Genomic DNA, 115343 nt, shown 5'->3' with positions numbered 1-115343 from the left:
AGACGTTATCGATCACATTATTAACCACTACTGGAAATGCTAACTCCAAAGCAGCTGCAATAATAGCACAGGTAAAATCTAATATAAATAATTTTTTATACGGTTTATAATAGCTAAAAAATCGTTTTAACACTTATTCACACTCTCTTTCTTTGTGGATAAAAAAGTAGCGAACGACACGTCACTCGCTACTACCACCTTTATTTAGCCTAATTTTTCTAACAAAATATCAACAATTTGACGACTTGCGGTACCATCACCGTAAGGGTTAGCGGCCACTGACATCTGTTGATACACTTCTTTATTATCTAGCAACTGCTTGAAACTCTCGTAAATAGTCGCCTCTTGCGTCCCTACCAATTTCAACGTGCCAGCTGCGACTCCTTCTGGTCGTTCAGTTGTGTCACGCATCACTAGAACTGGTTTACCTAATGAAGGCGCCTCTTCTTGAATGCCGCCACTATCAGTCAAGATCAAATAACTATTCGCCAATAAATTATGAAAATCGACGACCTCAAGTGGCGCAATAATACTCATTCGATCAGAATCGCCAAAGAACTCATCAGCAAGTTCTCTGATCTGAGGATTCATATGAATTGGGTACACGACTTTAATGTCCGGATATTCATCAACAACTCGGCGAATTGCTTTAAACATATGACGCATCGGTTCCCCTAAGTTTTCACGACGATGGGCTGTAATTGTAATTAAACGACTATCCCCCACCCAATCTAGTATTTCATGACGGTGAGTCTGACTAACGGTAGTTTCTAAAGCATCAATCGCGGTATTTCCCGTCACAAAAATGCTTGCCTCGTCTTTGCCTTCACGTAATAAATTCTCTTTCGCCTGTTGAGTAGGAGCAAAATTAAACGCAGCCACTAATCCAACCGCTTGACGGTTAAACTCTTCTGGAAACGGTGAATAAATATTATACGTTCTAAGTCCTGCCTCCACGTGCCCTACAGGAATTCTCAAATAAAAGCAAGCTAATGAAGTTGCAAATGTTGTCGAGGTATCACCATGTACTAACACGACATCTGGTTGTTCTTTTTCTAGAATAGGTTTAATTCGGTCTAAAATATTCATGGTCACATCAAACAAATCTTGATTGTGCTTCATGATTTCCAAATCATAATCAGGTTGAATAGCAAACACGTTTAGTACTTGCTGTAACATCTCTTTATGTTGACCCGTCACACAGACAATGGTTTCAATTTCTGAACGACTTTGAAGTTCCTTCACTAAGGGGCTCATTTTAATCGCTTCAGGACGCGTCCCAAAAACGGTCATTACTTTTTTCACACTACATCGCCTCCTTTATATTATTAAATCTATCATATCAAAAAACACAGCATTAAGGTATGACAAAGCGTCTCGTTGCAGTCCACGATCATTCTAACAATAACGCTCTAATATCCTGTTCTGTTAGCTGACTTGAACTTGACCCCAGGATATCCGTAAATAGACTTTTCTTCTGGGCTTGTAGACTTACAATTTTTTCTTCAATTGTTCCTTCAGCGACCAAACGCCATACTTCGACTTCTTTTTTTTGTCCCATACGATGTGCACGACCTGTTGCTTGTTCTTCCACCGCAGGATTCCACCATAAGTCATATAAAATCACTGTATCTGCTCCCGTTAAGTTAAGACCGGTTCCTCCAGCTTTAAGTGAAATCAAGAAAATATTATGCTCACCTGCATTGAACGCATCCACCATTTCTTGACGCTTCGCACTTGGGGTACTGCCACGTAAATAAAACACTTCTTGCCCCATCTGTGCCATTCGTTCTTCAATAATAGATAGCATACTCGTAAATTGAGAAAAAATTAACATACGTCGGCCACTTGCTAAAGCTGAAGTTACCAGTGCTTCCAATTGTTTTAGCTTGCCTGATTCTCCTTGATAGTCTGGCATAAATAATTCAGGGCTACAGCAAATTTGGCGCAATCGGGTAATACCGGATAAAATACTAAAACGATTTTCTCTAAATTGCTCTGTGTTCATACCATTCATTTGTTCCTGAATTTCTTTTAATTGGGCTAGATAGACAACTTTTTGTTCCGGTGTTAATTCACTATAAATGGTATTCTCTACTTTATCAGGTAATTCTGTTAATACTTCTTGTTTTGTCCTTCTCAGAATAAACGGGCGAATCAGTTGACGAATATCTTCCGTGTTTAAGGACTGAAATTTCTTAAATGACGGAAGTAACCCTGGCATCAGCAAATAAAAGATTGCCCAAATTTCATCGACTTTATTCTCAATAGGTGTCCCACTTAAAGCAAAACGATGGCTCGCATTAGCGCGCTTGATTGCTTGGAATGTTTTGGTATTAGTGTTTTTAACCATCTGTGCTTCATCTAGAAATAAGGTATGACAGCGTCGCTTACGGTAAAGTTCTTCATCTTGGCGATAAGTACCATAAGAGGTTAAGACAATATCAAATTGTTCCCACTTCTCTAACTTCTCCTGTCTGCTTAAGGCATCACCACTAATAATGGCGATCGTCAAACTTGGGGCAAAACGTTCAAATTCTTTTTTCCAATTATAGACAAGGCTCGCTGGGGCAATAATTAAAATGGGCTCTGCTTCAGCTTCCTTCTCCTTCACATGCAAACAATAAGAGATGGTTTGAATCGTCTTTCCTAACCCCATATCATCTGCTAAAATACCACCAAACCCATAATCTTGTAACATCGTTAACCAACGATAACCCGTTAATTGATACGGGCGTAATTCGCCTACAAATGTTGAGGGAACAGCAATAGGACGTTGATCAAATTCACGTAAGTCTTGAACCATCTGCTCAAAAGCTGGTTCTAATGTCACATTATCTGTCTCCAATAATTGTTGAGATAATACAATACTTTGATATTTGGGTAACTGTAAATGGCCAAAATTGAAGCTTGGACGACTCGCCATTTTTTTCAATTGTTCTGCTAATCGTTGATAAGAATCATTTTCTAGCGACATCATTTGACCATTCGCTAAAGTATGAAACTTCTCTCCTTTTACTAAGCTAGTCAATACACCGTCGACTTCTTGTTCGGAAATACCTGAAATATCAAATTTAACATCTAACCAAGAGCGTTCAATATCAATCGTCATAGCGGGTTGGTACTTCATTCCTTCTAAGAATAGCTCTTCTATACTATCTTCCAGTTCTACTTGGTCAAAAAGCTCACGATAGCTAGGTAACTCTTTGGTAAAAAATTCATACAACGTTTCTTTTTCAGGGAATTGCTTTTGCAATACTCCTGACGATGTAATAAATCCGCTTGCTTCTAGCTGTCTAGCTAAACGCGTCTCTGTCGGAATATCACGTTGAATAATCACATCATAATCGTTAGAACGTTCTGGATAATAGAAACTATACTCACCATATGAAAAGACAGCCTGTGCCTCAAGCAACTGATCTGTTTGCGTTAAATATAAGGCACTAGATAGCTCTTCTTCCACCCACTCAATCTCAAAAGAGTCCGAAAATGTCAACTGACTAATCATCTTCAACTGAGGATAAATCACTTCAAAAAAGGGCTGACGTTGCGCTTGTATAAAGACCAACGTATTATCTGATACCTTTTTTAATGTTGTTTGAATGATACGAAAAAGTTCTAATTGTTTATATGCCAGTTCACTAAAGGCGCCTTCGTGATAGAAAAAATTTTCTTCTGTAAAGAACACATCATAATTCGGCTCAAGTTTTACACTAATCACGCCTTGGTTATCCTCTGAAATAAAGCCTTGATAAGGTAGGTCGTCTTCCCATCTCAACGGATGAGGTGAGAGCGTTCCTGTCATTTTATTTTCAATAAGCGACGCATCAAATAATGCGTCATCTAACCATTTCTTTATTAAGAACTTAGGCACTAATAAACTTTTGGACGGCAAAGTCATGCCACGATCATACGCTAATAATTTACGCTGATGCTTCATTAAAACAAGTAAGCTTTCAATAAAAGCAATCGCATCTGAATCAAACGCTTCAGATGACAGGTAATAATTCGCTTGTTTGGTTTCATAGACACCGGTTTGTTCATACTTCAATAAAAAATTAGTAATATCTCGGACAATATAAAGTTTGCCCCCTTGGTAACCAATTTTCAAACTCACTGTCAAACTTCCTATACTCGCATCATCAAAGGGACCTTTGTCACTTTCTAACACCACTTTAATAGCTAGTGGCGATAACTCATTGGCGTGTTTGGTCAAAGTATTGGTTAGTGTCGTCACTAATTTTTCTGAAATATTTGGTGATTGTTGCAATCCTTGCAGGGAATGATTGTTAGCCATCACACGTTGATAGCCTAAATCACGTAAATAAAGTTCCACTGCTACGGTATGTTTGCAATAACCTCTTGATTCCCATGCCGGACAGGTACAACGATCTTGCTCTTTAACTGTCCCGTCAAGCACGACTTGATAACGCTTAGTCCCAATGACTTCTGCGTACCATTCTTCAAGTTGACGATCATAACTTAATGTTGTGACACGCCCTTCATCGACGTAAGCTCGACCCTTCTGGACAAAGCGTTCTGGTATTGACCATCTCATAGTTTCATCGCTACCCTTCTTGTAATTGATACTTAATATGACTTTCGCCCACTCCACCGGCTACTACTTGGATTTGTTGGGGAATTCGTTCTTTCAATTCTTTCACATGACTAATAATCCCTATCATGCGTCCTTTACTCTCTACTAGTTCCAATGCTTCAATCGCCATTTCCAGAGAATCTTCATCCAGCGAACCAAACCCTTCGTCAATAAAGAGCGCATCCACACGAATACCACCTGCTTGTGCTTGCATGACTTCACCTAATGCAAGTGAAAGTGATAAGGCCGCTACAAAACTCTCACCACCAGATAAGGTCGTTACACTTCTAGAGGCCCCTACATTATCGTCATAAACATTTAATTCTAACCCAGTATTTTTACCATACGTGCCAAAATTCTCTTCCAGTTCAAAGCTATAGCGATCATTTGTTAGTTTTCTTAATTTTTGATTGGCAACCTTCAATGTTTCTAAGAAATAAATTTGTAAGACATAACGTTCGACACTTAATTTATAACGACCGTCACCATTCGCCACATCCGCTAATGTCGTTAATTCTGCCAAATGTTCCCAGTCATTTTTTAACTGTTGATGCTGGGTGTCAATCTTTTGGTAAATTTGTTGATTGTGCTGAATGGCTTGTTGTGCCACACTAGCTAATTGTTGTTGCTTAGCTAATGCCGCTTGATTGTCTTGCTGTTTCTTGCGACATATCGCCACATCAGGATATGTGCGATTGGCTAAAGATTGCGTCAATTGTTCTAATAAAATCGTTTGTTTTTGTTTTGTTTGTTCATACTCATCAATGGTTGCTTTAGCCGTTTCTAACTTCAATAACTCTGCTTCATCTTGTAGTAGTTCTGATAAGGTCTTATCAAATCCGCTCTGTTCAATCGCACGCGTCACCTCGTTTTGACTATCACGCAAGCGTTCTTGTGCATTGATTAACTGCGCCTGTTGATGTTTTTCCTTTTCTTTAGCACTCACTTGCTGCTCTTTAAGTGCTTGATACGTTTGTTGGGCTTGCTGATAGGCCACTTGCCAATCTTCCCATTCCGTTTGCAACACATCGCGTTGTGCTTGATAATCTTTGGTTTGCCAATCTTCAGGTACTTCTTTTATTAATTGGGCTTCCTGTCCTTCAAGTTTCGTTAAACTTTGGATAATTGGCTGTTGTTGTGCTTGATTGTCCTGTATCAACGCGTCATGTTGCGCGATGACTTCTTGTTCGGCTACCAAAGCTTTTTTTAATTGTTCTATTTTATCTAACTGCTGGCTAATTTCTTCCATTTCAGTTGTGATTGCTGTTTGTTCAAGTACACATTTTGCCTGTTTACTCGCTATTAATGACGAAACATTTGTCCAATCCATTGGACAAGCTTGTGTCGGTAACAGTGATTGCCAACTTCCTTGTAATAGTTTGAGCTGTTCAGCTTGTTGTTTTTGATACTCATTGACAAGTTGCTCTGTACTCGCTGCTTGTCTTTCTTTAGCTAAATAGGCTTGTTCAGCTTGTTCACTGGCTTGCTCGGCTTCGATAATCGCCTCTACTGACCAATCCGTGCCATCATGTGGTATCGGATGTTCCAAACTACCGCAAACTGGGCAGGCTTCTCCTGGAATTAAATCCAAACTTAAACGGGCAATTTGACGTTTAGCTGCTTCTGATTTTTTTTGCTGATAATGTTGTTGTGCTTGTTGGGACTGTTCTCTATCCTCTTTTAATTGAATGGTTTGTTGCGCTAATTGCGCCATTAACAACACATAGGATGAGACTTGTTGACTCAGTCGTTCCCATTCACTGACTTGTAGTCTTAAAGCAGTCGCTTGTTCTTTAACTTCTGCCAACTTCTGGCGTAAGGCACTTTCTTTTGCTACTTCTGTTTGATGAATTTCTTGTTGTTCTAACAATTGACGGTGATGCTGTTCAGCTGTTTGATACGCCTCTTGTAGTAGTTGCAAAGCGTTTTGTTGCTCTTTTTGTTGCGCATGGATAGCCCTTAATTCCAATAACTTGGGCAAAAAACGATCAATAGTCGCCACTTGTTCTTTGACGGCTAATTTATTTATTTCTTGGACTTCTAGCTCTTTTAATCTTTGTTCGGCTTGTGCTAACTCACTTACGACAACTGTCACCGCTTTTAGTGACTCTTCATATATCTGTTCACTCTGGGTTAAAAAGGCTTGTTCTTTATGTAGTTGTCGAATATTTGGCTGTTGTTTGTCCAGCCATTCCCAATATAGCACTTCTTGTTTTAAGGTATCGATATCACCCTGTTGCTGTGTCAACACCTCTAATGAATGCGTCAATTGCGCTTGTTCAGCGAAGCGTTCGGCTAACTGTTCAGCATCATGCAATTGTTGCTCAATTAGCTGACGTTCACGTTCAAGTTGTTGAACCTGTTGCGCAACATCATCACCTTGCTGTTTAAAGACCGCATTTTGTTCCAAAATTAACGGCAAGCGTTCCGTGATAGCCGGAATATCTGTAAAGCGTTGTTGGAACTGATCATCTAAATTCAGTTGGCCAAACAGCCATTCAAGTTCTTGTTCTTCTTTTTCTAGCCGTTTGTTTTCTTCTTTTTTAACTTGCTTCAACTTATCAGCTAAAACATGATAAAAACGTGTACTAAATAAGCGTCTTAATACCACTTCTTTAGCATCACTATCCGCATTTAAGAAACGACGAAATTCTCCTTGAGGTAATAAAATAATTTGCGTAAACTGGGTGGCATTTAGATGTAATAATTCATCAATGGCCTGAGTGACTTCATTAATCTTCGTTAGCTGATTAATAGGTTCGCCTTGATCGTTTAACTGTGAAAAAGAAACTTTTGCTCCTTTTTCTGTCATGCCGTTGCCTTTTTTCTTAGCCAATAATTGCTTAGGCTCTCGTGCCACTTCGTAATGAGTCCCTTGATGTTCAAAGACAAATACGACACGCGTTGGACGACTCGCATCAGCGAAGTTAGAGCGCATCTCTTGGGCTTCACGCATGCCACCCGTTGTCTGACCATATAAGGCGTAACACATACCATCAAAAATCGTCGTCTTACCTGATCCTGTCTTACCACTAATCAAAAATAACGGTGTCTCCGAAAATATTGAAAAATCAATCGTTTCATAACGATAAGGACCAAAATTTTGCATTTCTAATCGAATAGGCTTCATTCTAGTTCTCCTCCTTATTCGCTGATTGAATGGTTGCCAATAAGTAGTCGGCTTGTACTTGGCTCATCGGGCCATCGGTCATCTCTTCAAAGAATTTTGTAAACAACGTAAGCGGGTCTTGTTGCTGTAATTCTTCCTGACTCATATTACTAACGGTTTGATGCTCACGTCCGTTCACTCGTTCTAACTGAATAATTTTCGGATAAACGCTGGACAATTGGTTCATCACATTAGGAATGACTTCTCGATCAGTCAAACGAATCCCAATATAATCATCACGGTTCACCTGTTGATAAACTTCTGGTGACAATAACTCACTAAATGAGCCTTCCACTATAGAAACATCTCGCAAAGGTTGAATAGATTCAAATGCTACCGATACCTGACCGTCCTCCATCGTGACAATCCACACCCCTTTTGTCTGATTCACTTCAGACAATGAATACTTCAACAGTGTGCCACTATACTTTACTGTTTCGTTTTTTAAAGCATGTCGATTGTGCAAATGTCCCAAGGCCACATAATCAAAATGATCTTCTAATAGACTCACCGACACATTGTCGAGTCCTCCTACGGTTACCGATGTTTCTGAATCAGAACGTTCACTACCTGCTGCAAAGAAATGCGCCACCAACACTTGCTGATAGTCTGGAAGAAAAGATTTGGTCATCTCTTCTACCACTCGCTCCATGGCTATTTGAATCGTCTTAATCGTGTCATCATTAAAGTATTGACGCGCTTCAAACGGTTCAAAGTACGGTAATAAAAAGAACTGCGTCTTCTCAATGATAACCGGTTGAAAGGCTTGAGATAATCGTGTATTCAAATGAAAGTGGGTCGCTTGATACCACGGACCACCTGCTTCCAAGCGTACCGCACTGTCGTGATTGCCAGAAACTGCTAATAAAGGTAACTGTTTTTTTAAGTTAATCGTTTGAATCATCTCATTAAACAATTCAATGGCTTCAACCGAGGGCACACTTCGATCATACAAATCACCTGCAATAACCACTGCATCTACCGCATGCTTTTCTGAAATAGCCAATACTTGTTGAAACGCATCCTCTTGTTCTTCCAACAATGCGTAACCTTTTATCTTTTTGCCAATATGCCAATCACCTGTATGTAAAAACTTCACACGAAGAACCTCCTCTTATCGACCAAATATTATCCTTCTATTATAACAAATTTTTCTACTATCACGAAAAGAAGTCGACAAAAAAACAAGAAGATCACCTTTTAGCGGTAGCCTTCTTGTTTTTTGGCTCTATAATAAATAGGACTGATGAAGGTTTATTCCTTCTTCAGCCCTATTTTTGTATTTAATCTTAAAAAAACATATCGCCTTTTGTTAAAATTAAGTTACCACACAAAACAAACAAAAGGAGCGATATGCTATGATTAATGATATCAAAAAAATTTATGGAATTGAAGACTCTAATCTAACAATTTCTAGTGTTTCCGAAGGAACCTATCGTAATAAGCCTGCGAAAATTATAAAAGCGAGCTATAAACCTAAAACGATAGCTTGCCCTAATTGTGACTCTTCTCCAAGAGAATGCGACGGCAAGTACGTTATTGTTAAGAATGGTTCTAAAGAAGTAGAGATTCTATTAACACATGAGAACACAGGAATTGTCTCTATGAAGCTATCTAAGCAACGCTATCGTTGTCGCAACTGTAATAAGCACTGGACTGCTCAAATTGATTTAGTTAAACCTTGTCACAATGTTTCAAGGATAATTGAAGGCAAAATTATTGAGTTATTAGGTGAAAGAATATCTCTAAAACTAATTGCTAAATTATGTAGTGTTTCAATAAGTAAAGTGATTCAGGTATTAAAATCGTTAGAAACTTACCTTCCTAGCCCAAAAAACCGTTGGTTGCCTGAGGTTTTAATGGTTGATGAATTCCGTTCGCATACAGCCATAGAAGACTCTATGAGTTTTATTTGTGCTGATGGCAATTCAGGGCGATTAGTAGAAATATTGGAAAGTAGACGATTAAATTATCTCATGCCTCACTTTAATGGTTATCCAGATGAAGAACGTTTTAAAGTAAAATACCTTGTGACAGATATGAATGCGGCTTATTTCCAATTAGTGAAGGATATCTTTCCAAATGCTGAATTAATCATTGATCGTTTTCATATTGTTAAACATTTGAATGAAGCCTTTAATAGTTTCAGAGTATGGGAAATGAAAAAACTCAAGGCATCGGGACATAAAGTAGAAGCAAGTAAACTTAAGAAAAATTGGCGCTTCCTACTTAAAAATAGATTAGACATTAATATCTCTGAATACAAAAGATGGCCGAGCTTTCGGTCAAATAAGTATCCTTATTTGACCGAACAGATGATGATTGATCGGTTATTAGATTTTTCCGAACCTCTAAAATTAGCCTATGGCTACTTCCATGATTTATTAGATTCATTTAGAAGAAAAGAATATGAACGATTCTTTGAATTATTGAATACTTTACCAGATGAATTAGATGAAGAGTTTAAAGGACAAGTACAAAACCTGATACGTCATCAAGAAGAAATTACCAATGCTTTAATACATCCCTATTCAAATGGGAAGATTGAAGCAAAGAATACACACATCAAAACATTAAAACGAGTTTCTTATGGATTCAAATCTTTCAGCAATATGAGGATTAGAATCTTTTTAACCGAAGGTTTGATAGAAGTTAATCATTAAATAACAAAAAACCATGAAATCAGAGAATGTTTTCTCCATTTTCATGGTTGGCTAAAATTACTCATCAGTCCAATTTGACAAAGAGCCTGTTTTTTTGCTTATTGTGTGGCTTTAAATGTCTCAATAATGTGCTTGGAATTGATAATATTATCAGAATATTCATGATGGAATTTTGAGATAAAGGTGTAAAATAATACATCCACCGCCATAAATTGATTCAACAGCGAACTTGTCGCGGCACTTCGTTGTTCTGTTTCTTTTGCCTTAAAAATTTTAATAGATAAATCCACAGCTTGATTCAAACTGTTTTGCCCAAATTGTGATAGGCCAACAGTTGTTAGATTGTATTGTTGGGCAATCTTAACTAATTGGACGACTTCTTTTGTTTCTCCTAAATTTGATACGCCAATTAATAAGCTATTACTAGGTCCTGCTGCCATCGTCGCTAGTAATAACTGATGATCCACCATAGCCATGGTTAGTTTTCCTATGCGGTTAAACTTTTGTGCGATATTCTCTGCCACTAAAAAAGACGCCCCTATACCGTACACGTACACGACCTCCGCCTGATAGATAGCTTCTGCCACTTGTTCGACTACCTCATCTTCTAAAAAGTGAACCGTCTCATTCAGCGTATGATTGGCATTACTCAATAACTTTTCCTTAATTTCACTAATACTTTCATTAGGGGTAATATCTGAATAACTAACTTGTTGTGGCTTGGAAATTTCTGCAGATAATTTAACTTTTAATTCCGTATAGCTTTCAATCCCAACTGAGCGACAAAAGCGTATAACGGTAGCAGGACTCGTTTCAGACGCTTGTGCTAACTGACTGGCTGTCATGGTAATGACTTTTTCTGGATAATTTAGTACGTATGTCGCAATTTTTTGTTCTGCTTTTGATAGCGATGGTATTAAATTATGAATACGATTCTCAAGCATTTTCCCTTCCATTTTGTCCCTCCCGTTCTTATAGAAAAAATACGATATAATGTTTAGCTACATTATATCGTATTTCTCTCTACTTTTATAAATATTCTAACACATCATTAAGCGATTGAATTCTCGCATCGGCTAATTGTTGATCCACTTCATAATCACGTTGTACTAAAGCCAATACTTCTAATCCTGCTGCTTTAGCCGCCCTAATGCCTAGCGTTGAATCTTCAACAACTAGACACGCCTCTTCTTTCAAACCTAACTGATCAATAGTATAGCGATAAATTTGAGGATTTGGTTTAGATTCTTCAAACATCTCACCACTGACGACTAACTCAAAATAATTAAGCAAGTCATTAGCCACTAACATCTTATGAATCCCTTCAGGACTACCAGATGAAGCAATCGCTAATCTAATCCCTTTTGCTTGAAGCTGTGGTAATACTACATTGACGTCAGGATTCAATAATTCACGTGTATCATAGACTAACCCTTTAGAAAAAGTAAGATACTCTTCTCTCATTTTTTCTTGCATATTTGGATCATTTGGGAATAAATGACGCATCATTGCTTTAGGATTGGAACCAATAAATGCTTGATTGTCTTCTTCACTTAACGTGATACCTTTTGTTTGAAAGAACTGCTTGCGACGTTGCTGATAAAAAACTTCAGAATTCAAGATGACCCCATCGACATCAAAAATTACTGCTTGTTTCATTAGTTAGCTTCTCCCTTACGAATAGCTTCGTTTGTTCCAAAGAAATAAGTAAAGATAAAGCCACCTACATAAGCACCTAGTAGACCTAAAACATAGCCAAACCATTTACCATTAGCAATTAATGGAATTAACGCGACACCACTTGGTCCAACTGATGTTGCCCCAATATTACCTAAGAAGCCTAAGACAGCACCACCAATTCCTCCACCTAAACATGCTGTAATAAATGGACGACCTAAAGGTAATGTCACACCGTAAATTAACGGTTCACCGATACCTAAAATACCAACCGGTAACGCACCTTTAATCATTTCACGTAATTGTTTGTTTTGACGACATCTGAACCATAAAGCAAATGCTGCCCCTACTTGACCAGCGCCTGCCATTGCTAAAATAGGTAATAATAACGTTGAACCTGTTTGAGCAATCATTTCTAAATGAATCGGTGTTAAAATTTGGTGTAACCCAAACATTACCATTGGCAAGAAAGCGACACCTAGAATAAAGCCAGATACCGGACCACCAATGTCTAATACCCAATTTAGAGCGCCTACTAATGAATTAGAAACAGCCCCTGCGATTGGCATAATGAAGAAAATCGTTAATAATCCCATAATTAATAATGTAATAGTTGGTGTTACAATAATATCCACGGATTCCCAGACACGTTTTCTTAACCATTTTTCAATGAATGACATTAACCAAACAGCGAAGATAACCCCAATCACACCACCTTGACCAGCTGCTAATGGTTGACCGGTAAAAATATTCGTTAACGGTGCATCTACATTCATACCTGTTAACATCGTCACTCCACCAATAACACCACCTAAGCTTGGTGACGCACCAAATTCCTTGGCAGCATTAATCCCGACATAAATCACTAAGTAAGAAAACACACCACTTTGAATAATCGCACATACAGAAGCAATATTCATCCAAGCAGCACCATCAATCGTACCTGCTTTTAGCATATTGTTAATGATTGACGCAATGCCTCCAATAATTCCGGCACCAACAAAAGCTGGAATCAATGGAACAAAGATATTAGCAATTGATTTAAGTGCTTTTGACCATGGTTTTTGATTTTTCTTTTTAACTTGTGCTTTCATTTCGTTTGCTTTTTGTTCAACAGCATCTTTGGCTGACGAGCCATTTGCCATGTTTTCTGGGAAAACATCTCCTAGATTAACGCCTGCCATATCGACCATTTTTTGAGCCACTTTATTAACCGTTCCAGGTCCTACGACAACTTGTAACGTATCATCTTCTACAACACCTAAAACACCTGGCACTGCTTTTAACGCCTCAAGATTCACTTTATCGTAATCTTTAATTTCCATACGAACACGTGTCATACAATGTGCCACTTTATTGACGTTTTCTTTACCGCCAACGTTTTCATAAATACCTGTTGCAATCCCATTAACTTTATCAGACATTATGTTTCCTCCTTTTTAATTGGCTGCTTCTCTAACAAATCCATTTGACGCTACTAACTTACTTGCTGCTGTTTCTTTGTCACTGTTTGTTAAAATCATGACAATGGCTAACTTCACATCTTCACCTGATTCAGTGAATGTTTTTTCTGCTAGGGCATAGTCACATTCCGTTGCTTCCATAATAATACGTTTGGCACGTTCTACTAATTTTTCATTGGTTGGACGAACATCGACCATCAAGTTTTTGTAGACTTTTCCAATACCAATCATTGAAACTGTTGATAACATGTTTAAGATTAGTTTTTGAGCTGTTCCTGATTTCAAGCGTGTTGAGCCTGTTAAAATCTCTGGACCTACTTCAACTTCGATTGGATAAGCAGCGTACTGACTAATGACTGCTTGTTTATTACATGATATTGAGGCTCTTGTTGCGCCAACTTCTTTTGCGTATTCTAAACCACCCACAACATAAGGGGTACGACCACTTGCTGCGATACCAACAACGATATCTTTATCCGTCAAGTTGATGGCAGCTAAATCTTCTTTAGCTAAGCTTTCTGAATCTTCAGCCCCTTCAACAGCGACCGTCATGGCTTTCATGCCACCTGCAATTAATCCTTGAACCATTTCTGGCTCTGTTCCAAAAGTTGGCACACATTCAGCCGCATCTAAAATACCTAAACGACCACTTGTCCCAGCACCGATGTAGATTAAACGACCACCTTTAGCAAATGATTCAACGATTTTTTCAATGACTGCTTCAATTTGATCTAAACTTTCATTAATCGCCGCAGGTACTTTTGCGTCTTCTTCGTTCATGATAGTTAAAATATCGCGAATTGACATTTCGTCAAGTCCAGTTGTTTTTTGATTTCTTCTTTCTGTTGTTAAATTCTCTAAATTCATCTTATTTGTTACGCTCCTTTATAATTAACCAGTCGATAGCTCATGCCTGGTTTAATAACTTTAATTAATGCTTGATCTTCTTCGATGACTCTTGCCACAACATTTACTCGCTCGTCTAATGGCAAATCAACTTTCGTTAGTTGCAATTCCCCTTTGTAGCGCCCATATTTTTCATTATCTAATGTGACGCTCCCTTTGGTTCTGACAAGTGTCTTGTGCGGCTCAATAATGGGTAATTCTTTGAATCTTGCTTCCTGACTTCTAATAACATCTCTAGCGTCATCAACTCGATTCGTATGCGTACCAATAAATAAACGTTCATGTGTCGCATCTAGAACTTCTACTTTTAATGACACGCGCTGTTGTTTGAAATAATCAAAAAATTGTGTCATGGTTGCTTCTTTAATTCCTGGATCTCCAATATAAACATCTGAAACATAACCCGCGTCTAATAACGACACTGTACTAACTAACGGGGCTTGATAACGGTGATCTTCAACGGTTGGTAAGCCTTCAAATAACGGACCTCTCAACTGATGATCACCAGGTACAAACGCACAAATTTTTAAGCCTAAATGATGGAACAACTCATTTTTTTGTTTGAATGTTTCCATCGCTAGACCGGTCTCTACTCTTGGATAATAATTATGCCATAATTCTAAATTAGAAAAGTTAGCGCCCTGTTCCTTCAAATAAGCTACTTCTTCAACCGTCAACGTACTAGCATTTAAACTAACGGTGATCCACTGTGATAATTGCGCAATTACGTCAAACGAAATACCATAATCCATACGTAAGCCCGTAATCCCTAAGGCCTTAATTGCTTCAATATCTTCTTTTGATTGAATATCGTATCCTAACGCCTTTAATCCTAACGTAGAAATATCTACCATTAAATTCAATTGATATTTCTTCAACATATTACCTAATGTTTGTAGCTTTTCTTTATAAGTGCTTGTGTCATCTTCTGGGATATGTAGTGATGAAAACACGCCTTCAAAACCAGCTGCTTTCATTTTCTTTATATAGTTTTCTGTTTCTGAATCTATCGCCTCACTAAAAAAAATCGAAAAACCTAGCATGTCGTACCCCCTTTTTCAACCGCTTTCATTTATGATTATAACCTCTATGAAATAAAATTTCAACATTTTTATTAAAAAGAAGAAATTTTTTATCTTTAATTCATTAATTTAGACTATTGATTGCTTCTATATTAGAATTAAGTCATCTAATAACTATCATTAAGGAGGTCGCACGAATGGAAATCAATGCCACAGAACATGCGTTTCATCTTATCCATCATAACGAAAAAATAGGCGAAATTACCTTCACCCCATACACAGCTACTATTATCGAAGCCAACCATACTTTTATAGAAGAAACTTACCGCGGGCAAGACCTTGGCTTACGCTTAGTTGATGCCTTAGTCACTTATGCACGAGAAAATAAGCTACTTATCTTCCCTACGTGTCCTTATGTCAAGAAAGTCTTCAGCCGTGAAGCCACCTATCAGGACGTCTGGTATAAAGAAAATTAAAAAAAGGTGGTAGCATGTCGTGTGCTACCACCTTTTCATTAAACAATTATATCATGATACGATTCAAAATTTCTTCTAAGACTAAGTGCGTCTCTAATGTATGAGACTGACCATCGGATAACTCGCCTTTATCTAATGACAATAAAAAGTCCTCGATCATTGGCTCAAACCCTCGTTTGTATAATGTGGTATCCCAATCAGAAAACGGCTGAACTTGTTGATGTGTCCCCGTATATACGGTCGCCTTTTCCAAGTTTTCGATTACGACGGTCTTTTCAGGGGAACCCAACTCTAATAGTTCACGATTCGCTCCTGACACAAGATTCATAGCAACTGTTGCATGATGCTGCCCATCAGTTAACTGAACCGAAATATAGTATAAATCTCCCTCTACAACTTGTGCATCGACTGACACAATTGACACATGAGAGCTATTCATGAAGTATAGACACGTGTCTAGTGGATGAATAAACAAATCATACAACGCAAATTTAACAGGTTTTGGTTGATTAATCCGATGTTTGATGCTTGTTACATGATAATTCTCTATCTGCTCTTGCGCAAGTGCTGCTATTCTAGGCGCATATCGTCTGTTAAACCCAATAAATAACAATAATTTTTTTTGTTTAGCAAGAGTTAACAATTCTTGTGTTTCTTCTATTTCTTCTGAAATCGGCTTATCAACAAATACCGAAATGCCCGCATTTAATAGCTGTTTGACTATTTTATAATGAGTAGACGTCGGTGTTTGTACAAAACAAGCATCTAACTTACTGTCAATTAATTCTTCTATATTAGTATATCCTTCACTAATATTGTAACGATGTCTCAAATCATTCAAGGAATCTTCTTTACGCGAGTACAATACCCATTCGACATCCACTAGCGTTTGAACAACTGGCATATAAGCCTTTTGAGAAATATTTCCTATACCAATCAAGCCAATTCTTTTCGTCATTATCTATCGCCTCCTAGAGTTTTTATAATAAAATAACTGAATTGAAATTTTATTTCTATAAATCTTCACTATTTATATTCTTTTTTTTCACAGTTTCTTCACATTTAAACGTTATATTATATACATACCAATAAACAACCCTAACAAAACTTTTTTCATTATTTACTCCTCCAAAGTAAATAAAAAATCTCCTTACCTCTTAGTTTAACTGAGAGGTATTTTTTTATGCAAAAATAGCGCTTATGGTTAATTTTAGCAAAAAAAAATGAGACAGCGCAAAACCTTTTCGAAATGCGTTACGCACCAAGGTTTTACCTGTCTCGTGGGTTTGGCACCCAATGGGTTGTGTGGGGTTCGAACCCGCGACCCACGGATTAAGAGTCCGTTGCTCTACCAACTGAGCTAACAACCCGATTTATCAATCGATAGTCTTATTTTATACCTCTATAAAGCACACGTCAAACTATTTTTCACTCTTTTACAGTATATTCATGTTACTATGAATCACTACTTTATTTACCTACATAATAATGATAAAAGAAAAAGCGTTGAAATTTTTAATCTCAACGCTTTTTTCTAGTTATCAGCTAACCAATACTTGCTGTTTTTTTTGTTCTAACTTTGCACGGTAAATAATTGCTTCTTCTTCTGTGCAGTAGATAAAGTGGCCTTCACCGATTTCGTGCATCTCACGAGATTTACCGTCGTCGGTTTCAGGTGTATAGTGTAATCGTGTACGCGTACGTTCATAATCTGGATCAGGTAAGGGAATTGCCGATAGTAAACTTTCCGTATAAGGATGCACACCAAAACGATAAATTTCATCACTTGTTCCCACTTCTAATAGCTTACCATGGTGCATCACACCAATACGGTCACTAATATGTTTTACCATTGATAAATCATGGGCGATGAATAAATAGGTTAATTTTTGCTCTTCTTGTAGATCTTGCAACAAGTTAACGACTTGCGCTTGAATCGATACATCAAGCGCCGAAATTGGTTCGTCACAAATAATGAACTTTGGCTTCACCGCTAACGCCCGGGCAATGCCAATACGTTGACGTTGTCCACCTGAGAATTCATGCGGATAACGCGTTCCATGACTTGGATTTAAGCCCACTGTCTCTAGCAATTCATCTACGATAGCATTTCGCTGTTCTTCGTTGGCTGCTAACTTATTCACGTCGATACCTTCTGCAATAATATCACGGACTTTCATACGTGGATTAAGTGAGGCATACGGATCTTGAAAAATCATCTGTACCTCACGACGAAAGTCTTTTTTCCCTTGCTTACTCTTAATCTTCGTCACATCTTGACCGTCAAATTCAATCGTGCCTGCTGTCGGTGTATTCAACCCAATAATTGAGCGTCCTGTTGTAGATTTACCACTTCCTGATTCACCTACAAGCCCAAAGGTTTCACCTTCAAAAATTTGGAAACTAATATCATCAATAGCTTTCACCACATTACGGCCTACTGAAAAATACTGTTTCAGATTCTTAATATCTAATAAAACTTTTTCTGTCATAAGTACTTCCTCCTAAGCCATTTTTTGTCGTGCTGCTTTGATATCCACTACAACAGGTTCATTTGTTCCACTGTCTGGCTTTACTAGTTCTTGATCTTTTTTAAATTTATTCCAACGTCTTTGGATTTCTGGTGGTGGGGTTACTTTGGACGCTTGTGGCGCTAGTAACCAAGTCGCTGCTTTATGTGTCGGTGACACTTCAAAATATGGTGGTTGTAATGCTGCATCAATTTTCAAGGCATAATCATTACGCGGATAAAACGCATCACCTTTTGGCGGATTCAACAAATCCGGTGGTGAACCTGGAATCGCATATAAACGTTCCTCGCCACCATCCATTGTCGGCATAGAACCTAATAATCCCCAAGTGTAAGGATGTTGTGGGTTGTAGAAAATTTCTTCTGATGTACCCACTTCGACAATTTTACCACCGTACATTACCGCTACTCTATCGGCAATATTGGCAACTACCCCTAAGTCATGGGTAATAAAAATAATCGCACTCTTAATTTTTAACTGAATGTCTTTTAACAACTCTAAGATTTGCGCTTGAATGGTCACATCAAGTGCTGTAGTTGGTTCATCCGCAATAATGATTTGTGGGTTACAGATTAACGCGATGGCAATCACAATCCGTTGACGTTGCCCACCAGAAAATTGGTGAGGGTAGTGACCTAATCGTTCCTCTGCATTTGGAATCCCGACCATTTCTAATAATCGTAACGCCGAGGTCATCGCTTCTTTTTTGCTTACTTCTGTATGAATCAGTAATGATTCAGCGACTTGTTTACCGATAGGCATTGTGGGATCAAGAGAGGTCATAGGATCTTGGAAAATCATGGCAATTTCTTTCCCACGAATTTTTTGCATCTCTTTTTCAGTCTTATTAACTAAATCTTCACCATTAAAGATGATTTGACCATTATCAATAGACGCATTGTTTGATAATAATTTCATAATACTGCGTGTTGTTACAGATTTACCACTCCCTGACTCCCCTACAATCGCCAGAGTTTCGCCTTCATTTAACTCAAAACTTACATTACGAATGGCTTGAACCTTTCCGGCGTAAGTATCAAATGAAATTTGCAAGTCCTTTACTTCAAGAATTTTTTTCATCATTGTCACTCCTTCATTTTTGGATCAAACGCATCGCGTAAACCATCGGCTAGTAAGTTAAAGCCAATCATGATAACCGATAACGTCACAGCTGGAATCCATAACAAGTATGGTAAATATTGGAACGTCTTATAGCCATCACTTAACATCATTCCTAATGACGCACTTGGTGGGGTTAAACCTAAACCAATGAAACTTAAGAACGCTTCGAAGAAAATAGCTGTTGGAATACTAAACATCATTTGTACAATAATCACGCTCAAAATATTTGGTAAAATATGTTTGAAGGCAATTTTTAATTTACTTTCCCCTAACGTTTGGGCTGCTAGTACATATTCTTGATCTTTTAATTTTAATGTTTGCGCACGTACAATACGCGCCATTGGAATCCAGTTGGTAATTGCCATAGCCGCAATAATTGAGGTAATACCTGGCTTTAGCAAGACTAACATTAAGATCATCACAACCAAGTTAGGAATACCTGATAAGATTTCTAAGAAACGTTGCATCAAATTATCAACACGGCCACCTTTAAGCCCTGAAATCAAACCGTATGCCACTCCGATAATAATATCGAACATCGCCGCAATTAAGGCAATTAATAAAGAAATACGCGTTCCCATGAACAAACGTGATAACACGTCACGCCCTAAACCATCTGTACCAAAAAAGTAATGAACATTATCTGGCACTTTGGCTTGTGCGTATTTATCTACTAATTCACCGGCTACCATCGCTTTACCATTCAGACCATTAATATTTAGTCCAGGAATACGAGGAGGCAAGTTAATGTAGTTAACATTTTGCTTGGTGGGATCATGAGGTGATACAAAAATCGTCACAATAGACGTCAAGACAATTAACCCTAAAATGATAATCGAAATCACCGCCGCTTTATTTTTCTTCAGACGACGCCATGAATCTTGGAAAAAGGTTAATGATGGTGCCGTAATTAGTTCTCGTTCTTCCGTGCCAATATCACCTAGCATCTCAAAATCTGAAGCCGGTAGTGCCGCAATATCTTTATAATTAATGCTATCTGCTTTAATCTCCATTAACTAGCACTCCCTTCTGTGACACGAATACGTGGATCAACAATACCGTAAAGTAAATCAACTAATAAAATCACAAAAATCAACATACCTGAATACAAGATAGTCACTGCCATAATCGTTGGGTAGTCATTGGTCGTAATCGATTTAACAAATTGTTCCCCAATACCAGGGATGGCAAAAATATTCTCAACTACTAATGAACCCGTCATTAAACCAACCGCTAGTGGTCCTAATAAGGTTAATAATGGAATCAAGCTGTTACGCAAGCCATGTTTTAACGCGATTTGCCAACGACTCAACCCTTTAGATCGTGCTAATTCTACATAATCACTATGTAAAACTTCCACCATCTCCGTTCTAATGAAACGTGCCGAATCGGCCAGTGGTGACATTGCTAAGGCAATCGTTGGTAAAATCGTATACGCAAGTCCTTGCCATTTAGCAATCGGTAACACTTGTAATTTCACAGCGAAAATGTATTGTAATAATACGGCAAAGACGAAGTTAGGAATCGAACGTCCTAAAATTGCGACTAACGTTGAACCTGTATCCGCCCATGAGTTTTGTTTCATTGCAGCAATCATACCTAAAATTGTCCCTGCAAACGTTCCGACAATAATCGCTTGTAACCCTAATTGTAGCGACGGTCCAATACGACCTGCTAATAACTTAGCAACCGGTTGATTTTTAAACTGGAAGGAAATCCCAAAATCACCTTGTAATAAATTTTTTAAATAAATACCATATTGCACAATCACCGGCTTATCTAAACCAACCTGTTTATTTAACATCTCAATGGTTTCTGGTGACAAACGCTCCGCATTGGTATACGGTGTTCCTGGTAATAATTTCATTAGGAAAAATGTCACTGTCGCAATTAGCCACAATGTAATCAACCCAAAGAAGACACGTTGTAAAAAATACTTGATAAAACTATTCACTGTTGGTTCCCCCTATTCTTTTGACAACTTTGCTTTTTTTCGATACATTTAGTAAAAACCTTGTTAGGAGCTTACGTGGTATGAAAACAAAACACACTTCTTATATTTTCTCTTTATTTCTTTTTTTATTAACACTCGTTGTGTTAATCGTTAGACACAACTTGACCGTCCTTAACCTATCCAACACCTTATTCATGGTCGCACTACCTTTTATCATCATCGGTTTGCTACTATGGGTCTTTGCTTCAGGCTTTTTCGATAACTTTCAACGCTCGATTCGTGAAAGTACTACTCGAAAAGATAAGAAACAAACACCGTATATGGCATTATCTGAAGTCGGCATGGGGGCCTATTCTTTTTGGTTTAAAATCGGTCTACCTTTATTAATTATTTCAATCCTTTTATTGATTCCTTCTTTTTTAAGCTAGTTCTGTAATAAAAAGCAAAGGGTGTGACTTGAGTCTGTCACACCCTTTTTGATTTCTATCAGCAAGCTTTTTACTCTTTTTTTAGGGCTTATTCTTCAATATATGTCCATTTGTAATCCCATGAAGCGCCGGCAGCGTGATGAACAATCCCTTTCACGCTAGGATTAATTAAATGTCCTTCCGCTCTTTGATAAACAGCCACGACACCCATGTCATCTGCTAAAATTTGTGTTGCTTCTAACATATCTGACCAACGCGCTGCTGGATCAGCAGCATTTGTTGTAGAGGATGCTTTAACTGCTTTGTCATAGTCGGCATTACTCCAGCCACCACGGTTGTATGAATTGCCTGTTACAAACAAGTCAGTGAAGCTACTTGGGTCTGAATAGTCAGCTCCCCAGCCACCTAATACAACATCAAAGTCACCTGAAGATGAACGATCTAGACGAACTGAGAACGGTACTGGTGTTGGTTTTACAGTGACACCTGCTAATGTTTCTTGGACCGCATTTTGGATGTATTCAATAACTTTCTTCGTTGAATCATCATCAGAAGCCATTAATTCAAATTCTAATTTATCAATGCCTAACTCGCTCTTCGCTTTTTCCCAATATTCTTTGGCTTTTGCTTCATCGTAACCCACTTGTTCGCCTGCTTCTTTGGCGAAATCTTCATTTGTTTCTGGATTAGATGCCATGTCAGCCGGAATAATACCGGTAGACGCAACTGAACCGTCGCCTAATACATTATTCACTAATGCTTCACGATCAATCGCATAAGCAATTGCTTTACGTAAGTTCACATTTTTAAATGGTGAATCTTTTTCAAGTTGGTTAAATTCTAAGTAGCTAGTACGCGCTTCGCTCATTGATTGATACGCTTCGTCGTTCGCATTTTGTTGTGCTAATTCACCACTTAAGATGACGTCGTCTGCTTGACCATCTTTAAATAAGTTAAGTGACGTTGATGATTCTTTTACAACACTTACTTTGATTTCATCTAACTTAACAGTCTTGGCATCCCAATATTGGTCATTCTTAGCGTATTCCCACTCAGTGTCTGTTCCTGGCCCGTCAAATTCTTGCAAAGTAAACGGTCCATTGTATACAGCTGACTCACTATTAGAAGCATATTTATCGCCATGCTCTTCTACCACTTTTTGATTTTGTGGGAAGAATGATGGGAACGCTAATAAGAAATCAAAATATGGTGTTGCTTTTGTTAATGTGATTTCTAATTCGTAATCACCTGTCGCTTTAATCCCTAATTCTGAAGGATCTTTGTCACCTGCTGTAATTTCAGCCGCATTTTTGACTGGTTCATATAAGTAGGCATATTCTGAGGCTGTTTCTGGCTTAACCGTACGTTGCCATGCAAATACATAATCGGCTGCAGTTACAGGATCACCATTTGACCACTTAGCATCATCTCTTAATTTAATCTTGTATGTTAAACCATCTTCACTAACTTCTGCTGCTTCTGCTGCACCAGCTGGTTGAGGTTTACTATTTTCATCTAAACGATAAATACCTTCATAAATATTATTTAATGCAGTAAAACTGATAGTGTCTGTTGCCACTGATAAATCAGCTGACGGCATTTCTTGAGGAACTACTAAATTAAAGACTTGCGCAGCATCTCCACTTGCTGCACCAGACGTAGCTGTGCTGTTATCGTCTGCTTTGTCTTCTCCACCATAACAACCTGTTAAAACTAACCCACAAAGCGCTAATGTTCCGTACAATGTTCGTTTTTTCATATAAAATTCCCCCTAACATCTCTTAAAAATATGTTTTATTTAAGTTAAAAACAATATTAATACTTTTCTAATCTAAAAGCAACACTTTTTTAATCTTTTTCTAATCCTTATTCACTTTTACTGAAAATTTACATCGGGATAAACATCTATAAAGTCTTGATAAACAAGCAATTAAGACGACTTATAATGAATTGTAACGCATGAACACTTTTTCTCATTTGAATAAAAATGAGAAAATTTTAATTTAAACTCTCATAAAACACGAACAAAAAAGGTTCTTTTCAATTGAAAAGAACCTTTTTAATATATCGATATGTTTATCCTCTAATAATTTTTTCTTTAGGAATTAATTTATTCATTAGCACTGCAACAATCGCACTCAGCGCAATCGGTGAATCTAATAAGTATTGGATAAATTGTGGTGCACTTTGTTTTACTTCAACTGGCATAAATAATAAACCAATTGCTACAATTAACGGTACCCCAATAATGTATAGTTCACGTTCAGTAAATTCTTCATTTTTAATCACACGGAAACCACTTAACATGATAATCACACAGACTACCGCAAAAACTCCCCCAATAACTGATGAAGGAATAGCATGGATTAACGCAGATAATTTCCCAACGAATGAAAACAAAATAAACCAAATCGATGCCATGACGAAGACTTTTTTGCTAGCAACTCCTGTAATCGAAATAATACCAGCATTGGTTGAGTAACCCGTCACAGGTGTTGTTCCTACTAAAGCCGCCAATAAACAGCCTAGCCCTTCACCAATCACACCATTATTGATTTGTTCATCACTCACTTTTTCACCTGTAACAGCACTCACCGCATACCAAGTCCCTGTTGTTTCAGCTAATAACACCATGTAAATAATCAACATAGTAATAATTGCTGAGACATCAAAGGCTAGTCCATAATCAAAGAACGCTAATTTTGGCATACTTAACCAAGGCGCATCCGCAACTGGCGAGAAATCTAAACCACCCATAAACGACGCCACAAGTGATCCCACTGCTAAAGCAATAATGACTGAACTAATACGGAAGACTTTGCCTAAATTAGAGAAATACTCTCCCAACATCGAAAATAAAATTAAGGTTGCTGCGGTAATTGTCGCTAATAAAATATTTTGATTAATCGATAGACTTGGGCTAGAGACATAAATATTACTATTAAACGCTGAAGGTAATAGCGTTAGTCCAACAATCATAATAATCGTACCACTTACTATAGTAGGAATATAATTTCTGACAATATGTTTATAAATACCAGTAAAGCCTAATAACGTGATAGCTATTGCTCCCGCAATGCTTGAACCAAGCACAGACGCCATACCGCCTGACCCTAAATAAATGCCGACAATAGCGCCAATTGGGACAAACGATGGCCCTTGGCACACAGGTAGTTTTAAGAAAAATAGCACTTGAATAAGCGAGGCAATCCCTGCTCCTAAAAACGTTGATTGAATTAAACTAGCCGCATCAGGTGATGACATCCCAATGGCTGTTGCGATGATAAAGGGTGGTACATAAACGTCCATCGCTAACACATGTTGTAACCCTAAAATTAACGACTGACCGAATGAAATATCGTCATTCACTCCTACTGTTAGACCTTTTTTACCTAATTGCTCTACTCGTGCTTCCACTTGTTGACGTCCTCCTATGATTTATGGTGCACAAGTTGACCTTGTACCCATACTTGCTTAATATTTTCAGGTGTTGCCAAATATAATAACTTTTGTAATTGTGCTTCAGGTTGATTAAAAACGCCATAACCGGTAATCTGATTAGCTTGTGCGGTCATATCTAAGACTTGCGCATCAAACGTATAACCCGGTGCAAAAACCCCAATCGGTAAACTCAACGCTTCACCACCACCTTGTGTGGCTAACGAGAACGCCTCAATGACTGAAATACGTGAGGCTTCTACCCCGCGAACTGATGGTGGTAACGTCACATCGACGCCATCTTCTAACATACGTGAGGACATCACTGCTTGTTTAATGTTATCCCACAAACTTGGTGAGAACCCACCAGAAATATCCGTTCCTAAGCCCATTTCTACACCCTGTTCTTTTAAATGTTTGACCGGTAGCACCCCATTAGCAAAATAAGCATTGGAAATTGGACAATGAGCAACCGCCGTTCCTGTTTCGATAAATATATCGCCGTCGTGCTCATCAATAAAGTTACAATGTGCCATCACTGATTTTTCCGTTAATAAACCAAATTCTCTTAATACTTCTGTGTCTCTTTTACCGAAACGTTCAATCACATGATCATGTGCCCACTGTCCTTCACTACAATGCGATTGCACGTGAACATCATATTGACGCGCCAATTCACCCAATCCTGCCAAACTCTCATCGGTACAGCTCGGCACAAAACGTGGCGTAATAACCGGATAAATACCTTGTTGATATGCTGGTGCCATTTGTTGAACCTCATGGATGAATTGCTCGGTATCAGCTAAGGCACGTTCGGCTGACTGATCGCGGTAATAAGTTGGTGTCATCTCAGGATGATCCATTACAACTTTACCTACTAAAGCACGTTGACCTGTCTCGCCACATATCTTAGCTAAAGCTAAACTCGCTTCTAAATGAGCGGTTGCAAAATATAAAACGGTTGTAGTACCTCGTGATAATAAGTGATCGACCAAGTCTTGATAGACTCTTTTAGCAAAATCAACATCTTCATACTTGGCTTCTAATGGAAACGTGCATTCATCTAACCAATGATTCAACGGCTCATCTAAGGCGACACCTGCCTGTGGCCATTGTGGTGCATGAACATGTAAATCGACAAATCCTGGTAAGAAATACTGTCCTTTGCTTAATTCAACAAAATCAACATCCGTTTTGGCTATTTCTAATTTCTCTTGATAATGTTGATCATCTGGTTGAAAAACTGACTGAATATTCCCTTTTTCATCTACCTCAATTAATGCCTCTTCTATAAAAATTAACTCACCATGAATTGGTGTATGAAAAATTGATCCCTTAAAGTATTTCACGTGGCTACCCCCTTCATCTTATCTTCATTATATTTATAATTTGTCTATAAAACAACTAAAAATCGAATTTTAATACATATTTTCATTTTAAGGTTCGGATTAATCTTGAAAAACACAGATATATATACAAAAAAAAATAAAAAAATCCTATAGAAACGAACAAAAACACTGAATCATGTAGGTTCAGTGCTTTTGTTCGCTTATGACTATGGCCCTAGAATATTCCCATCAGAATCTTCTAGGCGATTATTTTATTTTTCTTAGAAGGATGTTGATCTATCGTTTTCATCTATATTTATAAATAAATTTCACTCTATGACACTGAGAATAAAAGTTATTACAAACTTTTTCATTAAGAAAGCATATGTAATGACATATTTTCTTTAGAATATTGCTCAGATAAACAATCCAAAAAATATCTTTTAGAATCTCTCTTAGACATAGTGATAATTTCTTCCTCTGTTAATTCCTTTTCATCAATAAATGCTACAAGAAGTTGTAACTCTTCATCTATCCTTAAAAGACAAGAAAAAATTTGAAAGCTATTTTGAGGTGTAATCTCACTTAAATAATCTTTCATTTTACTTATATTTTCTTCTATCTCGTATACGATTTTTTGTCTATGTGAATATTTATTACATACTAATTTATAGTAGTTAAAATAATCTTTTTGTAGTAAATTCTCCTTATTAGTTTTCACGTCACTTCTCCCATACTAAAAAATACTTAACCTTTTATTTATAAATAAAAGGTTAAATATAGCTAATATTATGTCCGCTATATTTAACCTCAACACACTCACTTGTTAATACTTCAAAAAATGATTTCTTATCATAACAAATAAGATATTTTTACTATACTGTTTGTGATAATGTCCAAGTTAAGTCAGCTGCATAACTTCCTTCATAATTCCCACCAGGAATAAATAAGCTAGTTTCAGTTTCTGTCATTCCATCAGAGAATCTACCTAACCATGATCCACGTCCCATACCAACTACATCTTCTGTATCTGTATCAGCAGTAAGTAGGTTATCACTACCGCCACCTGCTTCAAGTTTAATTGCTTTTTTAGCTGGCGCCATATTATTATTTCCTTCATTCGCTACTAAATCACCGATAATTCCTAAATTCATTGATACACCAGCTAACTTAGCTTCTTTTCCTGTCTTAGATGGATCTGTATTATTAAACTCTCCTAATTTGACATTTAACGTCCAACCACTACCTGAAGAACGTCTATCAGATACTTGAACAGCTGATTTTGTTGCTGAATCTAATTTAATAGTAGCTCCCGCTACTGTTGTCTCACCAAAATCAAAATTCGGTACCGCATCGATAGTGAATTGACCGCCATGTCCAGTTGTTTCACCATTATCGTTACCCTCTGGATCGATAATTTCTGGTGTATCCTCATCTGATACAGACGTTACGCTTACAGCTGCTTCTGTCACTGCAGAATCATCTGTAATTTCGGCAGCATTTACTACTACTCCTCCAACACTTGATAAAATAACTGCTGATGCTAAAACACTACTTAAAATCACTTTTTTCATTTTTTTTTCCTTCTTTCTGAAATTTTTTATTAAATTACCCACTATAAATACTCCTATTATAGAGAACAATATAGTGTTTGTTTCATTAGTTTTTGGTAATTTAGTATCACTAGGCGATCTAGCCTTTTCGGGCAAATCATGGCTTTTTTCTTTTTTAATTTCTATTGATACACTGCTAGTTACTTTATCGGCATTAATAATAGTAGAACTACACAAAAAAAGAGCCATAATTGAAATAACCAATGTTACTATACTTTTTTTCATATCCCTCTCCTTTCAATTTTTAATATTCAGAAAATGAAATTGACCAAGTTAATGTTCCTGCGTAATCATCTACGGGTACACCTGATGTATTGCCTACAATAGAAAACCCATCATCATTTGATGTATTCCATATATCTGAAAAATTATATTCTGTAAATTTATCATAATTATTTGAAGAAAAAACTACATTATCTTGACCTGGTGTTAATAAAAAGCTTGTATATTCATCTTTATAAGCTATCGCTACAGGTAACAACTTGTTTTTATTGACACCTATAAAACCTGGGGTATCTAACTTGACTTTTATATTCCAGTTATTAGAAATATCACTATCGTATAGTGACATTTGCCCATCATAAGAGGTTACTTTTTTATTAACATTATTTTTTTCTACAGGGATATTTTCAAAACTAAGTCCCTCAGGAACGTTAAATTTAAGTTTGCCATCCGTTAATATTTCATAATTTAATGTTGACTCTGATTGTTGGAAATTAAATCCATATCCATCTACATTTATATCTAAATTGGCTTTCAGCATTAAATGAGAACCTGGGCTAATAACTTTAATATTTTTTACAGTACTTTCCCAAACAAGTGTATACTCATTATCAACTAGCTCTGCTGTCGGAAAATCAGCATTTATACTATCGTTACTATATATGCCTGTACTTAAAAGATTTCCTTTAGCGTCCAGTAACCTAATATTTTCAGGAACTTCTAGAACATTACTATCATATTGGACTTTTACTGTCCCTTCTTTCAAAGTATGAGATTCTTTCATATTGCTTCTAATGTGCAACTTAAATGTCAATTGATCACTAGGTAGGATATAGTTTTTATCTAAGGGTGAATTAACCGCCTCTACTTCAAAATTACTAGCCATTCTTTTGTCTTCATAATGAAAATCATGGGAAATTGGTTCATATGTTTGCTTCAACAGAACTGATTCTTGCTCATCCGTTAAGTTAAAACCATCAATAGCTTCATAAAAATATTCTTTTTCTGATCTAATATCATTGACATATGTTTTATGAGGTATAATTTCTCTTTCTGTACTATCTAAATAATTTATTTTCACAAAAGACTGACTTGCAAAAGTTGCGACACCATCCTCTTGACTTTTAAACTTATTCTCAAAATTACCGATTTCTGTGTAGCCTATACTCTTTACTAGTGCTTTATTTAGTTCAATATCTATAAAAGAAGAAAAGTCTTTTGTGTAGTCCATTTCAACAGGAACGACAAGTACTTGATAATTATTATATAAGCTACTAAGATTCGTACTACTATCTAAAAGTTCCTTCTTAGCTTCTGCTGTAACTCTTCTTATATTTCCAACATCTTGAATTGATAAATCAAACTCAGAAGTGATATCAACTCCACCTAAATCCGTCACTTTTATTTCATTAATATCCAAAGGCTTCACTATATTGCTGATATCCATCGTCAATTTATAACTAGTAAAATTACTAATCGGTTGTGGAGGAATAAATTGAATTGCTTGATATTCATTTATATTACTATTTCCGGAATAATCCTTAGATAAAACAGGATTATCTGGCAATATTTGTAAAGCCAAACGACTATTTAATTTCTGAATAACACCAGCATTAGCTGCAGCTTGTTTGACGCCATAATTTATAGTATCTAAATTTTCATAAACTTGTATAACCTGATCCAAACCATCATTATTACCAATAATATCCGCTGAAAAAGCTATCGCTTTCTTATTGTTATTGATAGTAGTTGTCGTGTTATCATCGTATTTAACAATTGAATCACTTCTAGCATATAATTCTTTAATCTGACTAGCTTGTACAAGTAATTCCTTATTATTGGTGATGTAATCGTATGATAATACTCCTGAAGTTATTATTTTATTATTGGTTCCACTAGCAACTGTTGTTAAGGATAGATTCACTTCTGTCCCCTTATCGCCACTGGTATATATATGAAGAAAATTTTGTTCATCAGCACCTAGTTCAATATATGATTTAATTTTATCTCCAAACCAAGGTTCATAGTTAACTTTTTTAAAATATGTTACTCCGATAATCAAATCTAACATTACACCTTTATACATTCCCACATTGGTAACTCTAAACTTATCATCAGGACTTGTAACTGGAACAATATTTTGTGTACTATTTGATGCCGTGTGACCTTTTTCAGTAGTAATAACTTGACCATTTGTTTCATTAATCCATTTACTTTTTTGGGTGAACTTCGTAAAAAATGAATATTGAGAGTCTAAAGGAATACTATAATCTGTTTTTATACCAGGATATCCTTGTATTTTTTTATTAATAGCAAAATTTTCTATACTAAATTTATTTGATTCATTTATATCCTTTTTAATAGCTGTCGCTGGGGTCGCTTTGCTATTAGTTGTTTCTTCGGATGCTACTGTTGTTTTTTCACTATCACTTGTTTCTTCGGATGCTACTGTTGTTTTTTTACTATCACTTGTTTCTTCGGATGCTACTGTTGTTTTTTTACTATCACTTGTTTCTTCGGATGCTACTGTTGTTTTTTTACTATCACTTGTTTCTTCATTATCATGTTTAAAATCTATAGTTGCTGCCGTATAAACAGAACTAAAAAAATTTGCCGATAATATAAACAACAAAATAATGGTTATTTTTTTCATAAAAACCTCCTTGATAGATTAATCTTTACTTCTTTTCTTTAATAGTACTGTCAGTAATATTAAGAGTAGTAATACGATTAACACCGTTAATAACAACAATAAATAAAAATTAATATTCGAAGTCTCTTCAATATTCACTGCATCGTTGTTATATTTTTTCGCATCAACTTTCTTTATTTCGAATTCTTTAGTTAAATCCCACTTATAATCATTAGATTGTGCTGTAATCTTGGCGATATATTTTCCAGGTTTCAGTTCTTTATTTCCTGTTCTGACAGCTAAATCAAAATTAGAATTGGGCGCCATCCTCATTTTCTCTTTTTTCAACGTATAAATTGGTTGCTTAGTGTTTTGTTTGAATATTTTGGTATCCACAGATAAATTTTCAATTACTGTTGCCGTATTGTTTTGAAGTTTTGTAAAAATCGACGTATTATAGTTATCTAAACCTGGGAAAACATCTATTAAATTTATATTGGGTTTAATATAGTTATCAGTTTCCGTTAATTTAACAGAGATTTCATACTCTATTTTGTTTCTTATTTGTACAGATTTTGTTTCTTTTATATCGTTTGAATCATCTTTATAAACCCGCAAGCCCCCTAATATCATCCCATCAAATATTTCATTAGGCATTTTTATAGAAAAAGTTACCACCTTACTTTCCCTTGGATTAATCTGTACCTCCTGCTTTTTAGAAACTAGTTTGGTAAAAGGATATTTTAAACTTTTATCTAAATCCTTTTCTTCGTTGTAAACAATGACTCCATTACCATTAGTGAATGCATTATGCGGTTCAACTATTAAATTTAATTTTTCATTTCCACTGTTATGAATGGACAACGCAATATCCTGCTCTTGTTTAGGCTTCATTCGCATGGAGAAATATGAAACATTCTTATCAATTTGATTCTCTGGCAATATAGTTTCCACACTATACTGAGCTTGTATCGCATAGCTTTTACTAGGAATAACTATTAAAAATCCAACTAAAACTATTAAAAAAATATTAATCCTTTTCATTTTTTCGCCCCTTTTTTATATTTTCCATACAAAAAAGCCCGAGAAATATAGTATCTATATCTCCCAGGCTTTTTTCCTTCCGTGTAACCAATATTAATTGGAATATTCTCTCGGACCAGTCCACCGTTAAACAGTGCGGAACCCTAGAATATTTTTTATTTGAATTTGTATGAATTTCTATTTTCAAAAATAATTTGTTTATCCTCTTCAAACTATTTGATTAAATAATAACGTCACTTATAAAAAATGTCAATATTTTTTTTAACGATCCTTATAAATGATAAAAAATGTAGTTTCTAAAATATTTTTCTATTTCAATCTACATAAACTTATAACTTTCTACGAAAAAAGATAAGGAAAAAACAACTTATCACTACTTTTTTACAGAAATCATTAAAAAATAATCGATTTATATCTTTTAAACGACTTTATTAAACAATAACGCTGCTTATAAAAAATGTCAACATTTAATTAAACGAACATTATAAATGACAAAAAACGGCTCTTTGTCAAATTGGACTGATGAGTAATATTAGCCAACCATGAAATTGGAGAAAATATTCTTTGATTTCATGGTTTTTTGTTATTTAATGATTAACTTCTATCAAACCTTCGGTTAAAAAGATTCTAATCCTCATATTGCTGAAAGATTTGAATCCGTAAGAAACTCGTTTTAATGTTTTGATGTGTGTATTCTTTGCTTCAATCTTCCCATTTGAATAGGGATGTATTAACGCATTGGTAATACCTTCTTGATAGCGTATTAGATTTTGTACTTGTCCTTTAAATTCTTCATCTAATTCATCTGGTAAAGTATTTAACAATTCAAAGAATCGTTCATATTCTTTTCTTCTAAATGAATCTAATAAATCATGGAAGTAGTCATAGGCTAATTTTAGAGGTTCGGAAAAACCTAATAACCGATCAATCATCATTTGTTCGGTCAAGTAAGGGTACTTATTAGATCTAAAACTCGGCCATTTTTTGTATTCAGAGATATTAATATCCAATCTGTTTTTAAGCAGGAAGCGCCAATTTTTCTTAAGTTTACTCGCTTCTCTTTTTTTCCCTGATACCTTTAGTCTTTTTACTTCACGTACTCTAAAGCTATTGAAGGCTTCATTCAAATGTTTAACAATGTGAGAGTGATCAATGATTAGCTCAGCATTAGGAAAAATATCCTTTACTAATTGGAAATAAGCCGCATTCATATCTGTCACTAGGAATTTGACTCTGAATCGTTCTTCATCTGGATAGCGACTAAAGTGAGGTATAAGATAATTTATTTTTCTGCTTTCCAATATTTCAACTAATCGTCCTGATTCACCATCAGCACAAATAAAACTCATAGAGTCTTCTGAAGCAGTATGCGAACGAAATTCATCCACCATTAAAACCTCTGGCAACCAACGGTTTTCTTCCTTAGGAAGGTATGTTTCTAAAGATTTTAATACCTGAATCACTTTACTAATTGAAACACTACATAATTTAGCAATTAATTTAAGAGAAATTCTTTCAGCTATTAATTCAATGACTTTAGCTTCAATTATCCTTGAAATATTATGGGAAGGTTGTACTAAATCAATTTGCGAAGTCCAGTGCGTATTGCAATTGTAACAACGATAGCGCTGTTTAGATAACTTCATAGAGACAATCCCAGTGTTCTCATGTGTCAATAGGACATCTACCTTCTTAGAACCATTCTTAACAATAATGTACTTTCCGGTGTTGTTTCGAGGCGAAGAACCACATTTGGGGCAAACTATGGCTTTAGGTTTATAGCTAGCTTGTATAATTTTCGCAGGCTTATTACGGTAAGTTCCTTCGGAAACACTAGAAATTATTAAATTAGGGTCTTCAATTCCATAAATTTTTTTGATATCATTAGTCATAGCATATCGTTCCTTTTGTTTGTTTTGTGTCGTAACTTAATATTAACAAAAGGCGATATGTTTTTTAATAATTAAATACAAAAATAGGACTGTAGAAGGAAAAATCCTTCATCAGTCCTATTTATTATAGAGCCCAAAAAACACATACTCTTGAAATTTCCATAAAAAAACCATTGTCTTCTGATACTAGTCAGAAGACAATGGCTTAATATTTTATTCTACTGTTTCACCATTATCATTATAATGATTCAAGAAATAGATCAATGTTTGTAATTCATTGGTTAAGTCGATACTTTGAACGTGCACATTTTCAGGTGCATTCAAACGTACCGGTGTGAAGTTCATGATACCGCGAATACCTGCTTCAAATAACTCATTCGCCACATCTTGGGCTTTATCAGAAGGAATCGTTAAAATCGCCACTTCAATTTGTTGTTGTTGAATTTGTTCTTTCATATCAGACATTGGATAGACCGGAATACCATCCACAATACGTCCTACAATATCTTCTTTAACATCAAAGGCTGCACTAATACGAATATTGTTATTTTGATGGAAGCCATATTTAAGCAAGGCGCTACCTAAGTTACCTACTCCAATTAAAGCAACACTAGTTAGACGATCTTCCGTCAACATGCGACCAAAAAACTCTAATAAGCTCTCCACATCATAACCATAACCGCGTTTTCCTAATTCTCCAAAGTATGAGAAATCACGACGAATAGTAGCACTATCTACCTTAACTGCTTCACTTAACTCTGTCGATGATACTTTAGTTTTCCCAGAATCTAACAATACTTTTAAGTATCGGTAGTAAAGCGGCAAACGCTTCGCTGTTGCTCTAGGGATTAATTGATTCTTCATATTATTTTTTGTTCCTTTCTTATCTAAACAAACCTAATTGCTCTCTTAATCACATAAATATAATACCAACATTTTCAGTAATAAGCTAATATTTAAGACTATCTTTGTTCATTTTTAACGTATTTATTTCTTATATCATCATACATTCCTATAACTTCTTCACAAACCTATCGTTTAACCCTCCTTATTTGTGAATTAATTTCAATTAAACCACCCTTATTAACAGATCTTATTCAATAGATTTCACTAAAATTTATTTTCCTCTAATTACGTCTGATTTTATGATACACTGAAACTAACAGACTTAAAGGAGACACGTGATGATTCTATTACAAGCTAACAATGTCGCACGCTATTTTGGTGCTGACGTGCTATTTGAAAATATCCAACTGACCGTTCAAGACACGAGTAAGATTGCGCTAGTTGGGCGCAACGGTGCCGGGAAATCAACGTTACTAAAAATAATCGCAGGCATTGACCCAACGGATGCCGGTCAAGTAACAAAAGCAAAAGGCTTATCTATTGGTTACCTTGCCCAAAATACCGGATTTACTTCTGAAAAAACAATTTGGGAAGCAATGCTTGAGACATTCGCTGAACTAATTGCACTAGAGACACGAATTCATTCACTAGAAGCTGCAATGGGGGAACCGTCTTTAGATTTAGAAAGTGACAACTACCAACGTCTTCTAAAAGAATACGATCACTTGCAACATCAATTCCAAGAACAAAATGGTTATAGTTATCAAGCAGATATTAAAGCCATCCTAAACGGCTTCCGTTTTGATGAAAGTTACTACAATCGACCTGTTAATAGCCTTTCAGGTGGCCAAAAAACGCGTTTAGCATTAGCGAAGCTGTTGCTAGAACAACCAAATTTATTAATTCTCGATGAGCCAACGAACCATTTAGACATCGACACTTTATCATGGCTGGAAAATTATTTGCACAATTATCGTGGCGCGCTTCTAATTGTGTCACATGACCGCTATTTCTTAGATAAAGTGGTCAATGAAGTCTACGAAATTAGCCGTCGTAAAATGACCCATTACAAAGGGAACTATACAAAATATCTAGACTTAAAAGCCGCACAACTCGAACAAGAATGGAAAGCTTTTGAAAAACAACAAGATGAAATCAACAAGCTAGAAGATTTTGTTGCTCGTAACTTAGCTCGAGCTAGCACAACAAAACGTGCCCAAAGTCGTCGTAAACAACTAGAAAAAATGGACCGCTTAGATAAACCCATGGGCGATGAAAAATCAGCGCGTATTCAATTCAATGTCGAAAAACCTTCTGGGAACGTTGTGCTGCAGTTAGAACAAGCAGCGATTGGCTACGACCAAGAAATTTTATCCGAACCAATTAACTTAGACGTTCGCAAACAAGAAGCAATTGCTTTAGTTGGACCAAACGGGATTGGAAAATCAACCTTACTAAAATCACTGATTGGGAAAAACGCGCTCATTAAAGGACAACCACATTTTGGAACGAACGTGGCGATTGGTTACTATGACCAAGAACAAAGTGATTTACGCTCTAACAAAACCGTCCTACAAGAACTTTGGGATGAACATCCTACTACACCGGAAAAAGATATCAGATCGATTCTAGGTAGCTTCTTATTTTCAGGTGACGATGTGAGTAAGACAGTACCAACCCTAAGTGGTGGAGAAAAAGCCCGTTTAGCACTAGCAAAATTATCAATGGATCAACAAAACTTCTTGATTCTTGATGAGCCAACCAACCACTTAGATATTGATAGCAAAGAGGTATTAGAAGACGCGTTAATTGAATTTGAAGGCACCCTATTATTTGTGTCACATGACCGTTACTTCATTAACCGTATCGCTACCAAAGTGATTGAACTTGCCGAAAATGGCACGACTGAGTATTTAGGCGATTACGACTATTACGTCGCTAAAAAAGCCGAACTTGAAGAAATCGAGCGCTTGAAAGCCGAACAGCAACAAGCAATCCGACCAACTGAAAGTGCCCCCACTTCTCAAAATGCTTTTTATCAATCAAAAGAAGTCCAACGTGAAACTCGTAAATTACAACGTAAAATTGATGAAATCGAAGCACGTTTAGAAGCCATTGAAACTGAAGTCGAACAACGTCATCTCGCTATGACAAACCCTGATATTTTATCAGACCATACCGAATTAGGTCGTTTACAAACAGAAGTTGAATCCCTTGAAGAAGAACAAATGAATTTAATGGATGAATGGGAAACAATTAGTACAGAGTTGGAAAGTTATCAAAGTTAAACAAAGAGCCAGTCTTTAGCGATTTCCTAAAGACTGGCTCTTTTCATATTACTTGAAGCTAAACGATACTTCAATCACTTTAACTAATCCGGATTTTGAGTGCAGTCCTTCGGAAATAGTTAGTAACAGTTTAAACATTCAAGAAACAATTTTTGACTGTTACATAACTATTTCTCAGGCCTTAACGCACTCACAATCACTTTAACTAATCCGGATTTCAGTATCAGCTTCTTCGGTAATATGATGAACCTCTCAAAAGGTTTTTCACCCCTTTTGTCACTTCATTCATATTACTTGAAGCTAAACGATACTTCAATCACTTTAAGACTGCTTGCATTTCTGCAAAGATTTGATCAATTTCTGCTTGGTCTGCCGCAAAGGCTCCACTAGCTAGTGGGTGACCGCCACCGCGATGGCGTTTGGCGATTTCGTTGATAACAGGTCCTTTTGAACGCATGCGCACACGATATACACCACTTGGTTGCTGGACAAAAAGTGCCCAAACTTGAATTGTTGAGATTTTTCCAGCAACTGGAATTAAACCTGATGTTTCGGAATCATCAATGCCGTACTCTTCCAAAATGCTGTAAGGAATCACGACTTTGGCAGTCCCTTTTCCATCTGAATCGATATTTGCTAATACGTAACCCATTAATTTGCCCACTTTTTCATCCATCTCGTCCATTTGACGATGAATCTCAATGGCATCAAAATCATATTGACGTAATTTAGCAGCCACCTCTAATGTATGAGCCGTTGAAGCAGGGTACATGAAGCGACCGGTATCGCCAACAATTCCCGCATATAATAAACGCGCGCCTTCATCAGTCAGTGTTAATTCATCTTCAAATTGTGCATAGAAATCATAAATAATTTCACTACAGCTACTTGCGCCAGTATTCACCCAGACCAAGTCACCGTAAGGCTCATCATTAGGATGATGATCAATCTTCACTAATTTATCACCTAATGCGTAACGTTTATCATCGATACGTGGACTATTAGCCGTATCTGTTACAATCACTAATGCCCCTTGATAAACCTCATCTTCAACCTCGTCCATTTTATTTAAATAAAGTAAGTTCGCTACATCTTCCCCAACTAAATAAACTTTTTTCTCAGGAAAAGAGGCTAGAATAATTTCGGCAAGCCCCCCTTGAGAACCTAGTGCATCTGGATCTGGACGCTCATGACGATGAATAATAATCGTTTCATACTGCTTAATCGCTTTTAAAATTTCTTGTTGTATCATCAGACAACCTGCTTTCTATGATTTACCCATTAATTGACAATCTACGATAGCTTTAGCCACAATCGTTTTGTCTAAATATACTTCAATATCTACCTTCGCTGTTCGTCTTCCAACTTCTAGCAATCTAGGTCTAATTTCAATTTGACTTTCAATCTGAATCATTCGGAAATAATACAGTGACATTTGTTCTACAATCAAGTTACGCTTATGTTGTGTTTGTAACAAACGTCTTACGACACTCACGATCATCTCACTTAATACCCCATAAGATAATGCCCCAACATTATCCACCATTTGAGGAGAGACATTCACACCAAAAATCATACTGTCGCCTTCTTGAGTGATTTCAGTAATACCTTCAACAATTTGATCAGCGATAGTGTTGGCTACTTGAGGTTGTCTTTGTGCCATTTGCATAGCTTTCATAATATCTCGTCGGGAAATAATACCAATTAAACGCAAGTCATCTTCCACAACTGGCATCATCTCAATACCATCCCAAATCATTAAATGCCCTATGCTGGCGACACTCATATGTAATTTAGCATTGTTGGTATCGCGTGTCATTACTTTTTCGATTAGTTGGTTAGGCAGTTTGCCGATAACATCTTTAGCTGTCACCACACCTAGTACACGCATACTCTTATTCACCACTGGAAAACGTGAATGACCAGTTTCTTGTGCTTTCTTCTCATAATCTTCTACTGTATCAGTGTGAAACAAGAAATTAGTTAACGATAAGTTCGTATAAATATCGCCAACCGATAAAATTTCTTTTCGTATCATTTGGTCGCTAATCACACGGTTAATTAGGGTTGCCACGGTAAACGTATCATACGTTGTGCTCAATACCGGCAAACCTACTTCATCAGCTAGCTTTAAAATATCCTCAGAAATATCAAAGCCACCTGTGACTAGTACAGCTGCACCTTTTTTTAGGGCTAGTTCTTGTACTTCTTTACGGTTACCGACAATCATTAAAGAATCCGGGGTAATATAGCGATCCATCGCACCAGTTGTCATGGCACCAATAACAAATTTAACTAACGTTTTGTCTAACCCTTCTTTACCGCCTAAAACAGTTCCTTCAATAACTTTTGTTAGTTCTTTAAATGTTAATGTTTCAATATTTTCATGATTTTTTTGCTCGATTCGAATCGTTCCAACACGTTCAATGGTTGAAACAATGCCATGATTTTCCGCAGCTTTAATCGCGCGATAAGCCGTTCCTTCACTGACTTCTAGTTGTTTGGCAATCCCACGTACAGAAATTCGCTCTCCTACAGGAAGATTCTCTACATATGCCAATATTTGGTCGTGTTTACTTGTCATCCTTAACCTCCTGTTTATCCCATCCATCATGTTACAGACAACTAATACTATAACAGTTTTCTTTATTGTATCATAACACACGATGTACACCTAATGATTGACAAGAACCTCAATAAAAAGAGGGACGACCGGCTAAGTCATCCCTCTTCTATCTTCAATATTAGCTAGTAATTAGCCAAAAATTTCTTCTTTCATACGTCTACCTGTGATAGAACCCGCTAAACCGCCTATTCCCGTTTCACGTAATTCTCGAGGCATGTTAACCCCTACTTGACGCATCGCTTCAACTACTTCATCTGCTGGAATTTTGTTTTCAATTCCAGCTAAGGCCATATCAGCCGCAATCAAAGCATTCCCTGCACCAATAGCGTTACGTTTCACACAAGGGATTTCAACTAGACCGGCTACTGGGTCACAGACTAATCCTAATAAATTACCTAGTGCTGTCCCAAATGCATCCGCTGATTGTCGAGGTGTTCCACCTGCTACTTCAACCGCTGCAGCGGCTGCCATAGCTGATGCACTCCCGACTTCTGCCTGACATCCCCCAACAGCTCCGGCAATCATCGCATTGTTTGCTACAACTAATCCAAATAAGCCTGATGTGAAAAGGAAGCGAATCATCTGTTCACGAGACAATCCTAAGCTATCTTTAATTGAAAATAACACACCGGGTAATGTGCCACTTGCACCCGCAGTTGGTGTCGCACAAATAACGCCCATTGCCGCATTCACTTCGTTGGTTCCTAGCGCACTTTGCACCCCTTGTAACATCAAGTCTCCAGAGAGTGTCTTACCACTTTCACGGTATTTTTTTAATTTAATCGCGTCACCACCTGTTAAGCCAGTTGGAGAAAATACACCTTCTCCTTCTGTAGAGGCTATTACCGCTGCTTCCATTGTTTGTAAGTTTAATTCCATTAAATGCCATACTTCTTCATAGCTCATTTGAGTATGAGCCATTTCTTGTTCAATCATTAAATCAGATAAACATTTTCCAGTTTTTTCAGCTTCTTGTATGAATGATTCAATTGATAAATACATAGTAACCTCCTTATTACAACACAATTAATCGTGATGGGTCACCCATCGCAACGATTTCTGCTCGCAACTCCTCTGATAAAGGAGAGTCAAGATCATAGACAAACAAATAACGATCATCTTCGCTTTGATGACGTGTGATTGTTGTTATCTTGATTTGATGTTCAACTAAAAAATCTTCCATAAAACTTTTAACCTGACTATTTTCTGTAATGACTAACAACATCGGTAGCGGACCTTGTGGCTCAATGGCGAAACCTTCAATCTCGATATATTTAACCTCAATTGTTCCTCCTCCGATAGAAGTACCGGTCACATGAATTTCACGCTCATCATCTTGTAGCGTAATACACGCTGTATTCGCATGACCTACTGGACTATCACCTGGCATTTCAACAAATTCAATTTCAATTCCTTGTTCCTCAGCTATTTCTAGCGCTTTAGGAACACGTGAATCAGATGTTGAAAAACCTAAAATACCACTAGCAATTGCATAATCCGTTCCATGGCCCTTATGCGTTTGAGCAAATGACTCATAATACTTTACAAGTGCTCGCTTTGGCTTACCATTAAACAATAAATTAGCCACACGACCTATCATAATAGCTCCTGCCGTATGCGAACTTGATGGCCCTATCATAATAGGACCTATGACATCAAAACAACTCTTAAAATTAATTACCTGTACTTCTTTTTTTGCCATTCTGGCTACTTCTTCAAACACTAGACTTACTCCTTCCTTATATAAAATTATTAATTTATGTTACGTTATGAATGCGCCTTCTTACTTATTAAAACATATATTTTAACGATAAAACACCTTTCATTCATTTCTTATTTGATTTCTTCTTTTAATCTAATTCTATTCTTAAAAACATAAAAAAATTGGTAGACTAATTCTCATTAATCTACCAAAAATATGTGCGATTATTTATGATACGCATGGCCATTCATAATTCTAAAGCCTCGATAAACTTGCTCGCTCAACACTAAGCGCATCAATTGATGGGGTAATGTAATACGACCAAAAGATAATTGCTCATTGCTACGTTTAATGACGTCATCAGATAATCCTAATGAACCTCCAATAATAAAGACTAAGTGACTTTTCCCTTGAATAGTGGCTTGTTCCATTGTCTTAGCCAACTCTTCTGAAGAGACCAATTTTCCTTGAATCACTAAAGCATACACGTAATCTGTGTCTTTGATTTTACTTAAAATACGTTCGCCTTCTTTTTGTTTCACTTGGATCATTTCAGCTGGGCTCAAATTCTCAGGGGCTTGTTCATCAGGGACTTCGATAATATCAAATTTTGTATACTTGCTTAGACGCTTAGCGTATTCTTCTATCCCTTGTTTAAGATATTTTTCTTTTAACTTTCCCACACCAATAATGGTTACTTTCATTTTAATTCCTCGCTTGTCATTTATTCACGCAACTAGTATAACATATTTTAGTTATACACAGTTATCCACAGAGTTTTGCACATTTCAACAAACTCAAAATGTTTGTATTCCTTATATAACTTTTTTTCGAACAAAAAGTTATTAACATTCCACAAAACTGATGTTCTGTTGATAACTCCTGTGGATTTGTGTATAACTCGGTATGTTTTTTAACTATTTTTAAATTTATGTGTGTAAATAAATAAATACAGCAGCTATTTAAGCTACATTTAAGTTATTCCGTTATAATAGAAGTATAAATGAAACGTTTAGGAGGTTATTACTATGGAACAAGATAATAAAACAGAAAAAAATAATCAACAAACTAGTTTGTTAAAACGATTTGGTATTAGTTTAGCAGGAGGGATTCTTGGTGGTGGTTTAGTCTTAGGAGGCGCACAACTCTTATCCAACGATTCAAACAGCACTTCTACTAACTCCACTAAGTCTCAGACTACTCAAGTAAGCAATATTAGTTACGATGTGACTAGTGATACAACTAAAGCCGTGGATAAAGTACAAAATGCAGTCGTTTCTGTCATCAACTTACAAAAACAACAAGCCATGTCAGACCCATTTGGTGGCCTTTTTGGTGGTAATAGTCCATCTAACCAAAAAGAAGAGGATAATGACAACTTAGAAACTAGCAGTGAAGGAAGCGGGGTTATTTACCGAAAAGATGGCGATTTTGCTTATATCGTGACTAATAACCATGTTGTTTCTGGATCTGACGCACTAGAAATCTTATTAAACGATGGGACAACTATCAAAGGTGAGCTTGTCGGTCGTGATTCTTATACCGACTTAGCTGTTATTAAAATCAGTAGTAAAGACATCAAAACTACCGCAACATTCGGTGATTCTGACAAAATAAAAGTCGGTGAGCCAGCTATTGCGATTGGTTCTCCTTTAGGAACTGAATATGCAAGTTCGGTAACACAGGGCATCATCTCTGCAAAAAACCGTAGCATCCAAAACACTAATGATGATAACGAACCCGTGAATATCAATGCCATACAAACAGATGCGGCGATCAACCCAGGGAATTCAGGTGGTGCCTTAATCAACGCAGCCGGACAAGTCATCGGTATTAATTCTGTTAAAATCGCCTCATCAACATCCGGTGTGTCAGCAGAAGGAATGGGCTTTGCTATTCCAAGTAACGACGTTGTTAACATCATTAATCAATTAGAAAAAGATGGTAAAGTAACACGTCCAGCTTTAGGTGTCTCAATGTATGACTTAGCTAACATCAGCTCACAACAACGTTCAGAAATTCTAAACTTAACCGATGATGTCACAGCAGGTATCGTGATCATGACCGTACAAAACGCAACACCGGCTGAAAAAGCAGGTCTAGAAAAATATGACGTGATTGTCGACATTGACGGCGAAGCAATTGAATCTTCAAGTGATTTACAATCTATTCTTTACAACAAAAAAGTCGGTGACACCATTAAAGTCACTTACTACCGAGGCAAAGAGAAGAAAACAACCTCTGTCAAATTAAGCATTGACCAATCTGCCTTGCAACAAAACAACACTAATAACTAATCTAGAGACAAAAAAGCGTATGACTTCGGTCATACGCCTTTTATTTGGCTTATATACGCTCTTTTTCCAACATTTTTTGTTTGGTCATAACGGCTTGTTTTAATAAAATCGGCGCTGCAACTGTGCTGATTAAGACTACTAATACGATTAATGCGTATAAACTCTCAGAGATAATAGCTTGTTTCAAGCCTAATGACACCAAGATTAATGCCATCTCACCTCGTGAAATCATACTCGCACCTACGATAGCCGCACTTTTACGATCAAAGCCATCGAATTTCGCCCCAATGTAGCCACCCACATATTTAGATAATACTGCAAGTACACTGAAGATAATAATTAAGTACCAATACTTACCTAAACCGTGGAACGATAAATCTAAACCAATACTTACAAAAAAGACAGGCGCGAAAAAGGCTCTATTGATTTGATCAATTTTCCCTTCAATCTCATGCCCCACTTTAGTTTGTGACAACATGATACCCGCAAAGAAAGCACCAATAATATCTGACATTCCTAACGTCTCCGCAACATAACTAAAGAAAAAGGCTAACGCTAATCCTAACGCCAGATTTTTTTCAGGCACCGAAACTTTTTCATATAATTTTAAGACAATCGGTAATAAAAAGCGTTGAAACGCAAAAACACCGACAAAGAATAAGACAGTGGTTAGCAATAATTTACCAACTTGCGCTAGGCCAACACCAGGTGTTAAGAGACTCATTACCACATTTAATAGAATCACGACCATAATATCATCTAATAATGCGGCACCGACAACAACCGATCCTTCTCTTGTTTGAACGTAATTCAATTCTTTCAATACTTGAATCGTAATACTTAATGAAGTCGCACTAAAAATTAAACTAATAAATAATGACTCTTTACTTCCAAAACCAAATAGCATAGACGTCACGTAGAACATGATCATTGGCATTACAATACCCAGTATTGCGACAGACACAGATGGTTTTAAATATTTTTTCAAGCGATTAAAATCACTTTCCACCCCGGCTAAAAACATTAATAAAATGACCCCGATATGCGATAGCAGATTGATGCCATCGCTCTTTTGAACGACTCCTAAAACGGCGGGGCCTAATAAAATCCCCACAAATAAACTTCCGACAACTGACGGTAACGTCAACTTCACGGCTAAATGCTCCATGATCTTAGTAACGATCAAAATCAAACTAATGACTAATAAAAATGACATATATTCTTTCCTCTCCTTTAATAACAAATAAAAAAGGATAGACTGCTTCCTCCTTTTCTCGCCCTAGAAAAGGAACCCTTGAAAGCATTCTACCCAACCTTGTTTTATTTAATTATCTGTTTGTTTCAACTCTATTAGTTTACCATATTTTTACAAAAAATGATAGTTGAGAGCTTTTAGAAATAATCACTGAAATACGCGGGCATATCTGGAATAATGCGTTCCAAGCTACGAATAGTTTCTTTATCTGTCTCAATACGCTCGATACGATGCAAGTATGCCGCTCGACGATAATTCATAAATAGACACGTAAAGGTTTGAATATCAATCTTCACGGCAGCCCCAATTGGTTCGTACCCAACTTGTACATGATCCTCTTCATCCCAACTCAATGAGAAGATGCCATTGTTCCATTTAGCCACCGGATCACTCATCTCAAAATGAAACGGCTTGGCCGTCCCAGCAAAAGGAAACTCACGTAAAAACTCTGCCACGTCAACAATACGCGCCATATAATAAGGCTCGATTGTTTCTTTAATCTGACCATCATCTAATAAGAATGCTAGTGGCTCATTTTTATAAATATCTCCTTCGATACGATCTACCATTGAAAAATGTGCATTAATAAAGTGCCACAAACCTTGTCTAGCTTCTTCGTTTAAGGTAAACATTTCTTTCACATGGAAGACATCTGCGGCAATCCAATAAAACAATACGCCTAACGGTTGTTGATTGGCTCCGTAATAAATGGCTGCTGTTCGTTCATCTTGATTCTCATAACGCCAGTATTCTTCCCAGTTAAAGTCACTACGCAACATGGCTCCGTGATGTTGACGTGCAAATGATTCATACACTTCATAGACATCCGGATGATTCACCGCTTCACGCTCCACATAACCTGGTGTTGGCTGTGTCGTTGGTAATTGCGTGTCTTTCATATCAAAACTCAATTTATCCGACATGATTTCCCAGCCTTTGCGGCGATAGTAAGGAATATTATAGGGATATAAATACGAAATCCACTGACCATCTTCACGCATTTTTTCAAGCGCTAGCATGATTAAGCTTTGCATCAATCCATGACTCGCATACTCTGGATAGGTTCCTACCCCAGTAACACCCCCCATTTGGTAAATCGTCCCGTGAATATTCACCTCACAAGGATAAATCGCAATTTGAGAAACCAATTCCTCATCATCAAACCAACCAAATACTTTAGATAATTCTAAAATGGGCTGTTTTGATTTAATAAAGTCACGCTTATTAGAAAAACCACTCTCTTCAATATCAGCATCCGTAATCTGAAAAACATACGCCAACAACTCATTAAACTGTTGAATATGTTCTTCATCTAGTTGTCGTAAAACTAACTTTTCCCTGAGATTTTCCGTCATTATTCATCACCTGATCTTTTTATTATTGGTTGTCTTTTTTCTTTGGCACGTATTTATAATCTGGATTAATTTCGCTATCTAGTTGGGCAAAAGACGTGCTCATACAGCGTTCAATTTCTGTAATACCCGCTTGATCTAGTTTCTTAACATCCGATACGTCAATAGGATCGCCAAAGCGTAAAATCACTTTTTTGCGTTTGAATAAGCCACCCAACGTTACGGGGCCTTGATAAACTACTGGGACAATGGGCACTTTCGCCATTTTAGCAATTAACGCAGCGCCACCTTTTAACTCTTCTGAATGACGTGTCCCGCTTGGAAACATGATCAAACTTAACTCTGTACTCTTTAATAATTTAACCGGTTTTTTGATGACACTTGGTCCGGGATTATCGCGATTAACAGGAAACGCATTGGCTTTTACTAGAATCCATCTTAAAATAGGATTTTTAAATAATTCTTCTTTGGCCATAAAAGAAAATTCTTTTGGCGCTGCACCGATAGCGAAGTAAAGCGGATCCCACCATGTACGATGTGGACCAACTAACACATAGTTGCCTTCGGGTAATTTATCTTGTTGTTGATATTCAGCGCGTCCATTGACAATAAACAACGCTCCTTTAGCGATTGATCGCATGACTTTAAAAAACATATTCATTCCTCACTTTTTTTCATTCGTTTCATTTATTTTACCATATCTTGACATACCAGACATTTTATTCTATTCAAGTCCGTTGTTTTTGCTAATTCGTGATATAATACTACTTATTATACTGATGGAGAGATTTTATGGAACCAATTATTTATGAAAATGAGCGTATTGACCAATTATCCGCTCAAAATATCCAAATTATTCAAAGTTCAGACGTGTTTTCCTTTTCTTTAGACGCGGTCTTATTGGCTCATTTTGCCCGTACACCAAAACGTGGACTGATTGTCGATTTGTGTTCTGGTAACGGGGCGGTTGGCTTATTTATCAGTCGGACAACGAATGCACAAATTATCGGCGTTGAATTACAAGAACGTTTAGCCGACATGGCCACTCGGAGCATCCAACTTAATGATTTAAGTGAACAGCTATCGGTTCTTAATATTGATTTGAACGATACCAATCAATATATTCGTAAAGATACCGTTGATTGTGTTATCTGTAACCCACCTTACTTCAAGGAATTACCGACAAACGTCAAAAATCCGAACCCGCATTTAGCAATTGCTAGACACGAATTGCACACCAACCTTGAAGAAGTGATCAAAATGTCGGCTGGCTTATTAAAGATGAACGGACGATTTGCCATGGTACATCGGCCGGAACGCCTTACCGAAATTTTGGCTGTGATGCAACGTTATCAATTAGAGCCCAAACGGATGCAACTCGTTTATCCAAAAGTCGGTCGTGAAGCAAATACCTTGTTAATTGAAGGCATTCATCACGGCAAACCTGGTGGCCTAAAAATCTTGCCACCATTATATGTATATGGTGAGGACAATCAGTATTTACCTGAAATAGAGGCGATACTACATGGCGAGTAGCGATCACTACTTTTATGTCCTACAATGCGCTGATAATACGCTCTATGCTGGCTACACGACGGACCCTATTAGACGATTGGCACAACACAATAACGGAACCGGCGCAAAATACACACGCCTCCTCAAGAGGCATCCAATGCGGATGATTCACCTAGAACACTTCAGTGAAAAATCACCCGCCATGCAGGCGGAGTATGCTTTTAAGCAATTAAGCAAACCTCAGAAATTAAGGTATTTAACTGAACATAGTAGTGAATGGTTGCCAAAATAAAAATCCAAAACAGATGCTTGTCATACATTTGTTTTGGATTTTTATTATTTTTAAGAATATTTATTTTACCGGCATTATTACAAATAAAACTAGCCACTTAATTTTTTTGATAATTCGATTAATTTATCAAAATCAAGGATTAGATAGTAGTTTTTCTTCTTCTCTATAATATTTGCTTCACGAAAGTTAGTCATCATTCGGATTAGATGTCGATAACTAACATTTAAAATAGCAGCACATGTTGTAAGACGAACGGAAAACTGATCTCCTTCATAATGGGATAAAATAAATTTTGCTAGTCTCGTTTCAACTGGCTCCGTCAAAGAATTGGCTAAATTAACATTAGAATTAAGACGGTAACTTAATAGCTGACAAATATTCTGTAAAAAACGAACATCCGCTTGTAATTTAGCACGATATTTTTTCAGTGATATACTAATACAAATACAATGAGATACCGCTTTTACATTACTTTTGGGTACGAGCCCCCACAACGAAGAAGCCTCACCAATTAACGATGCAGGCTCAACATAATCTATACAAATATTTTGTGTGTCTGACGAATAGGAATAAACCATTACCGTTCCTTTTACTAGAAAGTATAAATAATCAGACGTTGTTTCCGACTGGATAAGGTGATCTTCTTTATCGAAATAATGTAAAGAAGCCATAGCTAATATATCTGAATCCATATAGTCTTGCAGATTGTACCTATCAACATAGGCAGATAGTTGCTCTATATTTTTGATTTTTTTCATAAAAAGTCACCTCTATGGTTTTTTTTATTATATCGTAAAAGGCCATCGAACTCAACACGAACATTTTTGATATAAAAAAGATAAACGTATGTAAATTTAATGTAAAATAGGACGTGTGTCACTTCATTATTTAATGGTTAGTTGATATGATTTAATCACAAAATAAAATATATCCATTGGGAGGAAAAAAATGAACTTTAAACAGATAGCAAAAGGCTTTATCGGAATCATGTTACTTACTACTTTAGGTGCTTGTACGTCTAATAAAACAGGAAACGATTCAGAAAAAGATAAAAAGGATGAATTAGTTGTTCAATTCGTACCAACAAACAACGACGGTAGCATGGAGGCAAAAACAAAACCGTTTGCTAATTACCTTTCTAAAAAATTGGACCGTGATGTAAAAGTGACCTTAGCTACTGATTACTCTACTATTGTAGAAGCAATGGCATCAGGACAAGTAGATGTCGGTATTATGCCTCCAGCTGCCTATGTGCAAGCAAAAGATGCGCATGCAGCGGAAGCCATTTTAACCTCACAACTTGGTGATTATGATCAAGAAACAGGTCTACCACTAACAGACCAATTAACCAATACATTTAAAGGCGAAATTTTAGTTCGCGCTGATAGTGATATGTCTAAATTAACTGATTTAAAAGGAAAAAACATTGCCACTTTAAGTCCTAACTCAGCTAGCGGATACATTTATCCTGTTGCTGAATTAAAAGATGCGGGTATTGATCCTACTGCTGATACAAAAATGACAACTGTTAATGACATTCCTAGTGAAATTACATCAGTACTAAACAAGCAAATTGATGCGGCTTTTGTTTTTGAAGGAGCTCGCAATGCGTTTGCTTCTAGTTTTCCAAACAATGATTTATTCAAAGAATTAAAAGTCTTGTACTTGACAGAAGGTGATATTCCTAACGATGCAATTGCCGTTCAACCGAATATGCCTAGCGATTTAAAAGAAGAAATAAAAAACGTCTTCTTAAATATGAAGGATGACGAAGATGGTAAAGAAGCTATGAGTTTATGGGGACACCAAGGATACGAACAAGCCGCTGACTCGGCCTACGATACAATTAGAGAATATACTACTAAAGCTGCTGAATAAACGGCTTTAGTAGCTAACAATATAAAAATGGGGAAATATTATGATAATTTTTGATAACGTTTCAAAGGTTTACCCGAATGGTGTGGTAGGCCTTAAAGATATCAATCTAACAATTGAAGATGGTGAATTTGTTTCCATCATCGGATTAAGTGGTGCGGGAAAAAGTACCCTTTTACGTAGTATCAATCGCTTAGTCGAAACAACAAGTGGTGATATTCGTATCAACGATACCTCTATTACAAAAGCAAGAAAAAAAGAATTAAGAATCATTCGACGACAAATCGGCTTAATTTCACAACACTTCAACCTTGTGAAACGTAGCACCGTTCAAAAAAATGTTCTATCAGGACGATTAGGATATTATTCTACTTGGAAAAGTATTTTCGGTCTTTTTACAAAAGAAGATTATCAACAAACAAATATAGCCTTAGAAACCGTTGGACTATCCGATAAATTACAGATACGTAGTGATGAACTTAGTGGTGGACAACAACAACGCGTTTCGATTGCTCGTGCGCTAGTCCAACAAGCACCTATTATTTTAGCTGATGAACCGGTTGCTTCTCTTGACCCTATTACAACACAAAAAGTTATGGAAGATTTAAAGAATATCAATCAATCCATGAAGAAAACGATTATTGTCAATCTCCATTCAGTACCACTAGCTAGAGAATTTTCAACTAGAATCATCGCACTAAATGCTGGAGAGGTTGTTTTTGATGGTTCTCCGGAAGCATTGACGGATGAGCGTTTGAACCAAATTTATGGTAAATCAATTTTTGAAGAAAAGGCAGGCGAGGCGGATGAGCTTGAAAGAAACCGTACACTTTAAATGGTATAAGCACTTGTTTGTACTGATTTTCTTACTTGTTTGTTTTCAAGGAAGTGCTTGGATTACTGAGGCTGAATTCTCTCAGCTTTTTCAAAATTCGAATCAAATGGTCTCTTTCCTCTCTCGATTCGTTCATCCTGACTTTAGCTATTTACCAAAATTATTTAGACCCATGATGAAGACACTACAAATGTCATTACTTGGAACGATGATTGGTTTATTGTTTGCCGTCCCCGTTAGTTTTTTAGCAACAACTATTGTGACTGAAAACCGCTTAATTTCGACTATCTCCAGATTTTTACTAGGACTAATCCGAACAATTCCGACCTTACTTTTGGCAGCACTTTTAGTCGCAATCTTCGGAATTGGAGAAGCAACGGGGGTACTAACAATCGCGGTTTTCACATTTGGAATGGTCTCTCAACTAATGTTCCAAGCCATTGAAACAATTGACTATGGTCCTATTGAAGCCGCATCAGCGGTTGGGGCGAATAAAATACAAATTGCTATTTGGTCAATCGCTCCACAAATTTTGAGTCAATTTACGAGCTATGCTTTCTATGCGTTTGAAGTAAATGTTCGTTCATCAACGGTTCTAGGATATGTTGGAGCTGGTGGAATTGGTGTTATACTTAACTCTTCTATGGCATTAATGAATTACGAACGTGTCTCGATTATTATTTTAACTATATTAATTACCGTTGCAATTGTCGATAAATTGAGCGAGCAAGTTAGGAGGTCTCTAGCATGATGATACGAGCTATGAGTAAAAAAACGATTATTTCTCTAGTACTCTTGATTATACTTGTTTTCCTATCCGCAATAAATCTTGATTATTCTGGATTAAAGACCCTCTCTCCTTCGATGGGAATGGATGTCCTACGAGGCCTAGCAAAACCAAAATGGGATTTTTTCTATGACGGTAGTGGTGAAGACTTATTAAGTTTACTTTTACTAACGATTGGCATTGCCTGTTTAGGAACCATGTTAGCAACTATTTTAGCAATTCCGATAACACTTATCAGCTCTACTAATCTTTGGCAATCATATCCTTGGGTCACTAAGGTAGGAAAATTCATCTGTAATGTGTTACGAGCTTTTCCAGAATTAATTTTTGCCTTAATTTTTGTAAAACTTGTTGGTCCTGGTCCATTTGCTGGTGTTATGGCAATTGGTGTTCATCAAATTGGAATGCTAGGCAAGTTATTTACCGAAGAAATGGAGTCAATGGATGAAAAATTAATAGAAGAAATGCAGGCGGTAGGCGCAAATTTCTGGCAAATCATTTTTTACGTACGTATTCCCTACTTAATGCCAATTTATTCTTCTTTAGCCTTAAATCATTTTGAAATAGCCGTTCGAAGTGCTGCTACACTTGGTTTAGTTGGTGCTGGAGGAATTGGTGCACCGTTAATTTTTGCTATCCAGACACGATCTTGGGATAAAGTTAGTATTATTTTAATTGGCGTTGTTATTACCGTCTTTATACTAGATCAAATAACAGGAATCATAAGAAAGAAATTGAGATAATATGAATATATTACATCTATCAGATATACATTATCGTAGAGAATACGAAGCAAGTGAAATCGGCTATAAAGCGATGTTAGCAAAAATGCAAAACCCACTTATCCCACTTGAAACATGTTTAACAGCAATTCTCCAACAAACCAAACTAGATTTAGTTATCATTAGTGGGGATTTGACGGAAGATGGTGCGATAACTGACTATCACTATTTAAAAAAATGGTTCTATGATAAGCTAAATGACATCCCCATCATCGTTACTTTGGGAAATCATGATATTAAGGAACATTTTAGAATAGGTTGGTGTCAAGAAGATAGTCAAACAGCTTCTTCTAATCCCTATAATCATGTTGCAACCTATCCGGATTTTACAATTATTTCTTTTGATAACTCTTGTCATGGATATGCAGATGGCATTGCAGATGAACAGCAATTCCAATGGTTAGCTGAAACTTTGGAGCAAGAACATGATCGTCCAATTATTTTAGTCACTCACCACCATCTATTACCACAACAAAGTAGTATGCCTATATGGCCAGGAACTAAACGATTCTTAGATTTAATTGCACCTTATAATATTAGTTGTATTTTAAACGGCCATACCCATCACCACTTTAATGCAGAAATAAATAGGATTCCCTATTTTACAGTTTCAGGCATGTCTTTTGTAGGAGAAGATGAAGGAGAAGGAATCGTTAGATTTGAAGAACGCTACGGCTATAATCTATACCGTGTTGAACAAGGACACATCATCCAATCAACTTCCGAAACATTGATTCCAGGACATGTCTTAGAGACCATTGATATGAAAAAATAAACGAGTTTCAATCTATCCTGTTAAAGGAGCTGTGACAAAAATCTGTCACAACTCCTTTTTTTAATTTGAATGAAGGAGAACGACAAATGAAAATTACTTTTCTAGAAACGAGTGATTTGCATGGCTATATTTATCCAACAGATTATTCTAATAAAAAAGACTTACCTCTTGGTGCTGCTAAAGCATTTGCTAAATTAAAAGAACAACGTGAACAAGCAGATGGACCCGTTATCATGATTGAAAATGGCGATTTCATTCAAGGATCTCCCTTAAGTTACTATTTAGCAAAAGAACATAATACGTCACAAGAGCTATCCAACCTTATCAACCTAATGGACTATGATGTTCAAATTATAGGTAATCATGAATTTAACTACGGTATGGATTATTTAAACGAATTTATTAATCACTGTCATGCACCTATTTTAGCTGCAAATATATTAAATGAAAAAGGACAGCCTTATTTTGGGAAAGCTTATGAAATCATTGAAAAACAAGGAATAGAAATCGCTATTTTAGGTTTAACTACACAATACGTTCCTCATTGGGAAAACCCAGAAACACTCAAAGGCCTAACCTTTGAAAGTGTTGTTGAAACAGCAAAAAAATATATACCTATATTAAAACAACAAGCAGATATTATTGTGGTTAGTTACCACGGAGGGTTCGAAAAGGACTTAGCCACCGGCAATGCGACAGAAGCGTTGACTGGGGAAAACGAGGGCTATCAATTATTACAAGAAGTTGATGGCATTGATGCCCTTTTTACCGGCCATCAGCACCGGATAATCGCAACAAAAGTCAATGGTATTCCCGTGGTACAACCAGGCTATCGTGGCAGTCACATTGGAGAAATCCAATTAACTGTAGAAAAAACAAATAATACAGTCACAATTACAGAGAGTAGCGCTAGGATACACTCTCTAGACAAGGTTGAAGCTGACTCACAAATCATATCAGCCATTGAACCAGCTGAATCCGCCCTAGAAGATTGGTTAGATCAACAACTAGGAACTGTCGAGGGAGATATGCGAATTATCGACCCCATGCAAGCCCGCTTAAAGGAACATCCTTACATTGAATTTATCCATCATGTTCAACAGTTTGCTAGTGGGGTTAAAATCTCTGGAACCGCTCTTTTTAACAATGAAGGAAAAGGGTTTGATCAATCGATTACCATGCGTGATATTATAACTAATTATATCTATCCCAATACGCTGGCCGTCATAAAAATAACCGGAAAAGAATTAAGAGCTGCTTTAGAACAAACAGCCAACTACTTAGCAGTACAAGATGGAGAAATTATTTTTAATCCTGATTATATTCATCCAAAGCCACAATATTATAATTATGATATGTATGAAGGAATTGACTACACAATTGATATGAAGCAACCTTCCGGCCAACGAATAACAGAGCTATTATTTGAAAATCAACCTATCACAGATGATCAGGAATTAGAAGTTGTAACCAATCATTATCGTGCAATTGGTGGGGGAAATTATCACATGTTTCATGTGGATAAAATTATTAAAGAAATCCAAGTCGATATGACAGAATTAATTGCCGACTACTTAAAAAAACATCCCGTAATCAAAGCAGAAGTTGATCACAATTTTAGAGTTGTTCTATAATATTGAACGTATAAAAACGCCAAATTAAAATATAATAAAAAATGTTGATAACGCGCTAAAAAAACTCGTTACCAACATTTTTTTATATCATCTTATTCATCACCGAACGCAAGACTTCTGCTCTTAAATCTTCTTTACCTGTGGCAAACTTGTCTTCAATATTTCTAACCAACACGTCACTTAAAAATAATTGTGAGATACGACCTGCTAAGGAACCCCCATTTAATAAATGTTCCTCAATGGCTGTCTTCAAAACGACATCGGCTAATTGAGCAATTGGTGATAAACCATAACTCGTAATGACGACAATATTTGCCCCTTTATCTTTAGCAATCTTGACTGTATCAAAGGTATCTTTTGTCTTACCTGATAACGAGAACACAATAACGACATCTTGTGGCGTCACAATAGTTGCTGATTGCGCTTGATAATGCGAATCAATGATGGCTGTAGAGGGAATGCCTACCTTAATGAGCATACGTTCCAAATCCAAGCCACTCTGACCACTCGCTCCTACCCCATAAATATATACATGACGGGCACTCACAATTAACTGGCTAACCTCATCAATCTTATCCATCTCAAAAGAATGCTTAGTTTCGTCAATAGCTGTAACTAATTGACGCGCCGCATGCTCAAATAAATCTGCCACCTGTTCTTGCTCTTTCATTTGACTAAAATCTTCTTTGGCAATATCAATCTTTAATTCTGAAAATCCCGAATAACCAATTTTTTGACAAAAACGGACAATCGTAGCATCTCCTACACCTGTCTGAGCTTTGACCTCCCCCATCGTCGTATAAATCAACTTTTCACCTTGTGACAAAATATAATCTGCCACTTTCTTTTCTGACTTCGTTAATATTTCATAATACTCTTTTATTTTATTTACATATTCCATTCGTTCGCTCCTTAAAAAACATCTCCTCTAAATTATACGAGTATTTTTAATTAAATGCTATCTTAATCATTTACAAAATTGAAAGCGCATGCTATATTGTTTTTGGAGATAAACTCCATTATTATTATTTTTAGGATTAAAAACGGAGGGAATATGTTGAACAAAGAACAATTTATCGAAAAAGTCCAAAACGGCATTATCGTTTCATGCCAAGCATTACCCGGAGAGCCTCTATATACAGAAGAAGGTGGCATTATGCCGTTATTAGCCTTAGCAGCTAAAGAAGCTGGAGCTGTCGGTATTCGTGCTAACTCAGTCAGAGATATTTTACAAATCAAAGAAAAAGTTGATTTACCAATCATCGGGATTATCAAACGTGACTACCCACCACAACAACCATTCATCACGGCAACGATGAAAGAAGTCGATGAATTAGCAGCAACAGGCGTGGAAGTGATTGCGTTAGATTGCACATTACGTGAGCGTTTTGATGGTTTAACCATCAACGAGTTCATCAAGCAAGTCAAAGAAAAATATCCAGAACAATTACTGATGGCGGATATTGACACTTTCGAAGCAGCCAAAAATGCTTATGAAGCAGGAGTGGATTTCGTTGGGACAACATTATCTGGTTATACAGAAGAAAGTGTGGCAACTGACGGACCAGATATCGAATTAATGAAGAAAATTATTGATGCAGATATGCCATTAATTGCAGAAGGTAAAATTCACACACCAGAACAAGCGCGTGTTATTTATGATATGGGGGCTTGTGGGATTGTCGTTGGTGGCGCAATTACTCGACCAAAAGAGATTGCATCAAGATTTATAAAAGCATTAGATTAAGGAGGAAAAAACTATGTTTAAAAAGTTTTCACAAATAGGTAGAGCCTTTATGCTTCCTATCGCTATTTTACCAGCGGCAGGGTTGCTATTAGGTTTAGGAGGCGCGTTAACCAATCCTAGCGCCGTTGCAAGTTTCCCAATTCTTGACCAAGCATGGTTACAAACGATTTTAAAAGTGATGAGCTATGCCGGAAATGCTGTTTTTGCTAACTTAGCATTGATTTTTGCGATTGGGGTTGCCGTTGGTTTAGCTAAGGGTGACAAAGGAACTGCTGGTTTAGCCGGTGGGGTATCCTTCCTAGTGTTCACCGCAACGATTAGCGGCTTGTTGGAAATGTTCTCAGCAGAAGGAGCAACCATTGACACTGGGGTTCTAGGTTCAATTATCGTCGGGGGAACGGTTGCTTATTTACACAATCGTTACCGTAAAATTGAATTACCACAGTTTCTAGGATTCTTTGGTGGATCACGCTTCATCCCAATTGTTTCATCTCTAGCTGCTATTATTTTAGGTGCAATCTTTTATATTATTTGGCCACCATTCCAAAACGGCCTAGTATCAGCAGGTGAAGCCATTGCTAAAATGGGCGTGTTTGGAAGCTTCTTGTATGGCTTCTTATTACGTTTAACAGGTGCTGTTGGTTTACACCACACCATTTATCCAATGTTCTGGTACACTTCATTAGGTGGTAGTGAAATGGTCGCTGGCGAAATGGTATCAGGTGCGCAAAATATTTTCTTTGCTCAATTAGCTGATCCTAACCACACTGGACTATTCACTCACGGTACACGTTTCTTTGCAGGACGTTTTGCGACGATGATGTTTGGTTTACCGGCTGCCTGTCTAGCTATGTATCATGCGATTCCTAAACAAAATCGTAAAGAAAATGGCGGTTTATACTTCAGTAGTGCGTTAACTTCTTTCTTAACAGGGATTACTGAGCCAATCGAGTACATGTTCTTATTCGCTGCTCCTTGGTTATACGTGATTCATGCTTTCTTAGACGGTTTATCATTTATGTTTGCTGACATGTTAAGCATCCGTATCGGCAACTCATTCTCTGGTGGTCTAATTGACTTCCTATTGTTTGGTGCCTTACAAGGTCAAGATAAAACACATTGGTTATACGTGATTCCACTAGGTCTAGTTTGGGCTGCTATTTACTACTTTGTATTCCTATTCTGCATTAAAAAATTCAAAGTAGCGGTTCCTGGTATGGAAAACGAAGAAGATTTAACTGACGATGTTGCGCCTCTAAAAGCGAACGCTAGCTTACACGAAGAGTCACTAGCCATCATCGACTACTTAGGTTCATCAGCAAATATTGAATCTGTTGAAGCTTGTGCGACACGCTTACGTGTCGCCGTTAAAGATAGCGACGTGGTTAACAAAACAGCCATCAAAAAATTAGGCGCTACCGCTGTACTGGATGTTAAAGGTGGCATCCAAGCAGTCTTCGGTGGTAAAGCTGATTTATATAGCCAAGAAATCAATCAAATTTTAGGTTCAGATAAATAAAAAAATGGCACACCCTCATAAGGGCGTGCCATTTTACGTTATCTAAACTATCTTAATACCATCCGTTAGCTAACCAGAAGTTTTTAGCTGCTTGCCATGAACCATAACGAGATGATACATAGTTGTCTGCTACACGTTCTTGATTGGCTGGTGAGTAGTCACCGTTTAAGTAGCTATCTGTTAATTGATATTTACCAACGTATTGACCGTTACGTGCGTTGTAGTTGTTTGTTGATTCTTTAAACGCGATCCAAGATTTTGCATCTGCTTCAGAACCTGAAGCGTTTGATGTGTAGCTAGCTTCTTGCGTTTGAGCTGGTTGTTCTTCAACCACTGGTGCTGCAGGCGCTTGTGTTTCTTGTGTTTGTACTTGTGCAACAGGGGCTGCTTGAACGGCAGTACCTTCTGTATCAAAGACTAATGTTTCACCTACATAAATCATGTTAGCGTCTGAAATGTTGTTAGCTTGAGCAATTGTACTATAGTAAGAAGCATCACCGAAATAATCTTGAGCGATAGTTGATAATGTTTCACCTGATTGAATAGTATGTGAAACCTCCGCTGCATCTACACTGTTCATCCCTAAGCCAAATGTTACTAATCCTGCCATACCAAATACTAATTTAGAAATCTTCATAATAATAGTTCTCCTTCGATTTTGACAATTCATATTGATTGTCTCTATTGGGCGTTTGATTTACGTCTCATAAATGTTGCTCGACGTTTGCCACGAGACCTATTAAACCATTTTTATGTTACAAAACATCAATAGATTGATAACAATAATCGAAGAAATATGACAACTTGTAATATTAGCGGTCATCTGCCAGGTTTTTTGAAAAAATAGTAGGCAAAATAAACACGACAAATCCCTATCATACCAACTACTCTCAAACAAACTGTTTATGTTCATTTTCGTTACATTTAAAACAAGCGTTCTTTTTTGAAAAAAACTCATTTTTTTTCACATTTTTTCTTGCATTCCCCCAAAATCCCTAAAAAAAGCCAAAAATCCTCTCAATATTACAAAAACATTTCTTTCTTTATGACAAAATTACTCTATATCAAGAATCCCGCTTCCGTTACATCGCCGTAATATTCAAGCGACTTACTGTAACCTCTAGCGTGTTTCTTCTATATAATAGACAAAAACAACCAAGAACAACTGCCAAAAAGGCTGTCATTCTTGATTGTATAGTTGTAGGGGCTTGCTAATAGCCAAAATTAAAGATCACGCCAGGACGGACGTATTTAATTGAGTTTGGGCTTATTAATTCGGGTCTATCAAACTCTACAAAATAAACTTGCGAACCCTTAGACGTTCTCAACGACCAACCAGTTATATGCATGCTATCTCCTGGAATAGCAGGTAAGTACCTCTCATATTTAAGATAATCCTGTTTGGTCAATGGAAATAATCTTTTTTCTCCATTAATAACATCTACCTTTGTTATATCTTCCTCTCCTTGAGAAAAAAGATTAATGGGTTGAATATATTTTTTTATATCACCTGATATTTCATTTTCTATTGTTTCCAAGAATTTATACAATTCTGAGTCTTCATATGATGTATATCCATTTAGTGAGAAACTTGTTTGTCGCATTTGATTTAATTCACTCATAATCATAAAATAATTACCTTCATTATCAATATCAAGTATCTTCCAGTTAAAGTTCCCTAAAGTTACACTTCTTCCGACTTTAAACAGGTTGATTGTGATGGATTTAGTAGCGACTTGTTGACGTCCGTTTTTACTTGTATGACTTGCGTTCAATTGAACAGTAAAATCATCTTTTTCTTGTAGCGCTGTAATCAGAACGTTAATAGTGATTTTTTTGCTGAGACCAGGATCAGCTTTTATATCTAAATGTTCTACTTCGTTTTCAATCTCTGTATCTAGGCTAAACTCTGCGTCTAAGTTTGTACTAAAGGATCTAGTAGATAAAACTGAAATAGTATACCCAATATCAGCTTTAATTTCCAACTTTGGCGTCACTGTCAAATCAAATTTAGCGTAATTAGCTGGATTATATCGACTAACCGCTATGACTTTAATAGTCGTTGAAAGTTCTTTCGTTCCTATAGTTAATACATTACCGTTAAATTTAGTATTAGGATTAAGATTAGGATTACTTTCACTAGGCACTTTCCAAACAATATTCTCTTTCAGTTCATCAGGGAAATTAGATTCGAATTGGATTGTTTCGCCTTGGATGGCTTCTTGATACTCAGTTATAATATCTAAACCTTCATCTTCTCCATTTGTTACTGTAGCTTTTGTTATCGCTACTTGTGGTTCTACTCGAATGTCTTTTCGTGCGGTTTGTTTGCCGTTGGTTGCGACGACGGTGATGGTTGTCGCTGTTTCATTTGAAGCAACGGTCAATTCACCGTTTTCATTTACCATTGTTCCTTTTGATGTCGCATAATAAACGCCCCAGGTTAAATTCATATCAGTGGGATTAAGCTCATTGGATACCATGTGATACGCCACTTTTTTGTCCCCTTTTATCACCGCATCTTGCCCTGTAATCGTCCAAGGTTCATAGGTTTCCGAACCGAGATGAACATAGACAGCGGGGCGGAGATAAGGCGTTACACTAATTTCTCCCTGTACTGCAAGTGAAACATTCCTTCCTATATGATTTACTCGGTAAGCAGCTGGACTAGCAGACCCACTTTCAGCTTTTGTTCTTAGCCACCAGTGTTTCGCATCTTCTTTTTCTTTTGCTTCATCATCAACATATGCTATAGCTTCAGTATGGTTTTCACCAAAAATTGACATTTTATCCGCACCACTTAGCGCAAATGCGGTTGGTTCTCCTTCACTTGCTACACTCGTTTGGTTAGACACTTCATCACCATGTGCCCTTTCTGAATCTATTGGCAAGTTAACGGGGAGGGCGTGGTGTTTGATTGTATCTGATACTTGATTTTCATAGAATGCGTGCATTTGGGCTTCTAAGTTGGAGCCTTGATAGATATTGCCTTTCTCTTCTTCATTAAACACAATCCCTTCATTACCTTGCACATATTCTGTGATTAATAAGGCTTGCTGCGTGGTTTCGTCTATCTTTAAGACACGCCAGTCTAGTCCATCAATGTTAATGACTTCTCCTTCTTCTAGCGGTAAAACGTCTACATGTTTCTCCACTGTTTGACCATTATGAGTTGCTTGTACCGTAATTGTTGATTGTTGTTCGTTCAACCCTAACGTTAACTCCCCATTATCAGAAATAGCGGTCTTATCAGATGTAGTAAATTCTTCGTGGATGGTGAATTCTACGTTCTCATTCTGTCCTACAAACTGACCCTCATTATTTTCATCTTTTGATAATTGATAGTTTACAGTATGAGTAGGTTTAGCGCCTCTTACATGCAAGTGCTTGAGTTTAAGCTTTTCCTTTATTTCCCCTTGCTTAATATACAAAGCGGGACGGAGGAATTTTTCATTTTTCCCAGTAGTAAGATTCGTATCATTTAGGCTACCGTCACTTTGAATATAATATACTGTATTTGGTAGACTTGACACTTTAGTCCTCAACCACCAATCCTTACCAACTGTTCTTTCCTTTTGAGTTGTCCAATTAGCATAAATATCCCCCAAACTAAGAGCAAATGCCTGTTTATCCTCCTCATTACCATTTACTGTTGTTACCTCTACCGAGTCACCACTCGAGATTGTAACAGGTAGCACGTAATTAGTTTTCATATAATCAGATCTTTGATTATAAAAGGCTGTTGCTTTCTCTTTTAAAGTAGAGTCTTCGTAAGAGTTATTACTATCTTTCTCTTCATTATAACCAAAGCCATCCCCCACAACATCCTTCGTCACAATTAAAGCTTGTGTGGCTTCTCGTTTCATGACTGTCCATTCAATACCATCGTAAGTAAACTCGTCCCCTTTTAATAAAGGTTTAACGGTCACTTCCTTAGTGTATGACTCTCCATCTTCAGGAGTCGCGGTGATGGTCAGCGTACCCTCGTTTTCATCCAAGCCAATGGTTAGTTCACCTGTTTTTTCGTCAATCTTCGTTTCTTCTGAATTCTTATTTTCGACACTCCATGTAACCGTCTCTGGTGTTGAGCGGCTAGTGGCGGGGTGGGGGATTAGCTGATAGGTCGCAGTTGATGCTGGTTGCAGCTCACTTGCTCCATCTATTTCCCATGTTATGTCCGTCACCACTTGTACCGTACTTTCAAAGGTCATGGTGCCAGTATAGATTTCTTCTGATGGAAAGGCATCTACGGTTGTTCGTAAGGCAAACATCTTAGTTGGATCACTAGAACTTAGCGTTACTAAGTCAGTACTTCCTTCTGTTAATCTATCATTATCACTATTAAAGATAGGAAGAGAGACGATTTCATCTTGGTTAGCTTGGTTCTTAAGCTCAACAACATGACTAGTGGAACTTATCGTCACATCAGAATCATTTTCTGACATAGGGTAGTAATGCAAAGGTATCTCTTGATTTTCGACCATATTTCCGTTTTTTTCTAATGTGATTTCTTTAGGCACAACAATAAAGCCCGCTATGTTTGTATCATCTGTATCTTTCGCTAGTTTGTGAATATCTGCTTGTAGATTGGTTGTCTCAGTAGCGGTTGTCTGTTCGTAAGAATGGCATAACGTACACGCCAGTAGGCTAGCGGTCACGATTGTTTTTGCTCTCATAGGGATTGTTTCCTCCTGTAGCTCTTGTATAGAATCACCAAACCGATTAAGACGATTCCGATTATTGAGAAATTATTGGTGCGTTCATTTGCTTGAATGAGTTTCTCTTGGCTATCTTGGTCCAGCGCTATCACGTGGTCCCAATCGGTTGGTTGTTCGATGTCTTCTTTACCGTTGACACGGCAGTAGTATGTCACGCTAGTTTGACTGATTTCCGATGCGTCGGAGGGGTTGATGAATATGATGGTCATTCCTACCAACAACATCATGAGGCTACGTTTAATTGTTAACGCCAGCTTATTACTTATCATAACTAACCCTCTCTTTCGTCATTACTTCTTCTTTAAAACCATCAACGTAAAATTCGTTCTAGTACCATTCAACTCGGTTGGTTCTTCATCTGTGGTGTAACCTTTCATATGTAAATGAACGGTGTGTTCTCCCACTGCTAAGTCCTGTGGTAAATCAATCGTGGTAATCGCTTGACCTGGCTCTACCAATCCGCTCTCTAGTAACGGCTCTTTCTGATCATCCATGGTCACGATAAACTGCATGTTGGCATCGTTGAATTCAGGATTCAGTAATGCCACATACGCTTGCTTAGCCCCTTCTTCTACGTTGATTTGATTGTATGAAGGAAAGGCGATTTCCTCCTTAGCCCAGTCTTCTGGTTTTTTGATTTTGCTTTTATATGCCTGTGCGTTTTGGTCTTTCTTTAAGCCATTGCTGTCTTCTGATTGCTTTGTATAGAAAAAAAAACCGCAACCTACAACAAGCAACAGTAAGACTAACACTAACCACTTCTTATTTTTACTATTCATTGTCCTCTCCCTCTCCTGAAAAAATAAAGGAAGCCGCAGCTTCCTTTACTTAGGTATGTGAATTTGGTTTATTTAAAAGTTTATTCTTCAACAGGAGTATATTCGTTTACAACAAAGTATAAAATATCAGAATATACTTCTTGTAATTTTGCTTTGTCTTGGCCTAGGACTGCTTTACCATCAATTGAAGTTCTTGACGAACTTAGTACTCCGATTGTCCCGAATTCATTACCATCAGCCATTGTTTTTAGTTCTCCGTCCTCTTTTTCATACAACAATTTATAGTCAATTTGATCATTTCCACTTTCAGATTTCAAAGAATAACTAGTTGTATTACTAGACTCCACTTTAACTAATGCTTGTTTATCACCCTCATAGACATCTCCATCCGGAGTAACCATCGAAATAGGAGTCTTGATGCTACGATTCTCATCTGTAAAGTTTATGGCTCCAGGAATTCTAATTAAATAATCCGGATCAGCAGGATTTGTTGGGTCAACAATTGCATTCGTATTGTCATACTTTACATATGCAGGTCCTTCTTCAGCAAATGCTGTCACGCTGCCTCCTAAAAGTGTCGTAACTGCCATAGTCGTTAATAATACATTCATTTTTTTCATTTAATATTTCCCCTTACCCTTTTTGTGTTTGTTGTTTATTTGTTTGTTTATCACACTATTAATGATAAAGGGTGCGTGCTTAGGAGGCGTTTTATCTTTTTATTTTTTTAAATTTTTTTTCGGAATCTGTCTTATTTGACCTTTTTTATTGTCACACTGATACATATAGCTAGAGAAACGTTGAGTTTAAAGGCATAAGCCATCTTTTGTTGGGCAAATTTTTTTCACTTTTATGATTTAACTTCATACTTTCTTCACATTTTTTTCACAATTAAACCATATAATAGCGGTAACAACTTATACAAAAGGAATGTTTTTTGTTAAGTCAGGGGGAATTTTATCTATGTTTTTGTATTTTTTACAAAGAAATCACCAAAAAAAATTCAAACTGTTCGATTATCTCTACCAACATATCAATAGTAGTGGTCCACTCTCTACCTTGAGTGACTTGATTGATGAGGATGATCAGACTCTCCAACGATATATCAACGAGTTGAACATGCAAATGTCAGCGATTAACGACGGATCGCATACGCTTATTAAGAAACACGGACCAGAGTATTATGAACTCGTAACGGAAAATAAAAACTGTCATAAGCTTTATCAGGCGATTAAGAAAGATTATATTGAACAATCTAATACCTACCAGCTCTGCTTATTTATTTGTTGTAACAAAAAAATCACGTTGAATCGGTTAATAGACGAATTAGGGATGAGTCGCAGTACGGTCTACAAGACACTCTCGCAGTTCAATGAGTTACTTGCCGAATTCGGTCTGGTCTTAGAAAAAAATGAACATGATTATTATATTTTTTCAGGGAATGAACGCTCTATTCGGATTTTTCAATTTAACTTCTTTAGGTCGTGTTTACCGATTGATAGTTGGCCGTTTTCTTTCAAGAAAGAAAAAATAAAACATTATATTCCTTCTAAAAGCTTTATTCCGACACCATCCAAGCAACTGAAGCGTGATTTTTTATTATTTAATACAGTGATTTATTTAAGGATTAGTCAGGGGCACTTTATTAAGACTACTCTGGAAAGTGTGCCCTATTTTCGACTAGAAGATGATACGTATGTCTTTTTTAATTTCAAGTTTCTTGATCGTTACTTTAGGAAGAATCAAACGAAATATATTGAACAATTGACCTATCAGTTGTATGTTTTTTATCTATTCCCTGAGTTAATCCCGGAGAAGTTTGTTCTTAAAGCTGGGGACTCAATGACCCACTGTACCAAGCAAGAAGTTGTGTTATTAAAACAAGCCTTGCATGATGTCACACGCACACTTGCTATCAGGTTAACAGATGAACAGTTTTATTTCATGCTGTTTCATCTTTATGTTCATTTCAATATTTCTCTAATAATGGAAGTGACTAAACTCAACCAGTCCGAGCTTTTTTCGAAGCTCTTAACGAGTTGGTACTTAGATGAGCACCAGGGCGTTGATCCCACACTTCGTACTACCCAAGAGTGTGTCAATAACGTATTCGAAGGTTACTTTGATTCTGATACTTATCGTAATATAAACACTGTTTCTATCACTAACTATCTTTCTCAAATCATGTTAGATTTGCTCCAGTTAGTCCATGAACCTGTCGCTCATAAACACTGTTTACTTGTTGACTTTAGTAGTAATTATTTCAAAAAAAGGCTATTCGAGAAGAAAATTGAACAACTTTATTCAGGCAGAATCACTTTGACGCATAATATCGACGAGGCGACCATTATTGTGACTAATAATCAATTAATCGAAGCGGACACACATCGTACCAAAGTGCTCTATTTACATAATGTGAACCACGAGGAACAACTAAATGCCTGTATAGGACAACTATCTTCGCTAATAAATACTACTGTCCCCTCAATACGTGAGGCACGTATTAGTTAGCTATGTCTTAGATACAAAAAAACTCTAACACGTTTAAGATGACGAGTTAGAGTTTTTATTTTATTTCTTATCAATAATCGTAGCGATTTTGGTTGTTAATAAATCAACTGCGACTTGATTTTCGCCACCTTGTGGGATGATAATATCTGCATATTTCTTCGTTGGCTCGATAAATTGGTGATGCATTGGCTTCACCACAGATAAATACTGATTAATAACTGAATCTAATGTACGGCCACGTTCTTCCATATCACGCTTAATACGACGGATAATACGAATATCGTCCTCAGTATCGACATAGACTTTGATGTCCATTAAGTCACGTAAGCGTTCATCTTCCAGGATTAAAATCCCTTCAACAATAATCACTTCTTTAGGTTCTTGATGCTCAACCTTATCACTACGAGTATGACGATCATAGTCGTAAATCGGTTTATCAATTGCTTCATAATTAAGTAATTGATTCAAATGTTCAATCAATAGATCAGTGTCAAACGCTAACGGATGATCATAGTTTGTTTCTAAACGTTCTTCAAACGTTAAATGGCGTTGATCTTTGTAGTAAGAATCTTGTTCAAATAAAACAATCGAATGATCTTCTGTAAATGCTTCTAATAGCTTACGACTAACGCTTGTTTTACCACTACCTGATCCACCAGTTACACCTATTAATACGGGTCTTTTTTTATTGTCTCCCATCAAGATTTTACCTCTTTCATCTCAATATATTCTTATTAATATTAGACTATCTCATAGCAAGAATCAATCTTTTTATCAATTTAGTGCAATTTTTTGATAACTTTATTGATCTCGTCGATTATTTCAGGGGCTTCTGTCGTGGTCAAAAGCGTGTTAAAAAAAGCTTCTAACTCAGGATTCCCTTTACTACCAACGATTTCACCGACTGACCAAACCGCTGTAGCTCGAATATCTGGACGTGGGTCTTCCTCAATAACTTTCAACAAATCTGGTAAGGCCGATTTTTGTCTAGCGTTACCTAACGCAATAATCGCGTTACGCTGGATGGGTTTTTTCCCACGCCATGAACCGGCAAGATAACCAAATTTATGTTTGAATTCTTTATTTGAAATAGTTAGCAGGGGCTTCAATAGTGGGGTTACCACTTCAGGATCTGGTTCCATCTCGGCATGAAAATGTGCGTCTTTGCCTTTATTAAACGGACAGACTTGTTGGCAAATGTCGCACCCGTAAATAACCGTACGGATTTTTGGACGAAATGCTTCTGGCATCATCCCTCGTGTCTGTGTTTGATAAGACAGACATAGTTGGGCATTCATCCGCCCATCGCCTAGTAAAGCACCTGTTGGACAGGCATCGATACATTTCGTACACGTCCCACATTGATTCTCAATCGGAGTGTCTGGTTCAAAGGGAATATTTGTTATAATTTCGCCCAGATAGACATACGAACCAAACTCTTCCGTAATCAGCAGGCCATTCTTGCCTATGAAGCCTAGCCCCGCACGTTGTGCTACTGCAACATCGATTAATTCTCCAGTATCGACCATTGGCTTAAACGTCAGCGCCGCTTCATCTTCTGCAATTTCTTTAATAAACGCCATCAACTTGTTCATTCGGTCGCGTAAAACATTGTGATAGTCAACACCCCATGATGCGCGCGCAAAACTCCCTCGGCGTTCACCCCGAACAATGTCTGGCTTCTCTTTAATTTTTGTTGGATACGCTAAGGCAATCGAAATAATCGACTGTGGCTGATCAAAAATTTTTTCAGGGTACAATCTTTCCTCAATTACAGGATGTTCAAACCCTGTCGTATGTCCGGCTGCTTTTTGTTCTTCCAAGCTATCTTTTAAGTGTTCAAATGATGAGGCGTCTGTAAACCCAATTTTGTCGATGCCTAATTGCTTACTTTGGGCAATAATACGCTCTTTCAATGCGTGATTCATGACTTTCCCCTCCTAATCATTCTTATTATACAAAAAAAACACCGGAAACCCTACCCATATGAGCAGTTTTTCTGATGTTGGATGAACAAACTTAGAACCAATTAAATGGCCATAACGCTTCAAATAAGGTATTCACCAGCAAGTCTTTAAACTTGGCATACCATGTTACAAAAAAAGGTTGTTGATAACGAATATTGGCATAAAGTGCCATCACAAAACTGATCACAACAGTAAACGCGATGATAACGACTATTGCCACAATAATAATTGCTAGAATATCTATTAGCCATTGCATGATCTATCTGCCTCTTTTCTTTACGTTGTCGTATCATTGATAACCTTTTTTGAACTTTCTATCTTTATCCTATCACAACGTCTTTTCTAACGCTAGCAAGTAATGCTTCATCTCTATGCCACCGTTATAACCACCTATGCTACCATCTGCTCGGATCACGCGATGGCAAGGAATCACTATTCGGAGTGGATTACACGCAATGGCGGTACCGACTGCCCGAACCGCTTTAGGACGATTAATTTGTTGCGCTATCTCACCATAAGTTGTCGTAGTACCATAGGGAATCATTTGCAGCGCTTGCCAAACAGCACGTTGGAACTCGCTCCCTCTTCCTAAAAAATCAATGGGTTGATCAAACGCTTGTCTATCACCTTCAACGTAACGACGTAAGGCTTCTTTATATGGCATAACTTGTTCGCTAGCTAATTGACAATGGTAAGCCACATACTCAGACAAGAACGCTTCTTTAGACGCATCAAATGAACTAATAGCTACCCAACCTTTGTCACTTACCAATAAATACACACGTCTTTTATCTGTTAGTATTAGCTCATCATAGTATAATAATTTCACCGAAATCACCTCCTTTTCACGCTTCAAAAATAATAGACAAAAAAACCACTACGATATATTTTCGTAGTGGAAAAAAGGAGTTATTTTACTCTGGAGGAGTAAAATGAAAAATAAAAAGGTTGTTGTTGGTTATGTATTCATAATACTAAACAACCTAATTTCTGTCTAATGTTACGCTCAAAATGCCCCTTTTTTTATTAATATACCGTTTATTTTAACAACAAATTACTCAAACGTTGCACACAAAAAGCTAGCGTTTCTGTTACGTCATCTTGTTGCTCTTCTGAGTGATTGAATTTTTCAACGTCTAAGTCGGCAGGTGTGTCACCTAGCGAATCAATCATTGCTTGGCATGATGTAATGTAGTCTGCGTATGTTTTTTCAAACTTTTTATGGATACCGACTACTTTAATCGGTGCTTTTTGCCCTGTTAACATAGTCGATAATTTTTTATAGTTGTCTAAGCCTGTTCCAAAGGCTTCTTTAATTTCTTTGTATTGCGTCTCTGTTAGCTCACTAACCGTTCCGTTGTCGATAGCTTGACGAACTGTTTCAAAGAACGGATTCATTGCTTCTCCAGTTTGTTCTGTTATTTCTACTACTTTATTAATAGTTTGTGCATAAAAACCAACATTTGTTTGCTTCATTATGATTCTCCTTGTCATTTTATTGATATTCTTATTTTACCTTGTTATTGGGAATAAAAAAAGAAGCAGGTCATATTTCCTACTTCTTTTTTCATTTATTAGTGATTTAATGCTTTGCGTTGGAAGAATTTAACAATTTCAACAATTGGAATAATTGAGATTGACGCACATAATACAATTACCCATTGATACGTATCAAGATGTGTTACTTGGAATAGATCATTAAATCCAGGAATCACAATCGTTGCCGCTAATAAGACAAATGATAATAACACGGCATAGTTGAATGTTTTATTTCTAAACGCGCCTACTTTGAATAATGAACCATGAACTGACTTCACGTTAAAGGCATGGAATAATTGGATCAACGCTAGGGTTGCATACGCCATTGTTAAGGCATCACCATGTTGCAAGTTGTAAATAGCTTGTTCCATTGATAATCCATCCGCCGCTGCTGCTGCTTTTTGCGTAGCATCTAGAGCAGCATGCGCTGGCCATTTAAGTGCTGACCAATAAACGCCTAATGTGATACCAGCTTCTAAAATACCTTGGTAGACAATACTGCTTAAGACACCACCAGAGAAGAAGTTAGAGTTACGGCCACGTGGTTTTTGTTTCATGACATCTTTTTCAGCTGGTTCTAAACCTAAAGCAATCGCTGGGAATGTATCAGTTACCACGTTGATCCATAATAAATGAACCGGTAATAAGGTATCCCATTTTAATAATGTCGCGATAAATAAGGTTAACACTTCCCCTAAGTTAGCGGCAAGTAAGTATTGAATAGTTTTTTGAATATTTGAGAAGACTTTACGTCCTTCTTCAACTGCTACAACAATCGTTGAGAAGTTATCATCGGCAAGGACCATGTCACTCGCGCCTTTAGATACTTCCGTACCTGTGATACCCATTCCGATACCAATATCTGCTGTTTTAAGAGCGGGTGCATCGTTAACACCGTCACCAGTCATCGCTACTACTTTACCTTCTGCTTGCCATGCTTTAACGATACGTACTTTATGCTCAGGTGATACACGTGCATAAACTGAGTAATTAGGCACAACTTTAGCAAAAGCTTCATCTGATAAATCGTTTAATTCTGCCCCTGTAATGACTGCTTCATGTTGTCCTTCTGTAATGATTCCTAGACGAACAGCAATGGCTTCGGCTGTGTCACGGTGGTCACCGGTAATCATGATTGGACGAATACCTGCTTCTTTTGCCACACGAACTGCTTCGGCCGCTTCTTTACGTTCTGGGTCAATCATTCCGACTAAACCAGCAAAGATTAAATCGTTTTCTACTACTTCTGATTCTAATTCAGTTGGAACCTCGTCAACAAATTTATACGCCATCGCTAAGACACGTAGCGCTTGTTTAGCTAAGTTCGTGTTGGTTGTTAAAATCAATGAGCGCTCAGCGTCATCCATTGGTTTAATGTCACCATTTACTTCATAAGAAACTGTACGTTTTAATAATTCATCTGGTGCTCCTTTAGTTGCGACTAAGTAGCGACCGTCTGCTAATTGATGAATCGTTGACATTAATTTACGATCTGAATCAAATGGTACTTCTGCCACACGTGGCTCTTGTGCTACTAATTCACGAACGTCAAAGTGTTGGTTCAAACCATATTTTACTAAAGCTGTTTCTGTTGGATCACCGATTAATGTTCCTTCTGCTGAGAATTTTGTATCGTTACAGAAGTTCATTACTTTTAACGTCATGTTATCAGCTGCTAATGCTTGATCAGCTGGTATGACTTGATTGTTTGTAAATAATTGTTCAACCGTCATTTGGTTAACAGTTAACGTCCCTGTTTTGTCTGAACAAATAATATCTGTACTACCTAGTGTTTCAACGGCTGGTAATTTACGTACTAATGCGTTACGTTTAGCCATAATTTGTGTCCCTAGGGCTAAAACAATGGTAACAATCGCTGGTAAACCTTCTGGAATCGCAGCTACTGCAAGTGAAACAGATGTTAATAACATATCTACCCAGTTTTTGTTACCACCCATCATCCCAACAACGAACATGATGACACAGATGGCTAAAATCGCATAAGTTAACCATTTACCTAATTGGTTCAAGTTTTCTTTTAACGGTGTGTTTGTTTCGTCAGCTTGTGCTAACATGCTAGCAATCTTACCAACTTCGGTATTCATACCTGTACCGGTTACGACCCCAATACCACGACCATATGTTACGTTACTGTTCATGTATCCCATGTTTAGACGGTCACCGATACCTGTTTCTGTATCTGATAAGACTGCGATATTTTTTTCAACCGGAACAGATTCACCGGTCAATGCTGCTTCTTCAATTTTTAATGAATTAGCTTCTAGTAAACGAATATCTGCTGGCAACACATCTCCTGCTTCTAATAAGACAATGTCTCCTGGCACGATTTCGGTACTCTTGATGACTTTTGGACTTCCGCTACGTAAGACATTCGCGTTTGGTGTTGACATGTCTTTCAACGCATCAATCGCTTGTTCGGCTTTGGCTTCTTGTACGACACCGAAAATTGCCATTAAGAAGACTACGACCACAATCATAATTGCTTCCACATGGTCACCCATCACACCTGATACGATGGCTGCCACTAATAAAATAATAATCATTAAATCTTTAAATTGATCTAGAAATTTAGAAAAGAGGGTTTTCTTCTTCCCTTCATCTAGTTGGTTCTCACCATAATCTGCTAAACGCTTCGCTGCTTCTGCGTCTGATAACCCTTCACGCGTTGCGCCTAATTTACTTAATACCGATTCTTCGGTTTCCGTATAAAAAGGTTCAACGAGCTGTTTCTTTTTCTCATCTGACATACTTTACTTCCTCCTTATCTTTTTCCTATCCAGTTATATAAAAAGAGACTCATGTATGAGCAAGTAAGCTGTTCATACATAAGTCTCACTATTTAAGACAACACCAGAAGTGACTTCTTCTTGTTGTTGATGTTGTCACGATTCAAACAATCGCCAGTTACTCCCCTATGGATAGATTTCCTACTCATTATACCGTTAAGTGATAAAACTTTCAAATATTACTACCAAACGATGAACCCTTATTTGACCATCGTCCATTCATGAATTGTTTTTCCGGCGGCATCTTTTAACTCTAACCAGCCATTTGTGCCACCATAATAAAGGAAAAGACCGACTTCATTGACACTTTTTAATACGATATCTTCCGTTGTCTTGCCATCACGAATTTTATCCTCGTGTTCTTTACGAAATTGTTGTCCCATTTTGGCACTTAGACCGACACTTCCATCTTTATTTAAGGGAATCTCTTGTCGTAGCACAGCGCCTGACTTGATTAACATCTCTTGACGCTTTTGCCAATAAACAGTGGCTTGGCTGTCAAATGAATCGACATAAAAAGCAGTCGTCGCCATATCTTTACGAAAACGATGTTGCGCTTTGGCAGGTTTCGCTTTTTTGACCGTGAAAAGTGGGTAACCCATACGTGCCAATAGCGTTAAAAAAGTATCAACTAATGTAGACATGGTTGCTTCTTGATTAGCGGGTACATTGACTCGTTCACTTGTTGGCTTGAACTTTTTTAATTTAGCCGATTGGGCTTGCGTATTCAAGTATGACACTACCATGATTGGCTCAATATCCCACACCAAACGGACTTCTATCACCGCATCCTCTTGCTCCTTGTCCAGCGTCCACTGTGACAATTCACTAGCAAGACCTACTCCCATCAATTGACGCTCTTTAGTGTACAAGTAGACAGCCTGCGCCGATCCGATGGGCATTTTTTGGTGAAAAAGCGTCACTTTTTCAATAAAAGTGGTAGTATCTGGTATTAGTTCGGTGGTTTGATCTGTTAATAGCAATTGATAACTTACATTCATCACAACACCTCTTAGTTTGATAGTTGGTCACGTAATCGTTCTAAGCGCTCAATCTCTTCAAGCGACCATGGAACATTGCGTGAATATTGTTTATAGCGCGTCGCAATGATTTCTTTTTTGATTTCTTGTTGCGACTCTTCGACATCACGGAATAATTCATACGCCGATTTTCGTAACGCGCCTCTTGAAAAAATCAGCCATTGTTCAGCTAAGTCGCTCGTTGCAACAGTAACGAGTGTTTTGACGTTAATTAACTTAGATGCTTCGCGTTCGATATAGGTGTCGGCTGTTTCATCTGTTTTGGTGAAGACAACTGTTACATTGTATTCTTCATATTCTTGTTGAATCCCTGGAACTAATTGTGCGTCAAAGACGACGATAATTTTGATATTTTTAAACTTGGCATAATTAGATAGTTCAAATAATAACGCATCTCGTGCGTCGGCTAACTTATCTTGATTCTTCAAGTTAACCAATTCTGGCCAAGCACCAATCATATTATAGCCGTCAACCATTAATAGTTGTCGTTTTAGCATCCACAGACCTGCTTCCTATTAATGACGTTGACGGAAGGCTTCGTACATCATGACCCCAGCTGCCACACTGGCATTTAAACTTTGTACGTGACCTGTCATTGGAATTGTCAGCATTTCGTCGACTTCTTTTTTAAGACCTGGTGAGATTCCTTTGCCTTCATTCCCAATAATTAAGGCAGTTGAGCCCTTAGCATTCCACTGGCGGTAGTCTGTTCCGTTCATATCTGTGCCATATACCCAGAATTGTTTACTCTTAAGCGTACGGATTGCTTGTGCTAAGTTTGTCACACGAGCAACTGGCACATGCTCAACGGCACCTGTTGATGTTTTTGAGACCACCGATGTAATCCCAACGGCACGATGTTTAGGAATAATTACACCATCGACACCCGTTGCATCAGCGGTTCGTAAAATTGAACCAAAATTATGTGGGTCTTCAATGCTATCCAAAATCAAATAAAACGGTGTTTCTGATGTTGTTTGTGCCAATAAGCCTTCAATCGTTAAATACTCATAAGGTGTTACCCCTAATACAACCCCTTGGTGATTCCCGTGGTCTGATAATAAATCTAACTTGCTTTTTGGTGCAAATTGCATAGGGACAGAATGTTTAGTCGCTAACTTCTTCACGTCATCAATACGACGGCCAGATAAATCATCTTGAATAAATAATTTATTCCCACGTTTGGCTTCTAACGCTTCACTTACACCATAAAAGCCAATTGCAAAGTCTTCGGCATTTGTTGTTGGTGTTTCCTCTGGTTGTTCTTTTCTTGGTGCTTCATGACGGCTCTCGTCACGGCCTCTACGATTGGTTTCTTTGAAGTCTTTTTTAGGACCTGATTTTTTGTCAAAATTACGACGTTTACTATCTTTAAATTCCTTATCATTCGTTCTATTGGTTGAACGACGTTGATTCGTTTGTTTTTTCATTCATTTTCTCCTTCTGATTGACACACCATGTCATTAGCTCATTCAAACGCTCGGTTTGACCTTGTAAATGTAAATACCCCATCAACGCTTCAAAACCAGTTGAGGCGCGATATGTTTTAACATCTGCATTTTTGGCTGTGGTGTGGCTTTTGGCATTACGGCCACGTTTAAAAATTGCTTCTTCTTCTTCGGTTAGTAACCCTTCTTCTAACATCACCGCAATCAAGCTTGCTTGCGCCTTTGCCGAAACAAAGCGTGTGGCTTTTTGATGCAACATGTTAGGACGTGTGTTACCTTTTCTAATTAAATAATCTCGGATAAATATTTCATAAATGGCATCTCCGACATATGCCAAGGCTAACCCATTTAGTAAAGTAAAATCTTGATGTTCACTCATTAGCTTCTTCTCCATCTAACCCCTTGAGGTGTATCTTCTAAAATAATGCCTTCATCCTTCAACAAATCACGAATTTCATCACTACGAGCAAAGTTTTTGGCTACACGAGCTTCATTGCGTTCTGTGATTAAACGGTCAATCTCTTCATCTAATAATTCGGCAGTTACTTGCAATGTTACGCCAAAAATTAGCAACCAATTAGTTAATTTTTCTAGTGCCGTTGTTAATACGACTTCTGATACATCGGTACGTTCTGAGTATTGATTTAACCACTTAACTAAATCATAGACCACCGTAATACCGTTAGCTGTATTAAAATCATCATCCATGGCACGCACAAATTCGTCTTCTAGTGCCGCTAAGGTGTTTAAATCTTCTGCATCCTCTTCTAATTCCGTCGATGCTTGTGCCTGTCTGAATGACGCATTATCAAACGCGGTTTGCAAACGTGCTAAATTATTTTCTGCATCTTTAATAGTGGCATCATTAAACGGAATAGGACGACGATATTGTGTGGTTGCCAAGGCAAATCGGATAATCATAGGGTCCACTTGTTGCATTAATTCATGAGCTGTTACAAAGTTACCAAGTGATTTACTCATTTTTTCACCATCGCCGACTGTGACAAAGCCGTTATGCATCCAGTAATTAGCGAACTTCTTACCTGTTTTGGCTTCTGATTGAGCAATTTCGTTCTCATGATGTGGGAATTGTAAATCTTCTCCCCCCGCGTGGATATCAATCGTATCGCCTAAGTGTTTAGAGGCCATCACTGAACATTCGATATGCCAACCCGGACGACCTGCCCCCCAAGGTGATTCCCAAGAGATTTCGCCGTCTTTAGCACTCTTCCATAAAGCAAAATCTAGCGGATCTTCTTTCTTATCTTGCTCGCTACCTGTACGTTGACTAGCACCTACTTCTAATTCATCAATTGCTTGATGGCTTAATTGACCGTAATGCTTGAATTTACGGGTACGGTAATAAACATCACCTGCTGATACATAAGCAAATTCTTTTGCAATTAATTCTTCAATAAACGTGATAATGTACGTCATATGATCGACTACTTGCGGATGAACGGTTGCAGGTTTGACGTTTAAAGCACCGGTATCCTCTTTAAATGCTTGAATATATTTTTCGGCTAACTCTTGTGGTGAGATACCTTCTTCTTGTGCTGAGCGAATGATTTTATCATCGACATCCGTAAAGTTAGAGACATAATTCACTTCAAAGCCACGATATTCTAAGTATTTACGAACTGTGTCAAAGGCTACGGTACTTCGGGCGTTACCAATATGAATGTAATTGTAAACAGTTGGTCCGCAGACGTACATTTTGACTTTGCCTTCTTCTAACGGGACAAACGTTTCTTTTTCGCGTGTTAACGTATTATAAATTTGAATCATTTGTATGCTCCTTTTTAATCTTTTCTCCATTTAATTTAACCACTTTTGCAGGAATACCAACGGCTGTAGCGTGTGCGGGAACGGATGCCAAAACGACAGAAGAGGCACCGATTTTTGAGTGATCACCTATTGTAATAGGGCCAAGTATTTGAGCATAGGCCGAAATATACGCACCGTTACCGATAGTGGGATGGCGTTTGCCTTTGTCTTTTCCTGTTCCGCCAAGTGTCACACCATGGAAAAGAACCACGTCTTCTCCTACTTCAGCCGTTTCCCCGATGACGATGCCCATGCCGTGATCAATAAATAAGCGTCTACCCAATTTAGCCCCTGGATGAATTTCAATCCCTGTAAGTAATCGACTAATAGTGGCGATGATCTTGGCTAATAAGCGTAGGTTGTTACGATGTAAAACATGAGCCAAGCGATGAAACCAGATAGCATGTAACCCTGGATAGGTTAGGACAATTTCTAATGTGGTCCTAGCAGCTGGATCATGCTTTTTAACCGCTGCAATATCTTCACGCAAACGACTTGCCATGTTGACACCTCACTTCTTTTTATTCTTACCTTTATTATGACAAAAAAACGCCCTTTTGAGTAACATCATGCTTACCCAAAAAGACGCTTTTTGCGTGGTTCCACTTTTATTCATAGAAAATATTCTATCTCAACATTCGTAACATGAATGACTCGTATTAGACTACTTTGTGTTCGTCTAATCCACTCACAAGGGGCAATTCATTAACTAGCATGATCTATTTCCACCAACCATAGACTCTCTTGACATGCGTGTTAATTACTCGTCCTGTTCAACGTGTTTTATGCCAATGCTTCATTTAAATGCGCAATGGTTTTTTCTTTTCCTAATAATAAAATAGTGTCGCCTAATTCTGGACCGTGCATTTGACCTGAAACGGCTACACGAATTGGCATGAACAAGTTCTTACCTTTAACGCCAGTTTCTTTTTGAACGGCTTTAATCACTGCTTTAATGCTTGGAACATCAAATGTTTCTAGGCTTTCAATTTGTGCTTTGAAGGCTTCTAATACAGTTGGGACTGTTTCGCCTGCTAGCACTTCTTTAGCTGCATCATCTAATGTTGGGTGTTCATTGAAGAACATGTCTGTTAATTCAATGATTTCAGCAGCATAACTCATTTGAGGTTGATACAATCCAACTAACGTTTCTGTCCAAGCGCGTTTTTCTTCCGTCATTTCAGCTGATAATAAGCCTTTTTCAACGAAGAATGGGACACACATGTCAGTAAATGTTGCAATATCTAATGATTTAATGTATTGATTGTTCACCCATTCTAATTTTTTCGGATCAAATGAGGCTGGGGATTTACTTAAACGGTTGGCATCAAATAATTTGATTAACTCATCTTTAGAGAAGATTTCATCTTCCCCAACTGGTGACCAACCTAGTAACGCGATAAAGTTAAACATCGCTTCTGGTAAATAACCTAATTCACGGTATTGTTCAATAAATTGTAAAATGGTTTCGTCACGTTTACTTAATTTTTTACCTGTTTCAGTGTTAATGATTAATGTCATGTGACCAAAAATTGGTGCTTCCCAACCAAAGGCGTTATAAATCATTAATTGTTTTGGCGTATTGGCAATATGATCATCACCACGTAAAACGTGTGAGATTTCCATCATATGGTCATCAACTGCTACGGCAAAGTTGTAAGTTGGCATGCCGTCACGTTTTAAGATAACAAAGTCGCCACCAACGCTGTCAGATTCAAAGGTAATAGGGCCTTTAACTAAATCATCAAATGATAATTCTTCTCCACGTGGGACACGGAAACGAACCACATGGTCACGACCTTCAGCTTCAAACGCTGCTTGTTGTTCCGGTGTTAAATGAGCACAATGGCCAGAGTAACGAGGCATTTCTCCACGCGCTTGTTGTTTTTCACGCGCTTCATCTAATTCTTCTTCCGTACAGTAGCATTTGTAAGCTAAATTGCTAGCTAACAATTGATCAATTAATGGTAAGTAGATGTCTTTACGTTCTGATTGACGGTAAGGACCATAGTTACCAGGATTATCAGGCGACTCGTCCCAATCAATGTTTAACCATGCTAAGTTCTCTAACTGACTTTTCTCTCCGCCTTCAATGTTACGTTTTAAGTCGGTATCTTCAATACGAATAATGAAGTCTCCTCCTAAATTTCTAGCGAATAAGTAGTTAAATAATGCTGTACGTGCATTCCCAATATGTAAATGTCCTGTTGGGCTTGGTGCGTAACGTACGCGAACTTTTTTTGTCATGTTAATTATCCTTTCTTCAAAAAACATTTTTTTAAATAAATGTATTAATTATTTATTTTCTTCCATAATACTTCGTTGAGCGTGAACTGGTTTGGCAAAAATCATACGACCAGCGGCAGTTTGTAACGCACTTGTCACGACTACTTCGATTTCTTTGTTCATGTAATGTTGTCCATCTTCGACAACAATCATTGTCCCATCATCTAAATAGGCTACCCCTTGTTGACGTTCTGTCCCGGCTTTTACTACTTTGACGCGCATGTTCTCACCAGGAATGACAACAGGTTTCACCGCATTAGCCAAGGCATTGATATTCAACACCGGCACGTTTTGGAATTCAGAGACCTTATTTAAATTATAATCGTTTGTGACCAAAACACCATCTAAAAGTTTCGCTAAACGAATTAATTTACTATCCACTTCGGTAATATCTTCAAAATCACCGTCATACATCTCCACATCGACGCTTTCTTCTTTTTGTAGAGCATTCAAAATGTCTAAGCCTCGGCGTCCACGAACTCGTTTCAAGCTATCTCCTGAATCGGCAATGTATTGTAATTCATATAATACAAAGTTAGGAATCAATAGCGTCCCTTCGACAAAACCTGTTTTGGCAATATCATAAATACGCCCATCTATAATAACACTTGTATCTAAAATTTTGTACTTCCTAAATGTTTCATCTACCTTACGTTCCAAAACATCATCGGCATTCTTTTTATTCTTTGGCATAAATAATTTACGCCAATCGTCCATTTTAGTTGTCCCAATACGAAAACCTAAGAAACCTAATGTTAATAAAATAAGTGCTGGAATAATATCACGAATTAATTTGATTTCCATATTGTAAAACGGAACAGACATCAGTACCCCTAATAATAACCCAATAATGGCACCAATTGAACCAAATAATAAATACTGAGAACTTTTTTTGCTAATCGTTTCTTCTAGTTTTTTGTACTGCGAAATAAACCTATTCCCTGTTAAAAGTGATAATAAATAAAATAATCCTGCACCAATTAAACTATTGACGATAAAATTATCAACATATCTATTACCATCCAAGCCTAGTCCTTCCCAAATTTCTGGTAAAAGACTAACACCAATCCCTCCACCAAGAATAGTTAAAATCGTGTGATAAACTTTCTTCATACGTGTAACCTCTCCTCCTTTCTATCCAAAGACACGTTTCAATGCTTCACTAATCGTTGAAATACCAATTACTTCAATCGTTGTTGGTGGCTCCCAACCATGTAAGTTATTCACTGGCACGTATACTTTTTTAAACCCTAACTTTTGTGCTTCTTTGACACGGTGGTCAATACGATTAACCCGACGAATTTCACCGGTCAATCCAATTTCTCCAATAAAACATTCCGTCGCATCAGTTCCCTTGTCTTTGTAGCTTGAAGCAATACTCATCGCAATCGCCAAATCAATCGCTGGTTCATCCAACTTCACACCACCTGCGGCTTTTAAGTAGGCGTCTTGATTTTGTAATAATAAGCCTGCTCGTTTTTCTAGAACAGCCATAATCAAAGTGACGCGGTTATAATCTAAGCCTGTTGCGGTTCGTCTTGCGTTACCAAACAAAGTTGGACTGACTAACGCTTGAACTTCGGCTAGTATCGGACGACTCCCTTCCATTGACACAACAATCGCTGAACCTGTTGCCCCATCTAGACGTTCTTCCAAAAAGACTTCTGAAGGATTGGTCACTTCTACTAATCCACGTTCTTGCATCTCAAAAATGCCAATTTCATTTGTTGATCCAAAACGATTTTTAACTGCTCTTAAAATTCTAAACGTATGATGACGATCCCCTTCAAAGTAAAGAACAGTATCGACCATATGCTCTAGCATTCTAGGTCCCGCTAACGCACCTTCTTTCGTCACGTGTCCTACGATAAAAATAGCAATTCGATTACTTTTGGCAATCTTCATTAATTCTGCTGTGGTTTCACGCACTTGACTCACGCTACCTGAAGCACTGCTAATCTCTGGTTGCATCATCGTTTGAATTGAATCAATAATGACGTAATCAGGTTTCAATGTTTCAATGGTTTGGCTAATTAAGGACATGTCGGTTTCAGGATAGACATAGAAGTCATTGCCCTCTACATTCAAACGCTCGGCACGCATTTTAATTTGTTCCGCGCTTTCTTCTCCTGAGACATAGAGCACTTTACCTCCAGATAAATGCAATTGTTGTGATACTTGTAGCAATAATGTGGATTTCCCTATTCCTGGATCTCCTCCAATTAATACTAAAGAACCCGGCACTACACCACCACCTAGGACACGATTCAACTCATCCATTTGCGTTTTAACGCGTGGTGTTTTATTGGTGGCCACTTCACCCAATGTTTGCGGTTTTGCTTGCTTTCCGGTCATATCGACACGACTGTTACGAGCAGATTCTTCTTGAACTTTCACTTCCATCATTTCGTTCCACGTACCACAATTTGGGCAACGGCCTAAATATTGAGGCGAAATATAGCCACACGCCTGACATTCAAAATGCGTTTTTGCTTTTTTAGCCACTAACTTCTCCTCCTTGTGATCACTGTCTATATTTTACCATAAAACCACGTTGTTTCCTCGGTCTTTGGTTGGTCTTTTATGATTATCTTAAATAATCTGGCTTAAATCAGACTTAAATGTTAGCGTTGGCCAGAAGAACCAAAACCACCTGTTCGCTCGCCTAAAGTAACGTCTTGATCTGCTTTTAAAAATGGTAAGAAAATCCCTTGACCAATACGGTCTCCTTTAGCGATTTTTTTGTCCATTAAACCGAAATTCAACAGTTGAAACATGATGTGTCCTTCATTATCGGGATTGCCGTAATAATCACTGTCAATCACCCCTACACCGTTGGCTAACCATAAATAGTTTTTTAAAGGATTACTTGAGCGATTGGTTAGTTGTAAATATTCATTTTCGCCCATGTACGCTTTAATCCCTGTCGGAATAAGCGTTGGTTTTAGTTGTTTTTGTGTCGCTTCATCGGCTACAAATTGTTCTTTGTTCAGCATTGCTTTTAAAGCGGTTGCGACACCTAATTTCCAAATGCTTGGAATCACGATATCAGTTGCGGCCTCAAAATCATAACCCGCTGCGCCTTTTGTTGCGCGAACAGGTAAATTCACTTGTCCTTGATAGTGACTTACTACTTCAAATCCTCTAATTTTTTCCATTTTTTTTACATCCTTTATACATATTATTATATTTTTATTATACGCTAGATTAGCGTTATTCGTTGGTTTTATTTAAAGTTTTAACAATTCTTTGGAAACAAGTAAGGCTTGTCCTTGAATGCTGATAGTTAGCGTATCCGCTAGTCTTTCTAGTAGCACAGATAGTTGGCCATCTTTCCCCATTTCTTGTCCTTGTTCCACGTTCATCTTCAAAGGTAAGCTCTTATTGTGCGTAACAAATTGATAATAATAAGCTCCCATGACACCACTGGCAGTACCTGTCACCGGGTCTTCAATCGTCCCTGTCCCCGCACCTGAAAAATGTCGACCATGCATCAGACTATCATCATGATAGCTTTCAAAACATATAGGATGCACTGACGCTTGTGGGAAATTTTGTAACACCTCTGGGAATTGTTGATTGTTCGGTTGCATCTTTTTCATCACGGCTAGCCCTTTAACTGGGACAATTAACGTCCATGAACCCGTACTTCCGTACATAATAGGATAACGTTCATCCAAATCATTAACTGATATCCCTAAATTGTTCACTAAAGCATTGACATCCCCTTCAAAGGGTTGGAATTGTGGAGCCGCCTGCTTCATCGTTACTTGAACAGTACCCGATTGAATCTGTACACCAATCGTCAAACAACCTGCTATCGTTTCAACCGTTAGTTCCTCCAACACTTTATCAGACTGCGATTGGCACCAAAGAGTAACTGCCGCGATAGTTCCATGGCCACACAAGGGCATCTCACTTCCTGGACTAAAAAAACGCAAACGGAACGTGGCAATTTCTGACGGCAATATAAAAATTGTTTCACTAAAACCAATTACTTTAGCTACTTGTTGCATTTTTTCGGTAGACACCCCCTCATCACAATAAACAACCCCAGCTGGATTACCTTTATTAGGCTCCTGGCTAAACACATCAAAGCGATAATAAGCTACTTCCATTATATCGTTCATTCCTCTCTATCATTTAGTAGTCTTTTTCATTTTTATATACAAATAAGCGGTAAGGGGTAAGGTCAGTAATGTGCCTATCGCTGATAAAAACATGACCACGAGCTGACTGACGACTAATTGCGCGTTTAGCAAATACTGCAGACCATAGTGAAAATCAAGTACAAAAAACAACACACCTAAATAATTACCAAAAAAAGCCAACAGCAACGTTGTCATCGTAGTTGATACAATATCACGACCAATTCTGATACCTGAGTGAAACAACTCCCTACTGGTCATCTCAGGATGTTCTGCTTCCATCTCTGCCATAGCACTGGCTACCGCAATCGAAGCGTCAATCACTGCCCCAATCATGGCGACAATGACTAAGACCGTAAATATTTCACGGTAATTCACCAGTACATCTAGAGAAAAAGCCCCTAGTTCTTCTAACTCTTCTGCAGCAAACCCATAACTATTAAACGACGTCAATATTACCGGCAACAAACATGTCATTAATACAATAATGATGCCCGAAGCCGAAGCGCTGACTTTTGTATAATACGCATCAATTTCTTGATTAAACATAAAAAAGTTATTAAATAAGGTAACTAACGCAAATAAACCAATCACCATCGCAAGTGGGAAACCTTTTGTCATCAGCCAAATAACAAGTAAAATACTCAATAAATTAAAACTTAAATTCATTAGAGCAAAGACCCCTTTTTTGCCGCCAACTACTAATACCACCATCATTAGAATAAGGGCTAATACACCGATAGCACTCATTGATTATCACCTCGCAATAGTTGCGAACCGACTAAGACACTTAATGGAATCGTTAATGCAATGCCTAATCCACCCGTTAGCGCGCGAAAGAGTTCTAATGATATCAAACTGCTAAACGTTGTTTGGTACGTCCAACCGTTTTCTAAATATAAGAGACTCATAGGAATAATCTCACTTAGGCAAACAAAAAACAGCACATTCGTCATTGGTCCAAGGATATTTTGTCCGACATTGCGACTTACTTTATAAAGGGTTTTAACATCGGCTTTTGGTTGTTGCTCCAGCACTTCACCGATTGTTGACAAGATGGTCACAGCAATATCTGTCGTGGCTCCTAATGTTCCAATCAACAAAGAGGCATAATAAACAGAGCGATAAGGACGTGTGACGATCCCCATCTCTTCATAACGTAAGCCACCGTGATGGGTAACATATAAAACGCCTAATGCTATTCCCCAAGCTAAAAACGTTCCACCTATCGTACTTAAAAAAATCGCCATTCTCTTCTTAAACTGTCGATTAATAAAGAGACTCGTCAACGCAACGGAGACGAAACTATACAACACCATGGCACCAATCAACGAACCACCCTTTTGGCTCATATACTTTGCAATCAATACAAACGCCACTGTATTTAGTACAATAATTGCAATATTACGCGCAAATTGTGCACTAGAAAAAAGATACAAGACTAATAAAAAACAACCAATCAAACGAAAGGTTTGACGATCACGCTTCACTTGACTCACCGCTTGCAAATTATCTTCTAAAAATACCACATCACCTACGTTTAACTTCACACTATCTGCTTCAGAATAGTAATACGTATGTGTAAGTTGCAAAGGTTGCTTCTGTTTATTTAATAAATGTCCGGTCAATGTCTGTTCAAACATTGTAGGCGTCTTCGATAGTTCCCTTACTTTTTCGATTTTAAATACCGGCTCTTCGTATCTACTCGCATTATGAGCAAAAAAGAAATCGCCACCTACTAATAACATCACCAACACTAGACAACCGATTAGTTTCTTTTTGGCCATTCGTTCACCTCCTAGTTGGCTTGATTATACTATAAATCAGGAAGAATAAATGCTATTCTACACAAAAAATCCCCTCAAAAATAGTGAGTGCATCCCATTTTTGAGAGGTATATCGGCTGTTGCTTATAATTTTTTAATCATCTTCATCGCTTGCTCAATTTTTTCGCTTTGTAACTCTTTGTCGTCAAGCGGGTGTTCAAAACAATCTTTCATGTTTTCGGCAACCATAATGCCCATGACACTTTCAATACTCGAACGAACCGCTGACAATTGAATCATAATGTCGTAACATTCTTTGCCTTCTTCCATCATCTTTTGAATCCCACGCATTTGACCTTCGGCACGTTTCATTCGGTTCATGATTTTTTCATCGCACTTCATGGCTAACCTTCTTTCTTAAATTAATTCTTCTGGACGAACTGTTGAATAAAGGAAAAATGAACCATCTAAGTTCTTAACCTTCACGCCATGTTGTTTTAGTAGACGTTCTGCTAAGTAACTACGTTGTCCACTAGCACAGCTCACGATATACGTTGTCTGCTTGTCTAACTCATCCAAGCGCTCACGCAATTGGTTTAGTGGAATGTTAAGACTGTTTGGAAATCTACCTTTACTCAATTCGCCTTCATTTCTTACATCTAATAATACCATACCTGTTGCTAGCTTTTCAGGGACTTCATGCCATTGAACCGTTTCGGTTAAACCTTCCATTACATTTAACGCGACATACCCTAGCATGTTGACTGGGTCTTTGGCAACACCAAATGGCGGTGCGTAAGTCAGTTCTAATTCTGGTAAATCTTCTACTGTCAATCCGGCTTTAATCGCTGTGGCTAAGACATCCAAGCGCTTATCTACACCTTTAGCACCCACACCTTGGGCACCGTACAGTTCACCTGTTTCAGGGTTGAAGATTAACTTCAATGTGATAGCCGTCGCACCAGGGTAATAACCGGCGTGATCATTTCCTCTTGTGTGCACCACATGATAGGGTTTGCCACTAGCTTTAACTTGGCGTTCTGTTAAGCCAGTTGACGCAGCACTAAGGTCAAAGACACGTACAATCGCCGTCCCAATGCTACCTTTATTTTGACGTGCTTTCCCCGCTAAAACATCTGCTACTTGACGCCCTTGACGATTTGCTGGTGACGCTAAGGAAATCAGCGCTTCTTCATTTGTTAACTGGTTATTCACAATAATCGCATCACCTACTGCATAGATATGCTCATCACTCGTTTGGTACGTATCATTTACTAATATGCCTTCACGCATACCCAAAGCTAAACCAGCTTTTTTCGCAATATCCGTCGCTGGTTTAACACCCACTGACATAATAATCACATCAGACGCTAAGACTGTCCCATCTTCCAATCGAACCGCCTGACCGTCATTTAATATTTCGACAACTGATGTATTCACACGGACATCAACACCTTGCTTCACTAATTCTTGTGACACATAGGCAGCCATCTCTTCATCAAGTGGCGGTAAAACGTGTGGTGATTTTTCAATTAATGTCACGTCAAGGCCTTTTAGTTTCAAGTTTTCAACCATCTCTAATCCGATAAAACCAGCTCCAACTACCACCGCGTTTTTAGGCTGATGATGATCGAGATAGTTCATCAAGGCATCGAGATTTTCAACATTTCTTAATGTAAAGACATTACGTGCCTCTTGATAACCTGCAATCGTGGGCACGACAGGTGATGAACCTGGTGACAATAATAGTTTGTCATAGCTTTCTTCATACTCGCCTGTCGGTGTCTTCACTGTTACCGTACGTGCATCACGGTTAATCGCTATCACTTCGTTATTCACGCGAACATCCAAATTGAAGCGCGCTTTTAAACCTTCCGGGGTATTAAGTAATAAATCTGAACGTTCTGAAATTTCTCCAGAGACATAGTAAGGTAAGCCACAATTAGCAAATGAGACATAATCGCCTTTATCTAGCACGATAATCTCAGCTGTTTCATCTAAACGTCTTAGACGCGTCGCAGCGGACATACCACCTGCAACACCACCAACAATAACTACTTTCATTTCTTATTTACCACCCTTCATCGGCCCTTTCCAAGCACCCATTCCGCCAGTAACACTATACGCATCGACACCTTGTTTGTTTAATTTTTTTACCACTGATTGACTACTCATTCCTGCATAACAAACCACAAAGACTTCCTGACCTTCTTTAAATGTTTGTTGAACGGCTTGATCGGCACTTAAATTTTTTGCACCTGGAATATGACCTTGATTGAAAGCATCTGCTTGTCTAATATCAATGATAACAGGCTTTCCTTTTAATTTATTTAATAATGTTTCTCCTGAAACACTTGGGGTTTTATCGAAAAAAAACATCGTCATTCTCCTTAATATTTTATTTTATGGATCAATCATATACCCCGGTAAGGTATATTGCAATTAATTTGCTTTTTCTTTTAGAAAGGCGAGTTCTTTTTCGGTTAGCTGACGATAATCTCCGCGTTTAAGATTTTGATCTAATGTCAAGCCTCCCATTGATTCACGATGCAATTCGATAACTGTTTTGCCGACTGTTTTCATCATACGTTTGACTTGATGGAATTTCCCTTCCACAATCGTTAATGCAATATGGGACTGCTGACGAGACGTGTCTACTGATAAAATCTCTAGCTGACTTGGCTTCACCCATTCTTGGCCATCAATTTCGAAACCTTCTGCAAACAATGCTTGATCTTTTGATGTGACAAGACCGTCAACTGTTGCTAAATAACGTTTCGGTACTTTTTTCTTTGGTGATAACAAATCATGCGCCAAGCTACCATCATTGGTTAACAGCAAGAACCCCGTAGTATCCTTATCTAATCGCCCCACTGGAAAAATACCTGCTCTTAAATCTTCTGGTCGCAACAAATCGATGACTGTTCGTTCACGAGCGTCTTCTGTTGCTGAAATAACGCCTTTAGGTTTGTGAAGCATATAATAGACGAATGCTTCATATACCAACACCTCTCCAGCTAGCGTCACCTGATCAGAGGTTGTTTCAATGCTCGCTTTCCCATCTTTCACGCGTTGTCCATTGACTAATAATTCTTGTTTTTTCAATAAGTTTTTTACTTCTTTACGACTGCCATAACCTAGATGGCTAAGCATTTTATCGAGTCTTATTTTCATGTTGTCCCTCTATTCTCTCTATCTCTTCTTATTAGTATAATAGCATGAATTTATGACTAAAAAAAAGGAGCCTTGCCACTAGTGCACGCTCCCTTTAAGGTTATCTAATATTTAATTTTCTTCTCAATCCACTCATACGACTGCCTAATAACTTGTCGGCTAAGCGTAGTTTTAATACTAAGTAGGTATAAATCGCGCCACCTACAGCCCCTACAACAGCGACAATAATAAACGCTTGTCCTTTAGTTGTTGGTGATATGAAAAGATAAAGTAATTGTTGAACTAGATAAGCACCTAGTAACATCACCAATGATAAAATCGAAATCAACAAGGTCCTTCTAAACGTCAAACCAACGGCAAAATGCGTCATTTTATAAATCTCGTAAATCGTCAGTCCACTCGCTACTAAAAAACCTACCGCTGTCGCTAAGTTAGGACCATATGATTCTAAGTAATAAATGAATGGGAATTGACAAATTAATTTGACCAGTAGACCCACTACTAAGAAGCGAATCGCTTTATTATTACCATAAATTCCTTGAAGAATGGAAGATGATAAAATATAAAACCCTAAAATCACCCCGACATACGTTGCTTGTCTTAATAACGACGCGCCTAAATCATCTGTGCGATAGAACACCGTGTTCAACTCATCTGATAATAAGATCATACCAAATGTTGAGGGAATCATGACAAAGAAAAATAGTTGAATATTATCACTTAATTGTTTAGCTAATTCTTTAAATTTCTTCTTCGTATACAGTTCGGTAATTAAAGGTAAACCTGCTACTGCAAGTGACGTAGCAATCGAAATTGTAATCATCGTTAGCTTGTCCGGGTTACCACTAAATAACGTAAATAATTTTTCTACTTGCTCTGTTGTATAATTCGTATAACTTCCCAAGAAACGTTCAAACGTCATCTGGTCAATTAATTTAAAAATAGTAATCGCTGATCCGATAAAGATAAACGGAATAGCTTCCATCACGATTTCTTTGATTAATTGATTAGGTTTAATTTCAATTTCATTACGACTATTGGCTTCTAATTCTGCCAAACGTGGCATATATTTCTTGTAAAACCACAATAGTAACAACAACGCAAATAGTGACCCAACAAAGGCTGCTAGCGTTGCATGTGTTACGGCACTAACATAATCACCTGAGCCTATTTTCATAATGACATAGGCTGTCACCAGAATGTATGCCACACGTGCAATTTGTTCAACAACTTGCGATATTGCAGACGGCATCATGTCTTGATTCCCTTGGAAAAAGCCACGGAACGCACTCATGATTGGGAAAATCAACACCGCCACGCTCAATGACTTCATGACAGGAATTAAATCCTTATTACCACCCGAAAGACTTGCTAAAAGAGGTGATCCAAAGAACATAAAGGCTGAGGAAACCACACCTAACATCCCCATAACCATTAACGTCCGCTTAAACAATTCTTTACTCACATTGTATTCATTCAATGAGTTGTATTTCGAGATTTGTTTAGCAATCGCGCCTGGTATCCCTGCTGTTGAAACCATTAAGAATAATGCGTAAATATTGTATCCTTTTGTAAATAAATTATTGGCTAATTCTGCTTGTTGTCCCATCCATAAATACCACGGAATGATATAAATCGCTCCTAGTAATCGAGACGCAAAACTTCCTACTGTCATCCAAGCAGAGCCGCGAAGCATCTTCTTCTGTGACTCTTCGTTTAACTGGTCATAGTTCTGTTTTTGAACGTCCATCTACACCCAACTTTCTAAATGTCTATACTTACTAAATTGTAATCGTATTTATAAATGAATGCAATCTTTTGTTTATGATTTAACTCCAGCTTAAATGTTTCGAAAAAAATTATAAAAATAAAACAAATTTTTTATCATTTCATTCATCAATTGGCGATTTCTTTGTTATCATAAAGGTACTAACTTTAGAAAGAAGATGATATTATGACTGAAAATACCATTCAATTAGTAGAAAAATTAACCAATATCCCCTCACCTACTGGGAATACCAAAGAAATCATTCACTATCTAAACGAACGTTTAATCCATTTAGGTTACAAACCGACACTCAATCGTAAAGGAAGCTTAATCGTGACCGTTCCTGGAAAAAATACTGAACAAGAACGATTTATTACAGCTCATGTTGATACATTAGGCGCAATGGTTCGTGCCATCAAACCAAACGGACGCTTAAAATTAGACTTAATCGGTGGCTTCCGTTATAACTCTATCGAAGGAGAATATTGTACGATTCATACACAAAATGGCCAAACCTATACCGGAACTATTTTGATGCACCAAACAAGCGTCCATGTATACGCAGACGCTGGAACTGCTGAACGTAATCAAGCCAATATGGAAGTGCGTATTGACGCAAAAGTGACGACTGCCGATGAAACACGCGCTCTAGGCATTGAAGTTGGTGATTTCATTAGTTTTGATCCACGTACTGAAATCACACCAAGTGGTTTTATTAAATCTCGTCACTTAGATGATAAAGTCAGTGTTGCTATTTTAATTAAATTCCTTGAAAAATTAGTTGATGCTGATGAGGACTTACCTTATACTACTACCTTCTTCATCTCAAACAATGAAGAAATCGGTTATGGTGGAAACTCAAATATTTCTGACAAAGTCGTTGAATACTTAGCCGTTGATATGGGGGCAATGGGTGATGATCAACAAACCGATGAATACACCGTCTCTATTTGTGTTAAAGATGGCAGTGGCCCTTATCACTTAGGCTTACGAAACCATCTCGTTAACTTGTGCAAACAAGATGACATTGGCTATCAATTAGATATTTATCCATTCTATGGTAGTGATGCTTCGGCGGCTATGCGTGCGGGAGCTGATGTCCGTCACGGCTTACTAGGTGCCGGAATTGAAGCAAGTCACGCTTTTGAACGTACGCACCAAGAATCTATTGACGCAACAGAGCAATTAGTCACTGCCTACCTGTTTAGTCCTCTAAGTGAGGCCTAATTTAGATGAAAAAAGTTATCACTATTATTATTAGCTTACTCGTACTAATTGTTGCCGGATCGGCACTTTACTTAAATATGTCCACTTATTCCGCTGATCCATCTGTTGCCACCATGATTAAGGACAATCAGGACTCAGTGAACGTGCAAGAAGATAAACTTGCTTGGGTAGTAACACCCACTAAAAAACAAGTAACAACTCCTGCTGTCATTTACTATCCCGGCGGTTTAGTGAAGCCTGATAGTTATGTGCCATTTGCTATTGCGCTTGCCAAACAAGGGTATCCTGTCTATATTGCCAAAATGCCGTTAAATTTAGCCGTTACAAACGCTAATAAAGCCGATGACATTATTAATGCTTACACATTAACAGACGTTGTCATTGGTGGGCATTCTTTAGGTGGTACGATGGCAAGTCGCTACGCCAATGCGACACCTAATAAGCAATTAAAAGGCGTCTTCTTCCTCGCTAGTTATCCCGATGAAAAAGGCGAATTAAAAACAAAAGACTTACCCGTCCTATCTATCAAAGGTAGCCAAGACGGCGTACTAAACTTAACTAATTACGAAAACGCCCGTGACTTTCTACCTTCCAATACCCACTATGAAGTTCTTGAAGGCGGCAACCATGGTCAATTCGGTCGTTATGGTGAACAAGATGGTGATAATGACGCCTCTCTTTCTGCGGATAAACAATTAGAACTTACGTCTCAACTAATGATTGATTGGCTACAAACGCTCTAATAATCGCTCAAGGAGGACTTATTATGACCATTGAACGTTTTATCACGTTATTCTTTTGCTATATGTTTTCTGTTTTAATGACACTTTTGGCAGTCAAAACATTTAAATGGCAATCTTTTAGCGCTAAACTTATTGGAATGAGCGTGATAGGCTTTATTGCGTTAAGTATTCCACTAGTTATCCTAACATTAATGAAATAAACATAACCCCCAGCAAAGCTTAGCTTAAGCCTTACTGGGGGTTATGTTTATTTTAACGCGTGATAATCATCTATCGTTAAGCAATAAATAGCTACTGTCACATTTTTTCCTTTATGAATCATGTAATTTGGAAAAATGCCAACTGGCTGCATGCCAATTTTTTCCATCACACGACCGGAGTTTGGATTATCTATATCATGAATAGCACTAACAACATTCAACTTTAGCTGACAAAAGGCTAACCACAGTAGTTGTTTGGCAGCTTCAGGCACTAGTCCTTGTCCCCAATAGTTTTTTGACAACGTATAACCAATTTCTGCTTTACGATTTTTTTCGTCAATATTTTGCAAATCAATCGTCCCAATCATTTGTTGGGTTTCCTTCAAGACAATCGCATATTTACCTAAGCTGTTATTGATAAAAAATTCGGCAATTGCCTGTTGGGTTTCTTGAATTGATTGATGAGTTGGAAATACAAACTGACTAACCTCTTCGTCACTTGCATAGTCATACATAGACGCCGCATCTATTAAATCTACTGGACGTAACAATAGACGCTCTGTCTCCATAAAGCGATGTTCTGCTAAATGTAACGCCATGCTCTTCACTGGTGGTATTGACATACTATCCCCTCCTAATAAAAATGGTTTAGCGCTATTATGACACAAACACACAAAAAGCACTAGCAATTGCTAGTGCTTTTTGGCATATGATTAAATGGCGAATAAAGCTGTCGCGTAATCTGGATCAGTATCATATAATTGGACTTTTTTAATGGTATCAATGTCATGAACTTGAAGGGTATGATTCATCGTCATATGAGCTAATTCTTTGATATTGTTTTCACGGCTTAAATGCCCTAAAAATAATTTCTTGGTTTTATCACCGATTAACTCTGTCATAACTAATGCCCCATCTTCATTTGACAAATGACCTTTATCACCTAGAATACGCTGTTTCAAATGCCACGGATAGTTTCCCATCCGTAACATCTCTACATCATGATTGCTTTCAATCACATAAGCATCCGCATTTTTTATTGTTCCTTTGATACGATCGCTACAATAGCCAGTATCCGTTAAGACAGCAAATGCTTTATTATTGCGATGGAATTGATAAAATTGCGGGGCAGCCGCATCATGCGACACACCAAAACTTTCAACATCAATATCTCCAAACGTTAATGTTTTTCCCATTTCAAATAAATGACGATGATCTAGTGCGATGTTTCCAATATTTTTTGCCATCGCTTGCCACGTTAGTTCGTTAGCATAAATATCAATCCCATACTTACGTGAAAGAATTCCCACACCCTTAATATGATCCGTATGTTCATGCGTCACAAAAATAGCATCTAATTCGTCTGGTGTACGATCAATTTCCGCCAGCAAACTGGTAATTTTTTTTCCACTTAAACCAGCATCGACAATCATTTTCTTTTCCGGTGTTTCTACATACACACAATTACCGGTACTACCACTGGCTAAGACACTGACGTACATCCCTGTTTCTTCACTCAATTGTTAAAACCTGCTTCCTACATTCTTAATTTGCCGTCACATCGGAGACATTTGTTGTAATAATTGTGTTAGAAAAAGCATTAACCTTTTCTATTTGTACTTTGTCTGTTCCTGTATTGACCCACACAAACCAAACAGGCAAATAAATATTTTTCTCATCAACAGAAAAAATATGTGTATATGCTAGCACTCGTTCGCCAATTTTACTACGCTCAGGTAGTTTGCTGTTAACGTAAAGGGTTGCGATAGCTTCTTGCTCACTAATAACCGTTTGTTTTTCACGTAATTGTTCAATGTTAGCAATATGTGTTTGTGTTAAACTACTTAGCTGATACGTTGGAGTAGGACTTTTGATTTTTTCGTAATTAACGGTTACTGCACCACCATCATCGTAAAAAGGAATCCCTTGATACTCTTGCGTAAAGTAGAGCGCTGGCGTCTTACCTGTTAATTTCTTACGATACGTATAATCTTCTCCAAATGCAATACCATTGTCTGATTTCAAAAATCGGCTGGTTCTCTCAATTAAATCCTCATCTGAAAAAGATAAGTGTTCGACTGTGCTTAAATCTCTCGTAATACTCTTACCTTCTGGATCATTTTCTATAACAGATGAGATTTCTTTTACGGCTAAAGCAGCCAAATCAGAAGAGATACCGCTTAAATAATAAGCTTCTTTTGATTTGGTTGACAGTGTGCCACTATATTTAATATTTTCCTCGGCTAAGCGTTCTTCTATTTGCGCTAAATCTCCTAGATCACTTAACTTTTGACTACGTTTCCCTTGAATATAGGTTGTCCCTAAGAAAATATTTAACACGAAAAAGGTAATTAGAAAAATAATGGATACACGTTTAAAATCCATTAATAATCTCCTCCTTTTCACCTAATTGAATGACGGTTTCTACCGTCTCCCAAGCGCCTTTATACTTGATATACCATTCAGGCGTTAGATTAACAATTTGTTTATCTTGTGCTTGTTCGTTCAACCATGTGTAACCAATTTGCATACCTGAAATCCATTCAAAGTTAACACCTGCTAATTGCAATTGTTCGATTACTTCAGACGGTTTCGGTACGTCCACCTCTTCATCTAGAGGAATCGGCACTTGAATCGCATTTTGATTCATCTGCATGACCGTATGTTGGGTGTTTTCAGTTATAATGACGCGTCCACGATCAAAATCACTAAAAATAGGATAACCTTCTACATATTGTCGGTAAACAACTTGAGTATCATTTGTTTCAAAATAATGCACCGTTCCAATTACTTTTCCTAGTTTATTCAAGTAATGAAACGTTCGATCATAAACCCCTTCAGTAGGTTTATCTATCTTGTCATCCGCTACTGTCTCCTTAGGATCTTCAAATTTGATAACACCCGTCTGATTTTCAATCGCTAATGACTGACCATTTGACGTTGAAAAATATAAATTCTTACTCGCATCATCAGAAGGAATAACATCTTGTCCTGGATCAAACAATAAATTTGAAAAAAACGGAGTAAGCTTGAGTTTCTAAGATGTAACTATATTTTTTTAACTTAATATCTGATGTAATGTTATAAAACACACGATCATTGTAATTATTTTTACTTTCTACTTCAAAATAATCCGTATGTTCATCTAAAATCAAATCGCGAAAGCCAGCCAGACTCCCTTTATACGATGTCGTCCAAATACTACTATCTTCATCATTCAAAAAAGAGACACGCTGATGTTGATAGTCTAATATCAAACGATTAAACATGATTGTGTTATCTGCTGCTAATTTAAAATCAAAAACAGAAAGAAAATAATGTAACAATAATTTATCTGAAAACATCAGCTCAATGGTTCCTTTTCTAGAAAGAAACGCTTGATAGTCTTCTATTCCGTTGATGGGTTCTTGTTTAAGAAGATCATAGTCTAGCTTACTTAATTCTTCTGTTGCTTTTTGCATGATGCTCTCACGATTTGTATAAAGTAATTCATCATCTGGTAAGTGACGAACTAACCTCACTGGAACAAAGACCTCTCTAGGATCAAAAGCTTTGATGGTTGCCGTGACATTGTCAGTATAATTTCCTACCGACGTGCGACTTGATTGTGCCCAGATTAAACTCGACAGAAAAATACTAAGACCTATCATTGCCACTAACAAAATACGAACAAGTTTATATGACCAGTTTAATCCCATAAATCTTCCTCCTCCATCGGTACATATGGTAATGAAATGAAGAATGTGGAACCTTTACCTTCTTCACTTTCTACCCAGATGGTTCCACCATGGCTTTGAATAACTTCTTTTGAAATCGCTAATCCTAGACCTGATCCGCCCATTGCGCGTGAACGGGCTTTATCTACTCGGAAGAAGCGGTCAAATACACGGCGTAAATCACGGCGTGGAATTCCCATTCCTTGATCTGAAATGCTGATGATCACATTATTATGTGTTTCTAATAGACTACACGTAATTTGTCCGCCATCTGGTGAATATTTGATGGCATTATTCATAATATTATCAAACACTTGAATTAGCTTATCTGAATCAGCTTCGACCCAAATCGTACGCCCTGTAAATTCACGCTTGATCGTATAATTAAGGTTCTGACTCATCATCATCATCTCAAAACGTTCAATGACAAACCTAAACATTTCATTTAAATTAATTAATTCTTTTTGTAAAACAAGTTTTTTATTATCCATCCGTGATAATTCTAGTAAATCAGTGATCATTCGAATCATACGGTCGGTTTCTTCTAAACTAACATTAATAAACTTAGGTGCTAACTCTTTACTTTGCCAAGCGCCATCAGATAGCGCTTCTAAGTAACTTCTCATACTCGTTAAAGGGGTGCGTAATTCATGAGACACGTTCGATACAAATTCACGACGTTCACGCTCACTCTTTTCTTGATCGGTGACGTCATGTAACACACATACTAATCCACTTATAAAGCCTGATTCACGGCGAATCATCGCAAAATCGGCATTCAATATCGTATGTTCGTCTTTATCGTCTATGATATCAATCAAACGTTCATTTTCTTCTTCAACCAATTGACGGAATGTATAACTTGGATCAATGCCAAGTAAATCAACGATATTTTTAGTTAATGCTTCCTCAGGCGTGGTGTCTAATAATAACTGTGCCATTTCGTTAATAATAATTACTTTACCACGTCGGTCAGTAGCGACCACCCCATCGGTCATATGGGATAGCACCCCATCCAATCGGTGACGTTCAGACTCTAATGTTTCATGGGCTTCTTTGACGTGATCAGACAATTCATTAAAGGTTTCTCCTAATAAGCCTAATTCGTCTCGCCCGTAAACATCTACTTTCACCGAGTAATCACCATTAGCGATACGTTTGGCTTGTTGTTGCATCTCGCCAATTGGTTTAGTAATGCCTCTTGCGACTAATATGGCAATCGTCACTGAAATGCCCATTGCAATCATTGACGCAGTAAAGAAAATCAAGGTAATGTTGCTGATTTCTTTGTACTTTGCTTCTAAATCACTTTTTACATAGACAGCTCCCATAACGGTCGTTCCTGAAGGTGAGTAAATTTGCTGATTTTTACGATAGACACGTTTGCCTGTGACCGCATCTTTTTGTTCAATTCCTTGCTCATTTACATTCGTTAAACTACCATAATCATTCTTTTTTCCAACGTCATTTTGATCCGTAATTTCGCTAGTTGCGCGAACAATCCCTTTTTCATCTATGACACGAACTTCTAAGATATCGTTCTGAACAAAATCATTCACCAAACGTTTCAAATTAACATCGTCATCTTCTTCAGAGGATAATTCACTGCTCAAATTAGCAGCTAATTGCTCCACTTGAACATCCACATTTGTTTTGAAGTTCGTAATGGTGGTTTGTTCTAATTCACGAATAAAAATAGCTCCGATGATTTCTACTGATACAAGTAACAGCAAGACAAACACCAAAGCTATCTTAAAATGAACAGACTGGAAAAAATTAATCTTTTTTTCCATTTCTTAACTCCTAGTCTTGTTCTGGATTTCTTAAATAATAGCCGACGCCTCGACGTGTAATTAACCACGTTGGATGACTGGGACTATCTTCAATTTTTTCACGTAAACGACGAACCGTTACATCAACTGTACGAACGTCACCAAAGTAATCATAACCCCATACTGTTTGTAACAAGTGCTCACGGGTCATCACTTGACCAATATGTTTAGCCAAATAATGTAGTAATTCGAATTCACGATGTGTTAATTCAATTTTTTCACCACGTTTAGACACCATGTATGCTTCTGGATGGATGGTTAAATCACCAATTTCTAATTCATTGGATTCGTCTTCTTCTTCCTTAGCACTTGTTGTACCTTGACGACGTAGATTGGCCTTCACACGCGCAGCTAATTCACGATTAGAAAACGGCTTTGTCACATAATCATCCGCTCCTAGTTCTAACCCCAAGACCTTATCAATTTCTGAATCTTTTGCTGTTACCATAATGATTGGCATGTCATGATTTTTACGTACTTCACGGCATACTTCTAGCCCATCTTTTTTGGGTAGCATTAAATCAAGCAAGATTAAATCTGGCTCAACTTCTTCTACACGCTCAAGAGCTTCTTCTCCATCGTAAGCGGTGTAAACCTCATATCCTTCTTTTGTTAAATTAAACTTCACAATATCCGAAATCGGTTTTTCATCATCGACTACTAGAATCTTTTTCATTAATAGAACCTCCTTCTTTAACAAGGCTTTCCTAACCATTATACCCTATTTCGCTTCAACTTAAAAATAATTCTACACAAGGAATGTTGAGGGCTCTTTAATATATGGTAAGTACAATTCATGCATTGCACGAGAGCTTGCTGTGTATAAAATATTTAAGTCACGTTGTGTCTGATAATGTGTCGCTGACACATCATGAACAATGACACGGTCAAACTCTAAGCCTTTAGCCAAATGAACGGGCATAATTAATGTTTTAGTAGAAAAACTCATGCTTTCACCATCAGCCACTAAACGACTTTCATTTTTATCAGCTAACGCTCGCGATAATTTAATAGCTTCTTCACTGTCTTTGGTCAAGATAACTTGACGATAATTTGCTTGACGGCTAGCCACCATCTCATCTAAATACGCTATGTAAGCTGCTTCATTTTCAAATCCTTGTTGAACAGGCTCTTTCCCTGGACGATCGATTACTTCAATCCCACTTGCCTCTCCACCTGCTAAATGCTTCATAAAGTGACTAATTGGACCACTTGAACGGTAAGATTTTTTTAGCTCACGTAATGTCACATTATGACCCGTTGCTTCAAAAATTTCTTGAATCCGATTGAATTGTGTTCCTTGACGGAAAATTGACTGTAACCCATCCCCTACCAAAGTAAAGTTCGCTTGATGGAACAATTGTGATAAATAATACAGTTGGGCTTCACTATAATCTTGGACTTCATCAATGATCATATATTTCACACGACGCTCATCTCGTTTACGTAACAATAAGTGGCTTAAATACGCATACTCTGTGGCTTGATCAAGTGATAACGGCGCTTCTAAAAACTCACCCGTTGCACGTTCATAATGCGATTCAACATCTAACCATTCATAACGATTAATACGACCACGGACTTTTTGGAAACGTTTGGTTAACACTTTAAACGCAATTTTTTCTATATTATCATCTTCATTCCCTTTCATACCTTTAGGGAATAACATTTTGTATTCTTCATTAGACATATTTTGGACTTCATCACGCCAGTAAGGTTTACGACTTTCTTCTGCGATATATGTTTGTACGTACTCACTTAGTTGTTCACGTAAGTATTCCAGTTTACGATACATAGCAGTTTCTTCTGGCAATGCCATCAACATTTCTTTCATCCAACGTTTAGATAAAACTACATCATTTTCACGCATTAAATCTTTGAACACCAAATCTTCAACTGATAAAGCCGCCACATGTGCTTCGATCTTTTTCATGTTTTCTAGACTATTGGTACGTTTATGGCTTTGTAGTTGTTCTTCCATATTTTCAATATTTAATGTACGTCCTTGATTTTTGATTAAATCACGATACGTCATCTGGCGTGGGTTTTTCTCACCTAAACTTGGTAAAACTTCTTCAATATACTTACTAAACATTGGGTTTGGTGATAATAATAACACTTGCTCCGGTAATAAATCATCACGGAAACGATAAAGTAAAAAGGCGATACGTTGTAAGATGGTCGAAGTTTTCCCACTTCCGGCAATTCCTTCGACTAATAAGACATCACTCTTTGTATCACGAATGATTTCATTTTGTTCCTTTTGAATCGTACTGGTAATATCTTGTAGCTTTGCACTTGATTCTTCATTTAACACTTGTAATAACATCGGGTCTTCAATCGCGGTAGTCGTATCGAAGAAATCAATTAATTTATTACGTTCTACTTTCATCTGACGACGATTTTTTAAATCTACTGCTACTTCTCCCATGGGTGCTTCATAACTAGTAGTTCCTATATTATTAGCATAATATAAATTTGCAATCGGTGAACGCCAATCATAAATATATTGTTCGTGCTCCTCATCTGTGAAGCCCGCCACTCCAATATAAAACTGTTCTACTTCCGTTTCTTCTGGATACTGGACGTCTAACTTCGCAAAGTAAGGTACTTCTAATAATTGCGCAATATTATTTTTTTGTCGTTCTAACCAACCACGTTTATAGTTAAGTTGAGCCAATTCTTGATTTTTTTGTTCAACTTCAATTAATGATTCAAAATTATCTGCAACAGAGTCGTTATTAAAACGTAAGTCATCTGATAAACGTTTAATGAAATCTTTTGAATTTTCGTTTGTTTCATCTGATTCTGATATAACTTGTTTTTGAGTTTCCAACAGTTTTCCATAAACAAAATCTAAGTAATCTTGTTCTAGTTGCCATTCGTTATTTTTCAAATTAAAACTCCTCCTAGTTCATTCGTGACAAATAATTTTACGTGTAATCTGAGTAAATGTCAAACATTTGTTCTGTTTAGACTTATTTGATGAAAGATTGCCTCTTTTTATTTCGCCTTCTGATCGCTTCATAAGAAACAAAAACTGTTTATTGTTATTTTCTCTCGCAAAAAAGCATTCAATCGTCCTAATCGACACGATCGAATGCTTTTTTGATTGTTTTAAAATTAAGCGACTGTTTCAGGACGTAAGCTTTCGCCGATTGCTGCTAAGCGAGCTGCCCATTCTTCAGTTGTTAAGTTATTTTCTTTTACGTAACGGTTACGTGGGTGGTTACGACACTCTTCACAACAACCACGTACGTATTTATCTTCATTTTCTTCTGATGTAATGATTTGGCGGTTACATGCTGGATTTGCGCAGTTCACGTAGCGCTCACATGGCTCTCCGTCGAACCAATCTTTTGCGATAATGGTTGGACTTACACGGTTAACTGGTACCGAAATACGCTCATCAAACACGTACATCGCGCCATCCCATAAATCACCTTGAACTTCTGGATCACGACCATATGTCACAATACCATCTTTTAATTGACCAACATCTTTGAATCCTTCGCGAACTAACCAACCTGAGAATTTCTCACAACGAATACCACCTGTACAATACGTTACCACACGTTTATCCATGAATTGTTCTTTGTTATCACGAATCCATTGAGGTAAGTCTCTAAAGTTACGAATATCCGGACGAACAGCACCACGGAAATGACCTAAATCATATTCATAATCATTTCGTGCATCAATAACAACCGTATTCTCATCTAAAATAGCCTCACGGAATTCTTGAGGAGATAAATATGCCCCTGTTAATTCATGGGGGTTCACATCGTCTTCAAGTTTTAATGAAACGATTTCTTCACGAGGACGAACGTGCATTTTTTTGAATGCATGTTGTTCGGCTGGATCAACTTTAAATAACGTTTCTTTAAAGCGAGGATCTGCATGCATTAATTCCATATACTTCTCAGTATCAGCCACTAAACCAGAGACTGTTCCGTTAATTCCTTCACCTGCGACCAAAATACGACCTTTTAAATTTAATGATTTACATAACTCTAAATGTTGCTTTGCAAATTCTTCTGGGTTTTCAATTGTAACATATTGGTAGTACAACAATACTTGATAATTCATACAACGCTTCCTTCCTTTTTAACCATATCATTTGCCATGATAAAATAGAAAAAAAGGAATGTAAATGAATATGCTTGACTGTTTTTTCACAAACTTTAATTAACATTTTCCATCTTTCATTATTTTTTTGTGGATTTTGAGGTATAATAAATAAATAAGTATTGGGACAAAGGAGGAAACAACATGTCACTATGGAATGAATTAAAAAAACAATATCGTTACATGGATGGAATTATAATCGGACTATTAATTATTCTGTCTTTTGTCCCAATGGTGGTCTTTGCTTATACAACGAACGACAAAGATTATACAGACGGACAAACTGAAGCCATTATTACTATTAACGGCAAGGAAGTCGATCGCTTTACCTTATCAAAAGATACACCTCATCAGGAGAAGACTTATCATCCAACTGATAAACAATATAATATTATAGAAGTAGACGGTACACGTATTCGTGTACGTGAAGACAATAGCCCAGATCAAATAGCCGTTAAAACTGGCTGGATTGAAAAGCCCGGACAAGTTAGTATTTGTTTACCCCATAAATTGATGATTGAAATCAAAGGCGTCATCAACGAAGAAGATGAAATGATTATTAGCTACTAATACTGCGGATGCCTTTATCAAAAAAGATTGGAACTAAGACATTAATTTGTCTTAGTTCCAATCTTTTTTTGCATATGATGGTATAAATGACCACTTAATGTCATCTCACCCACAGTTTTAAATCCCATTTTTTCATATAATTTTTCAGCTTTTGGATTTTGTAAATCAACATTCAAGCCAATCACCGGATAATCACAAAAATCAGGTAACGCGGCTAGCAGCTGGGAACCAATCCCTTTACCACGTTGATCATCTCTGACAGAAATAGTATCTAAATACCACTCATTCTTTCCTACTTCAGAGTCAACAAATAATTTATCCTCAGATTCAATTCCAAAGGCTTCAAAAAAGGCTTCTAACGGACGATCAATACAGTTTTCTTCTATATCACGGTAACCAAAAGCAACCCCAACGACTTCTTTGTCTTCTTCAGCGACTATCGCGCGATGATAACTATAACGATAATCTTGCGTTTCAAATCCTTTTTTCAACAATTCGATCGTCGTTTGTTCCCCATATTTATCTAAAAAAGGAAGTTCCATATCTTTTAATATTACCATAATCAAGGGAATGATTTGGTCCCTATCCGATAACGTTGCTCGTCTAATCATCATTTAATCTCCTTTTTATACATATTATCTTCAGTCTATCGATTACTTAGCAACCTGTCAAATTAAAAAGGAGCCATGACAAAAGTTTGTCATGGCTCCTTAATTCTTGAAAATAAACGATTTTATCACACCATCATGTCTTACATAACCGTGAAATAAATAGCGCGACGTCCAAAATGAATGGCATCCGCCTCATTTGAGAAGAAGATATCAATAATATTCCCGTGAACAGCGCCACCTGTATCTTCAGCTCGGTAAACTCCATTATATTGCGGCATACTTGGCACAGTGATTTGAACCAGTGAGCCTAATGGAATCGTACTTGGATCAACTGCAATGGTTCTACCAGGAGTTGGTACTGTTCCTGTTGCTGTTAAATTACCCGTTGCCAAATACGCGGTTGCTTGTCCAGCAATCCCTTGAGAAACAGATGGTTTTTCTGGTTCTGGTTGAGGTTCTGGATCAGGTTGAGGTTCTGGTTTTGATACTTCTGGTTCTTTTGATGATTCTTGTTGTGGTGCGGTGTCTGTCGTATTTGATGTCTCTTTGTCACTGCTTGGCTCTTTTGGCGCTTGCGTTGTAACATTTGATGACTCTGAACTAGACGCTTGTGATGACGTGCTTTGTGATTCAGTGACACGACTACTTTCAGTTGATTTTTTAGCGACCTCTGCTTCGGCTTGCTTAGCTGCTGCTTTTTTTGCTTCTTCTTTAGCTTTTGCTTCGGCAGCTGCTTTTTTAGCGGCTTCTTCTTCCGCTTTTTTGACAGCTTCAGCTGCTGCGCGTTTTGTTGCTAATTGTGTCAACAACTCTTTATTTTCTTCATAGGTTGCTTGTAAGCTTGAAACCTTTTGATCCAATTCTTGTTTTTCTGTTTTCACAGAAGCTTGTTGCTCTTGTAATTCTGTCTGCGTATCTGCTAAGGTTTTTTCTAAACTTTCTAATTTTTCTTGCTCAGAAATTAAAGCCGATACTTTAGAATTTTCAGCCCCTTGAATCACCGATATTGCATATAATCGTGATAAAAAGTCTGAAACGTTTGAAGCCGATAAAATAGCACCAAAAGAATCTAATTGGCTACCATTTAATTGCATCGTTTGAAAACGTTTAGCTGCAGTATCTTTACGTTTTTCAATCGTAACCTTTGTTTTTTCAATGCTTACTTCTGTTTCTTTAATGGTTGCTTCTGACTTTTTAATTTTTTTATCTAAATTAGCTAAAAGCGTATATTTCTCGTTCACTTCTGCTAGCGTTTGATTAATATCGTTATCAATCTGTTCTGCTTTACTTTGCGCTGCTTCTTCTTGTTGTTTAATGTCTGAAATAGTATCAGCATTCACTGTAAAAGAAAAACTACTTGTCAATAATGACATCAGCGTAATCGCAAGTGTAACTTTCTTAATCTTCAAATAATACAACACCTTTCATTATCATACGTGTTATTCGTACTCTCTATTATACTAGTATTTAGATGTTTTAATGTAACAAACACTTTACAATATATTACGAAATGGTGTAGCTTAATAGTAAATGATACTAAAATTTAATAGGAGTGAAATATTATGACGACATCTGTTTATTACGCAGCACCCCTTTTTTCAAATATGGAGCGACAATACAATGACTATTTAGTTAAACAATTACGCCAACATTATCCTGACGTAGCTTTCTATGTGCCTCAAGAACAAGGAGATATTAATGATAAAAGCCAATATGCTGATTCTAAGAAAATTGCCCAATACGACACTGATGCGTTACTAAAAAGTAACGTGATGATTGCCGTACTTGACGGTGCCACCATTGACGTCGGCGTTGCCTCAGAAATTGGCGTTGCTTATCAAGCAGGCATTCCTATTATTGGTTTATTTTCAGATAGCCGACAACAAGGGGCGGATAATCAAGAAAAAATCACCGCCTTACAAGAAGTAGCAGAATCACAATTCCCTTATGCGAATCTTTACACTATCGGATTGATTAAATTAAACGGATTAGTTGTCTCAACAGAAGAGGCATTTATTGGTGCGCTTAAACATTACATTTGATTATTTAATACCCTTTAAAAAGAGCGCAACTATTATAGTTGCGCTCTTTTTAGAACCTTAAATTGGTTTTTTTATTTTTTATGATGTTATAATAACTACATCTATTAATTAAGAGAGGATCAAAAAAATGCTTGTCACTATGGATTATTTGGAAATTACTAAACGATTATTATTAGCTATTATTTTATCAGGAATCATCGGGTTTGATCGTGAATATAAAAATCGACCGGCTGGCGTGCGAACACATATCCTTGTGGCAGTTGGGGCTTGTGTCGTTGCACTTATCCAAGAACAAATTGCCCTTGAAACTGTGGACTATATCAAAAATAATCCCAGTCTAAGTGGTTCTCTTAGCCTTAACCAAGGTCGACTAACTGCTCAGGTAATTAGTGGTATTGGTTTTCTAGGTGCTGGTACAATTATGGTAAATAAAACATCCGTCAAAGGACTGACCACTGCTGCTTCAATATGGGCTGTGGCTTGCTTAGGCATTGCTGCCGGTGAAGGTTTTTATGCTATCACATTAATTGGCTTTATGGCTGTTATTTTGGTTTTAACCGTATTAGAACGTATCATCAGAGTGCCCGTATTAAAAATATTGGAAATTGATTATACCGGTGATGACACCGTTAAACATGAACTCGTTGCGTTTCTAAAAAAAGAAAATATTGAAATTAGAAATGTTAACTATCATATTTGCCAAGAAGATCATCAAAAGGTCTACAAATTACTATTAGAGCTCGAATGTGCGCCAAATATTAAAGCCATTGATATTATCGACCACCTTGCGGATCATCCACACGTTACCAAAGTTATGCTTGAAGATTCATAAAAAAACCATAAGGGAATTCTTTTCATTTAAGAAAATCCCTTATGGTTTTTTATTTGTATCTTGTTCACCACTGAGTGGTGAATCAATCTATCGTTTATAACGATAGATTGATACGCCACTTGTAATAGCGATAACTCCCAAACCTAATACAATTAAGGCGTTCATAGAACGTTCATTTGTTTTAGGTAAAGATTTTGTATAATCAATGCCTTTTAATTCAGGTACTAATTGATTATGGAAACTTGTGAATGAATTTAATGGTGTGACACTATCTTCTATTATCACTTTAGACGAAATCATTTCGTCTTCTGTTGTCATTTCACCATTAACTACTTGATCATCCATCACAGATTTTTTAGAAGCCATCGGTCTACCTTTGACTTCTTCATTAACAGGTATGACCGCTTGATTTTTAAACATTCCAATCAATACTTCTTCAGGTTCACCTGATGCTACTGATGAAATCGTAAACGGCATCGGTGTGTCATCTAACATAAATCCTTTCGGTGCTTCTGTTTCTATTAATCGATAATTACCAGGGGCTAAATTAGCTACTAATACTTCTCCAGCGTTATTAGATACTAGATCTGTTCTTAATGGGGTTGGTTCAATCAATCCTAACTCACTCACGCTATATAAACTAAAACGTGCGCCAGCTAGTGGATTGCCCATTCCATCTGTCTTCATTAATTTGGCTCTTCCTTGATAATTAATCAACGCATTACTTGAAACAAGGGTTGGCTCTCCTTCTGACACATCTTTCACTTCAACCTTCACGATATCAGTATTTCGTATGTAACCAGTTGGCGCTTGTGTTTCAACAAAGGCATACATACCTGGTGCTAAATTATCTACTTGTGCTTGTCCTTGTTCATCAGTTGTTACATTTGTTGCAACAGCAGTTGAAGCAAGCTCACCTTGTGCTGTCATCTCATAAAGATCAAATACCGCATTGTTTAATGCCTCAGCATCAGCATTTGTTTTATTGATTTGAACACTTCCTCTATAATTTACTAATTCGCCACTTAACACAACGGCTGGTTCACCTTGGGCCTTATCTACGATAGCAAATGGCATTGGTGTGCTATTCGTAATGTAGCCTGTTGGGGATTGAACTTCGATAAATTGATAGTTACCAGGAATTAAATTCTCAGCAACAACGTTTCCTTCTTCATCAGAAACTAATTTTTCTATTACTATTTCTGATTGCTCATTAACTACTTGGAATTCAGCTCCTGCTAAAGCTTGACCTTCTGAATCAACCTTCGTTAACGATGCAGTTCCTTGATAGTTAATAAATGAATCTAACGTTATGGTTGCTGGTTGACCTTTAGAAACACTTGTCACTTCAAAAGATAATTCTTCTTCGTTTAATAAGTAGCCTGCTGGGGCTTCTGTTTCTTTGAACAAATATTTACCTGGCGCAAGATGTTCAACAGAAACTTTGCCATCTTCATTGCTCACTACTTCTTCTTGTACAATCGTTCCTTCTTCATCTAGAAGGGCAAATTTAGCACCAGTTAATGGTTGACCTTGTTTGTCTATTTTGGTAAAAGTTACTTCACCTTGATAGTTTTTGTAATCTTCCAATTCAATGACTGCTGGTTTCCCTTCAGCTTCTGACGGAATATTAAATGATATAACCTCACTATTTAATAGATAACCGGCTGGCGCTTTTGTTTCTTGGAAGTAGTATTCGCCTGGCGCTAAATCGGATACGCTCACGAGACCTTCTTCATTAGATGAAACATTTTCTGCCACTAATTGCTCGTTTGAATCAAATAAACTGAAGACTGCTTTTTCTAAGCCTTGACCTTGTTCATTGATTTTCTTAAAGCTGACATTTCCTTGATAGTTAATCAAGTTAGCCACTTTAACGACCGCTGGTTGACCGGCGGTACTTTCTTCAATTTCAAAAGGTACTTTTTCAGTATTTAATAAATAGTGTTCTGGGGCTTTTGTTTCTTGGAAATAATAATGACCTGGGGCTAAATCTTTTACGACTACGTTCCCCTCTTGGTCAGAAACTAAGTTCATTTGAACGGCTGTTTCTTTGTCATTTTCATTGTATACAGCGAATTCTGCTCCTACAAGTGCTTCGCCTTTTTCATTAACTTTCGTTAATTCCGCAGATCCTTTGTAGTTTTTCATTTCTCCAACAGATACAACCGCCGGTTCTTGGGCATCGCTTGAGACAATTGTGAACGCTACTTTATCTGTGTTACGAATGTAACCGGCTGGCGCTTTGACTTCTTGGAAGTAATACTCGCCTGGGGCAAGATGTTGAACCCTTACTTTGCCGTCTTTATCAGAGACTACGTTCGTTGTTGCGGGTTTGCCCTCTTTAGTGTAAACATCAAATATGGCTTTGGCTAACGGTTCACCGGCGGCATTAGTTTTGACTAATTCGGCACTTCCTTGGTAGTTCTTAATCGCATCACTTAACGTTACAACTTCTGGTTCACCGGCGGCTTTGTCACTAACTTCAAATGTTAAGGGTGTTGTTAGTAATACATAACCGGCTGGTGCTTTTGTTTCAACTAATGAATACTGACCTGGCGCTAATTGTTCCATAATAATTTGGCCGTCTTCATTAGAAACGATGTTTTCTTTTACTAATGTGTCTTTGTCTTTAAACAGGTTGAATGTCGCATTCGCTAATTTTTTCCCGTCTTTATCTGTTTTATTAACAACGATAGTCGCTTGATAATTTTTAAATGTATCTAGTTTAATCGTTGCGGGTTTACCTTTGGCAGAGTCTTCTACCTTAAAGCTTAATTTATTCGTATTTAATAAATAACCGGCTGGCGCTTTTGTTTCTTGGAAGTAGTATTCGCCTGGCGCTAAATCGGATACGCTCACGAGACCTTCTTCATTAGATGAAACATTTTCTGCCACTAATTGCTCGTTTGAATCAAATAAACTGAAGACTGCTTTTTCTAAGCCTTGACCTTGTTCATTGATTTTCTTAAAGCTGACATTTCCTTGATAGTTAATCAAGTTAGCCACTTTAACGACCGCTGGTTGACCGGCGGTACTTTCTTCAATTTCAAAAGGTACTTTTTCAGTATTTAATAAATAGTGTTCTGGGGCTTTTGTTTCTTGGAAATAATAATGACCTGGGGCTAAATCTTTTACGACTACGTTCCCCTCTTGGTCAGAAACTAAGTTCATTTGAACGGCTGTTTCTTTGTCATTTTCATTGTATACAGCGAATTCTGCTCCTACAAGTGCTTCGCCTTTTTCATTAACTTTCGTTAATTCCGCAGATCCTTTGTAGTTTTTCATTTCTCCAACAGATACAACCGCCGGTTCTTGGGCATCGCTTGAGACAATTGTGAACGCTACTTTATCTGTGTTACGAATGTAACCGGCTGGCGCTTTGACTTCTTGGAAGTAATACTCGCCTGGGGCAAGATGTTGAACCCTTACTTTGCCGTCTTTATCAGAGACTACGTTCGTTGTTGTGGGTTTGCCCTCTTTAGTGTAAACATCAAATACGGCTTCGGCTAACGGTTCACCGGCGGCATTAGTTTTGACTAATTCGGCACTTCCTTGATAGTTCTTAATCGTATCACTTAACGTTACAACTTCTGGTTCACCGGCGGCTTTGTCACTAACTTCAAATATTAAGGGTGTTGTTAGTAATACATAACCGGCTGGTGCTTTTGTTTCAACTAATGAATACTGACCTGGCGCTAATTGTTCCATAATAATTTGGCCGTCTTCATTAGAAACGATGTTTTCTTTTACTAATGTGTCTTTGTCTTTAAACAGGTTGAATGTCGCATTCGCTAATTTTTTCCCGTCTTTATCTGTTTTATTAACAACGATAGTCGCTTGATAATTTTTAAATGTATCTAGTTTAATCGTTGCAGGTTTACCTTTGGCAGAGTCTTCTACCTTAAAGCTTAATTTATTCGTATTTAATAAATAACCGGCTGGCGCTTTTGTTTCTTTGAAGTAGTATTCGCCTGGCGCTAAGCCTGAAACAATCACTTTACCTGCTTCATCTGACACTAATCCTTCTTTAAGAGGTTCAAGATCATTTCCTTCACGATAGACAGCGAATTCTGCTTTTGATAATGCGGATCCTTCTTTAGATTCTTTAATAAACGTTACCTCTGCTTGGTAGTTAGTTAATGAACCTGCAGAAATTGTTACAGGACCTTCTTTTTCAACTGATTCTGGAATAACAAATGATACTTCTTCTGTATTTAATACATAACCAATTGGCGCTTTTGTTTCTTTAAAATAATATTCGCCTGGCGCTAAATTGGTTACTGATACTTTCCCGTTTGCATTTGATTTTAAATCTGTTTTTACTGGTTGTTCATTTCCTTTTTGATAGACAGAAAATACGGCATCAGATAATGGGGTTTCATTAGCATCCATTTTGATTAATTCTGCTGCCCCTTGGTAATTTTTAAACGTTACCGTTGGAATTGTTTGCGTGCCATCATTATTCACTTTGATTTGGAAATTTTTATTCGCCTCATTACGAATATAACCAGTTGGTGCTTCAATTTCTTTTACATAATAGTTGCCTTCTGGTAAATCTTCTACTGTTACTTTTCCATCCGTTACCTTCACAGCTTCTTTTACTACTTTATCTGTTCCTTGTTCGTATATTGCATAAACAGCTCCATCAATTAACTTACCTGAAGCATCCTGTTTTTGCAGAACTACTTTTCTTAAGCTATTACTAACCGTAAATTCTTTAACTAAACCATTTTCTGCAACGTTTAATTCAAAGGTCTTTCCTTTTGCATATTCTGAAGGAATCACAAAATTATTAGGTGCTTTCACTTCTTTTAATACATAAGTCCCTGAGCGCAAGCCACCAAATACTAATAAACCTTCTTCACTTGTAGATCCTTCACGTAATTTTACGCTTTGATCTTTATTCCATAATTCAAATAGCGCACCTGATAATACTTTCTTATGATCATCTTGCTTTCTAATTTGAATACCGCCACGTATGCCAGTTCCTGTCCCGCTTCCGCCTGACATTTGAACTCTAGTAGCCGTTTGTCTTTGTTCTTGAATCACTTGGTTATTATTGCCTTTGACAGCATATTTATTTCCTATATCAGCTGAACCACTCACATCAATATATGTATCATATTCTAAAATATATGGCACATTAATTTCAGCATTAAATAATAAGGTAAATGATTGTTTACCGGTACTTTGTTCTGTGTTAGTTGTTAGTGTGTATAAGTCTTTTGCTTCTTCAGCCGTTACCAATGCACCTTTAGTTATCTTTCCTTTTGCATCTAAAGAGGCTTTATATAGTTTAAAACTATCTGCTAATAGAACCGTTCCTTCACCCAACTCATCATCTAATTGATAATCATTTATTTTTGAGCCTGTAGGGTTTAATTCTATTTTCCAACTAATGTTATTACCATTTTGTTTACCTGATTTATTAGCAAAAAATAAACCATCTTCTTTTACCGTAACTGTTTTATCCAAAGATGTTTCTTTATCATCATTCAATACTTTAGCATTGTTAATGATTTCTTTACTATTAACAATATCATTAACAAATTTAGATTTGAACTCAATCCCAATTGTTGTATCTTGAGGATTTTTATACTCGCGATTAAATACAACGTTTAGCGTATTGTTCGTGTATTCGAAGTGATACTCCTCTTTGGGAATTTCTGTTCCTTTTGTTAATTTTTGACCTGTTGCGTCAATATTATAATGAAAAACACTTAATGAATCTGGGACATATTCTTGAGAATCGTCTAATTTGTCGATGATACTGTAACCATTTTTCAAATCAACTCGTGCATAGTTAGTGAAAATTGACCACTTAATCGTTTTATCAATGGCATTATATTCTCCAAGTTTTGTACCATTTGTTGCCAAGTAATTAGAAGGTGTTGTATCAATTTTACCCGTGTTACTCTCATAGTTCGTTTTTCCTTCTGCCCATTTGATATTCATAGCATTACTATATGTCGCATAAGGTGCTTGACTATTTCTTTCAAAATGAGTTTGATAGCTTAAAGAAAATATTTTATTCGTTGAAGCATAATCATTAATAAAGCTAAGAACAAATCCTCCTGGATGACCCGGTGTTGGTTCTGTTACTGATAATGTATAATCTTTATTTCGCTCTAATGTTTTTCCTGAAGCTTTTTCTTTCAATACAAGTGTCCCTTCTAAAAGGCTAAGACCGTCTCCAGAAAACGTATCGGTAATCACTAAGTTATCCATTAAATAGCCATTACCATTCAAGGTAGCTGCCCATGAAATAGTTTTATTGGTAACATTATGACCCGTTTTTTGTTTCACTACCCCTTGCTGACTATAAACACCTTCACTACCATCTGTCTTTTTAGTTCCTGTTGTTACATTATTATTAACAGCCCCATTAGCCGTTATATTTCCTGTTAATTTAGTTTTATATTTAATTTTGTATGCTTCAACAACATCTTGTTTGAATGTTACCGTGAAGCCATCCGTTGCTTTATTTAATGTATATAAATTCTCACTTAAAGGTGTTTGGCTGACTGTTGCTTTACCTGTTTCATTTATTGTAACAGGATAAATAGCAAAATTTTCTAATGTCATCTTGCCAGCTGGTGTCCAAGTATCGGTAATCACAGCTTTCTCTTTATCAATCTTTTTACCACCATAATTGTAATTGATTTCCCAATCAAGTGTTTGTTTTGATGCATCATAGCCGGTTTTATTTTTATCTAGCTCTTTACCGTATGTTGTAGATACAGTCGAAGTAGCTGATTTTGTTTGTCCGTTGTTAGTTAATTGTGCTGAATTTTTAAACGACTTAGATCCTTCAATATCAGTAGTTAAATCAATTGCTGTTTGATAAACCAATCGATAAGCTTGATACTGTTCTGCTTCTGACAAATTATTAAAAACAATTTGTGGATTATTCTTACTATCTAATGTTACGGAATATTTACTCTTATCAAGAGCTTGTCCCTGTGTTTTATTTCCATCAACTTTTATATCTAATGCATAAACGACTAAAGAGTCCTTCACATAATTCATACCACTAGGGATGGTGTCTTTAATAACAGGGTTAACTAATTGCGTTAATTCTGTGTTGATGTCTACCGTCCATGTAGCTTCTTTACCGTTGTATTGACTATCAATTGCTCCCTCTTTATTGATAGCATTACCTTTTTGAGGTTTAAAGTAAACCATTACTTCATGTACATCTTCACCAATTGGTATTTTATACAAGGTTTTAACATTTTCTGTCGTAACTGTTTGATTGAACCATGTTTGAACTTCCATCGTTCCACTTACTCGATCAGCTTCAACTAATTCATCAAAAAACATTGTAACATGTCCATTAGGTTGTACCGTAAATGTCCCATAAGTTCCATTATCACCTTCTAATGGAAGTGGTCCTAATGTTGCCGCTAATCTTAAGATATTAGGTAAGTTAAATTCATAGGTATCACCTTTACTAACCTCTAAGCCATCTGGAATATTCCAATCCATGCTAATTTTCATTTCTTTATCAATATCTGCTGGATTTTCTGCTGTAAATTCATTACCTTTTAAATCTGTTATTTTGATGTCAGTAATTAAATTTTCTGTAATCGATTTTTTCTTAAGCACTGTTGCTCTTATGTTCTTTTTATTCTCAACATTCACATGAGCATTTTTCGTTTCTGTGGATGTTTCTGTCTGACTTTCTTCTGTTGCTTCACTTATTGTATCTTCCATCTGCATTTCTGTTACTTTCGTTGATTCAGTCATTGAATCAGCTGTTTGTTCTTCAGTTTCTTGAACTGATTCATTCGTTGTTGTACTAGTTAATTCTTTATCTTCCTCAATAATAGTTGACGCTACCTGTTGATCTTCTTGAGTACTCTCTTCTGAAGAGTCAGCTAGTGACGAACTCATCGTAGTTGATACTGTTTTCTTTGGTATATTAACACGTTCAATTACTTTAGCCGTTGAATCTAATAAACTAATTGTCTGTACTTCTTTTGAATCGTATGTAGCTTTAACAACAAACGAGAAAGCTTCTTGTCTATCTGTTGTATAGTGTAACTTCATTTTGTTATTGTCTATTATTTCGACATTATCAATCGGTTTATTAACTTCATCGATTGCTTTTATTTCTTTAATACCTGAGAGATTAAATTCTTGAGTGACTTCTTCTCCTTCAGTATTTTCTGATTCCCCCGATAGTTTAATAATTACTTCATTATCCGTTTGTTCTATCAGTGATAAATTGTTTACGACTGAAAACTCTTTAGATAGCTCTTCAGCCACAACAGTTCCTACTGGTAGAATGTTGTTAACAATCAAGAGAATGACCATCAAAAAACTATAAACTTCTTTTTTGTGTGCAAAATGCATTTCTAAACTCCCCTAACTTTTTTCTACATATAAAATGAACAATATAACAACTGTTATATTGTTCATTTTATATACTAACGGTATAGAGAGGACAATTCTAGTTCTAGATTTGCACATGGTCATGACTTTTATGAATAAAGAAATAGTTCATTTTTCTTGCATTTCAGCCTGTTTATATATCAATATTATTTAATATAACACTCATTTATTAATCAACTAAATACAATACTTGTTAAAAGATAGCTACGAAATAACGTCTATTTAATGATTAAATACAAAAATAGGACTGTAGAAAGAAAAAAGATGTTCTGGCTTATATTATTGAAGGTGTATTAACCTATCGCCCGACTTGCTGCGAAAAATGTGGTGAACTAGATAGCTCAAAAATCGTTAAAAACGGATATAGAACGACCAAAACACAATTACCGCCCTTTAGAAATAGACTGACGTATCTAAAGCTGCATCGTTCAAGATTTCGTTGTTACACCTGTGGTGCTACTTTTATCGCCTCAACACCTATCGTTGAACGCAATCATCATATTTCCCGTGAATTAAACTATCAAATCATGATGGAATTAAAGCGTATTGTATCTCGTAAAGATATTGCGGAACGGTACTTTGTTTCTGATGTAACTGTGTTACGTATACAAAGAGAGTTAGCTAAACAACGGACAATTAACTACAATCACCTACCAAGTATTCTATGTATTGATGAATTTAAATCAATGAAATCATGTGAAGGCTCTATGAGCTTTATTTGCGTTGACGGCGTTAGGAATAAGCTGTTTGTCCTCTTAGAGGACAGACGATTGGAGAAGTTGGCTAGTTATTTCATGAAGTTTTCTCTTAAAGTACGCAAATCCGTTAAATACTTAGTCATGGATATGAATGGTAGCTATGCGCAACTAATCAAGAAAGTTTTTCCTTGTGCTGAAATTGTCACGGATCGTTTTCATATTGTACAACACATTAACCGTAGCTTTAATCAGTTACGTATCA

At 37.2% G+C, this 115343-nt stretch carries 98 protein-coding genes, 1 tRNA gene, 1 riboswitch and 1 other annotated feature (2 of these 101 cut by a window edge); of the genes, 23 read left to right on the top strand and 76 right to left on the bottom strand.

The window, feature by feature from the left end; all coding sequences use genetic code 11:
• From E4Z98_RS00740 to E4Z98_RS00720, 5 genes are all read right to left on the bottom strand, one after another.
• Window positions 1-133: the beginning of an ABC transporter ATP-binding protein gene (locus E4Z98_RS00740; RefSeq protein ID WP_135254418.1), read on the bottom strand. The gene continues 1580 nt to the left of window position 1, outside the view; only the first 133 of its 1713 coding nucleotides appear in the window; the start codon lies at window positions 131-133; its stop codon lies off the left edge, out of view.
• A 71-nt stretch (window positions 134-204) separates the two neighbouring features.
• A complete protein-coding gene (wecB, locus tag E4Z98_RS00735; protein WP_209316303.1) occupies window positions 205-1305 on the bottom strand; it encodes a non-hydrolyzing UDP-N-acetylglucosamine 2-epimerase in 1101 nt (366 codons plus the stop codon).
• An 88-nt stretch (window positions 1306-1393) separates the two neighbouring features.
• Complete coding sequence (locus E4Z98_RS00730; protein WP_135254419.1) at window positions 1394-4558, bottom strand: DEAD/DEAH box helicase; 3165 nt, start codon at window positions 4556-4558, stop codon at window positions 1394-1396.
• A 10-nt stretch (window positions 4559-4568) separates the two neighbouring features.
• On the bottom strand, window positions 4569-7727 hold the full coding sequence (locus tag E4Z98_RS00725; RefSeq protein ID WP_135254420.1) for an AAA family ATPase: 3159 nt from the start codon (window positions 7725-7727) through the stop codon (window positions 4569-4571).
• A gap of 1 nt (window position 7728) precedes the next feature.
• Window positions 7729-8865 carry an exonuclease SbcCD subunit D gene (locus E4Z98_RS00720; protein ID WP_135254421.1) on the bottom strand — a complete coding sequence of 379 codons (1137 nt, stop codon included), beginning with the start codon at window positions 8863-8865 and terminating at the stop codon, window positions 7729-7731.
• 259 nt (window positions 8866-9124) lie between these two features.
• Between E4Z98_RS00720 and E4Z98_RS00715 the strand changes: the two genes are divergently transcribed.
• Window positions 9125-10429, top strand: a complete 1305-nt coding sequence (locus tag E4Z98_RS00715; protein ID WP_135961154.1) for an ISL3 family transposase — start codon at window positions 9125-9127, stop codon at window positions 10427-10429.
• A gap of 98 nt (window positions 10430-10527) precedes the next feature.
• Here E4Z98_RS00715 and E4Z98_RS00710 read toward each other — a convergent pair whose 3' ends face one another.
• From E4Z98_RS00710 to E4Z98_RS00690, 5 genes are all read right to left on the bottom strand, one after another.
• Window positions 10528-11385, bottom strand: coding sequence for a MurR/RpiR family transcriptional regulator (locus E4Z98_RS00710; protein ID WP_135254893.1), 858 nt, complete (start codon window positions 11383-11385; stop codon window positions 10528-10530).
• 73 nt (window positions 11386-11458) lie between these two features.
• Window positions 11459-12088 (bottom strand): HAD family hydrolase, encoded by a 630-nt coding sequence (locus tag E4Z98_RS00705; protein ID WP_135254892.1) that lies wholly within the window; start codon window positions 12086-12088, stop codon window positions 11459-11461.
• Window positions 12088-13533: a PTS transporter subunit EIIC gene (locus E4Z98_RS00700; protein ID WP_209316313.1), complete on the bottom strand. Its 1446-nt coding sequence runs from the start codon at window positions 13531-13533 to the stop codon at window positions 12088-12090. The genes E4Z98_RS00705 and E4Z98_RS00700 overlap by 1 nt, the downstream gene beginning before the upstream one ends.
• Window positions 13534-13545: 12 nt before the next feature.
• The gene (gene murQ / locus E4Z98_RS00695; RefSeq protein ID WP_135254890.1) at window positions 13546-14436 is read right to left on the bottom strand and encodes an N-acetylmuramic acid 6-phosphate etherase; all 891 of its coding nucleotides are present in this window, start codon (window positions 14434-14436) and stop codon (window positions 13546-13548) included.
• An 8-nt stretch (window positions 14437-14444) separates the two neighbouring features.
• Window positions 14445-15518, bottom strand: coding sequence for a DUF871 domain-containing protein (locus E4Z98_RS00690; RefSeq protein ID WP_135254889.1), 1074 nt, complete (start codon window positions 15516-15518; stop codon window positions 14445-14447).
• A gap of 176 nt (window positions 15519-15694) precedes the next feature.
• Between E4Z98_RS00690 and E4Z98_RS00685 the strand changes: the two genes are divergently transcribed.
• The gene (locus E4Z98_RS00685) at window positions 15695-15973 is read left to right on the top strand and encodes a GNAT family N-acetyltransferase (RefSeq protein ID WP_135254888.1); all 279 of its coding nucleotides are present in this window, start codon (window positions 15695-15697) and stop codon (window positions 15971-15973) included.
• Between the two features lie 46 nt (window positions 15974-16019).
• On the opposite strand, the gene E4Z98_RS00680 is transcribed toward E4Z98_RS00685, so the two are convergent.
• From E4Z98_RS00680 to opp3b, 6 genes are all read right to left on the bottom strand, one after another.
• Window positions 16020-16931, bottom strand: coding sequence for a Gfo/Idh/MocA family protein (locus tag E4Z98_RS00680; protein ID WP_135254887.1), 912 nt, complete (start codon window positions 16929-16931; stop codon window positions 16020-16022).
• Between the two features lie 339 nt (window positions 16932-17270).
• Window positions 17271-17343: transfer RNA gene (locus tag E4Z98_RS00675), tRNA-Lys, on the bottom strand.
• A 171-nt stretch (window positions 17344-17514) separates the two neighbouring features.
• Window positions 17515-18465, bottom strand: coding sequence for an ABC transporter ATP-binding protein (locus tag E4Z98_RS00670; RefSeq protein ID WP_135254886.1), 951 nt, complete (start codon window positions 18463-18465; stop codon window positions 17515-17517).
• A 12-nt stretch (window positions 18466-18477) separates the two neighbouring features.
• Window positions 18478-19584 carry an ABC transporter ATP-binding protein gene (locus E4Z98_RS00665; RefSeq protein WP_135254885.1) on the bottom strand — a complete coding sequence of 369 codons (1107 nt, stop codon included), beginning with the start codon at window positions 19582-19584 and terminating at the stop codon, window positions 18478-18480.
• Between the two features lie 5 nt (window positions 19585-19589).
• A complete protein-coding gene (gene opp3C / locus E4Z98_RS00660) occupies window positions 19590-20639 on the bottom strand; it encodes an oligopeptide ABC transporter permease (protein WP_135254884.1) in 1050 nt (349 codons plus the stop codon).
• Window positions 20639-21580: an oligopeptide ABC transporter permease gene (gene opp3b / locus E4Z98_RS00655; RefSeq protein ID WP_135254883.1), complete on the bottom strand. Its 942-nt coding sequence runs from the start codon at window positions 21578-21580 to the stop codon at window positions 20639-20641. Before opp3b ends, opp3C begins: the two co-directional genes overlap by 1 nt.
• A gap of 80 nt (window positions 21581-21660) precedes the next feature.
• On the opposite strand from opp3b, the gene E4Z98_RS00650 reads away from it, so the two are divergent.
• Window positions 21661-22008: a DUF3899 domain-containing protein gene (locus tag E4Z98_RS00650; protein ID WP_135254882.1), complete on the top strand. Its 348-nt coding sequence runs from the start codon at window positions 21661-21663 to the stop codon at window positions 22006-22008.
• 88 nt (window positions 22009-22096) lie between these two features.
• Here E4Z98_RS00650 and E4Z98_RS00645 read toward each other — a convergent pair whose 3' ends face one another.
• The 9 genes from E4Z98_RS00645 to E4Z98_RS00605 all read right to left on the bottom strand — a co-directional run bounded on the left by E4Z98_RS00645 (window position 22097) and on the right by E4Z98_RS00605 (window position 35041).
• Window positions 22097-23767: a peptide ABC transporter substrate-binding protein gene (locus E4Z98_RS00645; protein WP_135254881.1), complete on the bottom strand. Its 1671-nt coding sequence runs from the start codon at window positions 23765-23767 to the stop codon at window positions 22097-22099.
• A 317-nt stretch (window positions 23768-24084) separates the two neighbouring features.
• On the bottom strand, window positions 24085-25377 hold the full coding sequence (locus E4Z98_RS00640) for a uracil-xanthine permease family protein (RefSeq protein ID WP_209316312.1): 1293 nt from the start codon (window positions 25375-25377) through the stop codon (window positions 24085-24087).
• Between the two features lie 62 nt (window positions 25378-25439).
• The gene (gene guaD / locus E4Z98_RS00635) at window positions 25440-26795 is read right to left on the bottom strand and encodes a guanine deaminase (RefSeq protein WP_135254879.1); all 1356 of its coding nucleotides are present in this window, start codon (window positions 26793-26795) and stop codon (window positions 25440-25442) included.
• 352 nt (window positions 26796-27147) lie between these two features.
• Window positions 27148-27495 (bottom strand): DUF7006 family protein, encoded by a 348-nt coding sequence (locus tag E4Z98_RS00630; protein WP_135254878.1) that lies wholly within the window; start codon window positions 27493-27495, stop codon window positions 27148-27150.
• A gap of 154 nt (window positions 27496-27649) precedes the next feature.
• Window positions 27650-28612, bottom strand: a complete 963-nt coding sequence (locus E4Z98_RS00625; RefSeq protein ID WP_135254877.1) for a WxL domain-containing protein — start codon at window positions 28610-28612, stop codon at window positions 27650-27652.
• 19 nt (window positions 28613-28631) lie between these two features.
• Complete coding sequence (locus tag E4Z98_RS00620) at window positions 28632-31262, bottom strand: hypothetical protein (protein WP_135961153.1); 2631 nt, start codon at window positions 31260-31262, stop codon at window positions 28632-28634.
• Between the two features lie 18 nt (window positions 31263-31280).
• Window positions 31281-32285 carry a WxLIP family cell surface protein gene (locus tag E4Z98_RS00615; RefSeq protein ID WP_135255078.1) on the bottom strand — a complete coding sequence of 335 codons (1005 nt, stop codon included), beginning with the start codon at window positions 32283-32285 and terminating at the stop codon, window positions 31281-31283.
• Window positions 32286-32343: 58 nt separating this feature from the next.
• Window positions 32344-32443, bottom strand: a riboswitch (guanidine-I (ykkC/yxkD leader).
• 429 nt (window positions 32444-32872) lie between these two features.
• On the bottom strand, window positions 32873-34177 hold the full coding sequence (locus E4Z98_RS00610; RefSeq protein ID WP_135961152.1) for an ISL3 family transposase: 1305 nt from the start codon (window positions 34175-34177) through the stop codon (window positions 32873-32875).
• A gap of 213 nt (window positions 34178-34390) precedes the next feature.
• Window positions 34391-35041, bottom strand: a complete 651-nt coding sequence (locus E4Z98_RS00605; RefSeq protein ID WP_135255079.1) for a redox-sensing transcriptional repressor Rex — start codon at window positions 35039-35041, stop codon at window positions 34391-34393.
• A gap of 320 nt (window positions 35042-35361) precedes the next feature.
• Here E4Z98_RS00605 and abc-f point away from each other — a divergent pair, with 320 nt between their 5' ends.
• Window positions 35362-37311 carry a ribosomal protection-like ABC-F family protein gene (gene abc-f / locus E4Z98_RS00600; RefSeq protein WP_135255080.1) on the top strand — a complete coding sequence of 650 codons (1950 nt, stop codon included), beginning with the start codon at window positions 35362-35364 and terminating at the stop codon, window positions 37309-37311.
• Between the two features lie 316 nt (window positions 37312-37627).
• On the opposite strand, the gene E4Z98_RS00595 is transcribed toward abc-f, so the two are convergent.
• From E4Z98_RS00595 to rlmH, 5 genes are all read right to left on the bottom strand, one after another.
• A complete protein-coding gene (locus tag E4Z98_RS00595; protein ID WP_135255081.1) occupies window positions 37628-38566 on the bottom strand; it encodes a DHH family phosphoesterase in 939 nt (312 codons plus the stop codon).
• Window positions 38567-38578: 12 nt separating this feature from the next.
• On the bottom strand, window positions 38579-39895 hold the full coding sequence (locus E4Z98_RS00590) for a DRTGG domain-containing protein (protein WP_135255082.1): 1317 nt from the start codon (window positions 39893-39895) through the stop codon (window positions 38579-38581).
• A gap of 171 nt (window positions 39896-40066) precedes the next feature.
• Window positions 40067-40939 (bottom strand): L-serine ammonia-lyase, iron-sulfur-dependent, subunit alpha, encoded by an 873-nt coding sequence (gene sdaAA, locus E4Z98_RS00585; RefSeq protein ID WP_135255083.1) that lies wholly within the window; start codon window positions 40937-40939, stop codon window positions 40067-40069.
• Window positions 40940-40952: 13 nt separating this feature from the next.
• A complete protein-coding gene (gene sdaAB / locus E4Z98_RS00580) occupies window positions 40953-41639 on the bottom strand; it encodes an L-serine ammonia-lyase, iron-sulfur-dependent subunit beta (protein ID WP_135255142.1) in 687 nt (228 codons plus the stop codon).
• A gap of 224 nt (window positions 41640-41863) precedes the next feature.
• Complete coding sequence (gene rlmH / locus E4Z98_RS00575; protein WP_135255084.1) at window positions 41864-42343, bottom strand: 23S rRNA (pseudouridine(1915)-N(3))-methyltransferase RlmH; 480 nt, start codon at window positions 42341-42343, stop codon at window positions 41864-41866.
• Between the two features lie 324 nt (window positions 42344-42667).
• On the opposite strand from rlmH, the gene E4Z98_RS00570 reads away from it, so the two are divergent.
• Window positions 42668-43936: a S1C family serine protease gene (locus E4Z98_RS00570; protein WP_135255085.1), complete on the top strand. Its 1269-nt coding sequence runs from the start codon at window positions 42668-42670 to the stop codon at window positions 43934-43936.
• 49 nt (window positions 43937-43985) lie between these two features.
• On the opposite strand, the gene E4Z98_RS00565 is transcribed toward E4Z98_RS00570, so the two are convergent.
• The 3 genes from E4Z98_RS00565 to E4Z98_RS00555 form a co-directional block, all read right to left on the bottom strand.
• Entirely contained in the window at window positions 43986-45152 is a 1167-nt protein-coding gene (locus tag E4Z98_RS00565; protein ID WP_135255086.1) for a cation:proton antiporter, read from the bottom strand.
• Between the two features lie 176 nt (window positions 45153-45328).
• Window positions 45329-46549: a GNAT family N-acetyltransferase gene (locus tag E4Z98_RS00560; RefSeq protein WP_209316320.1), complete on the bottom strand. Its 1221-nt coding sequence runs from the start codon at window positions 46547-46549 to the stop codon at window positions 45329-45331.
• 19 nt (window positions 46550-46568) lie between these two features.
• A complete protein-coding gene (locus tag E4Z98_RS00555) occupies window positions 46569-47198 on the bottom strand; it encodes a lysophospholipid acyltransferase family protein (protein WP_135255088.1) in 630 nt (209 codons plus the stop codon).
• A 137-nt stretch (window positions 47199-47335) separates the two neighbouring features.
• Here E4Z98_RS00555 and E4Z98_RS00550 point away from each other — a divergent pair, with 137 nt between their 5' ends.
• A complete protein-coding gene (locus E4Z98_RS00550) occupies window positions 47336-48079 on the top strand; it encodes a tRNA1(Val) (adenine(37)-N6)-methyltransferase (RefSeq protein ID WP_209316319.1) in 744 nt (247 codons plus the stop codon).
• The gene (locus E4Z98_RS00545; RefSeq protein WP_135255089.1) at window positions 48069-48350 is read left to right on the top strand and encodes a GIY-YIG nuclease family protein; all 282 of its coding nucleotides are present in this window, start codon (window positions 48069-48071) and stop codon (window positions 48348-48350) included. The genes E4Z98_RS00550 and E4Z98_RS00545 overlap by 11 nt, the downstream gene beginning before the upstream one ends.
• Before the next feature lie 89 nt (window positions 48351-48439).
• Here E4Z98_RS00545 and E4Z98_RS00540 read toward each other — a convergent pair whose 3' ends face one another.
• Window positions 48440-49108 carry a cyclic nucleotide-binding domain-containing protein gene (locus tag E4Z98_RS00540; protein ID WP_135255090.1) on the bottom strand — a complete coding sequence of 223 codons (669 nt, stop codon included), beginning with the start codon at window positions 49106-49108 and terminating at the stop codon, window positions 48440-48442.
• A gap of 190 nt (window positions 49109-49298) precedes the next feature.
• Between E4Z98_RS00540 and E4Z98_RS00535 the strand changes: the two genes are divergently transcribed.
• The 6 genes from E4Z98_RS00535 to E4Z98_RS00510 all read left to right on the top strand — a co-directional run bounded on the left by E4Z98_RS00535 (window position 49299) and on the right by E4Z98_RS00510 (window position 55038).
• Entirely contained in the window at window positions 49299-50228 is a 930-nt protein-coding gene (locus tag E4Z98_RS00535; RefSeq protein WP_135255091.1) for a phosphate/phosphite/phosphonate ABC transporter substrate-binding protein, read from the top strand.
• Window positions 50229-50268: 40 nt separating this feature from the next.
• Window positions 50269-51060, top strand: a complete 792-nt coding sequence (gene phnC, locus E4Z98_RS00530) for a phosphonate ABC transporter ATP-binding protein (RefSeq protein ID WP_135255092.1) — start codon at window positions 50269-50271, stop codon at window positions 51058-51060.
• Window positions 51032-51811 carry a phosphonate ABC transporter, permease protein PhnE gene (phnE, locus tag E4Z98_RS00525; RefSeq protein ID WP_135255093.1) on the top strand — a complete coding sequence of 260 codons (780 nt, stop codon included), beginning with the start codon at window positions 51032-51034 and terminating at the stop codon, window positions 51809-51811. The genes phnC and phnE (E4Z98_RS00525) overlap by 29 nt, the downstream gene beginning before the upstream one ends.
• A complete protein-coding gene (phnE, locus tag E4Z98_RS00520) occupies window positions 51808-52590 on the top strand; it encodes a phosphonate ABC transporter, permease protein PhnE (protein ID WP_135255094.1) in 783 nt (260 codons plus the stop codon). Before phnE (E4Z98_RS00525) ends, phnE (E4Z98_RS00520) begins: the two co-directional genes overlap by 4 nt.
• Before the next feature lies 1 nt (window position 52591).
• Window positions 52592-53404, top strand: coding sequence for a metallophosphoesterase family protein (locus E4Z98_RS00515; RefSeq protein ID WP_135255095.1), 813 nt, complete (start codon window positions 52592-52594; stop codon window positions 53402-53404).
• Between the two features lie 86 nt (window positions 53405-53490).
• On the top strand, window positions 53491-55038 hold the full coding sequence (locus tag E4Z98_RS00510; RefSeq protein WP_135255096.1) for a bifunctional metallophosphatase/5'-nucleotidase: 1548 nt from the start codon (window positions 53491-53493) through the stop codon (window positions 55036-55038).
• A gap of 82 nt (window positions 55039-55120) precedes the next feature.
• On the opposite strand, the gene E4Z98_RS00505 is transcribed toward E4Z98_RS00510, so the two are convergent.
• Window positions 55121-55939, bottom strand: a complete 819-nt coding sequence (locus E4Z98_RS00505; RefSeq protein WP_135255097.1) for a MurR/RpiR family transcriptional regulator — start codon at window positions 55937-55939, stop codon at window positions 55121-55123.
• A gap of 156 nt (window positions 55940-56095) precedes the next feature.
• Between E4Z98_RS00505 and E4Z98_RS00500 the strand changes: the two genes are divergently transcribed.
• Complete coding sequence (locus E4Z98_RS00500; RefSeq protein WP_135255144.1) at window positions 56096-56785, top strand: N-acetylmannosamine-6-phosphate 2-epimerase; 690 nt, start codon at window positions 56096-56098, stop codon at window positions 56783-56785.
• Between the two features lie 13 nt (window positions 56786-56798).
• Window positions 56799-58304 (top strand): PTS transporter subunit EIIC, encoded by a 1506-nt coding sequence (locus tag E4Z98_RS00495; protein WP_135255098.1) that lies wholly within the window; start codon window positions 56799-56801, stop codon window positions 58302-58304.
• 52 nt (window positions 58305-58356) lie between these two features.
• Here E4Z98_RS00495 and apf read toward each other — a convergent pair whose 3' ends face one another.
• From apf to E4Z98_RS00470, 5 genes are all read right to left on the bottom strand, one after another.
• Window positions 58357-58944, bottom strand: coding sequence for an aggregation-promoting factor (gene apf, locus E4Z98_RS00490; protein ID WP_425330220.1), 588 nt, complete (start codon window positions 58942-58944; stop codon window positions 58357-58359).
• A gap of 571 nt (window positions 58945-59515) precedes the next feature.
• The gene (locus tag E4Z98_RS00485; protein WP_135255100.1) at window positions 59516-62980 is read right to left on the bottom strand and encodes a DUF6273 domain-containing protein; all 3465 of its coding nucleotides are present in this window, start codon (window positions 62978-62980) and stop codon (window positions 59516-59518) included.
• Window positions 62977-63291: a hypothetical protein gene (locus E4Z98_RS00480; protein WP_135961151.1), complete on the bottom strand. Its 315-nt coding sequence runs from the start codon at window positions 63289-63291 to the stop codon at window positions 62977-62979. The genes E4Z98_RS00485 and E4Z98_RS00480 overlap by 4 nt, the downstream gene beginning before the upstream one ends.
• A 21-nt stretch (window positions 63292-63312) precedes the next feature.
• On the bottom strand, window positions 63313-63801 hold the full coding sequence (locus tag E4Z98_RS00475; RefSeq protein ID WP_135255102.1) for a hypothetical protein: 489 nt from the start codon (window positions 63799-63801) through the stop codon (window positions 63313-63315).
• A gap of 80 nt (window positions 63802-63881) precedes the next feature.
• Complete coding sequence (locus E4Z98_RS00470) at window positions 63882-64361, bottom strand: hypothetical protein (protein ID WP_135961150.1); 480 nt, start codon at window positions 64359-64361, stop codon at window positions 63882-63884.
• Between the two features lie 403 nt (window positions 64362-64764).
• On the opposite strand from E4Z98_RS00470, the gene E4Z98_RS00465 reads away from it, so the two are divergent.
• A complete protein-coding gene (locus tag E4Z98_RS00465) occupies window positions 64765-66312 on the top strand; it encodes a helix-turn-helix domain-containing protein (protein ID WP_167790966.1) in 1548 nt (515 codons plus the stop codon).
• 60 nt (window positions 66313-66372) lie between these two features.
• Here the strand turns inward: E4Z98_RS00465 and udk are convergent, their stop codons facing one another.
• The 24 genes from udk to E4Z98_RS00345 form a co-directional block, all read right to left on the bottom strand.
• Window positions 66373-67011, bottom strand: a complete 639-nt coding sequence (gene udk / locus E4Z98_RS00460; protein WP_135255105.1) for a uridine kinase — start codon at window positions 67009-67011, stop codon at window positions 66373-66375.
• An 80-nt stretch (window positions 67012-67091) separates the two neighbouring features.
• Entirely contained in the window at window positions 67092-68240 is a 1149-nt protein-coding gene (gene queG / locus E4Z98_RS00455; protein ID WP_135255106.1) for a tRNA epoxyqueuosine(34) reductase QueG, read from the bottom strand.
• A gap of 91 nt (window positions 68241-68331) precedes the next feature.
• Entirely contained in the window at window positions 68332-68535 is a 204-nt protein-coding gene (locus E4Z98_RS00450) for a hypothetical protein (RefSeq protein WP_135255107.1), read from the bottom strand.
• A 72-nt stretch (window positions 68536-68607) separates the two neighbouring features.
• Window positions 68608-69108, bottom strand: a complete 501-nt coding sequence (locus tag E4Z98_RS00445; protein WP_135255108.1) for a methylated-DNA--[protein]-cysteine S-methyltransferase — start codon at window positions 69106-69108, stop codon at window positions 68608-68610.
• Window positions 69109-69317: 209 nt separating this feature from the next.
• Window positions 69318-69755: a hypothetical protein gene (locus E4Z98_RS00440; protein ID WP_135255109.1), complete on the bottom strand. Its 438-nt coding sequence runs from the start codon at window positions 69753-69755 to the stop codon at window positions 69318-69320.
• A 98-nt stretch (window positions 69756-69853) separates the two neighbouring features.
• Complete coding sequence (locus tag E4Z98_RS00435) at window positions 69854-72586, bottom strand: cation-translocating P-type ATPase (RefSeq protein ID WP_135255110.1); 2733 nt, start codon at window positions 72584-72586, stop codon at window positions 69854-69856.
• Between the two features lie 239 nt (window positions 72587-72825).
• Complete coding sequence (locus tag E4Z98_RS00430) at window positions 72826-73626, bottom strand: hypothetical protein (RefSeq protein ID WP_135255111.1); 801 nt, start codon at window positions 73624-73626, stop codon at window positions 72826-72828.
• A gap of 11 nt (window positions 73627-73637) precedes the next feature.
• Entirely contained in the window at window positions 73638-74162 is a 525-nt protein-coding gene (locus E4Z98_RS00425; protein ID WP_135255112.1) for an NYN domain-containing protein, read from the bottom strand.
• Between the two features lie 18 nt (window positions 74163-74180).
• Entirely contained in the window at window positions 74181-75095 is a 915-nt protein-coding gene (gene rlmB, locus E4Z98_RS00420; protein WP_135255113.1) for a 23S rRNA (guanosine(2251)-2'-O)-methyltransferase RlmB, read from the bottom strand.
• The gene (locus tag E4Z98_RS00415) at window positions 75058-75492 is read right to left on the bottom strand and encodes a Mini-ribonuclease 3 (RefSeq protein WP_167790967.1); all 435 of its coding nucleotides are present in this window, start codon (window positions 75490-75492) and stop codon (window positions 75058-75060) included. Before E4Z98_RS00415 ends, rlmB begins: the two co-directional genes overlap by 38 nt.
• Window positions 75492-76901, bottom strand: coding sequence for a cysteine--tRNA ligase (cysS, locus tag E4Z98_RS00410; RefSeq protein ID WP_135255115.1), 1410 nt, complete (start codon window positions 76899-76901; stop codon window positions 75492-75494). Before cysS ends, E4Z98_RS00415 begins: the two co-directional genes overlap by 1 nt.
• Window positions 76885-77442 carry a serine O-acetyltransferase EpsC gene (epsC, locus tag E4Z98_RS00405; RefSeq protein ID WP_135255116.1) on the bottom strand — a complete coding sequence of 186 codons (558 nt, stop codon included), beginning with the start codon at window positions 77440-77442 and terminating at the stop codon, window positions 76885-76887. The genes cysS and epsC overlap by 17 nt, the downstream gene beginning before the upstream one ends.
• A 76-nt stretch (window positions 77443-77518) precedes the next feature.
• Window positions 77519-77726: a binding site (T-box leader), on the bottom strand.
• Entirely contained in the window at window positions 77724-79187 is a 1464-nt protein-coding gene (gene gltX, locus E4Z98_RS00400; RefSeq protein ID WP_135255117.1) for a glutamate--tRNA ligase, read from the bottom strand. It overlaps the preceding feature by 3 nt.
• Before the next feature lie 48 nt (window positions 79188-79235).
• On the bottom strand, window positions 79236-80339 hold the full coding sequence (locus tag E4Z98_RS00395) for a PIN/TRAM domain-containing protein (protein ID WP_135255118.1): 1104 nt from the start codon (window positions 80337-80339) through the stop codon (window positions 79236-79238).
• Between the two features lie 21 nt (window positions 80340-80360).
• Window positions 80361-81731 (bottom strand): DNA repair protein RadA, encoded by a 1371-nt coding sequence (gene radA, locus E4Z98_RS00390; protein ID WP_135255119.1) that lies wholly within the window; start codon window positions 81729-81731, stop codon window positions 80361-80363.
• A 119-nt stretch (window positions 81732-81850) separates the two neighbouring features.
• Entirely contained in the window at window positions 81851-82384 is a 534-nt protein-coding gene (locus tag E4Z98_RS00385; RefSeq protein WP_135255120.1) for a dCTP deaminase/dUTPase family protein, read from the bottom strand.
• Between the two features lie 72 nt (window positions 82385-82456).
• On the bottom strand, window positions 82457-83356 hold the full coding sequence (locus tag E4Z98_RS00380) for a PhzF family phenazine biosynthesis isomerase (RefSeq protein ID WP_241856701.1): 900 nt from the start codon (window positions 83354-83356) through the stop codon (window positions 82457-82459).
• A 9-nt stretch (window positions 83357-83365) separates the two neighbouring features.
• Window positions 83366-84124: a YibE/F family protein gene (locus E4Z98_RS00375; RefSeq protein WP_135255121.1), complete on the bottom strand. Its 759-nt coding sequence runs from the start codon at window positions 84122-84124 to the stop codon at window positions 83366-83368.
• On the bottom strand, window positions 84121-85161 hold the full coding sequence (locus tag E4Z98_RS00370) for a YibE/F family protein (protein WP_135255122.1): 1041 nt from the start codon (window positions 85159-85161) through the stop codon (window positions 84121-84123). The genes E4Z98_RS00375 and E4Z98_RS00370 overlap by 4 nt, the downstream gene beginning before the upstream one ends.
• A 123-nt stretch (window positions 85162-85284) precedes the next feature.
• Window positions 85285-85542 carry a metal-sensitive transcriptional regulator gene (locus E4Z98_RS00365; RefSeq protein WP_135255123.1) on the bottom strand — a complete coding sequence of 86 codons (258 nt, stop codon included), beginning with the start codon at window positions 85540-85542 and terminating at the stop codon, window positions 85285-85287.
• 15 nt (window positions 85543-85557) lie between these two features.
• Entirely contained in the window at window positions 85558-87204 is a 1647-nt protein-coding gene (locus E4Z98_RS00360; protein ID WP_135255124.1) for an FAD-dependent oxidoreductase, read from the bottom strand.
• 3 nt (window positions 87205-87207) lie between these two features.
• Window positions 87208-87519, bottom strand: a complete 312-nt coding sequence (locus tag E4Z98_RS00355; RefSeq protein WP_135255125.1) for a rhodanese-like domain-containing protein — start codon at window positions 87517-87519, stop codon at window positions 87208-87210.
• Between the two features lie 63 nt (window positions 87520-87582).
• Entirely contained in the window at window positions 87583-88308 is a 726-nt protein-coding gene (locus E4Z98_RS00350; protein WP_342353563.1) for a pseudouridine synthase, read from the bottom strand.
• Between the two features lie 106 nt (window positions 88309-88414).
• A complete protein-coding gene (locus E4Z98_RS00345; protein WP_135255127.1) occupies window positions 88415-90064 on the bottom strand; it encodes a putative polysaccharide biosynthesis protein in 1650 nt (549 codons plus the stop codon).
• A 204-nt stretch (window positions 90065-90268) separates the two neighbouring features.
• On the opposite strand from E4Z98_RS00345, the gene E4Z98_RS00340 reads away from it, so the two are divergent.
• From E4Z98_RS00340 to E4Z98_RS10010, 3 genes are read left to right on the top strand one after another with little or no spacing between them, the layout of a single operon-like run.
• Window positions 90269-91309, top strand: a complete 1041-nt coding sequence (locus tag E4Z98_RS00340; protein ID WP_135255128.1) for a M42 family metallopeptidase — start codon at window positions 90269-90271, stop codon at window positions 91307-91309.
• A gap of 5 nt (window positions 91310-91314) precedes the next feature.
• Window positions 91315-92052 carry an alpha/beta hydrolase gene (locus tag E4Z98_RS00335; RefSeq protein WP_135255129.1) on the top strand — a complete coding sequence of 246 codons (738 nt, stop codon included), beginning with the start codon at window positions 91315-91317 and terminating at the stop codon, window positions 92050-92052.
• Window positions 92053-92075: 23 nt separating this feature from the next.
• A complete protein-coding gene (locus E4Z98_RS10010) occupies window positions 92076-92252 on the top strand; it encodes a hypothetical protein (RefSeq protein ID WP_167790968.1) in 177 nt (58 codons plus the stop codon).
• A gap of 47 nt (window positions 92253-92299) precedes the next feature.
• Here the strand turns inward: E4Z98_RS10010 and E4Z98_RS00330 are convergent, their stop codons facing one another.
• The 9 genes from E4Z98_RS00330 to trhO form a co-directional block, all read right to left on the bottom strand.
• Entirely contained in the window at window positions 92300-92875 is a 576-nt protein-coding gene (locus E4Z98_RS00330) for a GNAT family N-acetyltransferase (RefSeq protein ID WP_241856699.1), read from the bottom strand.
• A gap of 90 nt (window positions 92876-92965) precedes the next feature.
• A complete protein-coding gene (locus E4Z98_RS00325; protein ID WP_135255147.1) occupies window positions 92966-93754 on the bottom strand; it encodes an MBL fold metallo-hydrolase in 789 nt (262 codons plus the stop codon).
• Window positions 93755-93797: 43 nt separating this feature from the next.
• Window positions 93798-94637: a two-component system regulatory protein YycI gene (locus tag E4Z98_RS00320; RefSeq protein ID WP_135255130.1), complete on the bottom strand. Its 840-nt coding sequence runs from the start codon at window positions 94635-94637 to the stop codon at window positions 93798-93800.
• Window positions 94627-95256, bottom strand: coding sequence for a two-component system activity regulator YycH (gene yycH / locus E4Z98_RS00315; RefSeq protein ID WP_135961149.1), 630 nt, complete (start codon window positions 95254-95256; stop codon window positions 94627-94629). Before yycH (E4Z98_RS00315) ends, E4Z98_RS00320 begins: the two co-directional genes overlap by 11 nt.
• The gene (gene yycH, locus E4Z98_RS00310; RefSeq protein WP_135961148.1) at window positions 95249-95950 is read right to left on the bottom strand and encodes a two-component system activity regulator YycH; all 702 of its coding nucleotides are present in this window, start codon (window positions 95948-95950) and stop codon (window positions 95249-95251) included. The genes yycH (E4Z98_RS00315) and yycH (E4Z98_RS00310) overlap by 8 nt, the downstream gene beginning before the upstream one ends.
• Window positions 95941-97761: a cell wall metabolism sensor histidine kinase WalK gene (gene walK / locus E4Z98_RS00305; RefSeq protein WP_135255132.1), complete on the bottom strand. Its 1821-nt coding sequence runs from the start codon at window positions 97759-97761 to the stop codon at window positions 95941-95943. Before walK ends, yycH (E4Z98_RS00310) begins: the two co-directional genes overlap by 10 nt.
• A gap of 10 nt (window positions 97762-97771) precedes the next feature.
• Window positions 97772-98476 carry a response regulator YycF gene (gene yycF, locus E4Z98_RS00300; RefSeq protein ID WP_135255133.1) on the bottom strand — a complete coding sequence of 235 codons (705 nt, stop codon included), beginning with the start codon at window positions 98474-98476 and terminating at the stop codon, window positions 97772-97774.
• Between the two features lie 72 nt (window positions 98477-98548).
• On the bottom strand, window positions 98549-100696 hold the full coding sequence (locus E4Z98_RS00295; protein ID WP_135255134.1) for a HelD family protein: 2148 nt from the start codon (window positions 100694-100696) through the stop codon (window positions 98549-98551).
• A gap of 227 nt (window positions 100697-100923) precedes the next feature.
• Window positions 100924-101889, bottom strand: a complete 966-nt coding sequence (gene trhO, locus E4Z98_RS00290) for an oxygen-dependent tRNA uridine(34) hydroxylase TrhO (RefSeq protein WP_135255135.1) — start codon at window positions 101887-101889, stop codon at window positions 100924-100926.
• Window positions 101890-102072: 183 nt separating this feature from the next.
• On the opposite strand from trhO, the gene E4Z98_RS00285 reads away from it, so the two are divergent.
• Entirely contained in the window at window positions 102073-102498 is a 426-nt protein-coding gene (locus E4Z98_RS00285) for a NusG domain II-containing protein (protein WP_135255136.1), read from the top strand.
• A 41-nt stretch (window positions 102499-102539) separates the two neighbouring features.
• On the opposite strand, the gene E4Z98_RS00280 is transcribed toward E4Z98_RS00285, so the two are convergent.
• Both E4Z98_RS00280 and E4Z98_RS00275 read right to left on the bottom strand, forming a co-directional pair.
• Window positions 102540-103109 (bottom strand): GNAT family N-acetyltransferase, encoded by a 570-nt coding sequence (locus E4Z98_RS00280; protein ID WP_135255148.1) that lies wholly within the window; start codon window positions 103107-103109, stop codon window positions 102540-102542.
• Between the two features lie 140 nt (window positions 103110-103249).
• On the bottom strand, window positions 103250-104518 hold the full coding sequence (locus E4Z98_RS00275; protein ID WP_135255137.1) for a 3D domain-containing protein: 1269 nt from the start codon (window positions 104516-104518) through the stop codon (window positions 103250-103252).
• Window positions 104519-104671: 153 nt separating this feature from the next.
• On the opposite strand from E4Z98_RS00275, the gene E4Z98_RS00270 reads away from it, so the two are divergent.
• Together E4Z98_RS00270 and E4Z98_RS00265 are read left to right on the top strand one after the other, a co-directional pair.
• On the top strand, window positions 104672-105151 hold the full coding sequence (locus E4Z98_RS00270) for a nucleoside 2-deoxyribosyltransferase (protein WP_135255138.1): 480 nt from the start codon (window positions 104672-104674) through the stop codon (window positions 105149-105151).
• Window positions 105152-105278: 127 nt separating this feature from the next.
• Window positions 105279-105983 carry an MgtC/SapB family protein gene (locus E4Z98_RS00265; RefSeq protein WP_135255139.1) on the top strand — a complete coding sequence of 235 codons (705 nt, stop codon included), beginning with the start codon at window positions 105279-105281 and terminating at the stop codon, window positions 105981-105983.
• An 87-nt stretch (window positions 105984-106070) separates the two neighbouring features.
• Here the strand turns inward: E4Z98_RS00265 and E4Z98_RS00260 are convergent, their stop codons facing one another.
• A complete protein-coding gene (locus tag E4Z98_RS00260) occupies window positions 106071-114344 on the bottom strand; it encodes a SpaA isopeptide-forming pilin-related protein (protein WP_135961147.1) in 8274 nt (2757 codons plus the stop codon).
• A 308-nt stretch (window positions 114345-114652) separates the two neighbouring features.
• Here E4Z98_RS00260 and E4Z98_RS00255 point away from each other — a divergent pair, with 308 nt between their 5' ends.
• Window positions 114653-115343, top strand: the 5' portion of a protein-coding gene (locus tag E4Z98_RS00255) for an ISL3 family transposase (RefSeq protein WP_135961146.1). The gene runs 506 nt beyond the window's last position; the window shows 691 of its 1197 coding nt (coding positions 1-691); the start codon lies at window positions 114653-114655; its stop codon lies beyond the right edge, outside the window.

It is taken from the genome of Vagococcus xieshaowenii (assembly GCF_004792515.1).
Lineage (GTDB): Bacteria > Bacillota > Bacilli > Lactobacillales > Vagococcaceae > Vagococcus_A > Vagococcus_A xieshaowenii.
The sequence above is the reverse complement of the archived record's forward strand: the minus strand, read 5'-3'. Positions and strand labels throughout refer to the sequence as shown.

Bases quoted from the DNA above. Each gene is read 5' to 3' on its own strand.
- E4Z98_RS00670 (WP_135254886.1), bottom strand. From the start codon at position 18,465: ATGACAGAAAAAGTTTTATTAGATATTAAGAATCTGAAACAGTATTTT.
- E4Z98_RS00510 (WP_135255096.1), top strand. From the start codon at position 53,491: ATGAAAATTACTTTTCTAGAAACGAGTGATTTGCATGGCTATATTTAT.
- E4Z98_RS00715 (WP_135961154.1), top strand. From the start codon at position 9,125: ATGATTAATGATATCAAAAAAATTTATGGAATTGAAGACTCTAATCTA.
- queG (WP_135255106.1), bottom strand. From the start codon at position 68,240: ATGAATCACGCATTGAAAGAGCGTATTATTGCCCAAAGTAAGCAATTA.
- E4Z98_RS00345 (WP_135255127.1), bottom strand. From the start codon at position 90,064: ATGGACGTTCAAAAACAGAACTATGACCAGTTAAACGAAGAGTCACAG.
- E4Z98_RS00330 (WP_241856699.1), bottom strand. From the start codon at position 92,875: ATGTCAATACCACCAGTGAAGAGCATGGCGTTACATTTAGCAGAACAT.
- E4Z98_RS00440 (WP_135255109.1), bottom strand. From the start codon at position 69,755: ATGAAGCAAACAAATGTTGGTTTTTATGCACAAACTATTAATAAAGTA.
- phnE (WP_135255094.1), top strand. From the start codon at position 51,808: ATGATGATACGAGCTATGAGTAAAAAAACGATTATTTCTCTAGTACTC.
- E4Z98_RS00280 (WP_135255148.1), bottom strand. From the start codon at position 103,109: ATGATTAGACGAGCAACGTTATCGGATAGGGACCAAATCATTCCCTTG.
- E4Z98_RS00465 (WP_167790966.1), top strand. From the start codon at position 64,765: ATGTTTTTGTATTTTTTACAAAGAAATCACCAAAAAAAATTCAAACTG.
- E4Z98_RS00710 (WP_135254893.1), bottom strand. From the start codon at position 11,385: ATGGAAGGGAAAATGCTTGAGAATCGTATTCATAATTTAATACCATCG.
- E4Z98_RS00730 (WP_135254419.1), bottom strand. From the start codon at position 4,558: ATGAGATGGTCAATACCAGAACGCTTTGTCCAGAAGGGTCGAGCTTAC.
- E4Z98_RS00270 (WP_135255138.1), top strand. From the start codon at position 104,672: ATGACGACATCTGTTTATTACGCAGCACCCCTTTTTTCAAATATGGAG.
- E4Z98_RS00485 (WP_135255100.1), bottom strand. From the start codon at position 62,980: ATGAGAGCAAAAACAATCGTGACCGCTAGCCTACTGGCGTGTACGTTA.
- E4Z98_RS00365 (WP_135255123.1), bottom strand. From the start codon at position 85,542: ATGAAGTGCGATGAAAAAATCATGAACCGAATGAAACGTGCCGAAGGT.
- opp3C (WP_135254884.1), bottom strand. From the start codon at position 20,639: ATGGAGATTAAAGCAGATAGCATTAATTATAAAGATATTGCGGCACTA.
- murQ (WP_135254890.1), bottom strand. From the start codon at position 14,436: ATGAATTTAGAGAATTTAACAACAGAAAGAAGAAATCAAAAAACAACT.
- E4Z98_RS00685 (WP_135254888.1), top strand. From the start codon at position 15,695: ATGGAAATCAATGCCACAGAACATGCGTTTCATCTTATCCATCATAAC.
- E4Z98_RS00415 (WP_167790967.1), bottom strand. From the start codon at position 75,492: ATGAGTGAACATCAAGATTTTACTTTACTAAATGGGTTAGCCTTGGCA.
- E4Z98_RS00285 (WP_135255136.1), top strand. From the start codon at position 102,073: ATGTCACTATGGAATGAATTAAAAAAACAATATCGTTACATGGATGGA.
- E4Z98_RS00570 (WP_135255085.1), top strand. From the start codon at position 42,668: ATGGAACAAGATAATAAAACAGAAAAAAATAATCAACAAACTAGTTTG.
- E4Z98_RS00515 (WP_135255095.1), top strand. From the start codon at position 52,592: ATGAATATATTACATCTATCAGATATACATTATCGTAGAGAATACGAA.
- rlmH (WP_135255084.1), bottom strand. From the start codon at position 42,343: ATGAAAGTAACCATTATTGGTGTGGGAAAGTTAAAAGAAAAATATCTT.
- E4Z98_RS00605 (WP_135255079.1), bottom strand. From the start codon at position 35,041: ATGAAGAATCAATTAATCCCTAGAGCAACAGCGAAGCGTTTGCCGCTT.
- rlmB (WP_135255113.1), bottom strand. From the start codon at position 75,095: ATGAAAAAACAAACGAATCAACGTCGTTCAACCAATAGAACGAATGAT.
- phnE (WP_135255093.1), top strand. From the start codon at position 51,032: ATGAGCTTGAAAGAAACCGTACACTTTAAATGGTATAAGCACTTGTTT.
- E4Z98_RS00690 (WP_135254889.1), bottom strand. From the start codon at position 15,518: ATGCTAGGTTTTTCGATTTTTTTTAGTGAGGCGATAGATTCAGAAACA.
- E4Z98_RS00355 (WP_135255125.1), bottom strand. From the start codon at position 87,519: ATGTTTTTTTTCGATAAAACCCCAAGTGTTTCAGGAGAAACATTATTA.
- E4Z98_RS00260 (WP_135961147.1), bottom strand. From the start codon at position 114,344: ATGCATTTTGCACACAAAAAAGAAGTTTATAGTTTTTTGATGGTCATT.
- E4Z98_RS00535 (WP_135255091.1), top strand. From the start codon at position 49,299: ATGAACTTTAAACAGATAGCAAAAGGCTTTATCGGAATCATGTTACTT.
- E4Z98_RS00610 (WP_135961152.1), bottom strand. From the start codon at position 34,177: ATGACTAATGATATCAAAAAAATTTATGGAATTGAAGACCCTAATTTA.
- cysS (WP_135255115.1), bottom strand. From the start codon at position 76,901: ATGATTCAAATTTATAATACGTTAACACGCGAAAAAGAAACGTTTGTC.
- E4Z98_RS00505 (WP_135255097.1), bottom strand. From the start codon at position 55,939: ATGGAATATGTAAATAAAATAAAAGAGTATTATGAAATATTAACGAAG.
- E4Z98_RS00650 (WP_135254882.1), top strand. From the start codon at position 21,661: ATGAAAACAAAACACACTTCTTATATTTTCTCTTTATTTCTTTTTTTA.
- E4Z98_RS00615 (WP_135255078.1), bottom strand. From the start codon at position 32,285: ATGAAAAGGATTAATATTTTTTTAATAGTTTTAGTTGGATTTTTAATA.
- E4Z98_RS00320 (WP_135255130.1), bottom strand. From the start codon at position 94,637: ATGGATTTTAAACGTGTATCCATTATTTTTCTAATTACCTTTTTCGTG.
- E4Z98_RS00435 (WP_135255110.1), bottom strand. From the start codon at position 72,586: ATGTCAGATGAGAAAAAGAAACAGCTCGTTGAACCTTTTTATACGGAA.
- E4Z98_RS00550 (WP_209316319.1), top strand. From the start codon at position 47,336: ATGGAACCAATTATTTATGAAAATGAGCGTATTGACCAATTATCCGCT.
- E4Z98_RS00395 (WP_135255118.1), bottom strand. From the start codon at position 80,339: ATGAAGAAAGTTTATCACACGATTTTAACTATTCTTGGTGGAGGGATT.
- E4Z98_RS00370 (WP_135255122.1), bottom strand. From the start codon at position 85,161: ATGGCCAAAAAGAAACTAATCGGTTGTCTAGTGTTGGTGATGTTATTA.
- E4Z98_RS00565 (WP_135255086.1), bottom strand. From the start codon at position 45,152: ATGTCATTTTTATTAGTCATTAGTTTGATTTTGATCGTTACTAAGATC.
- E4Z98_RS00265 (WP_135255139.1), top strand. From the start codon at position 105,279: ATGCTTGTCACTATGGATTATTTGGAAATTACTAAACGATTATTATTA.
- E4Z98_RS00380 (WP_241856701.1), bottom strand. From the start codon at position 83,356: ATGAACGATATAATGGAAGTAGCTTATTATCGCTTTGATGTGTTTAGC.
- E4Z98_RS00480 (WP_135961151.1), bottom strand. From the start codon at position 63,291: ATGATAAGTAATAAGCTGGCGTTAACAATTAAACGTAGCCTCATGATG.
- E4Z98_RS00645 (WP_135254881.1), bottom strand. From the start codon at position 23,767: ATGAAAAAACGAACATTGTACGGAACATTAGCGCTTTGTGGGTTAGTT.
- E4Z98_RS00340 (WP_135255128.1), top strand. From the start codon at position 90,269: ATGACTGAAAATACCATTCAATTAGTAGAAAAATTAACCAATATCCCC.
- E4Z98_RS00325 (WP_135255147.1), bottom strand. From the start codon at position 93,754: ATGTACGTCAGTGTCTTAGCCAGTGGTAGTACCGGTAATTGTGTGTAT.
- yycF (WP_135255133.1), bottom strand. From the start codon at position 98,476: ATGAAAAAGATTCTAGTAGTCGATGATGAAAAACCGATTTCGGATATT.
- yycH (WP_135961148.1), bottom strand. From the start codon at position 95,950: ATGGGATTAAACTGGTCATATAAACTTGTTCGTATTTTGTTAGTGGCA.
- epsC (WP_135255116.1), bottom strand. From the start codon at position 77,442: ATGGCAAGTCGTTTGCGTGAAGATATTGCAGCGGTTAAAAAGCATGAT.
- E4Z98_RS00375 (WP_135255121.1), bottom strand. From the start codon at position 84,124: ATGAGTGCTATCGGTGTATTAGCCCTTATTCTAATGATGGTGGTATTA.
- trhO (WP_135255135.1), bottom strand. From the start codon at position 101,889: ATGAATTATCAAGTATTGTTGTACTACCAATATGTTACAATTGAAAAC.
- E4Z98_RS00590 (WP_135255082.1), bottom strand. From the start codon at position 39,895: ATGACAAGTAAACACGACCAAATATTGGCATATGTAGAGAATCTTCCT.
- E4Z98_RS00430 (WP_135255111.1), bottom strand. From the start codon at position 73,626: ATGAATGTAAGTTATCAATTGCTATTAACAGATCAAACCACCGAACTA.
- sdaAA (WP_135255083.1), bottom strand. From the start codon at position 40,939: ATGTATTTATCAATTGAATCATTCATACAAGAAGCTGAAAAAACTGGA.
- E4Z98_RS00680 (WP_135254887.1), bottom strand. From the start codon at position 16,931: ATGACGAAAAGAATTGGCTTGATTGGTATAGGAAATATTTCTCAAAAG.
- E4Z98_RS00425 (WP_135255112.1), bottom strand. From the start codon at position 74,162: ATGCTAAAACGACAACTATTAATGGTTGACGGCTATAATATGATTGGT.
- E4Z98_RS00360 (WP_135255124.1), bottom strand. From the start codon at position 87,204: ATGAAAGTAGTTATTGTTGGTGGTGTTGCAGGTGGTATGTCCGCTGCG.
- E4Z98_RS00665 (WP_135254885.1), bottom strand. From the start codon at position 19,584: ATGAAAAAAATTCTTGAAGTAAAGGACTTGCAAATTTCATTTGATACT.
- E4Z98_RS10010 (WP_167790968.1), top strand. From the start codon at position 92,076: ATGACCATTGAACGTTTTATCACGTTATTCTTTTGCTATATGTTTTCT.
- E4Z98_RS00450 (WP_135255107.1), bottom strand. From the start codon at position 68,535: ATGCAATGGCTAATAGATATTCTAGCAATTATTATTGTGGCAATAGTC.
- E4Z98_RS00620 (WP_135961153.1), bottom strand. From the start codon at position 31,262: ATGAAAAAAATAACCATTATTTTGTTGTTTATATTATCGGCAAATTTT.
- E4Z98_RS00540 (WP_135255090.1), bottom strand. From the start codon at position 49,108: ATGAAAAAAATCAAAAATATAGAGCAACTATCTGCCTATGTTGATAGG.
- E4Z98_RS00555 (WP_135255088.1), bottom strand. From the start codon at position 47,198: ATGTTTTTTAAAGTCATGCGATCAATCGCTAAAGGAGCGTTGTTTATT.
- gltX (WP_135255117.1), bottom strand. From the start codon at position 79,187: ATGACAAAAAAAGTTCGCGTACGTTACGCACCAAGCCCAACAGGACAT.
- E4Z98_RS00495 (WP_135255098.1), top strand. From the start codon at position 56,799: ATGTTTAAAAAGTTTTCACAAATAGGTAGAGCCTTTATGCTTCCTATC.
- walK (WP_135255132.1), bottom strand. From the start codon at position 97,761: ATGGAAAAAAAGATTAATTTTTTCCAGTCTGTTCATTTTAAGATAGCT.
- abc-f (WP_135255080.1), top strand. From the start codon at position 35,362: ATGATTCTATTACAAGCTAACAATGTCGCACGCTATTTTGGTGCTGAC.
- sdaAB (WP_135255142.1), bottom strand. From the start codon at position 41,639: ATGGCAAAAAAAGAAGTACAGGTAATTAATTTTAAGAGTTGTTTTGAT.
- E4Z98_RS00385 (WP_135255120.1), bottom strand. From the start codon at position 82,384: ATGGAAAAAATTAGAGGATTTGAAGTAGTAAGTCACTATCAAGGACAA.
- udk (WP_135255105.1), bottom strand. From the start codon at position 67,011: ATGGGAGACAATAAAAAAAGACCCGTATTAATAGGTGTAACTGGTGGA.
- E4Z98_RS00335 (WP_135255129.1), top strand. From the start codon at position 91,315: ATGAAAAAAGTTATCACTATTATTATTAGCTTACTCGTACTAATTGTT.
- phnC (WP_135255092.1), top strand. From the start codon at position 50,269: ATGATAATTTTTGATAACGTTTCAAAGGTTTACCCGAATGGTGTGGTA.
- E4Z98_RS00625 (WP_135254877.1), bottom strand. From the start codon at position 28,612: ATGAAAAAAAGTATAGTAACATTGGTTATTTCAATTATGGCTCTTTTT.
- E4Z98_RS00545 (WP_135255089.1), top strand. From the start codon at position 48,069: ATGGCGAGTAGCGATCACTACTTTTATGTCCTACAATGCGCTGATAAT.
- E4Z98_RS00725 (WP_135254420.1), bottom strand. From the start codon at position 7,727: ATGAAGCCTATTCGATTAGAAATGCAAAATTTTGGTCCTTATCGTTAT.
- E4Z98_RS00475 (WP_135255102.1), bottom strand. From the start codon at position 63,801: ATGAATAGTAAAAATAAGAAGTGGTTAGTGTTAGTCTTACTGTTGCTT.
- E4Z98_RS00705 (WP_135254892.1), bottom strand. From the start codon at position 12,088: ATGAAACAAGCAGTAATTTTTGATGTCGATGGGGTCATCTTGAATTCT.